At 38.1% G+C, this 112,455-nt stretch carries 122 protein-coding genes, 3 tRNA genes, 8 pseudogenes and 1 riboswitch (2 of these 134 running past the window's edge); of the genes and pseudogenes, 49 read left to right on the top strand and 84 right to left on the bottom strand.

Features of this window, described 5'->3' with window-relative positions; translation table 11 throughout:
• Window positions 1–1,180, top strand: partial view of a T9SS type B sorting domain-containing protein gene (locus FUA48_RS17350; protein WP_147584763.1) — the 3' portion only. 218 nt of this gene lie to the left of the window's left edge; only the last 1,180 of its 1,398 coding nucleotides appear in the window; the start codon falls outside the window, past its left edge; its stop codon occupies window positions 1,178–1,180.
• Between the two features lie 124 nt (window positions 1,181–1,304).
• Here FUA48_RS17350 and FUA48_RS17345 read toward each other — a convergent pair whose 3' ends face one another.
• Window positions 1,305–2,495, bottom strand: coding sequence for a pyridoxal phosphate-dependent aminotransferase (locus FUA48_RS17345; protein ID WP_147584762.1), 1,191 nt, complete (start codon window positions 2,493–2,495; stop codon window positions 1,305–1,307).
• A 161-nt stretch (window positions 2,496–2,656) separates the two neighbouring features.
• Entirely contained in the window at window positions 2,657–3,085 is a 429-nt protein-coding gene (locus FUA48_RS17340) for a DUF1573 domain-containing protein (protein ID WP_147584761.1), read from the bottom strand.
• A 165-nt stretch (window positions 3,086–3,250) separates the two neighbouring features.
• Here FUA48_RS17340 and FUA48_RS17335 point away from each other — a divergent pair, with 165 nt between their 5' ends.
• Window positions 3,251–5,881 (top strand): valine--tRNA ligase, encoded by a 2,631-nt coding sequence (locus FUA48_RS17335; protein ID WP_147584760.1) that lies wholly within the window; start codon window positions 3,251–3,253, stop codon window positions 5,879–5,881.
• A 64-nt stretch (window positions 5,882–5,945) separates the two neighbouring features.
• On the opposite strand, the gene FUA48_RS17330 is transcribed toward FUA48_RS17335, so the two are convergent.
• The 8 genes from FUA48_RS17330 to rsfS all read right to left on the bottom strand — a co-directional run bounded on the left by FUA48_RS17330 (window position 5,946) and on the right by rsfS (window position 12,668).
• On the bottom strand, window positions 5,946–7,025 hold the full coding sequence (locus tag FUA48_RS17330; RefSeq protein WP_147584759.1) for an RHS repeat domain-containing protein: 1,080 nt from the start codon (window positions 7,023–7,025) through the stop codon (window positions 5,946–5,948).
• Between the two features lie 122 nt (window positions 7,026–7,147).
• Window positions 7,148–7,918 (bottom strand): superoxide dismutase, encoded by a 771-nt coding sequence (locus tag FUA48_RS17325; protein ID WP_147584758.1) that lies wholly within the window; start codon window positions 7,916–7,918, stop codon window positions 7,148–7,150.
• Window positions 7,919–7,928: 10 nt separating this feature from the next.
• Window positions 7,929–8,192 (bottom strand): acyl-CoA-binding protein, encoded by a 264-nt coding sequence (locus FUA48_RS17320; protein ID WP_129752363.1) that lies wholly within the window; start codon window positions 8,190–8,192, stop codon window positions 7,929–7,931.
• A complete protein-coding gene (locus FUA48_RS17315; RefSeq protein WP_147584757.1) occupies window positions 8,193–8,846 on the bottom strand; it encodes a phosphatidylserine decarboxylase family protein in 654 nt (217 codons plus the stop codon).
• On the bottom strand, window positions 8,836–9,642 hold the full coding sequence (locus FUA48_RS17310) for a phosphatidate cytidylyltransferase (protein ID WP_147584756.1): 807 nt from the start codon (window positions 9,640–9,642) through the stop codon (window positions 8,836–8,838). Before FUA48_RS17310 ends, FUA48_RS17315 begins: the two co-directional genes overlap by 11 nt.
• 2 nt (window positions 9,643–9,644) lie before the next feature.
• A complete protein-coding gene (locus FUA48_RS17305) occupies window positions 9,645–10,247 on the bottom strand; it encodes a lactate utilization protein B/C (RefSeq protein WP_147584755.1) in 603 nt (200 codons plus the stop codon).
• 107 nt (window positions 10,248–10,354) lie between these two features.
• A complete protein-coding gene (gene ftsH, locus FUA48_RS17300) occupies window positions 10,355–12,283 on the bottom strand; it encodes an ATP-dependent zinc metalloprotease FtsH (RefSeq protein WP_147584754.1) in 1,929 nt (642 codons plus the stop codon).
• Between the two features lie 13 nt (window positions 12,284–12,296).
• Complete coding sequence (gene rsfS, locus FUA48_RS17295; protein ID WP_129752368.1) at window positions 12,297–12,668, bottom strand: ribosome silencing factor; 372 nt, start codon at window positions 12,666–12,668, stop codon at window positions 12,297–12,299.
• 89 nt (window positions 12,669–12,757) lie between these two features.
• Between rsfS and FUA48_RS17290 the strand changes: the two genes are divergently transcribed.
• On the top strand, window positions 12,758–13,486 hold the full coding sequence (locus tag FUA48_RS17290) for a biotin--[acetyl-CoA-carboxylase] ligase (RefSeq protein ID WP_147584753.1): 729 nt from the start codon (window positions 12,758–12,760) through the stop codon (window positions 13,484–13,486).
• On the opposite strand, the gene FUA48_RS17285 is transcribed toward FUA48_RS17290, so the two are convergent.
• The 5 genes from FUA48_RS17285 to pyrE form a co-directional block, all read right to left on the bottom strand.
• Window positions 13,483–14,184 (bottom strand): DUF4241 domain-containing protein, encoded by a 702-nt coding sequence (locus tag FUA48_RS17285; RefSeq protein WP_147584752.1) that lies wholly within the window; start codon window positions 14,182–14,184, stop codon window positions 13,483–13,485. The two genes, FUA48_RS17290 and FUA48_RS17285, sit on opposite strands and share 4 nt — an antisense overlap.
• 65 nt (window positions 14,185–14,249) lie before the next feature.
• Entirely contained in the window at window positions 14,250–14,996 is a 747-nt protein-coding gene (locus tag FUA48_RS17280; RefSeq protein WP_147584751.1) for a metallophosphoesterase family protein, read from the bottom strand.
• Window positions 14,996–15,526 (bottom strand): hypothetical protein, encoded by a 531-nt coding sequence (locus tag FUA48_RS17275; protein ID WP_147584750.1) that lies wholly within the window; start codon window positions 15,524–15,526, stop codon window positions 14,996–14,998. The genes FUA48_RS17280 and FUA48_RS17275 overlap by 1 nt, the downstream gene beginning before the upstream one ends.
• A 91-nt stretch (window positions 15,527–15,617) precedes the next feature.
• The gene (locus FUA48_RS17270; RefSeq protein ID WP_147584749.1) at window positions 15,618–16,010 is read right to left on the bottom strand and encodes an SRPBCC family protein; all 393 of its coding nucleotides are present in this window, start codon (window positions 16,008–16,010) and stop codon (window positions 15,618–15,620) included.
• A 22-nt stretch (window positions 16,011–16,032) separates the two neighbouring features.
• Window positions 16,033–16,674 carry an orotate phosphoribosyltransferase gene (pyrE, locus tag FUA48_RS17265; protein ID WP_147584748.1) on the bottom strand — a complete coding sequence of 214 codons (642 nt, stop codon included), beginning with the start codon at window positions 16,672–16,674 and terminating at the stop codon, window positions 16,033–16,035.
• 7 nt (window positions 16,675–16,681) lie between these two features.
• Here pyrE and FUA48_RS17260 point away from each other — a divergent pair, with 7 nt between their 5' ends.
• Complete coding sequence (locus FUA48_RS17260) at window positions 16,682–17,290, top strand: NUDIX hydrolase (protein ID WP_147584747.1); 609 nt, start codon at window positions 16,682–16,684, stop codon at window positions 17,288–17,290.
• Here the strand turns inward: FUA48_RS17260 and FUA48_RS17255 are convergent.
• The 4 genes from FUA48_RS17255 to FUA48_RS17240 form a co-directional block, all read right to left on the bottom strand.
• Entirely contained in the window at window positions 17,277–17,984 is a 708-nt protein-coding gene (locus FUA48_RS17255; protein WP_147584746.1) for a hypothetical protein, read from the bottom strand. The genes FUA48_RS17260 and FUA48_RS17255 overlap by 14 nt on opposite strands.
• An 85-nt stretch (window positions 17,985–18,069) precedes the next feature.
• The gene (locus FUA48_RS17250) at window positions 18,070–19,797 is read right to left on the bottom strand and encodes a M14 family metallopeptidase (protein ID WP_147584745.1); all 1,728 of its coding nucleotides are present in this window, start codon (window positions 19,795–19,797) and stop codon (window positions 18,070–18,072) included.
• A 5-nt stretch (window positions 19,798–19,802) separates the two neighbouring features.
• Window positions 19,803–20,258 carry a pantetheine-phosphate adenylyltransferase gene (gene coaD / locus FUA48_RS17245; protein WP_147584743.1) on the bottom strand — a complete coding sequence of 152 codons (456 nt, stop codon included), beginning with the start codon at window positions 20,256–20,258 and terminating at the stop codon, window positions 19,803–19,805.
• 5 nt (window positions 20,259–20,263) lie between these two features.
• Window positions 20,264–21,241, bottom strand: coding sequence for a D-alanine--D-alanine ligase (locus tag FUA48_RS17240; RefSeq protein WP_147584741.1), 978 nt, complete (start codon window positions 21,239–21,241; stop codon window positions 20,264–20,266).
• Window positions 21,242–21,345: 104 nt separating this feature from the next.
• Here FUA48_RS17240 and FUA48_RS17235 point away from each other — a divergent pair, with 104 nt between their 5' ends.
• Both FUA48_RS17235 and FUA48_RS17230 read left to right on the top strand, forming a co-directional pair.
• Complete coding sequence (locus tag FUA48_RS17235) at window positions 21,346–21,936, top strand: PASTA domain-containing protein (RefSeq protein WP_147584739.1); 591 nt, start codon at window positions 21,346–21,348, stop codon at window positions 21,934–21,936.
• Between the two features lie 39 nt (window positions 21,937–21,975).
• Window positions 21,976–23,016 (top strand): RluA family pseudouridine synthase, encoded by a 1,041-nt coding sequence (locus FUA48_RS17230; protein ID WP_147584737.1) that lies wholly within the window; start codon window positions 21,976–21,978, stop codon window positions 23,014–23,016.
• 123 nt (window positions 23,017–23,139) lie between these two features.
• Here FUA48_RS17230 and FUA48_RS17225 read toward each other — a convergent pair whose 3' ends face one another.
• The 9 genes and pseudogenes from FUA48_RS17225 to FUA48_RS17185 all read right to left on the bottom strand — a co-directional run bounded on the left by FUA48_RS17225 (window position 23,140) and on the right by FUA48_RS17185 (window position 31,165).
• Entirely contained in the window at window positions 23,140–23,991 is an 852-nt protein-coding gene (locus FUA48_RS17225) for a hypothetical protein (RefSeq protein ID WP_147584736.1), read from the bottom strand.
• 108 nt (window positions 23,992–24,099) lie between these two features.
• On the bottom strand, window positions 24,100–24,630 hold the full coding sequence (locus tag FUA48_RS17220) for a YceI family protein (RefSeq protein WP_147584734.1): 531 nt from the start codon (window positions 24,628–24,630) through the stop codon (window positions 24,100–24,102).
• Window positions 24,631–24,685: 55 nt separating this feature from the next.
• Window positions 24,686–25,561, bottom strand: a pseudogene (locus FUA48_RS17215) (pirin family protein).
• Between the two features lie 146 nt (window positions 25,562–25,707).
• Complete coding sequence (locus tag FUA48_RS17210) at window positions 25,708–26,295, bottom strand: Crp/Fnr family transcriptional regulator (RefSeq protein WP_147584732.1); 588 nt, start codon at window positions 26,293–26,295, stop codon at window positions 25,708–25,710.
• A gap of 207 nt (window positions 26,296–26,502) precedes the next feature.
• The gene (locus FUA48_RS17205; RefSeq protein ID WP_147584730.1) at window positions 26,503–26,865 is read right to left on the bottom strand and encodes a VOC family protein; all 363 of its coding nucleotides are present in this window, start codon (window positions 26,863–26,865) and stop codon (window positions 26,503–26,505) included.
• Window positions 26,853–27,398: a DUF4199 domain-containing protein gene (locus FUA48_RS17200; RefSeq protein WP_147584728.1), complete on the bottom strand. Its 546-nt coding sequence runs from the start codon at window positions 27,396–27,398 to the stop codon at window positions 26,853–26,855. Before FUA48_RS17200 ends, FUA48_RS17205 begins: the two co-directional genes overlap by 13 nt.
• 123 nt (window positions 27,399–27,521) lie before the next feature.
• Complete coding sequence (locus tag FUA48_RS17195; RefSeq protein ID WP_147584726.1) at window positions 27,522–27,992, bottom strand: response regulator transcription factor; 471 nt, start codon at window positions 27,990–27,992, stop codon at window positions 27,522–27,524.
• 29 nt (window positions 27,993–28,021) lie between these two features.
• On the bottom strand, window positions 28,022–30,232 hold the full coding sequence (locus tag FUA48_RS17190) for a redoxin family protein (RefSeq protein ID WP_147584724.1): 2,211 nt from the start codon (window positions 30,230–30,232) through the stop codon (window positions 28,022–28,024).
• Between the two features lie 27 nt (window positions 30,233–30,259).
• Entirely contained in the window at window positions 30,260–31,165 is a 906-nt protein-coding gene (locus FUA48_RS17185) for an ABC transporter ATP-binding protein (RefSeq protein WP_147584722.1), read from the bottom strand.
• A 111-nt stretch (window positions 31,166–31,276) separates the two neighbouring features.
• Between FUA48_RS17185 and yaaA the strand changes: the two genes are divergently transcribed.
• The gene (gene yaaA, locus FUA48_RS17180; protein WP_147584720.1) at window positions 31,277–32,035 is read left to right on the top strand and encodes a peroxide stress protein YaaA; all 759 of its coding nucleotides are present in this window, start codon (window positions 31,277–31,279) and stop codon (window positions 32,033–32,035) included.
• 102 nt (window positions 32,036–32,137) lie between these two features.
• On the opposite strand, the pseudogene FUA48_RS17175 reads toward yaaA, so the two are convergent.
• From FUA48_RS17175 to FUA48_RS17160, 4 genes and pseudogenes are all read right to left on the bottom strand, one after another.
• Window positions 32,138–33,726, bottom strand: a pseudogene (locus FUA48_RS17175) (DHA2 family efflux MFS transporter permease subunit).
• A gap of 1 nt (window position 33,727) precedes the next feature.
• Window positions 33,728–34,807 (bottom strand): HlyD family secretion protein, encoded by a 1,080-nt coding sequence (locus tag FUA48_RS17170; RefSeq protein WP_147584718.1) that lies wholly within the window; start codon window positions 34,805–34,807, stop codon window positions 33,728–33,730.
• Window positions 34,808–34,816: 9 nt separating this feature from the next.
• Window positions 34,817–36,163 (bottom strand): TolC family protein, encoded by a 1,347-nt coding sequence (locus FUA48_RS17165; protein WP_147584716.1) that lies wholly within the window; start codon window positions 36,161–36,163, stop codon window positions 34,817–34,819.
• Window positions 36,153–36,776, bottom strand: a complete 624-nt coding sequence (locus FUA48_RS17160; protein WP_147584701.1) for a TetR/AcrR family transcriptional regulator — start codon at window positions 36,774–36,776, stop codon at window positions 36,153–36,155. The genes FUA48_RS17165 and FUA48_RS17160 overlap by 11 nt, the downstream gene beginning before the upstream one ends.
• A gap of 195 nt (window positions 36,777–36,971) precedes the next feature.
• Between FUA48_RS17160 and FUA48_RS17155 the strand changes: the two genes are divergently transcribed.
• From FUA48_RS17155 to FUA48_RS17130, 6 genes and pseudogenes are all read left to right on the top strand, one after another.
• Window positions 36,972–37,964 (top strand): M48 family metalloprotease, encoded by a 993-nt coding sequence (locus tag FUA48_RS17155; protein ID WP_147584714.1) that lies wholly within the window; start codon window positions 36,972–36,974, stop codon window positions 37,962–37,964.
• A 90-nt stretch (window positions 37,965–38,054) separates the two neighbouring features.
• A complete protein-coding gene (locus tag FUA48_RS17150) occupies window positions 38,055–38,612 on the top strand; it encodes a putative glycolipid-binding domain-containing protein (protein WP_165357710.1) in 558 nt (185 codons plus the stop codon).
• A 109-nt stretch (window positions 38,613–38,721) separates the two neighbouring features.
• Window positions 38,722–39,413 (top strand): annotated as a pseudogene (locus FUA48_RS17145) (HAD family hydrolase).
• Window positions 39,414–39,422: 9 nt separating this feature from the next.
• Window positions 39,423–39,983 carry a YdeI/OmpD-associated family protein gene (locus tag FUA48_RS17140; protein ID WP_147584693.1) on the top strand — a complete coding sequence of 187 codons (561 nt, stop codon included), beginning with the start codon at window positions 39,423–39,425 and terminating at the stop codon, window positions 39,981–39,983.
• A gap of 86 nt (window positions 39,984–40,069) precedes the next feature.
• Window positions 40,070–40,690: an N-acetylmuramoyl-L-alanine amidase family protein gene (locus FUA48_RS17135; protein ID WP_147584707.1), complete on the top strand. Its 621-nt coding sequence runs from the start codon at window positions 40,070–40,072 to the stop codon at window positions 40,688–40,690.
• A 5-nt stretch (window positions 40,691–40,695) separates the two neighbouring features.
• On the top strand, window positions 40,696–41,130 hold the full coding sequence (locus FUA48_RS17130) for a DUF6526 family protein (protein WP_147584689.1): 435 nt from the start codon (window positions 40,696–40,698) through the stop codon (window positions 41,128–41,130).
• An 85-nt stretch (window positions 41,131–41,215) separates the two neighbouring features.
• Here the strand turns inward: FUA48_RS17130 and FUA48_RS17125 are convergent, their stop codons facing one another.
• Window positions 41,216–41,563, bottom strand: a complete 348-nt coding sequence (locus FUA48_RS17125) for a hypothetical protein (protein WP_147584687.1) — start codon at window positions 41,561–41,563, stop codon at window positions 41,216–41,218.
• A gap of 6 nt (window positions 41,564–41,569) precedes the next feature.
• Complete coding sequence (locus FUA48_RS18465) at window positions 41,570–41,734, bottom strand: hypothetical protein (protein ID WP_168197008.1); 165 nt, start codon at window positions 41,732–41,734, stop codon at window positions 41,570–41,572.
• A 305-nt stretch (window positions 41,735–42,039) separates the two neighbouring features.
• Here FUA48_RS18465 and FUA48_RS17120 point away from each other — a divergent pair, with 305 nt between their 5' ends.
• Window positions 42,040–42,582: a YceI family protein gene (locus FUA48_RS17120; RefSeq protein ID WP_147584684.1), complete on the top strand. Its 543-nt coding sequence runs from the start codon at window positions 42,040–42,042 to the stop codon at window positions 42,580–42,582.
• 62 nt (window positions 42,583–42,644) lie between these two features.
• On the opposite strand, the gene FUA48_RS17115 is transcribed toward FUA48_RS17120, so the two are convergent.
• Window positions 42,645–43,166, bottom strand: coding sequence for a YceI family protein (locus tag FUA48_RS17115; protein WP_147584709.1), 522 nt, complete (start codon window positions 43,164–43,166; stop codon window positions 42,645–42,647).
• Between the two features lie 305 nt (window positions 43,167–43,471).
• Between FUA48_RS17115 and FUA48_RS18460 the strand changes: the two genes are divergently transcribed.
• Window positions 43,472–43,636: a hypothetical protein gene (locus tag FUA48_RS18460; protein WP_168197008.1), complete on the top strand. Its 165-nt coding sequence runs from the start codon at window positions 43,472–43,474 to the stop codon at window positions 43,634–43,636.
• Window positions 43,637–43,642: 6 nt separating this feature from the next.
• The gene (locus FUA48_RS17110; RefSeq protein ID WP_147584687.1) at window positions 43,643–43,990 is read left to right on the top strand and encodes a hypothetical protein; all 348 of its coding nucleotides are present in this window, start codon (window positions 43,643–43,645) and stop codon (window positions 43,988–43,990) included.
• An 84-nt stretch (window positions 43,991–44,074) separates the two neighbouring features.
• On the opposite strand, the gene FUA48_RS17105 is transcribed toward FUA48_RS17110, so the two are convergent.
• From FUA48_RS17105 to FUA48_RS17075, 7 genes and pseudogenes are all read right to left on the bottom strand, one after another.
• The gene (locus FUA48_RS17105) at window positions 44,075–44,509 is read right to left on the bottom strand and encodes a DUF6526 family protein (protein WP_147584689.1); all 435 of its coding nucleotides are present in this window, start codon (window positions 44,507–44,509) and stop codon (window positions 44,075–44,077) included.
• 5 nt (window positions 44,510–44,514) lie between these two features.
• Entirely contained in the window at window positions 44,515–45,135 is a 621-nt protein-coding gene (locus FUA48_RS17100; RefSeq protein ID WP_147584707.1) for an N-acetylmuramoyl-L-alanine amidase family protein, read from the bottom strand.
• Window positions 45,136–45,221: 86 nt separating this feature from the next.
• Window positions 45,222–45,704, bottom strand: coding sequence for a YdeI/OmpD-associated family protein (locus tag FUA48_RS17095; protein ID WP_317130697.1), 483 nt, complete (start codon window positions 45,702–45,704; stop codon window positions 45,222–45,224).
• A gap of 88 nt (window positions 45,705–45,792) precedes the next feature.
• Window positions 45,793–46,486 (bottom strand): annotated as a pseudogene (locus FUA48_RS17090) (HAD family hydrolase).
• A gap of 109 nt (window positions 46,487–46,595) precedes the next feature.
• Window positions 46,596–47,153 carry a putative glycolipid-binding domain-containing protein gene (locus FUA48_RS17085; RefSeq protein ID WP_165357710.1) on the bottom strand — a complete coding sequence of 186 codons (558 nt, stop codon included), beginning with the start codon at window positions 47,151–47,153 and terminating at the stop codon, window positions 46,596–46,598.
• Between the two features lie 90 nt (window positions 47,154–47,243).
• Window positions 47,244–47,528: a hypothetical protein gene (locus FUA48_RS17080; protein ID WP_147584705.1), complete on the bottom strand. Its 285-nt coding sequence runs from the start codon at window positions 47,526–47,528 to the stop codon at window positions 47,244–47,246.
• Window positions 47,494–48,237, bottom strand: a complete 744-nt coding sequence (locus tag FUA48_RS17075) for a M48 family metalloprotease (RefSeq protein ID WP_147584703.1) — start codon at window positions 48,235–48,237, stop codon at window positions 47,494–47,496. Before FUA48_RS17075 ends, FUA48_RS17080 begins: the two co-directional genes overlap by 35 nt.
• A 195-nt stretch (window positions 48,238–48,432) precedes the next feature.
• Here FUA48_RS17075 and FUA48_RS17070 point away from each other — a divergent pair, with 195 nt between their 5' ends.
• The 4 genes and pseudogenes from FUA48_RS17070 to FUA48_RS17055 all read left to right on the top strand — a co-directional run bounded on the left by FUA48_RS17070 (window position 48,433) and on the right by FUA48_RS17055 (window position 53,069).
• Window positions 48,433–49,056, top strand: coding sequence for a TetR/AcrR family transcriptional regulator (locus FUA48_RS17070; protein ID WP_147584701.1), 624 nt, complete (start codon window positions 48,433–48,435; stop codon window positions 49,054–49,056).
• On the top strand, window positions 49,046–50,335 hold the full coding sequence (locus FUA48_RS17065) for a TolC family protein (protein ID WP_317130696.1): 1,290 nt from the start codon (window positions 49,046–49,048) through the stop codon (window positions 50,333–50,335). The genes FUA48_RS17070 and FUA48_RS17065 overlap by 11 nt, the downstream gene beginning before the upstream one ends.
• A gap of 67 nt (window positions 50,336–50,402) precedes the next feature.
• Window positions 50,403–51,480 (top strand): annotated as a pseudogene (locus FUA48_RS17060) (HlyD family secretion protein).
• 1 nt (window position 51,481) lies between these two features.
• A pseudogene (locus FUA48_RS17055) lies at window positions 51,482–53,069 on the top strand (DHA2 family efflux MFS transporter permease subunit).
• A 143-nt stretch (window positions 53,070–53,212) separates the two neighbouring features.
• Here FUA48_RS17055 and FUA48_RS17050 read toward each other — a convergent pair.
• From FUA48_RS17050 to FUA48_RS17035, 5 genes and pseudogenes are all read right to left on the bottom strand, one after another.
• Window positions 53,213–54,797, bottom strand: a pseudogene (locus tag FUA48_RS17050) (DHA2 family efflux MFS transporter permease subunit).
• Window position 54,798: 1 nt separating this feature from the next.
• Window positions 54,799–55,875, bottom strand: a pseudogene (locus tag FUA48_RS17045) (HlyD family secretion protein).
• A gap of 9 nt (window positions 55,876–55,884) precedes the next feature.
• Entirely contained in the window at window positions 55,885–56,391 is a 507-nt protein-coding gene (locus FUA48_RS18655) for a TolC family protein (RefSeq protein ID WP_317130695.1), read from the bottom strand.
• A 29-nt stretch (window positions 56,392–56,420) separates the two neighbouring features.
• Window positions 56,421–57,230, bottom strand: a complete 810-nt coding sequence (locus FUA48_RS18650; RefSeq protein ID WP_317130694.1) for a TolC family protein — start codon at window positions 57,228–57,230, stop codon at window positions 56,421–56,423.
• Complete coding sequence (locus tag FUA48_RS17035) at window positions 57,220–57,843, bottom strand: TetR/AcrR family transcriptional regulator (RefSeq protein ID WP_147584701.1); 624 nt, start codon at window positions 57,841–57,843, stop codon at window positions 57,220–57,222. Before FUA48_RS17035 ends, FUA48_RS18650 begins: the two co-directional genes overlap by 11 nt.
• 195 nt (window positions 57,844–58,038) lie before the next feature.
• Between FUA48_RS17035 and FUA48_RS17030 the strand changes: the two genes are divergently transcribed.
• From FUA48_RS17030 to FUA48_RS17000, 7 genes are all read left to right on the top strand, one after another.
• Window positions 58,039–58,608 carry a M48 family metalloprotease gene (locus tag FUA48_RS17030; RefSeq protein WP_147584700.1) on the top strand — a complete coding sequence of 190 codons (570 nt, stop codon included), beginning with the start codon at window positions 58,039–58,041 and terminating at the stop codon, window positions 58,606–58,608.
• Window positions 58,605–58,991 (top strand): hypothetical protein, encoded by a 387-nt coding sequence (locus FUA48_RS17025; RefSeq protein WP_147584699.1) that lies wholly within the window; start codon window positions 58,605–58,607, stop codon window positions 58,989–58,991. The genes FUA48_RS17030 and FUA48_RS17025 overlap by 4 nt, the downstream gene beginning before the upstream one ends.
• A gap of 133 nt (window positions 58,992–59,124) precedes the next feature.
• Window positions 59,125–59,682 carry a putative glycolipid-binding domain-containing protein gene (locus tag FUA48_RS17020; RefSeq protein WP_165357710.1) on the top strand — a complete coding sequence of 186 codons (558 nt, stop codon included), beginning with the start codon at window positions 59,125–59,127 and terminating at the stop codon, window positions 59,680–59,682.
• 109 nt (window positions 59,683–59,791) lie between these two features.
• The gene (locus FUA48_RS17015) at window positions 59,792–60,484 is read left to right on the top strand and encodes an HAD family hydrolase (protein WP_147584695.1); all 693 of its coding nucleotides are present in this window, start codon (window positions 59,792–59,794) and stop codon (window positions 60,482–60,484) included.
• 9 nt (window positions 60,485–60,493) lie between these two features.
• Window positions 60,494–61,054: a YdeI/OmpD-associated family protein gene (locus tag FUA48_RS17010; RefSeq protein ID WP_147584693.1), complete on the top strand. Its 561-nt coding sequence runs from the start codon at window positions 60,494–60,496 to the stop codon at window positions 61,052–61,054.
• Window positions 61,055–61,187: 133 nt separating this feature from the next.
• Complete coding sequence (locus tag FUA48_RS17005) at window positions 61,188–61,760, top strand: N-acetylmuramoyl-L-alanine amidase family protein (protein ID WP_147584691.1); 573 nt, start codon at window positions 61,188–61,190, stop codon at window positions 61,758–61,760.
• A gap of 5 nt (window positions 61,761–61,765) precedes the next feature.
• The gene (locus tag FUA48_RS17000) at window positions 61,766–62,200 is read left to right on the top strand and encodes a DUF6526 family protein (RefSeq protein WP_147584689.1); all 435 of its coding nucleotides are present in this window, start codon (window positions 61,766–61,768) and stop codon (window positions 62,198–62,200) included.
• A gap of 84 nt (window positions 62,201–62,284) precedes the next feature.
• On the opposite strand, the gene FUA48_RS16995 is transcribed toward FUA48_RS17000, so the two are convergent.
• Window positions 62,285–62,632 carry a hypothetical protein gene (locus tag FUA48_RS16995; protein ID WP_147584687.1) on the bottom strand — a complete coding sequence of 116 codons (348 nt, stop codon included), beginning with the start codon at window positions 62,630–62,632 and terminating at the stop codon, window positions 62,285–62,287.
• Between the two features lie 6 nt (window positions 62,633–62,638).
• On the bottom strand, window positions 62,639–62,803 hold the full coding sequence (locus FUA48_RS18455; protein ID WP_168197008.1) for a hypothetical protein: 165 nt from the start codon (window positions 62,801–62,803) through the stop codon (window positions 62,639–62,641).
• 305 nt (window positions 62,804–63,108) lie between these two features.
• Here FUA48_RS18455 and FUA48_RS16990 point away from each other — a divergent pair, with 305 nt between their 5' ends.
• Complete coding sequence (locus FUA48_RS16990) at window positions 63,109–63,651, top strand: YceI family protein (protein WP_147584684.1); 543 nt, start codon at window positions 63,109–63,111, stop codon at window positions 63,649–63,651.
• 28 nt (window positions 63,652–63,679) lie between these two features.
• Here FUA48_RS16990 and FUA48_RS16985 read toward each other — a convergent pair whose 3' ends face one another.
• The 3 genes from FUA48_RS16985 to FUA48_RS16975 form a co-directional block, all read right to left on the bottom strand.
• Window positions 63,680–64,087 (bottom strand): hypothetical protein, encoded by a 408-nt coding sequence (locus FUA48_RS16985; protein ID WP_147584682.1) that lies wholly within the window; start codon window positions 64,085–64,087, stop codon window positions 63,680–63,682.
• 81 nt (window positions 64,088–64,168) lie between these two features.
• Entirely contained in the window at window positions 64,169–64,675 is a 507-nt protein-coding gene (locus tag FUA48_RS16980; protein WP_147584681.1) for a hypothetical protein, read from the bottom strand.
• A gap of 1 nt (window position 64,676) precedes the next feature.
• Window positions 64,677–64,937, bottom strand: a complete 261-nt coding sequence (locus FUA48_RS16975; RefSeq protein ID WP_129752405.1) for a lipocalin/fatty acid-binding family protein — start codon at window positions 64,935–64,937, stop codon at window positions 64,677–64,679.
• A 156-nt stretch (window positions 64,938–65,093) separates the two neighbouring features.
• Between FUA48_RS16975 and FUA48_RS16970 the strand changes: the two genes are divergently transcribed.
• Window positions 65,094–65,474, top strand: coding sequence for a hypothetical protein (locus tag FUA48_RS16970; RefSeq protein ID WP_147584679.1), 381 nt, complete (start codon window positions 65,094–65,096; stop codon window positions 65,472–65,474).
• On the opposite strand, the gene FUA48_RS16965 is transcribed toward FUA48_RS16970, so the two are convergent.
• The 3 genes from FUA48_RS16965 to FUA48_RS16955 are packed head-to-tail and all read right to left on the bottom strand — an operon-like array spanning window position 65,471 to window position 68,439.
• On the bottom strand, window positions 65,471–66,250 hold the full coding sequence (locus FUA48_RS16965) for an ABC transporter ATP-binding protein (RefSeq protein WP_147584677.1): 780 nt from the start codon (window positions 66,248–66,250) through the stop codon (window positions 65,471–65,473). The genes FUA48_RS16970 and FUA48_RS16965 overlap by 4 nt on opposite strands.
• 11 nt (window positions 66,251–66,261) lie before the next feature.
• Window positions 66,262–67,293, bottom strand: a complete 1,032-nt coding sequence (locus FUA48_RS16960; protein WP_147584676.1) for an iron ABC transporter permease — start codon at window positions 67,291–67,293, stop codon at window positions 66,262–66,264.
• A gap of 6 nt (window positions 67,294–67,299) precedes the next feature.
• Window positions 67,300–68,439 carry an ABC transporter substrate-binding protein gene (locus FUA48_RS16955; RefSeq protein WP_147584674.1) on the bottom strand — a complete coding sequence of 380 codons (1,140 nt, stop codon included), beginning with the start codon at window positions 68,437–68,439 and terminating at the stop codon, window positions 67,300–67,302.
• Between the two features lie 48 nt (window positions 68,440–68,487).
• Window positions 68,488–68,689, top strand: a riboswitch (cobalamin riboswitch).
• A gap of 33 nt (window positions 68,690–68,722) precedes the next feature.
• Here FUA48_RS16955 and FUA48_RS16950 point away from each other — a divergent pair.
• Both FUA48_RS16950 and FUA48_RS16945 read left to right on the top strand, forming a co-directional pair.
• A complete protein-coding gene (locus FUA48_RS16950) occupies window positions 68,723–70,555 on the top strand; it encodes a TonB-dependent receptor plug domain-containing protein (RefSeq protein WP_147584672.1) in 1,833 nt (610 codons plus the stop codon).
• A gap of 14 nt (window positions 70,556–70,569) precedes the next feature.
• Complete coding sequence (locus tag FUA48_RS16945; RefSeq protein ID WP_147584670.1) at window positions 70,570–71,607, top strand: YncE family protein; 1,038 nt, start codon at window positions 70,570–70,572, stop codon at window positions 71,605–71,607.
• 74 nt (window positions 71,608–71,681) lie between these two features.
• Here FUA48_RS16945 and FUA48_RS16940 read toward each other — a convergent pair whose 3' ends face one another.
• Entirely contained in the window at window positions 71,682–73,145 is a 1,464-nt protein-coding gene (locus FUA48_RS16940; RefSeq protein ID WP_147584669.1) for a S41 family peptidase, read from the bottom strand.
• Window positions 73,146–73,261: 116 nt separating this feature from the next.
• On the opposite strand from FUA48_RS16940, the gene FUA48_RS16935 reads away from it, so the two are divergent.
• The 5 genes from FUA48_RS16935 to FUA48_RS16915 are packed head-to-tail and all read left to right on the top strand — an operon-like array spanning window position 73,262 to window position 75,771.
• The gene (locus tag FUA48_RS16935; RefSeq protein ID WP_147584667.1) at window positions 73,262–73,777 is read left to right on the top strand and encodes an RNA polymerase sigma factor; all 516 of its coding nucleotides are present in this window, start codon (window positions 73,262–73,264) and stop codon (window positions 73,775–73,777) included.
• Complete coding sequence (locus tag FUA48_RS16930) at window positions 73,758–74,192, top strand: hypothetical protein (protein ID WP_147584665.1); 435 nt, start codon at window positions 73,758–73,760, stop codon at window positions 74,190–74,192. Before FUA48_RS16935 ends, FUA48_RS16930 begins: the two co-directional genes overlap by 20 nt.
• 4 nt (window positions 74,193–74,196) lie before the next feature.
• Window positions 74,197–74,643 (top strand): DUF4252 domain-containing protein, encoded by a 447-nt coding sequence (locus tag FUA48_RS16925; RefSeq protein ID WP_168197007.1) that lies wholly within the window; start codon window positions 74,197–74,199, stop codon window positions 74,641–74,643.
• A 33-nt stretch (window positions 74,644–74,676) separates the two neighbouring features.
• Entirely contained in the window at window positions 74,677–75,204 is a 528-nt protein-coding gene (locus tag FUA48_RS16920) for a DUF4252 domain-containing protein (RefSeq protein ID WP_147584661.1), read from the top strand.
• 6 nt (window positions 75,205–75,210) lie between these two features.
• The gene (locus FUA48_RS16915; RefSeq protein ID WP_147584659.1) at window positions 75,211–75,771 is read left to right on the top strand and encodes a DUF4252 domain-containing protein; all 561 of its coding nucleotides are present in this window, start codon (window positions 75,211–75,213) and stop codon (window positions 75,769–75,771) included.
• 48 nt (window positions 75,772–75,819) lie between these two features.
• Here the strand turns inward: FUA48_RS16915 and FUA48_RS16910 are convergent, their stop codons facing one another.
• From FUA48_RS16910 to FUA48_RS16895, 4 genes are read right to left on the bottom strand one after another with little or no spacing between them, the layout of a single operon-like run.
• Complete coding sequence (locus FUA48_RS16910) at window positions 75,820–76,263, bottom strand: sterol desaturase family protein (RefSeq protein ID WP_147584658.1); 444 nt, start codon at window positions 76,261–76,263, stop codon at window positions 75,820–75,822.
• An 11-nt stretch (window positions 76,264–76,274) separates the two neighbouring features.
• Window positions 76,275–77,114, bottom strand: coding sequence for a phytoene/squalene synthase family protein (locus FUA48_RS16905; protein ID WP_147584655.1), 840 nt, complete (start codon window positions 77,112–77,114; stop codon window positions 76,275–76,277).
• Entirely contained in the window at window positions 77,098–78,609 is a 1,512-nt protein-coding gene (locus FUA48_RS16900; protein ID WP_147584653.1) for a phytoene desaturase family protein, read from the bottom strand. The genes FUA48_RS16905 and FUA48_RS16900 overlap by 17 nt, the downstream gene beginning before the upstream one ends.
• A 54-nt stretch (window positions 78,610–78,663) precedes the next feature.
• Entirely contained in the window at window positions 78,664–79,563 is a 900-nt protein-coding gene (locus FUA48_RS16895) for a MerR family transcriptional regulator (RefSeq protein WP_147584651.1), read from the bottom strand.
• A gap of 490 nt (window positions 79,564–80,053) precedes the next feature.
• Here FUA48_RS16895 and FUA48_RS16890 point away from each other — a divergent pair, with 490 nt between their 5' ends.
• Window positions 80,054–81,076 carry an SDR family NAD(P)-dependent oxidoreductase gene (locus tag FUA48_RS16890; protein WP_147584649.1) on the top strand — a complete coding sequence of 341 codons (1,023 nt, stop codon included), beginning with the start codon at window positions 80,054–80,056 and terminating at the stop codon, window positions 81,074–81,076.
• A 58-nt stretch (window positions 81,077–81,134) separates the two neighbouring features.
• Complete coding sequence (locus FUA48_RS16885; RefSeq protein WP_147584647.1) at window positions 81,135–81,950, top strand: helix-turn-helix domain-containing protein; 816 nt, start codon at window positions 81,135–81,137, stop codon at window positions 81,948–81,950.
• Between the two features lie 26 nt (window positions 81,951–81,976).
• Here FUA48_RS16885 and FUA48_RS16880 read toward each other — a convergent pair whose 3' ends face one another.
• From FUA48_RS16880 to FUA48_RS16850, 7 genes are all read right to left on the bottom strand, one after another.
• On the bottom strand, window positions 81,977–83,191 hold the full coding sequence (locus FUA48_RS16880; protein ID WP_147584645.1) for a hypothetical protein: 1,215 nt from the start codon (window positions 83,189–83,191) through the stop codon (window positions 81,977–81,979).
• Between the two features lie 108 nt (window positions 83,192–83,299).
• Window positions 83,300–84,373, bottom strand: coding sequence for an NAD(P)H-dependent flavin oxidoreductase (locus FUA48_RS16875; protein ID WP_147584643.1), 1,074 nt, complete (start codon window positions 84,371–84,373; stop codon window positions 83,300–83,302).
• A gap of 20 nt (window positions 84,374–84,393) precedes the next feature.
• On the bottom strand, window positions 84,394–84,774 hold the full coding sequence (locus FUA48_RS16870; protein WP_240732505.1) for a nuclear transport factor 2 family protein: 381 nt from the start codon (window positions 84,772–84,774) through the stop codon (window positions 84,394–84,396).
• 77 nt (window positions 84,775–84,851) lie between these two features.
• Complete coding sequence (locus FUA48_RS16865) at window positions 84,852–85,586, bottom strand: SDR family NAD(P)-dependent oxidoreductase (protein ID WP_147584639.1); 735 nt, start codon at window positions 85,584–85,586, stop codon at window positions 84,852–84,854.
• A gap of 1 nt (window position 85,587) precedes the next feature.
• Window positions 85,588–85,809 (bottom strand): tautomerase family protein, encoded by a 222-nt coding sequence (locus FUA48_RS16860; protein WP_147584638.1) that lies wholly within the window; start codon window positions 85,807–85,809, stop codon window positions 85,588–85,590.
• A 17-nt stretch (window positions 85,810–85,826) separates the two neighbouring features.
• The gene (locus tag FUA48_RS16855; RefSeq protein ID WP_147584636.1) at window positions 85,827–86,357 is read right to left on the bottom strand and encodes a YceI family protein; all 531 of its coding nucleotides are present in this window, start codon (window positions 86,355–86,357) and stop codon (window positions 85,827–85,829) included.
• Window positions 86,358–86,478: 121 nt separating this feature from the next.
• A complete protein-coding gene (locus FUA48_RS16850) occupies window positions 86,479–87,051 on the bottom strand; it encodes a Crp/Fnr family transcriptional regulator (protein WP_147584635.1) in 573 nt (190 codons plus the stop codon).
• Window positions 87,052–87,275: 224 nt separating this feature from the next.
• On the opposite strand from FUA48_RS16850, the gene katG reads away from it, so the two are divergent.
• Entirely contained in the window at window positions 87,276–89,552 is a 2,277-nt protein-coding gene (gene katG, locus FUA48_RS16845) for a catalase/peroxidase HPI (RefSeq protein WP_147584634.1), read from the top strand.
• A 51-nt stretch (window positions 89,553–89,603) separates the two neighbouring features.
• On the opposite strand, the gene FUA48_RS16840 is transcribed toward katG, so the two are convergent.
• A complete protein-coding gene (locus FUA48_RS16840) occupies window positions 89,604–90,599 on the bottom strand; it encodes a GlxA family transcriptional regulator (RefSeq protein ID WP_147584632.1) in 996 nt (331 codons plus the stop codon).
• Between the two features lie 184 nt (window positions 90,600–90,783).
• Here FUA48_RS16840 and FUA48_RS16835 point away from each other — a divergent pair, with 184 nt between their 5' ends.
• Window positions 90,784–91,701 carry an SRPBCC family protein gene (locus FUA48_RS16835; protein WP_147584630.1) on the top strand — a complete coding sequence of 306 codons (918 nt, stop codon included), beginning with the start codon at window positions 90,784–90,786 and terminating at the stop codon, window positions 91,699–91,701.
• Window positions 91,702–91,750: 49 nt separating this feature from the next.
• Here FUA48_RS16835 and FUA48_RS16830 read toward each other — a convergent pair whose 3' ends face one another.
• The 11 genes from FUA48_RS16830 to FUA48_RS16780 form a co-directional block, all read right to left on the bottom strand.
• Window positions 91,751–93,928 carry a helicase-related protein gene (locus tag FUA48_RS16830; RefSeq protein ID WP_147584628.1) on the bottom strand — a complete coding sequence of 726 codons (2,178 nt, stop codon included), beginning with the start codon at window positions 93,926–93,928 and terminating at the stop codon, window positions 91,751–91,753.
• Complete coding sequence (locus FUA48_RS16825; protein ID WP_147584627.1) at window positions 93,925–94,764, bottom strand: HamA C-terminal domain-containing protein; 840 nt, start codon at window positions 94,762–94,764, stop codon at window positions 93,925–93,927. The genes FUA48_RS16830 and FUA48_RS16825 overlap by 4 nt, the downstream gene beginning before the upstream one ends.
• A 322-nt stretch (window positions 94,765–95,086) precedes the next feature.
• A complete protein-coding gene (locus tag FUA48_RS16820; RefSeq protein ID WP_147584625.1) occupies window positions 95,087–95,695 on the bottom strand; it encodes an alpha-ketoglutarate-dependent dioxygenase AlkB family protein in 609 nt (202 codons plus the stop codon).
• On the bottom strand, window positions 95,682–95,927 hold the full coding sequence (locus FUA48_RS16815; RefSeq protein WP_147584623.1) for an Ada metal-binding domain-containing protein: 246 nt from the start codon (window positions 95,925–95,927) through the stop codon (window positions 95,682–95,684). Before FUA48_RS16815 ends, FUA48_RS16820 begins: the two co-directional genes overlap by 14 nt.
• Before the next feature lie 2 nt (window positions 95,928–95,929).
• Window positions 95,930–96,643: a 2OG-Fe(II) oxygenase gene (locus tag FUA48_RS16810; protein ID WP_147584621.1), complete on the bottom strand. Its 714-nt coding sequence runs from the start codon at window positions 96,641–96,643 to the stop codon at window positions 95,930–95,932.
• Between the two features lie 11 nt (window positions 96,644–96,654).
• A complete protein-coding gene (locus FUA48_RS16805; protein WP_147584620.1) occupies window positions 96,655–97,503 on the bottom strand; it encodes a bifunctional helix-turn-helix domain-containing protein/methylated-DNA--[protein]-cysteine S-methyltransferase in 849 nt (282 codons plus the stop codon).
• A 156-nt stretch (window positions 97,504–97,659) separates the two neighbouring features.
• Window positions 97,660–98,556, bottom strand: coding sequence for a helix-turn-helix domain-containing protein (locus FUA48_RS16800; protein WP_147584618.1), 897 nt, complete (start codon window positions 98,554–98,556; stop codon window positions 97,660–97,662).
• A 69-nt stretch (window positions 98,557–98,625) separates the two neighbouring features.
• Entirely contained in the window at window positions 98,626–99,624 is a 999-nt protein-coding gene (locus FUA48_RS16795; RefSeq protein ID WP_205729424.1) for an aldo/keto reductase, read from the bottom strand.
• A gap of 205 nt (window positions 99,625–99,829) precedes the next feature.
• Window positions 99,830–99,911: transfer RNA gene (locus FUA48_RS16790), tRNA-Leu, on the bottom strand.
• Window positions 99,912–99,965: 54 nt separating this feature from the next.
• Window positions 99,966–100,038: transfer RNA gene (locus FUA48_RS16785), tRNA-Lys, on the bottom strand.
• Between the two features lie 37 nt (window positions 100,039–100,075).
• Window positions 100,076–100,148: transfer RNA gene (locus FUA48_RS16780), tRNA-Lys, on the bottom strand.
• Window positions 100,149–100,276: 128 nt separating this feature from the next.
• On the opposite strand from FUA48_RS16780, the gene FUA48_RS16775 reads away from it, so the two are divergent.
• Entirely contained in the window at window positions 100,277–100,792 is a 516-nt protein-coding gene (locus FUA48_RS16775; RefSeq protein WP_147584614.1) for a shikimate kinase, read from the top strand.
• Here FUA48_RS16775 and FUA48_RS16770 read toward each other — a convergent pair.
• Window positions 100,789–101,283: a phosphoribosyltransferase family protein gene (locus FUA48_RS16770; RefSeq protein WP_147584613.1), complete on the bottom strand. Its 495-nt coding sequence runs from the start codon at window positions 101,281–101,283 to the stop codon at window positions 100,789–100,791. The genes FUA48_RS16775 and FUA48_RS16770 overlap by 4 nt on opposite strands.
• A gap of 59 nt (window positions 101,284–101,342) precedes the next feature.
• Window positions 101,343–101,747 carry an RNA-binding S4 domain-containing protein gene (locus tag FUA48_RS16765; protein ID WP_147584611.1) on the bottom strand — a complete coding sequence of 135 codons (405 nt, stop codon included), beginning with the start codon at window positions 101,745–101,747 and terminating at the stop codon, window positions 101,343–101,345.
• 81 nt (window positions 101,748–101,828) lie between these two features.
• Between FUA48_RS16765 and FUA48_RS16760 the strand changes: the two genes are divergently transcribed.
• Window positions 101,829–102,731, top strand: a complete 903-nt coding sequence (locus tag FUA48_RS16760; RefSeq protein ID WP_147584609.1) for an FKBP-type peptidyl-prolyl cis-trans isomerase — start codon at window positions 101,829–101,831, stop codon at window positions 102,729–102,731.
• Window positions 102,732–102,876: 145 nt separating this feature from the next.
• Here FUA48_RS16760 and FUA48_RS16755 read toward each other — a convergent pair whose 3' ends face one another.
• The 3 genes from FUA48_RS16755 to FUA48_RS18610 all read right to left on the bottom strand — a co-directional run bounded on the left by FUA48_RS16755 (window position 102,877) and on the right by FUA48_RS18610 (window position 104,992).
• Window positions 102,877–103,830, bottom strand: coding sequence for a transketolase family protein (locus FUA48_RS16755; RefSeq protein WP_129752441.1), 954 nt, complete (start codon window positions 103,828–103,830; stop codon window positions 102,877–102,879).
• A 90-nt stretch (window positions 103,831–103,920) separates the two neighbouring features.
• Window positions 103,921–104,769 carry a transketolase gene (locus FUA48_RS16750; protein WP_147584607.1) on the bottom strand — a complete coding sequence of 283 codons (849 nt, stop codon included), beginning with the start codon at window positions 104,767–104,769 and terminating at the stop codon, window positions 103,921–103,923.
• Between the two features lie 97 nt (window positions 104,770–104,866).
• Window positions 104,867–104,992 carry a hypothetical protein gene (locus tag FUA48_RS18610; protein ID WP_262712738.1) on the bottom strand — a complete coding sequence of 42 codons (126 nt, stop codon included), beginning with the start codon at window positions 104,990–104,992 and terminating at the stop codon, window positions 104,867–104,869.
• 225 nt (window positions 104,993–105,217) lie between these two features.
• Here FUA48_RS18610 and tgt point away from each other — a divergent pair, with 225 nt between their 5' ends.
• From tgt to FUA48_RS16715, 7 genes are all read left to right on the top strand, one after another.
• A complete protein-coding gene (tgt, locus tag FUA48_RS16745; protein ID WP_147584605.1) occupies window positions 105,218–106,348 on the top strand; it encodes a tRNA guanosine(34) transglycosylase Tgt in 1,131 nt (376 codons plus the stop codon).
• 25 nt (window positions 106,349–106,373) lie between these two features.
• A complete protein-coding gene (locus tag FUA48_RS16740) occupies window positions 106,374–107,450 on the top strand; it encodes an LptF/LptG family permease (protein WP_147584603.1) in 1,077 nt (358 codons plus the stop codon).
• Window positions 107,437–108,330 (top strand): DMT family transporter, encoded by an 894-nt coding sequence (locus tag FUA48_RS16735; RefSeq protein ID WP_147584601.1) that lies wholly within the window; start codon window positions 107,437–107,439, stop codon window positions 108,328–108,330. The genes FUA48_RS16740 and FUA48_RS16735 overlap by 14 nt, the downstream gene beginning before the upstream one ends.
• Before the next feature lie 67 nt (window positions 108,331–108,397).
• Window positions 108,398–109,351 carry an acetyl-CoA carboxylase carboxyltransferase subunit alpha gene (locus tag FUA48_RS16730; RefSeq protein ID WP_147584600.1) on the top strand — a complete coding sequence of 318 codons (954 nt, stop codon included), beginning with the start codon at window positions 108,398–108,400 and terminating at the stop codon, window positions 109,349–109,351.
• Window positions 109,352–109,505: 154 nt separating this feature from the next.
• Window positions 109,506–111,062 carry a replicative DNA helicase gene (gene dnaB / locus FUA48_RS16725; protein ID WP_147584598.1) on the top strand — a complete coding sequence of 519 codons (1,557 nt, stop codon included), beginning with the start codon at window positions 109,506–109,508 and terminating at the stop codon, window positions 111,060–111,062.
• Window positions 111,063–111,293: 231 nt separating this feature from the next.
• A complete protein-coding gene (locus tag FUA48_RS16720) occupies window positions 111,294–111,671 on the top strand; it encodes a TfoX/Sxy family protein (RefSeq protein WP_240732504.1) in 378 nt (125 codons plus the stop codon).
• A 51-nt stretch (window positions 111,672–111,722) separates the two neighbouring features.
• Window positions 111,723–112,455, top strand: partial view of an asparagine synthetase B gene (locus FUA48_RS16715; RefSeq protein ID WP_147584596.1) — the 5' portion only. The gene runs 533 nt beyond the window's last position; the window shows 733 of its 1,266 coding nt (coding positions 1–733); its start codon is at window positions 111,723–111,725; its stop codon lies off the right edge, out of view.

Raw genomic sequence — 112,455 nt, 5'->3', positions numbered from 1 at the left:
TGTATGGGTACAGCACATAGAGAGCGGCTGTACCACCACCGCACCGATGCAGCTCCTGGTGGAGGAGGCCGCAGTAGCCAACGCCCCTGCCGACCCATCGCTGTCTACCTGTGATGATGACGGTACAAACGACGGTATGCATGCCTTTGACCTTAGTGTCTTCGATGCGGAGATACTGGGAGCGCAGGACCCTGCGGACTACAGTGTTGCCTACTATGAGAGCTTTGAGGATGCAGATAATGCAACCAACCCTATAGCGGACCCTACGGTGTATGTGAACACCACTGCCGATGTTATGACCATCTATGCAAGGGTGACCAACACCTCGACCATCAGCGGTTGCCATGACATCACGGAGATCACCCTTATAGTGGAAAGATTGCCTGAGCCTGTGATCACCTCGGTGGACGGCAGTGATACGATCTGTGTGGACTACACTACCGACGATGTGTTAAGGACAGTAACCCTGGACAGCGGCATCCCGAGCGGTATGGGCTACAGCTTTGTGTGGTACCTTGACGGAGTGGAACTGACCGATTATGACCCGGCATCTCCTACCTATGAGGCGATAGCCGAGGGTAACTATACTGTAGAGGTAACAGGCCCTGCACCACTGAACTGTATCTCTGATATCTCAGCAGCCTTCCAGGTTCAGAAGAGCGGCCCTGCCAGCCCTGTTGGTGTTGGTTATGAGGTGACCAACTACTTCAGCGACAACCAGGTTATCACGGTGTTTGTTGAAGGGTATGGAGAATACGAGTACAAGCTTGATGAGGACGGCATGTGGCAGAGCAGCAATGTGTTTACCGATGTACCTGCAGGCACCCATACGGTATATGTAAGGGATGTTAGCACGGAGTTTGCGTGTGATGAGATTGCCATAGAGGGCGTAAGCCTTGTGGACTACCCGCATTACTTCACCCCTAACGGTGACGGTTACCACGATACCTGGAACATCATAGGGTTGAACCAGCCTGATGCTAAGGTGTACATCTTTGACCGTTACGGCAAGCTGATCAAGCAGATCAGTGCCACCGAAGAGAGTGAGGGCTGGGACGGTACCTTCAACGGTACACCGCTACCAGCTACGGACTACTGGTTCACGGTAACCTACCGTGAGACGGTTAACGGCCAACCGGTTGTTAAGGAGTTCAAGGCACACTTCTCACTGAAGAGATAAGACAATAAATAAATGATTAAAAAAAAACAGGCAGCCCTTCGGCTGCCTGTTTTGTTTTATAAATTAAATAGAATAAAAAAGGGATGCACATTGTGCATCCCTTTCGTTTTATAATCAAAGTTTCTTAGTTGTTATATTGTTTAAGAGCTTCTTTAAGAATCTCTACAGAGCGGATAAGATCTTCTTTCTTAAGAACATAAGCAATCCTGATTTCATCTAAACCAACGTTAGGTGAAGAATAGAAACCTGCAGCAGGAGCAACCATTACAGTCTCTCCGTTAAAGTCAAACTTCTCAAGTAACCACTGTGCAAAGTCATCTGCATTTTTAACAGGAAGCTTAGCGATGCAGTAAAAAGCACCTTTAGGCGTGGCAACCTTAATACCTTCTATTTTATTTAGCTCACAGATTAAAGTATCCCTGCGCTCTTTGTATTCGCTGATAACTTCATCAAAATAGCTTTGAGGTGTTTCTAATGCTGCCTCACTTGCTATCTGAGCAAAAGTAGGAGGGCTTAGCCTTGCCTGAGCAAACTTCATGGCAGTAGTCATTACTTCTTTATTTTTAGAAACAATGCATCCTATCCTTGCACCACACATACTGTATCTTTTAGAAACAGAATCAATCATGATTGCATTTTCCTCAATACCCGGTACATTCATTACAGAGTAATGTTTGTCTCCGTCATAAGTAAATTCACGATAAACTTCGTCAGCAATTAGAAAAAGGTCATGTTTCTTAACAAGCTCTGCAAGTTGTTGTATTTCTTCCTGAGTGTATAGATATCCGGTTGGGTTACCAGGGTTACATATTAGGATAGCCTTTGTTTTAGGAGTGATAAGTTTCTCAAAATCGGCAATTGGAGGAAGTGCAAAACCTTCGTCTATTGTAGAAATTACAGGAACAACTTTAACCCCTGAAGCTGTTGAAAAACCATTATAGTTAGCATAGAACGGTTCAGGAATAATAATTTCGTCACCCTGATCCATAGTACTACCCATAGCGAAAAGTAAAGCTTCAGAACCACCTGTTGTAATAATAATATCGGCAGCATTAACCGATACACCATGGTTTTGGTAATAATCGGCAAGTTTGTTTCTGTAACTTTCAAATCCGGCAGAGTGGCTATACTCTAATATCTTAACCGAATTGTTTTTTATAGCTTCCAAAGCAACTTCCGGAGTTTTGATATCCGGCTGGCCTATATTAAGGTGATATACCTTGTGGCCTTTTTTCTTTGCAGCCTCTGCATAAGGAACCAATTTTCTTATTGGAGACTCAGGCATTTGCTGGCCTTTATTTGAAACTTTAGGCATTGTATTGAATTTTAATTTTTTTGATGCGCAAATTTGCGACTTTTTTTAGAAACTTAATAATATTAAATTCATCTTATTCAGACTTATAGCAAAATTTAATGGATTTACTGAAAATAAAAAGCCCCTGCTACTGCAGGGGCTTTTTATTTGTTATACCTAAATTACTGGTTAGGAAGTGATTTTTTCTTTTCCAGTATATTAGCCGGTTCCTGTTTTACCACTTCACCTTTTATTTTAAGTGCCACAACTCCGTCAGGATAATTTGTTGCATTAGAATATACAGTGATGGTTTTTCTTATTGGTCCCGGATTCATATTATATTTTACTTCAATTTTTCCTGTTTCCCCAGGTTGAATAGGGTCTTTAGGTTTTGTTGGAACCGTACATCCGCAGGTAGATTTTACATCTTTAATAATAAGTGGTTCATCACCTGTATTTGTAAATTCAAAAACTCTTAACCCGTTGTCTGTTTCTTTGCTAACAGTGCCATAGTCAATGGTATCGGCTTTCAATTCCATTCGGGCGCCTGTTTGGGCATTTGCAGCTAAACTGATAAAAAGTATAGCTATTAATCCTAAAAACTTTTTCATTTTGGTTAATTTTTTGTTTAGTAATTTTAGTAAAAGTAAATAGTTTTAAATAAAGAGCAAATATTCAGTACTCTTTTTTTTAATTTGTACTTATATGGTTACTTTTGCATACATTTTACAAAAATCAGACCATAAATCTTTTAAGATATTATTTTACAGATAGTTATGACGATACCTGCACAATTTGATGCTAAAGCAGTTGAGAAGAAATGGTACGACTATTGGATGAAGAACAACTATTTTCATTCTGAACCGGACCACAGAACACCGTACACCATAGTAATACCTCCGCCAAACGTAACAGGCGTGCTTCACATGGGGCACATGCTTAACAATACCATTCAGGATGTATTAATAAGAAGGGCAAGGCTTAAAGGCTTTAATGCCTGCTGGGTGCCGGGTACCGATCACGCTTCTATTGCTACCGAGGCCAAAGTTGTTGCTAAGCTTAAGGCTGATGGTATAAACAAAAGTGACCTTACGCGTGAAGAGTTTCTTAAGCATGCATGGGAATGGACCGACAAATACGGAGGTGTAATTCTTGATCAGCTTAAAAAACTGGGAGCTTCATGTGACTGGGAACGTACTAAGTTTACTATGGATCCTGATATGTCGGCTTCTGTAATCCGTTCGTTTGTTGATTTATATAATAAAGGACTTATTTACAGAGGTTACAGAATGGTTAACTGGGATCCGGAGGCTAAAACAACGCTTTCTGACGAAGAGGTTATCTATGAAGAAAGACAGGGTAAGCTTTATCATCTGAAATACCAGATTGAAGGTTCGGAAGATTTTGTAATTATTGCAACTACACGTCCTGAAACAATTTTAGGGGATACTGCTATTTGTATTAATCCTAACGATGAGCGTTATACGCATCTTAAAGGTAAAAAGGCTATTGTTCCTATTGCAAACCGTGTAATTCCTATTATATTCGATGAGTATGTTGATATGGAGTTTGGTACAGGATGCTTAAAGGTAACCCCAGCTCACGATGTTAACGATAAGGAGCTTGGCGAAAGGCATCACCTTGAGATTATAGATATATTTAATGAAGATGCTACGCTTAACAGCTACGGACTTCATTATGCAGGTAAGGACCGTTTTGTTGTAAGGGATGAAATTGCCAAAGAACTTGAGGCAATAGGAAATCTTGAAAAAATAGAAAACCATATTAATAAAGTAGGTACTTCTGAAAGGACTAAGGCTGTTATTGAGCCAAGGCTTTCTGACCAATGGTTCCTTAAGATGGAAGATTTGGTTAAGCCAGCCATAAAAGCAGTTTTAGAAACGGAAGAGGTTAAACTTTATCCTAAGCGTTTTGATAATACTTACCGTCACTGGATGGAAAACATTCGTGACTGGAATATATCGCGTCAGTTATGGTGGGGGCAGCAAATACCTGCCTACTACTTTGGAGACGGAAAAGAAGATTTTGTAGTTGCCGAAACTCCGGAAGCAGCTCTTGAGCTTGCTAAACAGAGAACTGGTAATGCATCTCTTACTGTTGCAGACCTTAATCAGGATCCTGATGCTCTTGATACATGGTTCTCTTCATGGTTATGGCCTATGGCTGTATTTGGAGGAATAATGGATCCGGAAAATGAGCAGTACAAATATTACTATCCTACTAACGATCTTGTTACAGGGCCGGATATTCTTTTCTTTTGGGTAGCAAGGATGATTATTGCAGGTTATGAATATGCAGGGGAGAAGCCGTTTACCAATGTTTACCTTACAGGCCTTGTTAGGGATAAACAAAGAAGAAAAATGTCTAAGTCGTTAGGTAACTCGCCAGATCCGCTAGACCTTATTGATAAGTTTGGTGCAGATGGTGTTCGTGTAGGATTACTTTTAAGTGCTTCTGCCGGAAACGATATTCTTTTTGATGAGGAGTTATGTAACCAGGGTAAAGGATTTACCACCAAGATATGGAATGCTTTCAGGCTTATAAAAGGCTGGGAGGTAAGCGATATTGAGCAACCGGAATATGCTAAAAAAGCGATAAAATGGTATGAGGCTAAGCTACAGAAAACCCTGGCGGAAATTGAGGATCATTTTGAGAAATACAGAATATCTGATGCACTTATGACTATCTATAAGCTGGTTTGGGATGATTTCTGTTCTTGGTTCCTTGAAATGATTAAACCGGGATATCAGCAGCCGATTGACAGGGCTACGTTTAATAAGGCTATAGAAATGCTTGAAAACAACCTGAAGCTGCTTCATCCGTTCATGCCTTTCCTTACCGAAGAGATATGGCAGCATATTGCAGAGAGGACAGCTGATGAAGCTCTTATAGTTGCAAAATGGCCGGAAGCAACACAGTATGACGAAAAGCTTATTGCTGATTTTGACCATGCCGCAGAGGTTATTGCAGGTATAAGGACTATTAGAAAAGACAAGAACATACCATTTAAGGATACTATAGAGCTTAAGGTTATTAATAATGATAAGTCTTCTGACTTTTTTGATACTATAATCGAAAAGCTTGCGAATGTTTCCGGGTTGGAATATGTTACAGATAAAGTAAATGGGGCACTAACTTTCAGGGTTAAGTCTAACGAGTATTTTGTTCCTGTTTCTGGTAATGTAAATATTGAGGAAGAGATAGCTAAGCTGGAAGAAGAACTTAAATACAACCAAGGCTTCTTAAAATCGGTTCAGGCAAAGCTTTCTAACGAGAAGTTTGTTAGTGGTGCACCTGAGAAGGTTGTAGCCATAGAACGCCAAAAAGAGGCTGATGCATTAGCTAAAATTGCTACAATACAGCAAAGTCTTGAAAGTCTTAAATAAAAGAATTTCTATATAACAAAAAGAGCAGCTATTAAGCTGCTCTTTTTTTATTTATAAGAATATATTATTCAAAGTATTTAAAAGTTCTTTCTACTATAATAGATGGCTTATCGTTTATAGATATGATTTTTGATGTCCAGTTTCCTTTAGCATCATATTCATATTTATAGCTTTTAGACTCTATAACAGTTTCCTTATCGTCTGCAATGGTAATTAGTGAGATGTTTCCTTTGTCGTCATAAGCATATCCGGCCTTATAAGTGATTTTGCCATCCTGGCGCATTATAGTGCCTATTTTATGGTTATTAGCATCATAATGATGCTCTGTAGTGTTTTCAGACTTATCGTAGCCGTCGTACATGTATTCTTTTATCAAATTACCTTTGTCAAAAGTATACTTGTTAACACTGCTTACTTTACCGTCTCCGTCAGTAGTTTCTTTTGCAATCAGGTTGTCGCCATCATAAGCATAAGTAGTGGTGTATTCTATGCCGTTATCTTTATTATAACGAACAATAGAAGTGATTTTTCCGTTTTCGTTATACTCATTTATGTTTTTAAACTGTACGGTTTCAGTTTTAAGGTAAGAGTGTTCTTCCTTTACGTTGCCGTTTTCGTCATACAGATAAACGGTTTTGTCCATAAGGATATCCTGTCCGTTATACTTTAGCTCTTCAACCATGTTACCGTTTTCATAAGTCATTTCGTTTCTCGTTAACTGGGTTTCAGTTCCCGAATTCTTTTTGATGATTGAAGTATTGTTGTTTGCTTTATCCCACACATACTCAGTACTCATAAAAGGTTTTCCCGACATGTACTGAATAATAGAAAGTGTTTTGTCCTTTCCGTCAAAAGTGGTTTCTTCATACGGAGTGTCACCTTTTAGCCATTTTTTTTCAAGGATCACTTTTCCTTCATCGTTAAAGAAAAGATCAAAATCATGGCTGTATTTTACCTCACGCATTGGTTTTCCTCGTTCCATAGTGCCGTTTACAAGCTCGTATGATTTTTCACTAAGGCTCTCTACATTGCCTTTAAGTTCATATTTTGCCCAGTCACTTTTTTCGTGGTCTACAACTTTTTTTTCTTCTTTTTGGCATGAAGCCATTATTAGCAGTAATGCAAAAGGAATTATACGTTTCATTTTAAGATTATGTTAAGAGTTTCAAAAGTCTGCTTTTTTTTTCAAAAAGTCAATTGAAGCATTCATTTTTTGAATAAAAAAATCCGCCACACGGGCGGATTTATATTTTTAACGGTAAAATATTATTTTGCGGTAGCAGCATCAAATTTTTTAGCTACTGCATCCCAGTTTATAACATGGTAAAAATTAGAGATGTAGTCAGGTCTTTTGTTTTGATAGTGAAGGTAGTAAGCGTGTTCCCAAACGTCTATCGCTAATACAGGAGTTCCTGAGATACCAACATTAGGCATTAAAGGGTTATCCTGGTTAGGAGTTTGCCCTACAGCCAGTTTACCGTTAGCATCTACATATAACCAAGCCCATCCTGAACCAAATTGTGTAGTGGCAGCATCACTGAATTTTTCCTTAAAGCTGTCAAAAGAACCAAAGTCTCTGTTTATAGCTTCTGCAAGGGCACCTTTAGGTTCTCCTCCTGCATTTGGAGCCATAATTTCCCAGTACAGGTTATGGTTGTAGTACCCCCCGGCATTATTTCTAAGGTTTTTGTTTTCCATGTCCATACCTTTAAGGATTTCCTCGATAGTTTTGCTTTCAAGAGGAGTTCCTGCTATGGCTTTGTTTAATTTGTTGGTATAGCCCACATGGTGTTTAGAGTAGTGGGTTTCCATGGTTTTAGCATCTATATAAGGTTCCAGAGCATCATAAGCATAACCAAGCTTAACCATTTGGAATTTTCCTTCTGCCTTAACATCATCAGGATTACCCATAGCCGGTGCTTCGGTTTTTTCTGCTTCGGGAACTTCAACTACTTCCTGCAGATCACTTTTTTCTTTGCATGATTGCAGTGATGCAACCAATACTAAAGCTGAAAAGAACATCTTTACGTTTTTCATGATAGTAATTTTATTTAATTAGAGAATTTATAAGATCAATATAATACTGTTTGGCTTCGTCTGCACTTAAATGCCTTATCTGCATCCATGCATTCATTTTAAAAGCATTTCTAAGATCGTAAGACTGATAATAGCTTTTATTAGCATCGCCCAGTGTTGCCTGTTTGTAATAAGCATAAATCTTCAGCATGACATCCTGAGGTAAAGCCTCTGTCATGTTTGAAGCCTTTTCGTAAGCTTCATGAAACAGGGTGTCTAAATCTTTCTCCTGCATTTAGGCCTTTTTTGCTATTATGGTTTTACCGCCTATAGCTTTTTGATTAAGCTCAACGTTTATTTCTGTACCTAAAGGTAAGAATAAATCCACTCTTGACCCAAATTTTATAAAACCGGCATCAGTACCCTGAACCACATGCATACCTTCCTTAGCGTAGTTAACAATCCTTCTGGCCAGTGCACCTGCAATTTGCCTGTACAGTATATCGCCAAATATCCTGTTCTCTATAACTACAGTTGTACGCTCGTTTTCTTCGCTGGCTTTTGGATGCCATGCCACAAGGTATTTACCAGGGTGGTATTTACTGAATTTAACTAGTCCGTTTACCGCATAACGCGTTACGTGTACGTTGATGGGAGACATAAAGATTGAAACCTGTAAACGTTTGTCTTTAAAATACTCAGGCTCATAAACCTCTTCTATAACTACAATTTTACCGTCTACCGGAGCAATAATAGTATGGTCTGCTGCATCAACAGGGCGTTTAGGGTTTCTAAAAAACTGTAGTATAAGCACCATGAATACAAGTGCAAATACTTCTATAAATTTTAATAGCCAGTAATTGTCTATAAACTTTTCTGCAAGTAAAACAATTGCTACGGTAATTACCAGCGACCCTAAAATGATTTTGGCTCCTTCTTTATGAAACATAATTTATTATTTGATAATACAAAAATAGAAAAGGTATTGCAAAAATAATACTATCCAGCCTGTCAAGTATACCTCCGTGACCAGGCATAATATTACCGCTGTCCTTCACACCGGCAACACGCTTAAATTTAGATTCCACTAAATCGCCCAGTGTACCGAAGATTACAAGGATAGTTCCGGCGCCCATCCATACGGCAGCCGACTGAAAATTATAAAAGATACTAAGTATGTAACTTCCTATAAGTGCAAATATTAATCCTCCTAAAAAGCCTTCTATGGTTTTTTTAGGTGAAATACGTTCAAACAGTTTAGTCCTGCCCATTGTTTTGCCTATTATATAGGCAAAAGTATCGTTAGTCCATATTATTATAAACGCACCTATTATAAGGTAAGGATTGTATTCTGCCCCTTTAAAAGGATATTTGGCAAGTAATACAAAAGGGAGTATTACATAACCGATAAGCAGTACTGCTTTCGCAGTATCGTTTCTTTGGCCTGATGCCCCATTTTTAAACAGGTCCAGTATTAAGGTGACCGAAATTATTAATGTAGCCAGGTTTATGGTAATGTTGTTTCCTAGATTATTTTTTGCGAAAAGAGTATATATAATGAATAATGCTGCTAAAAGCAGGGCATGAAGCTTATTGAAGCTAACAAGATTGCAAAACTCTAAAACCGACAGAAGCATAAAAAGCCCAAAAAGGACCAGGAAGCTTATTTCGGAATATAGGGTAGAGGCTATAAGCAGGATTATGTATACAATTCCTGATAGTGTCCTTGTTACGCTTTCGTTCATTATTACATGTCTTCCAACAGAAGAAGGTACAGGTTTTTTGCCGCACTTCCGTAATGAAGGAAGTCTTCTTCTTTGGCTTTTTCAAAGTATTTAATAGTGGTGATGTTGGTAGGGTATTCCCTGTCGTATTTCTTCTTGATCTCCCTAAGGCCGTCGCTTTTAGAATTTAAAATCTGGCTGGTTGTAGCAAATATCACAATATTTGGAGGCAGCTCGTTAGGCTTGTTCTGTTTTATCTGGTTTGATGAAAACAGTATAGAGCCCTCGTCGGCAATAAGGTTCTCGCAGCTTGCTAATAAAAAGAGCGGCTTAGAAGGTTTGTTGTATTCAAGTTTATTTTCGTCCAGTAAACTATAAAGCTTAGGTTCAAAACATAAAGCTTCACATTCAAACCAGTCATTTTCCTCTAAAATGTTCAAAAACTGGTCGTGAACCTCAGTAAGGTTGTCGCAGTATAAAAATTTTCCGCCGTTTTTTCTGAAGTTGTGGGTGAATAATTCATCGGCAGGTATTTCTTTCTCGGGTAAAAACGGACTGGTTTCCATGTTTTTATCCTCGTTTGAAGCATCATTGGGGGTACCAAAAATTTTTCTGAAAAGACTCATACCTAATTATTCGCGTTTATCTGTAGATTTCAACCAAAGATAAAAAAATCTTAATTCAATATGGGTACTGAATTAAGATTTTTACTATAATTTATGATTATTGGAGCTTATGCCTCTGTAACTACTTCTGCATCTGGTCTTTCATAAGGCCTTTTACCGAAAATATCTTCAAGGTCGTCTTTAAATATAACTTCTTTTTCGATAAGGATATCAGCCAGTTTTAAAAGCTTATCCCTGTTCTCTTCAAGTATATTTATAGCTCTCTTATATTGATCTTCTATAAGTACTGATATTTCTCCGTCAATAACCTTTGCTGTCTCTTCAGAGTATGGTTTAGAGAAATTGTACTCGCTTTGACCTGACGAATCGTAGTAGGTAATATTACCCAGCTTATCGTTAAGTCCATAAATAGTAACCATTGCTCTTGCCTGCTTAGTAACCTTTTCAAGGTCGCTAAGTGCTCCTGTAGATATCTTGTTGAAGATGACCTTTTCGGCAGCACGTCCGCCCATTGTGGCACACATTTCATCAAGCATTTGGTCTGGCCTTACAATAGAACGCTCTTCCGGTAGATACCATGCAGCACCAAGACTTTGTCCGCGCGGTACAATAGTAACCTTAACAAGCGGTGCAGCGTGCTCAAGCATCCAGCTTACAGTTGCGTGACCGGCTTCGTGTACGGCAATAGCTCTTTTCTCCTCTGGAGTAATAATTTTATTTTTCTTTTCAAGACCACCTACAATCCTGTCTACAGCATCAAGGAAATCCTGTTTGTCTACTGATTTTTTGTCTTTTCTTGCAGCGATAAGTGCAGCCTCGTTACAAACGTTTGCAATATCGGCACCGGAGAATCCCGGTGTTTGTTTTGCAAGGAATTCTGTATCCAGATTTTCCGATTTTTTAAGCGGCTTTAAGTGTACTTCAAAAATCTCTTTACGCTCCCTGATATCCGGAAGGTCTACGTAAATCTGCCTGTCAAAACGTCCTGCACGCATTAATGCTTTATCCAGTACATCGGCTCGGTTAGTAGCTGCCAATACAATTACGTTTGTATTAGTGCCAAAACCATCCATTTCTGTTAGTAACTGGTTAAGTGTGTTCTCACGCTCATCGTTAGAGCCTGAGAAGTTGTTTTTACCTCGTGCACGTCCTACCGCATCAATCTCATCGATAAAGATAATGGCAGGAGATTTTTCTTTAGCCTGTTTGAAAAGGTCTCTTACCCTTGAAGCACCCACACCAACAAACATCTCCACAAAATCAGAACCTGAAAGAGAGAAGAAAGGTACTTTAGCTTCGCCGGCAACGGCTTTTGCAAGTAGGGTTTTACCTGTTCCCGGAGGGCCTACAAGTAATGCTCCTTTAGGTATTTTACCACCTATACTGGTATATTTTTCAGGATTTTTAAGGAACTCTACGATTTCCTGTATCTCTTCCTTAGCACCTTCAAGGCCTGCAACATCTTTAAAAGTTACTTTAATGTCGTTTTTCTCGTCAAAAAGCTTGGCTTTAGATTTACCTATATTAAATATCTGGCCTCCGCCACCTCCGGTACCGCCACCTGCCATTCTTCGCATCATGAAAACCCATAATGCTATAAGTACAACAATTGGTAGTAATGTAAGCAACAGGTCGCCCATCATGCTTTCAGGTTCAACAGAATAATCGTTTATTTTTCCTTCGGACCTTGCATCATAAAGCTTTTGGTCGAATATTTCATTTTTAGGTCCTTTGTTTACATTATATTGGGGTCCTTTATTTAGTTCTCCAAGGAAATTTTCACTTACACCTTCGTGTTCTTTGCTTTTTAAAGCTTCTTCTTTAAGGTAAACTTCTACCTGGCTATTGTTTGAAACAACTTTATCTATCTGTCCGCTGTCAAGATATTCATAAAACTTTGAAAGCGAAATTGTTTTTGACCTGTTTAACATTGAACCGTTCAATGAAAAATTAATAGCCAGAAACATTAAGAAAATACCGCCGTATATAAGCCATGGGCTTACCTTCAACTTATTTGGTTTATTATCTTTTGACATGAATTTTTTTTTATTAGTAGTTGTTTCCTATTGAAGTAATTTTGGCATCACCCCAAAGGCTTTCTATGTTGTAGTACTCACGAATATGCTTTTGAAATACATGAACTACGATGTTTACATAGTCCATAAGTACCCATTCGCCGTTTTCTGTTCCTTCAACATGCCATGGTTTGTCCTTTAACTCTTTGGAAACTGTTTTTTGAACTGAGTGAACAATAGCGTTCACCTGTGTATTTGAGGTACCGTTGCAAATAACAAAGTAATCGCACACGGTATTATCGATTGCTCTTAAATCCAGAATATCTATATCACTACCCTTAACTTCTTCGATTCCTTTAATGATGTTTGCTAACAATACATCGGTGCTTATATTCTTTTTTGCCATTTAAAATTTTATATATTCTACAAAGTTATCATTTTTTGTATTTACTTTTGACCCTAATAAGGTATTAAAAAAAGTTATTTTGTTTTTTAATGAATATTATCAAACTCAATGCCATTAACTCCACTAACGACTATTTAAAAACGCTGTCGGGTGCACAGTATCTGGAAAATTTTACTGTTGTTGTTGCCGAGAACCAAACTAAGGGTAAAGGGCAAATGGGAGCCAAATGGAACACCGCACCGGGTAAAAACCTTACTTTTAGCGTGTTAATTAAAGATTTGCTTCTTGGTATCAACGAGATATTTAATCTCAACGTTGCTGTTGCCGTAAGTATTTTGCAGGCACTTGAAAAGCACAATGTTGATAAACTTTCGGTTAAATGGCCTAACGACATTTTGGCAGGCAATAAAAAGATTGGCGGCATACTTATAGAGAACAGCATTAAGAACAGCGGTGAAATTTTTTCGGTTGTGGGCATAGGGCTTAATGTTAATCAAACAGATTTTGAGGGGTTGCCTAAAGCATCATCATTGGCAGTTGTTTGCGGGCATGAGTTTGACAAGACAGATGTTCTTGAAAGTATTGTAACAAACCTTAAACGCAATGTAGCTTCGCTGCTTCATAAAAATGTAGACCCTTTATGGGTAACATACCATAAAAACCTTTATAAAAAAGGGGTGCCAATGCCTTTTGAAAAGGATGACAAAAAATTTATGGGTATTATACAGGGTGTTACAAGAAGCGGAAACCTTGAGCTACTACTTGAGGACGACACTATGGCAGAGTTTAAGATTAAAGAGCTGCAAATGCTTTATTAATCATAATCCTCATCATTGTCATCTTCTTCAAACTCATTGATCAGAAAATCAATTACAAGCTCTACATTGTCTCCGTTCTCGTTTAATCCCCAGTAAGAAGGGTAGTAGCCGTCTCCCCAGCCAGATGAAAACATTATTACGTTATTGTCAGAATCCTTATCTGGGCGATGGTCGTTCCAGTCGCCTAAATTCCTCGAGAACTTATTTTTTGACGAATAGGCTTTAAACTCTTCCGAAAGTACTTCATCATAATAATTCGATTCAGGGTCTTTCTCTAAAAGGGCATCCATTTTTGCATTTAGCTGTGCATTGGTTTCTTCATCAAGAAAACAGGCAAGACCGGAGTCTACAGGGAATCCGAAAAATTCATCTTCTCCCAGTTCGTTAAGTTCTTCTTTTGTAATATCATCAGTAACGGCAAGCACCCATTTTGAGGCTTCCTCGGTCCTGAACTTAATTTTAGCATAAGCTACCCTGTAATGCTCCTCGTCTATTTGTGCCATGTAAATGTATACCGGGTACTTGTCTGGCAGTACACTGCGCTTAAACGGACGCTGGTCGTAAGTAAAGAAAGGATCGGAAGCAATGATTTTTCCCGTTGGCAGATTTAAATCGCCAACATGAATCTCTACCAGCTCCTGCATTCCCATATCGTCATCCAGGTTGTATTCAAATTCAAAGTCGTCTGAGTTTTTCATAATTAGGTGAGTTTTATGGTAAGTTACTTAAAACAGTGGTAGTATGGTATTACTTTATAAAATTTTTAACCGGATTTTTGCGTAAACCTGTCGTAGAAATTAGTTACAAGGCTTGTTTTTATACTGTTCTCTTCCAGCGTTATTATTCGGTATGCAAAAGAGTTGGTGTTGATTTCTATGGTTGGTGAATTCTTCTTTACCTGAAACGCTGTAGAGGGTGTAATGTATTGCGTTATCTTTCTGTCAGTTCGTTTGTCAGGCATGTGGTAATGGCCACAAAAAACAGTTATGTTATGCCTGCTTTCCTGTAGTATATCGTTTACTGTATCCCTGTTTTTAAGCGGATAGGTTGTGTCCATCCCTGTAGGGAAGCCTAAAATAGGGTGGTGTACAAAAAGGACTATATGTTTTAGGGTATTTATTTCCTGTGAAAGCCAGGCTAACTGAGGTTCACTTATTTCACCCGAAGAGGAATCCATGTAGATGTATTTATAGAATTCATCCTCATGAGAGTAATATAATTCATCTTCACCCTCTGTTTTGGTATTTTTGTAAAAAGGAATTACCTGAGAAAAAATGTCGTGATTGCCTAATGTTATTTTAAATCCGGGCTTATAGTTTTCCAGTTTTTCAAAAAACCAGTGCAGGTCGTCTTTGTCTGCAAGATCACCGGTAACAACAATATCGTCAAATTTGTCTAAAGCTATATGTTCTAATACGGCTTTAAGGTTCTTCTTTGGGTTAGCCCCCCTGTCTATGGCAGTAGGGTCGCCAAGATGCGTATCGGTTATATGAGCAATAATTTTAGACATTACTCCTTTTTCTCATCCGGTTCAAAAACGGGATCCATTCTTCCGGGAATTTCCAGTTCGTCACTTAGGTTTGGTATAAGTGTTTTCATAGTAGGAAGGTTAAAACCTGCCGTGTCTAAGAAATACCAGTTTTTGCCTTCATTTTCTGAAATTGCAAGAAGTACAGAATTACTTGTAAGGGTACCACCCTCAACTTTTAGTTTTATCATTTGTACCAGTGTGCACTGCAGCGTATTATCTACTTTGTATATTTTTGAAGGTGTTCCGTAATCCATAGATAAGAACGTCATGCCGTCTTTTTCCAGTCCTTCAACCTCCTTTTTAATCTTTTCAATCATTTTAGCCCTTCCGCCCATATTTTTCAGGACTTTTGGGTATGTAAAGTCTGCAAACCTGCTGTAGTCTTTTGTAATAAATGCATTTCCCATCTTGTTTACCTGAGTAAGCATTGTTTTTTGGGTATTGGCATCCTGGGCAGTAGCGCTTAATAATCCTAAAGTGAAAACTAAAACAGTAATAATTCTTTTCATCTGATAATTAAAAAATTTCATTTTGATAAAAGTAATAAAAAAAGCCTTTTAGGCTAACTAAAAGGCTTTTTTGTTTTGTATTTATTGCTGGTTACAGCTTATGCATGTTGTTTGCAAGTGTTTCGATGAATTTGGTTATAGGCCCTTTTACCATCATGGCCATCATAGCATTAAACTCACCTTCAAACTTTAGCTGAACCTCGCTTGAAGAATCTGATACAGAATCAATATTACCTGTTAAGGTAAAAGGAAGCTTATCGCTTGCAGCACCAAGAACCAGTTTGTTTGGAGCAGCTTTCTCCTTCATTTTAAGTTTAATTTCAGGCATGCCTTTTAATGCGAAAATAAAAGAATCATCTCCGGTAACCTCAAACTTTGCAATGTTTTCCGGCATAAGTTTTTCAAAATTCTTTACATCGCTAAGTGCGTCAAAAATATATTGTGCAGGTTTTTCAACCGTTACTTTAGGGCTTTCTAAATTCATAGTATGTTTTGAGCTAAATTAATTACTGTCCCCAGGTGTCAGGGGTTTTTCTCCACTCCTTAAGGGTTTCATGCTCGTCTTCGGTAATGTATTTTTTGGCAACCGCTAAGTCTAAAAGCGTGTCATAATTACCTAGAGTATTTAGTCTTACCCCTGCATTTTTAAAGTTTTGTACCGATATATCAAAACCATAAGTAAAGATGGCAACCATACCTTTTACGTTAGCACCTGCCTCTTTTAAGGCTTCTACAGCCATAAGGCTGCTTTTTCCGGTACTGATAAGGTCTTCTACCACAACCACGTTCTGGCCTTTTTGTAAAAAGCCTTCTACCTGATTTTGGCGTCCGTGTTTTTTAGGTTCAGGACGAACATAAACAAACGGAAGCCCCATAAGTTCTGCCACAAGCATACCTATACCAATGGCTCCGGTAGCTACTCCGGCAATTACATCAGGCTTACCATATTCCTTCTCTATATGTTTTGCAAACTCCTCTCTGATAAAGTTTCTTATCGGGGGGAACGACAGCGTAATCCTGTTATCACAATATATTGGAGACTTCCATCCGGAAGCCCATGTAAAAGGATTTTTAGGATTTAATTTAATTGCGTTTATTTGTAAAAGCAATTCGGCTGTTTTTTTAGCGGTATCTGTATTAAAAATCATAGTACAAATGTATAAAGTTTTTGTTAACGATAAGCCACTTTTTTTAACTAACCAGGTGGAGAAGGAAACAGATTTTAAAATGTTTCTGTTAGAGAGTGTTGATATTGAGCAGCTTATTATAAGCATGTTTAATAATAAGGTTAAAAAAGCTTTTCTTTATCATCCCGATGAAAAGGAAACCTTAAAGAAGCTTAAAGAGAAAATTCCGGTGGCAAAGGCCGGAGGCGGACTCGTATACAACAAAAAAGGGGAGGTGCTTTTTATTTTCCGTAACGGAAAATGGGACCTGCCTAAAGGCGGAATTGAGAAAGGGGAGGGCATAGAAGATGCCGCAATACGCGAAGTTGAGGAAGAAACCGGCGTAAAGAACCTTAAGATTACCCAAAAGCTGCAAAAAACCTATCATGTTTTTAAAAGAAACGGCAACTATAAGCTAAAGGTAACGCATTGGTATGAAATGAAAACCGATTACAAGGGTAAACTACAGGCACAGGAAAACGAAGGCATAGAAAAAGTGGCCTGGCTTAACCCTGAGCAGATTAAAGAGGCTTTGACCAATTCTTATGAAAATATCAAACTGTTGTTTGAGAACATGAAGGTACCTACGGAAGGATAACCGGACCAAAATACTTTAACCAAATAAGAACTCCAAAGCCGCTGCCAATAATACCTGCTGTAATAAAAGTTAGGCGTTGTTGTTTTGGTATTAGCTTAAAAACTGTTATTGCCAGAAAAACTGCAGCTATTAATGCAGTTGCTAGTCCTACAAACCATACAGGTAAGTCAAAGAGTTGTGATATTCTGGTTTCGTCATCACCGTGACCCCATTTTCCTTTAATTATTAAGAACAATATTCCTGACAGGAAATTATAAACCTGTCTTGACAAAAAGAAAGTAAGGAATACAAGTACCCATTGAACTAATGTTAATTTGTTGCCTATTTTTTTTCGGTTAAACCAAAGCAGTAAAAAACCTATAGTACCCGTTAACATGGTTTGTAATGGTCCTCCAAGGACGACTAAAAGATTTTCTTTTTTATCTCTTTCTCTTAATTCCTTAAACTTTTTGATTATTTCAGGGTCTTTATTACCTGTAATAACTTTACTGTTTTGGTCATAAAAATCGTAAAACTCTAGTTCATGAGGGCTATCGTAGTGTACCATATAAGCATAATGTAGTTCGGTTTTATAGCCTAACATTTTGGCAACAGCTATGTGTCCCAGTTCATGTGTTAGCGTACCTACTACGGTAGCTGCTATAAAACCTAAAACGAGATAAACAAATAAACGAAAGTGTAAGGTGAAAGTCATGGAAAAGTAATTTCCATAAAAATAAAGAAAAATATTTCTTACAAATAAAAAAAAAATCAGGCTGTTAAGCCTGATTTTTTTTTTATTATTTCATTTTCCTGTAAACGGGATATTGTAAATAAGATTTCTCGTAGTAAACCGATTGTCTGTAAATCCAGTCCAGTTGTGCCTCACCGCTTTCGGCAAATGCTTTGTCTTCCTGTTTCTTTTTCTCTAAGGCCGCCTTCAGTTTAGGGTCATCCTTAAGCAGTTTGGCTGCGGTATCTTCAAATACATAAGCAGAGAAATATTCCTTTTGCTGTAGTATGGCGTCAAAAAAGTTCCAGTTAAAGTAGGAGTCAGGTGCTTCAGGCTCTAAGGTTTCCAGCAGGTATTTTACATTAGGCTGTTTGGTACTGATTATAAAATCGCCTTTATGAAACTGAACCTTTTCTGTTTTTACAGAGACCTTAGTGCTGTTATGAGGGTAGTGACCTTCATAAGCATTAGAACTCGTTTTATAATCGGTTATGCGGTAACTTTCCACCTCAATTTCCATATCCCTGTCCAGTGGCTGCATGTCTACGCCGTTAAGGTTTAAAAGCTCTATGGCATTCCACCATGATTTAGGAACAATATAAGCCTCAGGGATAGTAACCTCTTTTACCGGACTGTATTCCTGATAGTAAGGTACATTCTTTTTAAACGGCTTAGACCTGTCGTAATACAACCTTGGTTTTCCCGAAATCTCACTTGTTTTGTAATCACCTTCATAACCTAAAAACTCCAGTTGGGTTACTTTGGTTTTGTCCAATTCCCATAGCAGGGTATATTTCATACCCGGTTGGTAGTTTTTAAGGTTATCGGCACGGAGCTGCTTAATTTTTTTATAGTTCTTTTCTATATAAACTATAGAAGCTACCATATAATCATAAGTTACCTTAACACGCGGCGCATAATCCTTAAGCATGTGTGTTTCGGGCATAGAGCCAATGGTGTTGAACATAGACGCATACCCTGTAGAATACCTTGGGTAATCCATAAACTGCTCAAAACCACCATCAGGCTTTTGGTCGTGTATGTTTACATAAGGTGTCGCTTCTGTTCCATGTTTTTTCATATCGGCAAGAATCGCCGGCAGCATATCATTTTTAAAATAAGGACCCAGTTCCCCGCCCAGTTTTTGGTGATGGGTAGCGATGTAGGTAAATGTATATTGATAATCGGCACCATTACTAACATGATTGTCTATAAACACATCAGGGTTCACCTTTTGGAAAATCTCGGCAAAACTCCTGCTGTTTTTAGTGTCCGATTTCAGGAAGTCCCTGTTAAGGTCATAATTGCGGGCATTCCCTCTAAAACCATAGCTCTCCGGTCCGTTCTGGTTAGCACGGGTGTGAGAGTTACGGTTTAACGCTCCGCCTATGTTATATATTGGGATGTTTACAATAACCGTATTATCGGGTGCTTTTAGTTTACCTGTGGCAAGGTCACGATATAGCATCATTGTAGCATCTATACCATCGGGCTCACCCGGATGTATACCGTTGTTTAATAATAAAACAGCCCTGTTTTTATGTATCGCTTTAAAATCAAAGTTCTTTTGAGGATCAAAAATCACGATATGTAACGGCTCACCACTATCGGTAAGTCCCATGGGTACCATCTGTATAGTTTCAAAGCTATTATCAAGCATTTTAAAATAAGCAATGGTCTCGGCATAGGTTGCCGTTTGGTTGCCGTTGCCTTTTTCATACGGAGTAAGGTACTTGTCGTTATTTTGTGCCATAAGCTGCAGGGAGAACAGGATTAATACAAGCGATTTTTTCATAATCATTATTTTACCCTAACCGAATCGGGAACTAAAATAGTGTAATCGCCACCGTTGCGCAGTACATCCCTTACAATGCTTGAGCTTATGTAAGATGTTCTTGCTGCCGTAAGCAGGAATACGGTTTCTATTTTAGACAGTTCGCGGTTAGTGTGTGCAATAGCCTTTTCAAATTCAAAGTCAGCCGGGTTTCTAAGCCCTCTAAGTATAAACTGTGCGCCAACTTTTTGGCAAAGGTCTATGGTTAGGCCTTCATAGGTAATAACCTCTACTTTAGGTTGGTCTTTAAAGGCTTCTTCTATAAAGCGTTTGCGTTCTTCCAACGGGAACATGTATTTTTTTTCGGCATTAACCCCAATAGCTATAATAACCTTATCAAAAAGCTTAACGCCTCTTTTAATAATATCATAATGCCCAAGGGTAATAGGGTCGAACGATCCCGGAAATACTGCTGTTTTCATATATTTTATTTTTTTGCCAAAGCCTGTTCTATGGCATTATCAAATAGCTGTGGTAACGAAATACCCGCTTCGCGTGCCTGTTGAGGCAGGATACTCTCGGTAGTAAGTCCCGGTACGGTATTCATTTCAAGCAGGTAAGGCTCATCGTTTACAATGATGTATTCGCTGCGAGAAAAGCCGTCCATTCTTAATATTTCATAAACGCGTTTTGCCACGCTGTTTACTTTTTGTGTAAGTTCCTCGGATATTCTTGCCGGAGTTATTTCCTGCGACTGCCCGAGGTATTTAGCTTCATAATCAAAAAAGTCGTTTTCAGATACAATTTCCGTAATAGGAAGTACAGTAACCGCTCCGCCATAATTAATTACACCTACCGATACCTCTGTACCGTCAAGGAAGCTTTCAATGATAATCTCGTTATCTTCTTTATATGCTTTTTCTATTGCAGGACTAAGCTCTTCCTTTGTTTTAACCTTAGAGATACCAAAGCTTGACCCCGATCTGTTTGGTTTAACAAAACATGGTAATCCTACCTTATCAATAATAGCCTGTTCGTTTATTTCATCTCCCAGATTTAGGTAATGCGATACCGCAGTTTTAATTCCATATGGTTTTAAAACCGAAAGCAAATCCCTCTTGTTAAAGGTTAATGCAGCCTGGTAGGGATCGCATGAGGTTTGCGGAATATTAAGCAACTGTAGGTAAGCCTGCATTAGTCCGTCTTCGCCGGGTGTACCGTGAATGGCATTGAATACCGCATCAAAAGTTACCTTTTTTCCGTTGTAATCGACAGAGAAATCATGTTTGTTTACAAGGTATTCGTTACTCTCGTCGTCTACCATTACCCATTTATCCTTAAGGATGTGCAGGCGGTAGGGATTGTATTTTGTTTTGTCCAGAAATTGGTACACAACATTCCCGCTTTTAAGGGAAATTTGATATTCACTGGAATATCCGCCCATGATAATGGCAACATTTTTCATTCTAAATGCGTTAAGTATTAGGTTTTGCTTACACAAAAATATCATTATTTGTCTAAACTTATAAAGTTTAGTATTATTTATATCTTTGCTAAAAATCATAGTAAATGAGCCTTAAAAACTTTTTGACCAGTAAAGCATTCTTGAAGCAGATAATTATAGCGCTTATAGTTACTGTAATTGTGGTATTTGCCGTTATGAAATGGCTTAACAGCACCACTAACCACGATCAGAAAATTCAGGTGCCCGACCTGACAAAGAAATTGGTTAATAAGGCCGAAGCAGAGCTGGAAGCTCTAACATTAACTTATGTTATTGTAGATACGGTTGACTACAAACCGGATTACCCTGCCTATTCTATAGTGCAGCAGGATCCGCTGCCTAAGGCGTATGTAAAAGAAAACCGTAAGATATACATTAAGCTTAATGCAGGCGGTTATGATGATATTAACCTGCCGGATCTTATCCAAAAAACCAAAAGAGCATCAGAGTCTATGCTTAAAAGTGTAGGCCTTGAAATAGGTGAGGTTACTTATAAACCGTACCTTGCTAAAGACGTAGTTCTTGAAATGAGACAAAACGGTAAAAAAGTTAAGGCTGGTGATAAGGTTAAGAAGGCATCTAAGATTGACCTTGTACTTGGCGACGGAAAAACAGGTTACAACATCTCTGACGATGATAGGGATAATATGCCTTGAAGCTCGGAAGAAGAAAAATAAATAAGCAGAAAGATATAAATGAGTCAGGTTATAACAGAGCAGGAGCCGGATGACGAGCTTTATGAGCATCACCGATTTGTAGCAGGTAAAGGACAGGCCCCGCTAAGAGTAGATAAGTTTTTAATGAACCTGATGGAAAATGCCACCAGGAACAAAATACAGCAGGCTGCTGCCGATGGTAATATATTTGTAAACGATGTTGCCGTAAAATCCAATTATAAGGTTAAAGCTAACGATGTGGTGCGTGTATTACTGGAGCACCCGCCGTATGAGCTTCTTTTAACACCGGAAAACATTCCGTTAGATATAGTGTATGAAGACGACCAGCTTCTTGTTATAAACAAAGAGCCGGGTATGGTTGTGCATCCGGGACATGGTAACTATAGTGGTACGCTGGTAAATGCGCTGGCTTATCATTTTGAGAACCTGCCTATGAACAGTAGTGAAAGGCCGGGACTGGTACACAGGATTGATAAGGATACATCAGGCCTTTTGGTTATAGCCAAGACCGAGCAGGCTATGACGCACCTTACCAAACAGTTTGCCGATAAGACATCTGAAAGGGAATATATCGCCATTGTTTGGGGAGATATAGAGGAGGAAGAAGGCACTATTGAAGGTAATATTGACCGCCATGTTAAAGACCGTATGCAAATGGCTGTATTTGCCGACGGAAGCCAGGGTAAACACGCAGTAACGCACTACAAGGTACTGGAGCGTTTAGGTTATGTAACTGTGGTTTCGTGCCAGCTTGAAACAGGACGTACCCATCAGATTCGTGTTCACATGAAGCACATAGGGCATACCTTATTTAACGATGCACGCTATGGCGGAGATAAAATACTTAAGGGAACTACCTTTACCAAATACAAGCAGTTTATAGACAACTGTTTTAAAATATTACCAAGACAGGCGCTACATGCCAAGACATTAGGTTTTGAGCACCCTACTACAAAAGAGTTTATGCGCTTTGACAGTGAAGTGCCTCAGGATATGGTTGAGTGTATTGAAAAATGGAGAACGTACTCTAAATCGCATACCATTGAGGATCACGAATAGCATTATGATTCGTTGATTTGGTTATTTGTTGATTTGAAAACTAACACAGGTTGTCATTTCGACGAAGGAGAAATCTCAAACAGAATTAACATAAATAAAAACTCCCGATTTACTCGGGAGTTTTTATTTAAAATAGATATTAAAATGCATTTCACTATTTCTAACAATACCAGAGTATTTAGGATGTATCCATTTGGTTTTTAATACAAACTTTCTAAGTCCATTCTCAAAATAGGATTTGTATTTTAAATTTTCAGCATTTTGAAATGTAGCCTTTACTGTAAGGTTTTCTATGGAGCCATCTTTCATGAGTATGAAATCGGCAGTAGTGTATGATTTTAGTTCCTCTTTTTGAGGATGATACCCTTCAGGATATATAAAGTTTTCGGTATAGTAAACCCTGCTTTTAGTAATGAAATTTTCATATTCGTTGCTCTCATCTAAAGATCTGTCCCTGTCAGGTAAACAATAAACCTTATCCGGATTATCTATTACAAATTGCCTTTCAGCTCTTTTAACTAAAGTATCTATTGAAAGGGAATGCCCTTCTAATAAATTTTCTACCTCTGTTTTCATGACCTCCTGATAGCAATTACTTCTAAATGAATTACTAGCTTCACCATAAAGGGCGTACAAATCAGGTATAGAGATGGTATCAATAACTATATTAAATTTTGATAGTTCCTCAATAACCCCTTTTCTTGGTACACCAAAAAAATAACTTTTTACTTCATAAGTATTATGGAAGTCAATATATGTGTCATGAAGAACAAGTTTTCCTTTTTTTATATCCCTTTCAGCCCTTTCGGTTTCATTAATGCAAAAGGTATCAATAACTTTAAAGTTGTTCTTTGAGGTTTGTTTGGCTAAGAAATCGTTTGGGTTATAAACCTGTATAGTTTCCTGCGTGCCTTTTCCTGTGGAACAGGATAAAGCCAGCGCGAAAAGCAGTACTAAATATAAATTTACTTTCATGAGTTTTTACAGATGGCAAATTTAAAATAATAATAGAAACAATAAAAAAACCTGCGGTCCGTTAAAAGGAACCGCAGGTTTCGGGAAACATATATAAAGGTAAACCAGTTACTGTTTAATAAACTGTAATTCTATAGCAAGTTTAACTTCCTCACCAACAAGAACACCACCGGCTTCAAGAGCTGAGTTCCAGTTTAGGCCCCAGTCTTTACGGTTTATTTTACCTGTAATAGAGAAACCTGTTTTGGTATTACCCCAAGGGTCTTTTGCAAGTCCGCCAAATTCTACGTCAAGTTTTACCGGTTTTGTAACCCCGTGTAAAGTAAGGTCTCCTTTAAGAGTATACTCTCCTTCGTCTTCTTTAGTGAAAGAAGTAGCAGAGAAACTTAATTTAGGGAATTGTGCAGCGTCAAAAAAGTCGGCGCTTAAAAGGTGTCCATCCCTGTCGGCACTACCTGTTGTGATAGAATCAACCTCTCCGGTAAATTCTATTTTAGCGTTTTCAAAATCGTCTCCGTTAGTTTCAATGTAAGCATCAAACTTCTGGAAGCTTCCTGAAACGTTAGTAAACATCATGTGTTTTACTTTAAATCCTATTTCTGAGTGTGAAGGGTCTATTACCCATTTAGTTGCAGACATAATTTATTAATTTTTAATTGTTATTGATTTAATTTCTGTATTAAGTTACTGATTTTTAAACTGTCATTGGTACATCCATTATTAATATTTCGGCACCTTTACTTAAAGCCTTTATAGTAATACTGTTACTGTCCCATACACCTAGTCCATCCCTGCGGTTAAGGTTTATACCGTTAATGCTGAAGTCACCTTCTAAAACAAACACATATACACCGTTACCCTTTTTCTTAAAGTCATATTTAGTGCTTTTATCTTTGTCAAACTTTCCTAAGTGGAACCATGCATCCTGATGTATCCATACACCTGCATCGTTAGGGTTTGGTGAAAGTATCTGTGCAGTTTGTTTTGCCTGTCGGCTGCCTTTAGTGTTATCTGGTCATAACGCGGAGTAACATTCCTTTTGTTAGGATATACCCATATTTGAAGAAACTTGGTAAGCTTGTCTTTATTCTTTATTGTATTCGCTATGGTAAATACCAGTACCGGCACTCATAACCTGGATATCTCCATTTTTTATAACCGCGGTATTGCCCATACTATCTTTATGTTCCAGGTCTCCCTCCAGCGGAATGGAAATGATTTCCATATTATCGTGCGGGTGAGTACCAAAACCCATTCCCGGATCTACACGGTCGTCATTAAGTACCCTTAGTACACCAAAGTGCATCCTGTCGGGATTATAATAGTTGGCAAAACTAAAAGTGTGGTGCGAATCTAACCAGCCATGATTAGCATGGCCGCGTGTGTTTGCTTTATGAAGAACTGTACTTTCGGTTATTTTAGAATCTTCGTTAGGTAGATGGTTGTAACCTATAGGCTCCAGTGGTTGTATTTCGTCTATATCATTTTTAAGCGCATCGCCTACAGCAGATGAGGCAACAAACATTCCTGTGCCCATCAGTCCTTTCTTTATAAAATCTTTTCGGTTCATAGTAGCGGTTGTTTTAATATTACAGTACAAAGTTGCGTAATACTAAAACCCAAAACATTGAACTAGGACAAGAAATACATTTTAGGCAAAAAGTTTAAGTTGTCTATAGCAATTTAAAATTCAGTATTTAAAATTTAAAATAACTATCAGTGTTTTGCAATCTTGGCCCTTACCTTACTAAGGAATTCAGCAGAAATACCAAGATAAGAAGCTATGTAATGCTGAGCTACACGCTGTGGCAGGGTAGGATAGTGGTCTAAAAACTCAAGGTATTTGTCCACAGCCGTTTTAGCTATGGTATTAAAAAGCCTGTCCTGTGTAACGGCAAGATTACGGTATAACAGTATTCTGAAAGCCCTTTCAAACCTAGGGGCTTTTTTAAAAAGCTCTTCTTTGCTTTCGGGAGTAAAGATAAGGAGTTCACAATCCTCTAATGTTTCAATAAATGTATGGCTGGGCCTGTTTTCATAAATACTAAAAGAAATATCACTAACCCATGAGTTTTCTACAGCAAACTGAAGGATAACTTCCTGCCCGCCTGCATCTATATAGTACTTTCTTATACAGCCCTTAATTACAAAAGCCTCAAAGTTGCACATTTCCCCTTCATGAAGCATGATGGTTTTTTTTGGTACTTCCCTGTATTCAAGCAGTGAATTTAAAATATCCAGTTCCTCTTTAGAAAAAGAAACATAGCGGCTAATGCTTTCATTTATTTGCGAATACTTGTCCATGCTGTAAGAGTTTACAACAAATATAAATTATTTAAGGGTACAAAAAAAGTGCTGTCTCAAAAGCAAAATGTACTGTTTTTCCATTTCGACCTTGTGGAGAAATCTTTAAATATGGGTTTGAGATTTGTCTTACCTGTTCGGCTTTAGCCTCGGGTCTCGACTTCACTGCGTTACGCTCGAAATGACACTCTTGAGACAGCTCTTTATTTATTCATTTTCGGGAATAGGTTCCCATAATTCTATTTTATTTCCTTCCGGATCATAAACCCAGGCAAATTTACCAAATGACGCTTCGTCGCGCTTTTCATCTATTCGTACTCCATCGGCTTTTAGCATTTCAAGGAACTCTTCCAGTCCTTCAACCCTGAAGTTTACCATAAACTGCTGGTTTTCGCTAAAATATTTGGTATCTGCCTTAAATGGAGCAAATACCGTAGGACCCTGTTCCTGTTCCCATATTTTGCCACTGCCTACCGAATGTATCCCGAAATACTTTTCATACCACTGGCTTAATGCCGTACTGTCCTGCGAACGGAAAAATAATCCGCCTATTCCTGTTATTCTGCCCATGCCTTAAATTCTTCTTTATTTTGTTTAGGTTTCTTTTTAAGTATTAGGGCAGCTAGTAACGTAAATATTATTCCTACCCATAAAATTTCAACATACGTATAAAGTATTACCATCAAAGGATTTTTGTAGTCCTCAACAACTTTTGCATTCTCGGCTATTTGGGCATTTATTTGTTCTGCAGTACTTCCTGCTTCCCTCATCTGTTCAACAATCTTATCCCCGTATTGTTGTGCAAAATTCGGGTAATAGTTGTAAAATACTATAAGCCATACAAAAACATATATAGTTGAGGTAATAAGTGACATAAGCAGTCCCATTTTTAATGCTTTTAAAAATGTAATAGACCCCCCGGCCTGTTTATCCCTGTAATTTTTAATACCCACAAAAATTAAAGAGAAGCCCACAATCATGGATGCAAAGCCAATAATCATGGCATTTGTCATGTCTTCATGTCCTGTAAGGAAAGTAATTATGTACCCGATGATACTTATTACCCCTCCGATTAAACCGTAAGTTAAGATAGTTTTTGTCATACCTGTTATTTGTTTTTATTGTTTGTTTATGGTGCAAAAATGGGTAATATCACATAAAACAGCCTCATCCTTTCGGGTGATTTTGCTGTTTTTTATAAAGTTACAACTTTTGGGTGATAGGTTTTAAGGTATGATGCTCAGTCTTTTAGCTTTTTCAACGGCTTGAGTACGTCGTTTAACCTCCATTTTTTCAAAAAGTTTGCCTGAGTGTGTCTTAATTGTGTTTAGCGATACAAAAAGCTGGTCGGCAATTTCCTTATTGCTCATTCCTTTTGCCATAAGTTCTAAAACTTCAAGTTCGCGTGCGGTAAGGTTAAGGTTGTCCAGTTCGTTTTGGTTAAGAACAAATTCCGGAGTAGGGGTAATGTATACTTCTTTTTCCACTACTATGGTTTTTGCTTTGGGCTTAAATAGCTTTAAGGCGAGCCAAATGCCTAGCCCCATAAAAACGGCCGCAATAATACCAATGTAAATGTCAAGGGAAGTACTAAGCACTAAAAAACGAAATTCCAGCCAGCGTAGCAATAAAAGCAGCAACGCAAGGCTGGAACTGTATAGTGTTAAATCTTTATGTTTCTTTAAAGCCTTAAACATGTTGGGGACTGTTTAGGGCAAAGATAAAATTATTTTTCTTCTCCTAAGTTAAGGGCGTCCCTAAGCATTTTTTCAAAGTTTGCCTCCGACGGATAAGGTAATTCAGAGTTTACAAAGTTTCCGTCAGGATCAATAAGAATGAACCTTGGTATACCCTGTACATTATATTCCTTCATAAATTTGCTTACATTATTAGCATGTAGCTGTAATACACTTTTCGATTTTTGGTTTACTTCCACATACCAGTTGTCTATGCGCCTGTCTACACTTAAAGCTATAAACTGCACCTGTTCATCTTTATATTTAAAAGCAAATCGTTCAAATTTAGGACTTTGTTCCCTGCATGGTCCGCACCATGTGGCCCATACATCTATAACAACATATTTACCTTTAAAGTCATCCAGTGTGTAGTTTTTCTTATCATTGCTTACGCCATCAAACAAAGGAGCTTTATTTCCTTTTTCAAGTGTTTTATAAAGGTTTACTTTAGAAGCCAATAGTGTAATATACCTGCCTTCTGTAAAAAGAGGCGTATACTTTGCCATAAGGCTGTCCCTCTCTGTAGTGTTAGAGGCCTGTTGCAGGCTTTCTCTCATTTGCCAGTAAAGCATTTTATCCCTAAAAGTACCTTTGTCAAGTTTTTCAATACCCTGTAAGGTCTTAGTGTTTTCATCAAGTTCCTCTTTATTATCAGCTATTATCTGGTTTTTAAGGTAACTAAAGTAGTCCTGATCGCTTAACAATCCTTCATCATCCAGGGGAACTTTTGCCATCATTTCTTTAATACCGTCATTAGGTAAAGTTTGCTGATCCGGATATAAGGCTATACGTTTTTTTACATAAGAGTTCCAGTAAACCAGATATTTTATGGTAATAAGCCTTTCTTCCTGAAGGCGGTAATCTTCACGCGGTACATAATTATCTGTAGTTTTAAAATTCTTAGATCCCTCAATCTCACCTTTCCATTCCTTAACTAATTCACGTATGAAATAATCGGGTTTGTCAAGTTCACTGTTGTTTTGAAGCATGTAGTTCACATTACTCCATAAGGTATATTTTTCTTTTTTGTATTGATTCTCTGCCAGTCTTGTACCTCTATATTCAGCAACTGCATCATCTTTATTTGCTTTAATTTTAATGTAAACACTATCGTTATTGCCTATCACTACATTTCCTTTTAAGTCATGAGGCATGTTAAGTGTATAAAAGTCGAGTGGCAGGTTTTTATCTATATGATAGTTGAATTTGTTGTCTTTTACCGGTATTACAGCTATGGTATCATTTACAAAATTATCAACCAGATATAAGGTGTCAAAATTATTTTCACTTTCAAATTCTCCTGCAATAACTGTCTTACCATAGGGTTCCATAACATTAGGAATTAGAGTATACCACAAAAGCCCTCCCAAAACAATAACCACACCTGCAAGTTTGCCTGTGCGAGCTCCGTTGCCTGCAAAAGCCCTTACAAAGTTTTTGTGTTTGTACCATTCAAAACCAATGTAAAGTAATAACAGACTGCAAATAACAGAAACACATTCAGAATAGGTAATCCAGTAACCTAACTGGCTTCCTTCAGGATTACGGCTTACCTGATATAACATTTCCATAGGGTACCATGCCGGGAATACCATAAAGTTTACAGCAATAAGATATCCTAAAATAATAGCAACACCTATTAAAATAGGCCATATAAAACTTGGCAGTAATACACAAATAACATATTGCAGTGCACTAAGTGTAAGTGATGCAAGGAATAGTCTTATTACCAGCCAGAATACATGAGAAAACTCAAAAGAGAACGAAACAGTATCCGGAGTATCTAGGAACGAATACATTATATAGCTCCCTATAAAGGTTACAATAATATAGGTGGCTATAGCAATTAGATTGGTTATAAGTAATATGGAAAACTTTGAGAAGTATATTGACAGCTTTTTAATTGGTTGGGTTTCCATAAGCTGCCATCCACCATTTTTATGATCCAGTTGCGTAAGCCTACTGGCAGAAATTATGATGATAAGCGGAAAAAAGAATCCGGCAAAAGCTTCAACAATTGCATCAAGTGTATGGGTAAAATAATTATAAGGTAGTCCCGGTTTTATATTTCTATTTTCAATAATAGTTATAATAGCATAAATTATTGGGATAATCGCGGCAATTATTATAGAGGTTAAATATACACCCGTCCCTTTTCTTTTAAGATGTTCTGCCTTTAAGGCAGTTAAAAAAGTTTGCATTATATATAGTTGTTGGTAAGGTTAATATTAGTTTACGAGTGCCATGAACCATTCTTCAAGGCCGTCCAGAATTTTTATCTCATAGACTTCGGCACCATTGTTTACAAGGTTTTTTGTAAAGCCCGGAATTTCTTCGCGGTTTGGTAGTTCCAGTGAAAGCTGAGAATTGTTTTCCAGTAAAACAGTAGGATTGTCTTTTACTAACTGTTCATGCCAACGCGGTGCATCATTTATGGTTATACGTATTTTGCACAGACCGGATTTTTTGGAAAGTTCTTCCATAGTACCTTCAAACTGAATTTTACCTTTACTAACAATACCAACATGGGTACACATTTTCTCGATTTCGGCAAGAAGGTGACTCGATACAAAAATGGTAATCCCTTTTTCCCTGTTAAGTTTTACCAGCAGTCTTCTTATATCCTGAATACCGTTAGGGTCGAGGCCGTTAACAGGCTCATCCAGTAAAAGCAGCTCCGGCTCGTCCAGTAGAGCAATGGCAATGGCAAGGCGCTGTTTCATCCCAAGGGAATAAGTTTTTGCTTTTCTTTTGCCATCCCTTTGCAGGTCTACAAGTTCCAGTACCTCATTAATCCTGCTTTCGGGTACATCGCGAAGTTTTGCAATGTATTTAAGGTTGTCATATCCGCTAAGGTGAAGGTAAAGTGCCGGGCTTTCTACCAGCGCACCTATTTTTTTAAAGGAAGCGGGAAGCTCTTTATGCAACGGTTTTCCAAATAAGTAAATGGAATTATTCTGTTGCGGTAGTATACCTGTTAATAATCGCATGGTTGTCGATTTTCCGGCTCCGTTAGGACCCAAAAAACCATAGATAGAACCTTTAGGAACATTTAAGGAAACATTGTCCAGGGCTTTTCGGTTTTTGGAATAGTGAAAAGTAAGGTGCTCCGTCCTGATAATGTAGTCTGTCATTTTATTTTAGTTGGTTAATGGTTAAATAAGAAAACTCCTTATTTATAGTATTCGTATATGTTTTGCCGATAATGTTACAATCATTAACTTTGAAACATAACAAATTAGTATATGAAGATCGTTATATCTCCTGCAAAGTCGCTTGATTTTGAAACAAAATTACCTACAAGAAAAAATTCACAACCTGCCTTTTTAGAGCAAAGTGAGGTTATTCATAAAAAACTTAAAGAAAAATCGCCCGCTGAATTAAGCAAGCTTATGGACATAAGCGATAAACTTGCCGAACTTAACTGGCAGCGCAACCAGGAATGGAAAACACCGTTTACCACTAAAAATGCACGCCCGGCAATGTATGCCTTTAACGGGGATGTATATGTGGGGCTTGATGCTTATACCATACCAACAACCAAGCTTAATAAGCTACAGGATAGCCTAAGGATACTATCGGGACTTTATGGTGTATTAAAACCGCTTGACCTGATTCAGCCTTACCGACTTGAAATGGGTACTCAGCTACCTGTAGAAGGAAGTAAAAACCTGTATGAGTTTTGGAAAAAAACGGTTACTCAGGCCTTAAATGATGAGCTAAAGGACGACGAGTTGTTTGTAAACCTTGCGAGTAAGGAATACTTTGATGCGGTAGATACAAAAGCTTTAAAAGTACCGGTAATTACTCCTGAATTCAAGGATTACAAAGACGGTAAACTTAAAATGATAAGCTTTTTTGCCAAGAAGGCGAGGGGTATGATGGTACGTTATATAATAGACCATAATATACGTTCCCTTAGCGGATTAAAAGGTTTTGATTATGAAGGCTATAAATTTGACGCCAAATTATCTAAAGGCAATAAGCTGGTTTTTACAAGATAGAAACTTATAAAACATAAAAAACTCCGAAGTTGCCTTCGGAGTTTTTTGTTTGAACACTTTGGCAAAAGCCTAATGTTACTATATTAAATAACCAAAACAATTTTAATGCATTGCCTCACTCATATCTACTTTACCTTTTCCGCGTTTAACAAGCAGTATAAACGGTATACATAATAAGAATAGTATACCCAGGTACATAAATACATCCATATAAGATAGTATGGTTGCCTGCTTAGTTACGTTAAAGTCAAGTATCTGATATGCCTTAGCTAACGATTCACTTTCAGAGAAACCTTTGCCCATAAAGCTGTGTTTTAATCCTTCTACACGTTGCTGTACCGCAAAGCTTGCTTTATCAAGGTGAGATATTAAATCTACCCTGTGCTGTTGGCCAAATCTTGAAATAAAAGTGGTAATGATGGCGATACCAAAAGAACCACCTAGCTGGCGCATCATACCTGTAAATGCTGCTCCCTCACCAATACCTTTACCTTTTAGGGTAGAAAGTGATAGTGTGGTAATAGGTACAAATAGTAATCCAAGTCCCATACCTCGCATAATAAGTGGCCAGAACATGTGTTCTTCTCCCGTATCATTAGTAATGATGTTATGCATCCAGAAGGTAAAGAAGAAGAACACAAGGAAACCAACGGCAACCATATAGGTTTGTGGTACTCCTTTTTGTATTAACCTACCTATTATAGGCATCATGAAGGCTGTTGTTAATGAACTGGGTATTAATAATAATCCCGTTTCAAGAGCTGTCCACCCTAAAACCGACTGTGTATATATAGGGACGATAAATGTTGAACCATATAAACCGAAACCAAGTATAAAACACATTATAGTACCTATACGCAGGTTACTGTCCTTGAGGACGCTTAGGTTTACAATAGGGTATTGGTAGGTCATTTCCCGCCATATAAATGCCAGTAATCCAAATACAGATATAATACTCAGCATTATAATGGTTGGATCGGCAAACCAGTCATCCTGCTGTCCGTGTTCCAGCACATATTGTAGCGAACCGATAAACGAGGCCAGGAAAACAATACCCCACCAGTCTACCTGATTAGGTTTAAGCTTTTCGCCATATTTAGGGCTCTTTACATACATAAGTGTAAGAAGGGTAGCGATAATACCTAACGGAACGTTTATATAAAATATCCATCCCCAGTGATAGTGATCTACAATATAACCACCAAGCGGCGGACCCAATGTAGGTCCTACAATTACACCCATACCATATATGGCCTGTGCCATACCTCTTTTTTCGGCCGGGTAACTCTCGGTAATAATAGTTTGTGCTGTTACCAGCAGAGCACCACCACCCATACCTTGTATGAACCTAAAGAATACAAGCTCCCATATATTAGTGGCATTACCACATAAAAACGAAGCTACGGTAAATACTATAATAGATACGGCAAAATAATTTCGTCGTCCAAACTGCTGAGACAGCCAGCTTGTCATTGTATAATAATAACATTAGCAATAGCATAGGCAGTAATTACCCACGCAATGTCGGTAAGGGTTGCACCCAGTGTACCGCGCATTTGGTTTAATGCTACGTTTACAATTGTAGTATCTACAATTTCAAGCAGGGCACACAGTACCGCGGTAATGGTAATAATTACCCGCCTAAAGCCATATTCTACCAGGCTGTCATCCTGTGTTACTGTTGCTGCCATATTATTTTATATGTACATCTACTTCTACGTTCATACCCGGACGAAGTAGTTTTACTTTTTCTTTATCGTTATTTTCAGTTAAGCTTATTTTTACCGGTAGCCTTTGTACTGTCTTAACAAAGTTACCTGTAGCATTATCAGGAGGAAGTAAAGAGAAACGAGACCCTGTAGCAGGAGAGAAAGATGTTAATACACCTTCAAACTCGGTATCAGGATAAGCATCTACTTTCACAACTACTTTTTGACCTTCGGTCATTTTGTTAAGCTGAGTTTCCTTAAAGTTAGCCACTACCCATGTCTCGTTATTATTTATAACGTAAAACAGGGCTTGTCCCGGAGCTACTAGCTGTCCCGGCTGTAAATCGATAGTAGAAACCTGTCCGTCTACAGAAGCGGTAACTACAGTGTAATCCAAATTAAGTTTTGCAGCATCAAGAGCGGCTTTGGCCTTCTCAATGTTAGCAGCAGCAACTTCCGTTTGTTTGTTGGACACATTCGATTTCGAGATAATCGCATTTTTTTGGTAGTTGCTGGCTGCCTGTTGTTGCTGTAACACGTTTAACTGTGCTTCAGCCTCTTGCTTTGCGGCTTGCGCCTGCTCAAATTGTTGTTTAGTTATGGAGTGATTTTTATATAAGTTTTCGTAACGCTCAAAGTCGTTGGTGGCTCTCCAAAGCCTTACTTTAGCAGCTTCTATGTTTCCTTTTGTAGACTGTACGTTAGCCTCAGAAACCGATACGTTAGCAACAGCGCTTCCTACATCGGCTTTAGCAACTGCAAAACTACCTTCGGCAGCGGCAAGTGCAGCTTTAGCTTCTTCAACCCTTACTACATAATCTTTATCGTCTATAACAAAAAGCGTATCGCCTTTTTTTACAAAGTCATTGTCTTTTACATATACTTTAGTAATGTATCCGGTAACACGAGGTATAATAGGGCTCATGTTTTTTTCTATCTGTGCATCATCAGTAGTTTCATGAGCTAACGAGTGAAGGTATTTGTATGTACCATAAGTTCCGCCAACAGCTACAAGTGCTATAAGTATGAAAAGGAACTTTTTATTTGTTTTCTTTTTTTCCATGATGGAGGATTATTTTGTTTGAGTAAGATTGAAAGAGTTAGTTAATTTTCCTGAAACATTCAGCAGCTCATAGTAACGCTGAGTAATATCTGCTTTAGAGAATGTTTCGTTTAATTTTGCCTGTAGCTGTTGAACATCTGCCTCTAAAAGGTCGTTTGTATCGCTAAGGCCGTTATCATATTTATCTTTTACTATACGGTAATTTTCGTCCGCCTGGGCAACGGCTTGTGTATAAACCCTGTTTTGTTTAATGGCAAGGTTATAGTTTTCAAGGGCATCCTGTACCTGAACCTTAATTCTGTCGGTAAGTATTTCCACTTCCTGTCTTGTAGCTTCTGCACGGCTGGCAGCAGTTTTAACGTGCTTACCGTTTTTAAACAGATTAGAAATGTCATAAGAAACACCTACACCAAAATTAATTGCATTGGTTACCTGAAATACGTTTTTAATATCAATAGCTGCATAACCACCTAAAAGTGTTACTGTAGGGTAGTAGTCAGCTTTGGCAACCTTCATGTTGGCTTCGCTGGCTTTTTGCTGCCATCTTAAAGCCTCAAGGTCATTCCTCTGATTTATGGCATCCTGTTCTGTAATAGCAGTGTTTAATTCAGAAGCTTCTTCAAAATAAGAAGAGTTTGGTTCCAGCTGTGTACCTTCCTGAAGCTTTAGTAATGTTACCAGCTGGTAGTTAATGGTAGAAGCTCTTTTCTTAGCATCTTCAAGAGAAAGCTCAATGTTAGATGCCTGTAACTGTGCTTTAAGCAGGTCGTTACGGGCAATAATGCCATTTTGCTCCATAGCTGTAAAGTCAGTAACACGTTGGTTAGCGCTTTTCAGGTTTTCCTGTATAAGGCTTATAGATTCCTGAGCTTTATAAAGGTTAACATACAATACAATGGTTTGCATTGCAATTTGTTCTTTAGTATGCGCTGCATTAAAGCTTTCAGCATTATAAGCATCGGTTGAAGCCTCTATGCTATTTTTAAGCTTAAAGCCCGAAAACAAAGGCATACCCACAGTTGCCATACCTAACATAAGCTGGTCTACTTTTGGTGAGCCTGAAGCCGTTTCTCCGTCATTACTGTCTCCTGTAGGGATTTTAAGAGTAATGTTAGGATCTGTAAGCCTTTGGTATTGCCCTGAAAGTTTAACTTCAGGATAAATATTATTCTTTACGCTTTCCATTTCATACTTTGAAGTGGAAACCTTAGTATCGGCAAGTGTCGCCTCATTACTTTTTGTAACTGCCAGACCTATGGCCTCATCAAGGGTAAGCGACTTTTTCTCCTGAGCCTGCATTGCAGTAATGCCGGAAAGAAATAACGCCCCGGCCAGCAGTAAATATCTAGTTTTCATGAACTAAAAGTGCTTTAATGGTTTGTTTAATGTGAATTGTTAACTCGTTTTCTATATAGTTTTCGTAAGCCTCATCGGTACTGATTCCTAAGTGAGCCTCAAAGAAAGGCCTGTTCATCTGGAAATGTACCAGTGTACCCATAATAGTAGGGGGTATAAGATTAATATTTACATCTTTTCTAAATATTCCCTGTTCCTGCCCTTCATTAATAATTTTGGTAAAGGCTTCCATATTCTGGCGTTTTACATCGGTAAATGCCTTCATGTCCATTATTCTTTTTTTGGTGGAAAGCTCAAAGTGCAGTATCTGGTACATACACTTGTTCTTATTAATACGGGAAATGTAAAGGTCTATAAGTCGGTCTACTTTTTCGGAAGGAGTAAGATCTTCCTTAGAAATGATGTCAAGCTGCATTCTCATATCCGATGTACGGTATATAATAAGAGCTTCCAGCATTTTTTCTTTTGAACCGAAATAATAAGAGATCATTGCAATATTAACCTTAGCAGCCTTAGCTATACTTCTTATAGAAGTGCCGTCAAAGCCCTCGCTGGCAAACAGTATCTCTGCTGCTTTGAGTATCTCTAACTGCTTATCATTGTATTCTGTCATGATATAGAATTCAAAATTCTCTGCAAAGTTAAACGTTTGTTTAAATTAAACGTTTGTTTAAATTTGCTGTTAACAGTTATTTAACAAATAACGTTATAGTTAGTAAGGGTGTTAAAAAGTATACTAACCCTTTAATTTATTCCGTTAGTATTATGTTATATAAAACCAAATGTCAAATTTATTCTCCTAAGCCAAATGAAGATTTTAAAAGCCTTTCTATTAAGTTTTGCCCTATGCAGTACGGCCGGAGTTAGTGCACAAAAGGTATTTGCTTCGGCAAAATATACCCAAATGTGCAGTTATTACGGAGAAGCTGTTACGGGTGATATCCATGCCTATAAACCCGAAGCCTCGGCAGAGTCGGCAGTAAAAAATATTATGTCGGTAATTGGCCTTAAAGCTAATTTTGAATTGCGTGCTGCAAATGTACCTAATGCAGCTGCCGTTATTTTAAAAGGCAAACGCTATATATTATATAACCCAAAGTTTATGGCTAACATCAACTCGGTAACGGGTAGTGACTGGGCAGCCATAAGTATACTGGCACATGAAATAGGCCACCACCTTAACGGGCATACGCTGGACAATGTGGGCAGCAGGCCACAAACCGAGCTGGATGCCGATGAGTTTTCCGGTTTTGTATTGGGCAGGTTGGGAGCCACTCTTGCCGATGCACAGGCAGTAATGGGTACCATAGCCAGTATTAAGGGGTCGCATTCTCATCCGCCTAAAAGCGACAGGCTTATTGCCATTGCGGCAGGATGGAATAGGGCAGGAGGGACTGCTATTGCTGCACAACCCGTAGTGCAAACCCAGCCGGAAAAACCAAAACCTGTAGTAATAGCCGAAAAACCAAAAGAGGTAACCCAACCGAAACAGGTTTTAGTAGAGAGAAACCTGACTCGTGAGGAAAGGATACAGCAAAGTGCACAATATGATAAGAACATAGCGAGTGACGCTTACTTTCGTGATGATCCTAAGGGCAAATATTACCTTACGGTAAAAGGTAACCTGGTTCAGGTGGAAAGAGATAAGGTATATTTAGTGGCCAGACTCGTTAGATCAAACAGATCGGGATATAAAATGATGCTTACCGATAATGATAAAACCAACCTTTATATAGGTAATGGTGGTGCTTTGGTTAACGAATCGGGTAGTACAGTGGGTGTACTAAAGGCAAGGCGTTAAATGTCTCATTATTAATGATTAATTGCTGATAAAATAGTAAATTAGATGCGGTTTTGGCTCAAGCTTAAACCGCTTTTAATTTTCACGGATATGCAGTTGAGTATTTTATGGAAGGGAATAAAAAACGACACAGACGAACATTGTGCCGTAAATTACCGTGATACCACTATCTCGGTACATTCTGAAATTGAAGGTTGGGTTAAAAGAAAACCTGTTTATGCAGAATACTGGTTAACACTTAACAATAACTGGGAAGTAAGGTCGTTTGAGATATCGGCTAATGTGGCTGATAAGACCTATAAATATTCCCTTGGTTTAGATGATAACGAACACTGGAAATGCAAAAAGAACCTGCCTCATTTTTACTTTGAGGGCTGTAACTATATTGATATATCGCTAACTCCGTTAACAAACACGCTTCCGGTAAATAATTTACATTTACTGAAAGGCGAAAGCAAAGAGATTAGCCTTATTTATGTAGATATACTGGCTAATGAGGCAAGAAGGGAAAGGCAAAAATATACCAGGTTGGACGAGCAGCTTTACCGCTTTGATAACCTGAAAGGCTTTACGGCAGATATTGAGGTAGATAAGGATGGTTTTGTTGTAGATTACCCGGGGCTGTTTGAGCTTGTACAGATACGATAAGTTTTATTAAGGCATTTGTATAATGGTGCATAAAATTGAGAATGGCTTTATTATTCAATGTAAGGTTTAAGCTAAATCTTTAAATTTGTAGAAAACCATTTGTAAAGCCATGAAATCTTTAAAAGTAATTGCCTTTGATGCCGACGACACCCTTTTTATAAACGAACCCTATTTTGAAGAGACCGAAAAGAAATTTTGCGGACTCATGGAAAACTATCTTTCCCATCAAAGCCTGTCGCAAGCACTCTTTAAACACCAGATAGAAAATCTTCCGCTGTATGGTTACGGCATTAAAAGCTATATCCTAAGCATGATACAAACAGCCATAGAGGTTTCAGATGGTACTGTTAGCATAAAACATATCGATAAGGTACTGGAACTGGGTAAGGAACTCCTGCAAAAGCCCATAGTATTATTAGAAGGGGTAGAGCAAACCCTACAGGCACTTCATGGGAATTATAAACTGGTCGTAGCAACAAAAGGCGACCTTAAAGACCAACAGCGTAAGCTGCATGATTCAGGCCTTGGGGAATACTTTCACCACATAGAGGTTATGGCCGATAAAAAAGAACTTAACTATAACAAGCTCTTAAAAAGGCTGGATATAGAACCGCATGAGTTCTTTATGATAGGGAATTCATTGAGGTCGGATGTATTGCCGGTGCTTAATATTGGCGGGTATGCCTGTCATGTTCCGTTTCATACTACATGGGCACACGAGCTTATAGATCATGAAATTGAACACGATAATTTTATGAAATAAAAAAACTGAACGAAATTATCCCATTACTGCTACCTTAATAACTATCCATGAAACCACACTTTTTTAAAACTCCTGCCCACTTTAGGGAATGGCTGGAAGAGAATCATGAAACAGCCGCTGAGCTGCTTGTCGGTTTTTATAAGGTAGGTACCGGAAAGCCAAGTATTACATGGCCACAATCGGTAGATGAGGCGCTATGTTTTGGTTGGATAGACGGTATCAGGCGTACTATTGATAAAGAAGCTTATTCCATACGGTTTACTCCGCGAAGGACAACCAGTATATGGAGTGCAGTAAACGTAAAAAAGATGGAAGAGCTGCTGGCAGCCGGTTTGGTTAAGCCTATGGGGATAGCAGCTTATGAAAAACTGAAAGAGGGCAAAACTAAAATATATTCCCATGAAAGGAAAGCTCCTGCAGAGTTTACCAATGAGCAGGAAAAAATCTTTAAAAACCATAAAGCTGCCTGGGAATTTTTTAATGCTCAGGCGCCTTATTATAAAAATCTTATGAAGCATTGGGTTACTTCTGCCAAGCAGGAAAAAACACAGATATCCCGACTGGAAAAACTGATAGATACGTCAAAGAAAAGCCAAAGAATCCGATAAAAGGTCATTTTTGTACGTTAAAGCGCACATTTTTTTATATATTTTTGGTGGTGTTAGTATACACATAAACTCAAAACCAGCTAATTATGAAAAAACACCTTATCAGAAATCTTTTCGCTATCGGAGTACTAATATGTTTTGCTTTTGCATTACCAAATTTCAGCAAAAAAGAATTTAACGTAGTTATAGATGCCGCACACGGCGGTAAAGACTATGGAGCTGTATATAATGATTACATGGAGAAAGATATTGCTGCAATTATCGCTAAGAAAATTGAAGTACTTAATAAAGACAACAAGGATGTAAAAATTCATTTTACAAGAACAGGAGATGAATTCGTCAACTTAAACGAAAGAGTAGAGACCATCAATAAGATTAAGCCCGATCTTGTTTTATCTTTACACCTTAATGCTGCAAGAAATCCTGAAAATACTGTTTCAGGTATGGAAATTTTTATAGCTAATGAATCCGACCAGAAAGAACAGTCGGCACAGTATGCAAAACAGCTTACCGATAAAATAGGAAAAGATTATAATGTGGTAACTAAAGAAGCGGGTTTCTATATGCTTAAAAAAGCAGAAGCTCCGGCGCTTGTTTTTGAAATGGGCTTTATTACTTCAGAAAAAGACAGAGGTTACCTTACAACAGAAGAAGGTCAGGATAAGCTTGCTAACTTAATAGCGAACTTTATTACCGACATAAAATAATTATCATGAAAGAACAGAACTATACAAATCATATACGTTTTTACACACCGCACCATTTTGTGTTTTACCCTGTAATGATTTTATTAATGGGTATTTGTGTAGGATATGCTTTTAATAACGAAGACTGGCTTATATGGCTATTTATGTTCCTTCTTTTTTTATCGGTTACACTGGTAAGCTTTATGCTAAGGCAACATTATGCCTTAACGCTGCAGGACAGGATAGTTTTACTGGAACTGCGTTACCGTTATTATGCAACTACCGGCAACAGGCTGGAGCCTTATGAAGAGAATCTTAGCAAAGGACAGCTTTTTGCGCTTCGTTTTGCTCCCGATGATGAGCTTCCCGCCTTATTGCAAAGGGCAATAGACGAGAACCTGTCGCCAAATTCTATAAAGAAATCGGTTAGAAACTGGAAACCCGATAATAACAGGGTATAAAATAAAAAAAAGCCTGCTCTAAAAGCAGGCTTCTTACATAGAATTAGGGTTGGAACCCCACACAAAAAAAATCTTTCTCTAACTCCTAGATATTTCTTCGGTCGTCGTGGTCATAATGTTGTTCGTCATCATTATAACGTCCGTGCGTTCTTCTTTCCTCATCAATGTCTCTGCCGGGGCTGCGCTGCATCTGATCACTTTCATTCCAGTTACGGTCTGTATCTCCTTTAGCCCTGCGTTCTTCGCGCCATGTGCCTTCATCTTCATTAAAAGTTCTGGAGTGCATTTGCCTTGCATCGTCAAGGTTACGTTCTGTAGAGGACCTGTTGTCCCTTTCCCAATATTCCCTACGGTCAGCATTACGTCCCCTTGCCCTTACAGGCTCGTCGGACTTGTTTCCTAAATGACCGGTATTTTCATTTTTATCAGTCATAATATGTTAGTTTGAATTATTATTGTTGTTTTCTCTTTCCTTTCTTTCTGAGACCTTTTCAGCTTCAGAAACATATTTTTTTGTTCCTTTAATGTCAGTTTCACTCAAATCTTCCCCACTTGAAACTTTAGGAGCGGGAGTTTGTCTTTGGTCTTCTTCATTATGTCCCATAACTCTTTTATTTTTTGGTTATATACAAAGTTCGCCACTATATACTGGCTACAGTAGCCAATTAACACTACTTTTTACGGGAAATGTTAGAAAAAGCTTTAACACTATGCGGAAGCGCGCTATATAAAGCATATTAACATTTAGAGTCTTAGCAATTGTAAAGGAAAGTTTAACAAACAATTCACTTAAATAGTTGTAAAAGAGGGGGTAATAGTGAGTAAATTAGTAGTTGTATTATAAGGTTATCCTTATAAAAAGGAAACTAAAAATGCATATTAACCAATTTTAAAAATGAACATACTACTATGGAAAGAGCAAAATGGATACTGGATCTATCCCATTCTGATATACAGTTTAAGATAAGGCATTTGGTTATAGCAAATATCTCAGGGTATTTCAGGGCGTTTTCAGGTACCATGTATGCCGGTAAGGATGATTTTACCGATGCCGAGTTTAAACTTACTGTTGATGTTTACAGTGTAGACACCAATAATGTAGAAAGGGATGAACACTTAAAGTCAGCCGATTTCTTTAATGCTGATTACTATCCTGAAATGGAGTTTGTGTCTCAATCTTTTAATCACATTGATGGGGATAGGTATGACCTTACCGGTAACATAACCATAAAAGGCATTACAAGACCAATAACCTTTAAAGTATTATTTGGTGGAGAAGCTAAAGACGGCTTTGGAAATATGAGAGCCGGCTTTGATATAACCGGAGAAGTAAACCGTAATGATTTTGATATACATTCTAACGATACTACAGAAGCAGGCGGACTGGTATTGGGAGAAGAAATTAAAATGCATGCTAACATACAATTCGTAAAGGAAACCGATTATAATTAAAAAAAAAGCAGGATTTTATCCTGCTTTTTTATGTGTCCATATTTCCTCGATTGCGTTTGTTTTCAGGATGTGAAGACGGGTATCTGTCCTCTTCCGTATCCGAATTGAAATCGCGGTTTTCTGCTGTTTCCATATCTTCGTATATCAAAATCATTACGGTTTACTTCTCCGGTTATATCAAAGCCGGCTCTCATATTTCCAAAGCCGTCTTTAGCTTCTCCACCAAATAATACTTTAAAGGTTATTGGTCTTGTAATGCCTTTTATGGTTATGTTACCGGTAAGGTCATACCTATCCCCATCAATGTGATTAAAAGATTGAGACACAAACTCCATTTCAGGATAGTAATCAGCATTAAAGAAATCGGCTGACTTTAAGTGTTCATCCCTTTCTACATTATTGGTGTCTACACTGTAAACATCAACAGTAAGTTTAAACTCGGCATCGGTAAAATCATCCTTACCGGCATACATGGTACCTGAAAACGCCCTGAAATACCCTGAGATATTTGCTATAACCAAATGCCTTATCTTAAACTGTATATCAGAATGGGATAGATCCAGTATCCATTTTGCTCTTTCCATAGTAGTATGTTCATTTTTAAAATTGGTTAATATGCATTTTTAGTTTCCTTTTTATAAGGATAACCTTATAATACAACTACTAATTTACTCACTATTACCCCCTCTTTTACAACTATTTAAGTGAATTGTTTGTTAAACTTTCCTTTACAATTGCTAAGACTCTAAATGTTAATATGCTTTATATAGCGCGCTTCCGCATAGTGTTAAAGCTTTTTCTAACATTTCCCGTAAAAAGTAGTGTTAATTGGCTACTGTAGCCAGTATATAGTGGCGAACTTTGTATATAACCAAAAAATAAAAGAGTTATGGGACATAATGAAGAAGACCAAAGACAAACTCCCGCTCCTAAAGTTTCAAGTGGGGAAGATTTGAGTGAAACTGACATTAAAGGAACAAAAAAATATGTTTCTGAAGCTGAAAAGGTCTCAGAAAGAAAGGAAAGAGAAAACAACAATAATAATTCAAACTAACATATTATGACTGATAAAAATGAAAATACCGGTCATTTAGGAAACAAGTCCGACGAGCCTGTAAGGGCAAGGGGACGTAATGCTGACCGTAGGGAATATTGGGAAAGGGACAACAGGTCCTCTACAGAACGTAACCTTGACGATGCAAGGCAAATGCACTCCAGAACTTTTAATGAAGATGAAGGCACATGGCGCGAAGAACGCAGGGCTAAAGGAGATACAGACCGTAACTGGAATGAAAGTGATCAGATGCAGCGCAGCCCCGGCAGAGACATTGATGAGGAAAGAAGAACGCACGGACGTTATAATGATGACGAACAACATTATGACCACGACGACCGAAGAAATATCTAGGAGTTAGAGAAAGATTTTTTTGTGTGGGGTTCCAACCCTAATTCTATGTAAGAAGCCTGCTTTTAGAGCAGGCTTTTTTTTATTTTATACCCTGTTATTATCGGGTTTCCAGTTTCTAACCGATTTCTTTATAGAATTTGGCGACAGGTTCTCGTCTATTGCCCTTTGCAATAAGGCGGGAAGCTCATCATCGGGAGCAAAACGAAGCGCAAAAAGCTGTCCTTTGCTAAGATTCTCTTCATAAGGCTCCAGCCTGTTGCCGGTAGTTGCATAATAACGGTAACGCAGTTCCAGTAAAACTATCCTGTCCTGCAGCGTTAAGGCATAATGTTGCCTTAGCATAAAGCTTACCAGTGTAACCGATAAAAAAAGAAGGAACATAAATAGCCATATAAGCCAGTCTTCGTTATTAAAAGCATATCCTACACAAATACCCATTAATAAAATCATTACAGGGTAAAACACAAAATGGTGCGGTGTGTAAAAACGTATATGATTTGTATAGTTCTGTTCTTTCATGATAATTATTTTATGTCGGTAATAAAGTTCGCTATTAAGTTAGCAAGCTTATCCTGACCTTCTTCTGTTGTAAGGTAACCTCTGTCTTTTTCTGAAGTAATAAAGCCCATTTCAAAAACAAGCGCCGGAGCTTCTGCTTTTTTAAGCATATAGAAACCCGCTTCTTTAGTTACCACATTATAATCTTTTCCTATTTTATCGGTAAGCTGTTTTGCATACTGTGCCGACTGTTCTTTCTGGTCGGATTCATTAGCTATAAAAATTTCCATACCTGAAACAGTATTTTCAGGATTTCTTGCAGCATTAAGGTGTAAAGATAAAACAAGATCGGGCTTAATCTTATTGATGGTCTCTACTCTTTCGTTTAAGTTGACGAATTCATCTCCTGTTCTTGTAAAATGAATTTTTACATCCTTGTTGTCTTTATTAAGTACTTCAATTTTCTTAGCGATAATTGCAGCAATATCTTTCTCCATGTAATCATTATATACAGCTCCATAGTCTTTACCGCCGTGTGCGGCATCTATAACTACGTTAAATTCTTTTTTGCTGAAATTTGGTAATGCAAAAGCAAAACATATTAGTACTCCGATAGCGAAAAGATTTCTGATAAGGTGTTTTTTCATAATTAGCTGGTTTTGAGTTTATGTGTATACTAACACCACCAAAAATATATAAAAAAATGTGCGCTTTAACGTACAAAAATGACCTTTTATCGGATTCTTTGGCTTTTCTTTGACGTATCTATCAGTTTTTCCAGTCGGGATATGTGTGTTTTTTCCTGCTTGGCAGAAGTAACCCAATGCTTCATAAGATTTTTATAATAAGGCGCCTGAGCATTAAAAAATTCCCAGGCAGCTTTATGGTTTTTAAAGATTTTTTCCTGCTCATTGGTAAACTCTGCAGGAGCTTTCCTTTCATGGGAATATATTTTAGTTTTGCCCTCTTTCAGTTTTTCATAAGCTGCTATCCCCATAGGCTTAACCAAACCGGCTGCCAGCAGCTCTTCCATCTTTTTTACGTTTACTGCACTCCATATACTGGTTGTCCTTCGCGGAGTAAACCGTATGGAATAAGCTTCTTTATCAATAGTACGCCTGATACCGTCTATCCAACCAAAACATAGCGCCTCATCTACCGATTGTGGCCATGTAATACTTGGCTTTCCGGTACCTACCTTATAAAAAACCGACAAGCAGCTCAGCGGCTGTTTCATGATTCTCTTCCAGCCATTCCCTAAAGTGGGCAGGAGTTTTAAAAAAGTGTGGTTTCATGGATAGTTATTAAGGTAGCAGTAATGGGATAATTTCGTTCAGTTTTTTTATTTCATAAAAATTATCGTGTTCAATTTCATGATCTATAAGCTCGTGTGCCCATGTAGTATGAAACGGAACATGACAGGCATACCCGCCAATATTAAGCACCGGCAATACATCCGACCTCAATGAATTCCCTATCATAAAGAAACTCATGCGGTTCTATATCCAGCCTTTTTAAGAGCTTGTTATAGTTAAGTTCTTTTTTATCGGCCATAACCTCTATGTGGTGAAAGTATTCCCCAAGGCCTGAATCATGCAGCTTACGCTGTTGGTCTTTAAGGTCGCCTTTTGTTGCTACGACCAGTTTATAATTCCCATGAAGTGCCTGTAGGGTTTGCTCTACCCCTTCTAATAATACTATGGGCTTTTGCAGGAGTTCCTTACCCAGTTCCAGTACCTTATCGATATGTTTTATGCTAACAGTACCATCTGAAACCTCTATGGCTGTTTGTATCATGCTTAGGATATAGCTTTTAATGCCGTAACCATACAGCGGAAGATTTTCTATCTGGTGTTTAAAGAGTGCTTGCGACAGGCTTTGATGGGAAAGATAGTTTTCCATGAGTCCGCAAAATTTCTTTTCGGTCTCTTCAAAATAGGGTTCGTTTATAAAAAGGGTGTCGTCGGCATCAAAGGCAATTACTTTTAAAGATTTCATGGCTTTACAAATGGTTTTCTACAAATTTAAAGATTTAGCTTAAACCTTACATTGAATAATAAAGCCATTCTCAATTTTATGCACCATTATACAAATGCCTTAATAAAACTTATCGTATCTGTACAAGCTCAAACAGCCCCGGGTAATCTACAACAAAACCATCCTTATCTACCTCAATATCTGCCGTAAAGCCTTTCAGGTTATCAAAGCGGTAAAGCTGCTCGTCCAACCTGGTATATTTTTGCCTTTCCCTTCTTGCCTCATTAGCCAGTATATCTACATAAATAAGGCTAATCTCTTTGCTTTCGCCTTTCAGTAAATGTAAATTATTTACCGGAAGCGTGTTTGTTAACGGAGTTAGCGATATATCAATATAGTTACAGCCCTCAAAGTAAAAATGAGGCAGGTTCTTTTTGCATTTCCAGTGTTCGTTATCATCTAAACCAAGGGAATATTTATAGGTCTTATCAGCCACATTAGCCGATATCTCAAACGACCTTACTTCCCAGTTATTGTTAAGTGTTAACCAGTATTCTGCATAAACAGGTTTTCTTTTAACCCAACCTTCAATTTCAGAATGTACCGAGATAGTGGTATCACGGTAATTTACGGCACAATGTTCGTCTGTGTCGTTTTTTATTCCCTTCCATAAAATACTCAACTGCATATCCGTGAAAATTAAAAGCGGTTTAAGCTTGAGCCAAAACCGCATCTAATTTACTATTTTATCAGCAATTAATCATTAATAATGAGACATTTAACGCCTTGCCTTTAGTACACCCACTGTACTACCCGATTCGTTAACCAAAGCACCACCATTACCTATATAAAGGTTGGTTTTATCATTATCGGTAAGCATCATTTTATATCCCGATCTGTTTGATCTAACGAGTCTGGCCACTAAATATACCTTATCTCTTTCCACCTGAACCAGGTTACCTTTTACCGTAAGGTAATATTTGCCCTTAGGATCATCACGAAAGTAAGCGTCACTCGCTATGTTCTTATCATATATGTGCACTTTGCTGTATCCTTTCCTCACGAGTCAGGTTTCTCTCTACTAAAACCTGTTTCGGTTGGGTTACCTCTTTTGGTTTTTCGGCTATTACTACAGGTTTTGGTTTTTCCGGCTGGGTTTGCACTACGGGTTGTGCAGCAATAGCAGTCCCTCCTGCCCTATTCCATCCTGCCGCAATGGCAATAAGCCTGTCGCTTTTAGGCGGATGAGAATGCGACCCCTTAATACTGGCTATGGTACCCATTACTGCCTGTGCATCGGCAAGAGTGGCTCCCAACCTGCCCAATACAAAACCGGAAAACTCATCGGCATCCAGCTCGGTTTGTGGCCTGCTGCCCACATTGTCCAGCGTATGCCCGTTAAGGTGGTGGCCTATTTCATGTGCCAGTATACTTATGGCTGCCCAGTCACTACCCGTTACCGAGTTGATGTTAGCCATAAACTTTGGGTTATATAATATATAGCGTTTGCCTTTTAAAATAACGGCAGCTGCATTAGGTACATTTGCAGCACGCAATTCAAAATTAGCTTTAAGGCCAATTACCGACATAATATTTTTTACTGCCGACTCTGCCGAGGCTTCGGGTTTATAGGCATGGATATCACCCGTAACAGCTTCTCCGTAATAACTGCACATTTGGGTATATTTTGCCGAAGCAAATACCTTTTGTGCACTAACTCCGGCCGTACTGCATAGGGCAAAACTTAATAGAAAGGCTTTTAAAATCTTCATTTGGCTTAGGAGAATAAATTTGACATTTGGTTTTATATAACATAATACTAACGGAATAAATTAAAGGGTTAGTATACTTTTTAACACCCTTACTAACTATAACGTTATTTGTTAAATAACTGTTAACAGCAAATTTAAACAAACGTTTAATTTAAACAAACGTTTAACTTTGCAGAGAATTTTGAATTCTATATCATGACAGAATACAATGATAAGCAGTTAGAGATACTCAAAGCAGCAGAGATACTGTTTGCCAGCGAGGGCTTTGACGGCACTTCTATAAGAAGTATAGCTAAGGCTGCTAAGGTTAATATTGCAATGATCTCTTATTATTTCGGTTCAAAAGAAAAAATGCTGGAAGCTCTTATTATATACCGTACATCGGATATGAGAATGCAGCTTGACATCATTTCTAAGGAAGATCTTACTCCTTCCGAAAAAGTAGACCGACTTATAGACCTTTACATTTCCCGTATTAATAAGAACAAGTGTATGTACCAGATACTGCACTTTGAGCTTTCCACCAAAAAAAGAATAATGGACATGAAGGCATTTACCGATGTAAAACGCCAGAATATGGAAGCCTTTACCAAAATTATTAATGAAGGGCAGGAACAGGGAATATTTAGAAAAGATGTAAATATTAATCTTATACCCCCTACTATTATGGGTACACTGGTACATTTCCAGATGAACAGGCCTTTCTTTGAGGCTCACTTAGGAATCAGTACCGATGAGGCTTACGAAAACTATATAGAAAACGAGTTAACAATTCACATTAAACAAACCATTAAAGCACTTTTAGTTCATGAAAACTAGATATTTACTGCTGGCCGGGGCGTTATTTCTTTCCGGCATTACTGCAATGCAGGCTCAGGAGAAAAAGTCGCTTACCCTTGATGAGGCCATAGGTCTGGCAGTTACAAAAAGTAATGAGGCGACACTTGCCGATACTAAGGTTTCCACTTCAAAGTATGAAATGGAAAGCGTAAAGAATAATATTTATCCTGAAGTTAAACTTTCAGGGCAATACCAAAGGCTTACAGATCCTAACATTACTCTTAAAATCCCTACAGGAGACAGTAATGACGGAGAAACGGCTTCAGGCTCACCAAAAGTAGACCAGCTTATGTTAGGTATGGCAACTGTGGGTATGCCTTTGTTTTCGGGCTTTAAGCTTAAAAATAGCATAGAGGCTTCAACCGATGCTTATAATGCTGAAAGCTTTAATGCAGCGCATACTAAAGAACAAATTGCAATGCAAACCATTGTATTGTATGTTAACCTTTATAAAGCTCAGGAATCTATAAGCCTTATACAGGAAAACCTGAAAAGCGCTAACCAACGTGTTACTGACTTTACAGCTATGGAGCAAAATGGCATTATTGCCCGTAACGACCTGCTTAAAGCACAGTTACAGGCATCTAACATTGAGCTTTCTCTTGAAGATGCTAAGAAAAGAGCTTCTACCATTAACTACCAGCTGGTAACATTACTAAAGCTTCAGGAAGGTACACAGCTGGAACCAAACTCTTCTTATTTTGAAGAAGCTTCTGAATTAAACACTGCTATTACAGAACAGGATGCCATAAATCAGAGGAATGACCTTGAGGCTTTAAGATGGCAGCAAAAAGCCAGCGAAGCCAACATGAAGGTTGCCAAAGCTGACTACTACCCTACAGTAACACTTTTAGGTGGTTATGCAGCTATTGATATTAAAAACGTATTTCAGGTAACCAATGCAATTAATTTTGGTGTAGGTGTTTCTTATGACATTTCTAATCTGTTTAAAAACGGTAAGCACGTTAAAACTGCTGCCAGCCGTGCAGAAGCTACAAGACAGGAAGTGGAAATACTTACCGACAGAATTAAGGTTCAGGTACAGGATGCCCTTGAAAACTATAACCTTGCCATTAAACAAAACAGGGTTTATACACAAGCCGTTGCCCAGGCGGACGAAAATTACCGTATAGTAAAAGATAAATATGATAACGGCCTTAGCGATACAAACGACCTTTTAGAGGCAGATGTTCAACAGCTACAGGCAAAATTAAACGAAACATTCTCTAAAGCAGATATTACTCAGCGTTTACTATGAGCTGCTGAATGTTTCAGGAAAATTAACTAACTCTTTCAATCTTACTCAAACAAAATAATCCTCCATCATGGAAAAAAAGAAAACAAATAAAAAGTTCCTTTTCATACTTATAGCACTTGTAGCTGTTGGCGGAACTTATGGTACATACAAATACCTTCACTCGTTAGCTCATGAAACTACTGATGATGCACAGATAGAAAAAAACATGAGCCCTATTATACCTCGTGTTACCGGATACATTACTAAAGTATATGTAAAAGACAATGACTTTGTAAAAAAAGGCGATACGCTTTTTGTTATAGACGATAAAGATTATGTAGTAAGGGTTGAAGAAGCTAAAGCTGCACTTGCCGCTGCCGAAGGTAGTTTGCAGTTGCTAAAGCCGATGTAGGAAGCGCTGTTGCTAACGTATCGGTTTCTGAGGCTAACGTACAGTCTACAAAAGGAAACATAGAAGCTGCTAAAGTAAGGCTTTGGAGAGCCACCAACGACTTTGAGCGTTACGAAAACTTATATAAAAATCACTCCATAACTAAACAACAATTTGAGCAGGCGCAAGCCGCAAAGCAAGAGGCTGAAGCACAGTTAAACGTGTTACAGCAACAACAGGCAGCCAGCAACTACCAAAAAAATGCGATTATCTCGAAATCGAATGTGTCCAACAAACAAACGGAAGTTGCTGCTGCTAACATTGAGAAGGCCAAAGCCGCTCTTGATGCTGCAAACTTAATTTGGATTACACTGTAGTTACCGCTTCTGTAGACGGACAGGTTTCTACTATCGATTTACAGCCGGGACAGCTAGTAGCTCCGGGACAAGCCCTGTTTTACGTTATAAATAATAACGAGACATGGGTAGTGGCTAACTTTAAGGAAACTCAGCTTAACAAAATGACCGAAGGTCAAAAAGTAGTTGTGAAAGTAGATGCTTATCCTGATACCGAGTTTGAAGGTGTATTAACATCTTTCTCTCCTGCTACAGGGTCTCGTTTCTCTTTACTTCCTCCTGATAATGCTACAGGTAACTTTGTTAAGACAGTACAAAGGCTACCGGTAAAAATAAGCTTAACTGAAAATAACGATAAAGAAAAAGTAAAACTACTTCGTCCGGGTATGAACGTAGAAGTAGATGTACATATAAAATAATATGGCAGCAACAGTAACACAGGATGACAGCCTGGTAGAATATGGCTTTAGGCGGGTAATTATTACCATTACCGCGGTACTGTGTGCCCTGCTTGAAATTGTAGATACTACAATTGTAAACGTAGCATTAAACCAAATGCGCGGTACACTGGGTGCAACCCTTACCGACATTGCGTGGGTAATTACTGCCTATGCTATTGCTAATGTTATTATTATACCAATGACAAGCTGGCTGTCTCAGCAGTTTGGACGACGAAATTATTTTGCCGTATCTATTATAGTATTTACCGTAGCTTCGTTTTTATGTGGTAATGCCACTAATATATGGGAGCTTGTATTCTTTAGGTTCATACAAGGTATGGGTGGTGGTGCTCTGCTGGTAACAGCACAAACTATTATTACCGAGAGTTACCCGGCCGAAAAAAGAGGTATGGCACAGGCCATATATGGTATGGGTGTAATTGTAGGACCTACATTGGGTCCGCCGCTTGGTGGTTATATTGTAGATCACTATCACTGGGGATGGATATTTTATATAAACGTTCCGTTAGGTATTATCGCTACCCTTCTTACACTTATGTATGTAAAGAGCCCTAAATATGGCGAAAAGCTTAAACCTAATCAGGTAGACTGGTGGGGTATTGTTTTCCTGGCCTCGTTTATCGGTTCGCTACAATATGTGCTGGAACACGGACAGCAGGATGACTGGTTTGCCGATCCAACCATTATAATGCTGAGTATTATATCTGTATTTGGATTACTGGCATTTATATGGCGGGAAATGACCTACCAATACCCTATTGTAAACCTAAGCGTCCTCAAGGACAGTAACCTGCGTATAGGTACTATAATGTGTTTTATACTTGGTTTCGGTTATATGGTTCAACATTTATCGTCCTATATATACACAGTCGGTTTTAGGGTGGACAGCTCTTGAAACGGGATTATTATTAATACCCAGTTCATTAACAACAGCCTTCATGATGCCTATAATAGGTAGGTTAATACAAAAAGGAGTACCACAAACCTATATGGTTGCCGTTGGTTTCCTTGTGTTCTTCTTCTTTACCTTCTGGATGCATAACATCATTACTAATGATACGGGAGAAGAACACATGTTCTGGCCACTTATTATGCGAGGTATGGGACTTGGATTACTATTTGTACCTATTACCACACTATCACTTTCTACCCTAAAAGGTAAAGGTATTGGTGAGGGAGCAGCATTTACAGGTATGATGCGCCAGCTAGGTGGTTCTTTTGGTATCGCCATCATTACCACTTTTATTTCAAGATTTGGCCAACAGCACAGGGTAGATTTAATATCTCACCTTGATAAAGCAAGCTTTGCGGTACAGCAACGTGTAGAAGGATTAAAACACAGCTTTATGGGCAAAGGTTTCTCTGAAAGTGAATCGTTAGCTAAGGCATATCAGATACTTGACTTTAACGTAACTAAGCAGGCAACCATACTATCTTATATGGATGTATTTATGTACCTGGGTATACTATTCTTATTATGTATACCGTTTATACTGCTTGTTAAACGCGGAAAAGGTAAAGTAGATATGAGTGAGGCAATGCATTAAAATTGTTTTGGTTATTTAATATAGTAACATTAGGCTTTTGCCAAAGTGTTCAAACAAAAACTCCGAAGGCAACTTCGGAGTTTTTTTGTTTGAACACTTTGGCAAAAGCCTAATGTTACTATATTAAATAACCAAAAACAATTTTAATGCATTGCCTCACTCATATCTACTTTACCTTTTCCGCGTTTAACAAGCAGTATAAACGGTATACATAATAAGAATAGTATACCCAGGTACATAAATACATCCATATAAGATAGTATGGTTGCCTGCTTAGTTACGTTAAAGTCAAGTATCTGATATGCCTTAGCTAACGATTCACTTTCAGAGAAACCTTTGCCCATAAAGCTGTGTTTTAATCCTTCTACACGTTGCTGTACCGCAAAGCTTGCTTTATCAAGGTGAGATATTAAATCTACCCTGTGCTGTTGGCCAAATCTTGAAAAAAAGTGGTAATGATGGCGATACAAAAGAACCACCTAGCTGGCGCATCATACCTGTAAATGCTGCTCCCTCACCAATACCTTTACCTTTTAGGTAGAAAGTGATAGTGTGGTAATAGGTACAAATAGTAATCCAAGTCCCATACCTCGCATAATAAGTGGCCAGAACATGTGTTCTTCTCCCGTATCATTAGTAATGATGTTATGCATCCAGAAGGTAAAGAAGAAGAACACAAGGAAACCAACGGCAACCATATAGGTTTGTGGTACTCCTTTTGTATTAACCTACCTATTATAGGCATCATGAAGGCTGTTGTTAATGAACTGGGTATTAATAATAATCCCGTTTCAAGAGCTGTCCACCCTAAAACCGACTGTGTATATATAGGGACGATAAATGTTGAACCATATAAACCGAAACCAAGTATAAAACACATTATAGTACCTATACGCAGGTTACTGTCCTTGAGGACGCTTAGGTTTACAATAGGGTATTGGTAGGTCATTTCCCGCCATATAAATGCCAGTAATCCAAATACAGATATAATACTCAGCATTATAATGGTTGGATCGGCAAACCAGTCATCCTGCTGTCCGTGTTCCAGCACATATTGTAGCGAACCGATAAACGAGGCCAGGAAAACAATACCCCACCAGTCTACCTGATTAGGTTTAAGCTTTTCGCCATATTTAGGGCTCTTTACATACATAAGTGTAAGAAGGGTAGCGATAATACCTAACGGAACGTTTATATAAAATATCCATCCCCAGTGATAGTGATCTACAATATAACCACCAAGCGGCGGACCCAATGTAGGTCCTACAATTACACCCATACCATATATGGCCTGTGCCATACCTCTTTTTTCGGCCGGGTAACTCTCGGTAATAATAGTTTGTGCTGTTACCAGCAGAGCACCACCACCCATACCTTGTATGAACCTAAAGAATACAAGCTCCCATATATTAGTGGCATTACCACATAAAAACGAAGCTACGGTAAATACTATAATAGATACGGCAAAATAATTTCGTCGTCCAAACTGCTGAGACAGCCAGCTTGTCATTGGTATAATAATAACATTAGCAATAGCATAGGCAGTAATTACCCACGCAATGTCGGTAAGGGTTGCACCCAGTGTACCGCGCATTTGGTTTAATGCTACGTTTACAATTGTGTATCTACAATTTCAAGCAGGGCACACAGTACCGCGGTAATGGTAATAATTACCCGCCTAAAGCCATATTCTACCAGGCTGTCATCCTGTGTTACTGTTGCTGCCATATTATTTTATATGTACATCTACTTCTACGTTCATACCCGACGAAGTAGTTTTACTTTTTCTTTATCGTTATTTTCAGTTAAGCTTATTTTTACCGGTAGCCTTTGTACTGTCTTAACAAAGTTACCTGTAGCATTATCAGGAGGAAGTAAAGAGAAACGAGACCCTGTAGCAGGAGAGAAAGATGTTAATACACCTTCAAACTCGGTATCAGGATAAGCATCTACTTTCACAACTACTTTTTGACCTTCGGTCATTTTGTTAAGCTGAGTTTCCTTAAAGTTAGCCACTACCCATGTCTCGTTATTTATAACGTAAAACAGGGCTTGTCCCGGAGCTACTAGCTGTCCCGGCTGTAAATCGATAGTAGAAACCTGTCCGTCTACAGAAGCGGTAACTACAGTGTAATCCAAATTAAGTTTTGCAGCATCAAGAGCGGCTTTGGCCTTCTCAATGTTAGCAGCAGCAACTTCCGTTTGTTTGTTGGACACATTCGATTTCGAGATAATCGCATTTTTTTGGTAGTTGCTGGCTGCCTGTTGTTGCTGTAACACGTTTAACTGTGCTTCAGCCTCTTGCTTTGCGGCTTGCGCCTGCTCAAATTGTTGTTTAGTTATGGAGTGATTTTTATATAAGTTTTCGTAACGCTCAAAGTCGTTGGTGGCTCTCCAAAGCCTTACTTTAGCAGCTTCTATGTTTCCTTTTGTAGACTGTACGTTAGGCCTCAGAAACCGATACGTTAGCAACAGCGCTTCCTACATCGGCTTTAGCAACTGCAAAACTACCTTCGGCAGCGGCAAGTGCAGCTTTAGCTTCTTCAACCCTTACTACATAATCTTTATCGTCTATAACAAAAAGCGTATCGCCTTTTTTTACAAAGTCATTGTCTTTTACATATACTTTAGTAATGTATCCGGTAACACGAGGTATAATAGGGCTCATGTTTTTTTCTATCTGTGCATCATCAGTAGTTTCATGAGCTAACGAGTGAAGGTATTTGTATGTACCATAAGTTCCGCCAACAGCTACAAGTGCTATAAGTATGAAAAGGAACTTTTTATTTGTTTTCTTTTTTTCCATGATGGAGGATTATTTTGTTTGAGTAAGATTGAAAGAGTTAGTTAATTTTCCTGAAACATTCAGCAGCTCATAGTAACGCTGAGTAATATCTGCTTTAGAGAATGTTTCGTTTAATTTTGCCTGTAGCTGTTGAACATCTGCCTCTAAAAGGTCGTTTGTATCGCTAAGGCCGTTATCATATTTATCTTTTACTATACGGTAATTTTCGTCCGCCTGGGCAACGGCTTGTGTATAAACCCTGTTTTGTTTAATGGCAAGGTTATAGTTTTCAAGGGCATCCTGTACCTGAACCTTAATTCTGTCGGTAAGTATTTCCACTTCCTGTCTTGTAGCTTCTGCACGGCTGGCAGCAGTTTTAACGTGCTTACCGTTTTTAAACAGATTAGAAATGTCATAAGAAACACCTACACCAAAATTAATTGCATTGGTTACCTGAAATACGTTTTTAATATCAATAGCTGCATAACCACCTAAAAGTGTTACTGTAGGGTAGTAGTCAGCTTTGGCAACCTTCATGTTGGCTTCGCTGGCTTTTTGCTGCCATCTTAAAGCTCAAGGTCATTCCTCTGATTTATGGCATCCTGTTCTGTAATAGCAGTGTTTAATTCAGAAGCTTCTTCAAAATAAGAAGAGTTTGGTTCCAGCTGTGTACCTTCCTGAAGCTTTAGTAATGTTACCAGCTGGTAGTTAATGGTAGAAGCTCTTTTCTTAGCATCTTCAAGAGAAAGCTCAATGTTAGATGCCTGTAACTGTGCTTTAAGCAGGTCGTTACGGGCAATAATGCCATTTTGCTCCATAGCTGTAAAGTCAGTAACACGTTGGTTAGCGCTTTTCAGGTTTTCCTGTATAAGGCTTATAGATTCCTGAGCTTTATAAAGGTTAACATACAATACAATGGTTTGCATTGCAATTTGTTCTTTAGTATGCGCTGCATTAAAGCTTTCAGCATTATAAGCATCGGTTGAAGCCTCTATGCTATTTTTAAGCTTAAAGCCCGAAAACAAAGGCATACCCACAGTTGCCATACCTAACATAAGCTGGTCTACTTTTGGTGAGCCTGAAGCCGTTTCTCCGTCATTACTGTCTCCTGTAGGGATTTTAAGAGTAATGTTAGGATCTGTAAGCCTTTGGTATTGCCCTGAAAGTTTAACTTCAGGATAAATATTATTCTTTACGCTTTCCATTTCATACTTTGAAGTGGAAACCTTAGTATCGGCAAGTGTCGCCTCATTACTTTTTGTAACTGCCAGACCTATGGCCTCATCAAGGGTAAGCGACTTTTTCTCCTGAGCCTGCATTGCAGTAATGCCGGAAAGAAATAACGCCCCGGCCAGCAGTAAATATCTAGTTTTCATGAACTAAAAGTGCTTTAATGGTTTGTTTAATGTGAATTGTTAACTCGTTTTCTATATAGTTTTCGTAAGCCTCATCGGTACTGATTCCTAAGTGAGCCTCAAAGAAAGGCCTGTTCATCTGGAAATGTACCAGTGTACCCATAATAGTAGGGGGTATAAGATTAATATTTACATCTTTTCTAAATATTCCCTGTTCCTGCCCTTCATTAATAATTTTGGTAAAGGCTTCCATATTCTGGCGTTTTACATCGGTAAATGCCTTCATGTCCATTATTCTTTTTTTGGTGGAAAGCTCAAAGTGCAGTATCTGGTACATACACTTGTTCTTATTAATACGGGAAATGTAAAGGTCTATAAGTCGGTCTACTTTTTCGGAAGGAGTAAGATCTTCCTTAGAAATGATGTCAAGCTGCATTCTCATATCCGATGTACGGTATATAATAAGAGCTTCCAGCATTTTTTCTTTTGAACCGAAATAATAAGAGATCATTGCAATATTAACCTTAGCAGCCTTAGCTATACTTCTTATAGAAGTGCCGTCAAAGCCCTCGCTGGCAAACAGTATCTCTGCTGCTTTGAGTATCTCTAACTGCTTATCATTGTATTCTGTCATGATATAGAATTCAAAATTCTCTGCAAAGTTAAACGTTTGTTTAAATTAAACGTTTGTTTAAATTTGCTGTTAACAGTTATTTAACAAATAACGTTATAGTTAGTAAGGGTGTTAAAAAGTATACTAACCCTTTAATTTATTCCGTTAGTATTATGTTATATAAAACCAAATGTCAAATTTATTCTCCTAAGCCAAATGAAGATTTTAAAAGCCTTTCTATTAAGTTTTGCCCTATGCAGTACGGCCGGAGTTAGTGCACAAAAGGTATTTGCTTCGGCAAAATATACCCAAATGTGCAGTTATTACGGAGAAGCTGTTACGGGTGATATCCATGCCTATAAACCCGAAGCCTCGGCAGAGTCGGCAGTAAAAAATATTATGTCGGTAATTGGCCTTAAAGCTAATTTTGAATTGCGTGCTGCAAATGTACCTAATGCAGCTGCCGTTATTTTAAAAGGCAAACGCTATATATTATATAACCCAAAGTTTATGGCTAACATCAACTCGGTAACGGGTAGTGACTGGGCAGCCATAAGTATACTGGCACATGAAATAGGCCACCACCTTAACGGGCATACGCTGGACAATGTGGGCAGCAGGCCACAAACCGAGCTGGATGCCGATGAGTTTTCCGGTTTTGTATTGGGCAGGTTGGGAGCCACTCTTGCCGATGCACAGGCAGTAATGGGTACCATAGCCAGTATTAAGGGGTCGCATTCTCATCCGCCTAAAAGCGACAGGCTTATTGCCATTGCGGCAGGATGAATAGGGCAGGAGGAGGGACTGCTATTGCTGCACAACCCGTAGTGCAAACCCAGCCGGAAAAACCAAAACCTGTAGTAATAGCCGAAAAACCAAAAGAGGTAACCCAACCGAAACAGGTTTTAGTAGAGAGAAACCTGACTCGTGAGGAAAGGATACAGCAAAGTGCACAATATGATAAGAACATAGCGAGTGACGCTTACTTTCGTGATGATCCTAAGGGCAAATATTACCTTACGGTAAAAGGTAACCTGGTTCAGGTGGAAAGAGATAAGGTATATTTAGTGGCCAGACTCGTTAGATCAAACAGATCGGGATATAAAATGATGCTTACCGATAATGATAAAACCAACCTTTATATAGGTAATGGTGGGTGCTTTGGTTAACGAATCGGGTAGTACAGTGGGTGTACTAAAGGCAAGGCGTTAAATGTCTCATTATTAATGATTAATTGCTGATAAAATAGTAAATTAGATGCGGTTTTGGCTCAAGCTTAAACCGCTTTTAATTTTCACGGATATGCAGTTGAGTATTTTATGGAAGGGAATAAAAAACGACACAGACGAACATTGTGCCGTAAATTACCGTGATACCACTATCTCGGTACATTCTGAAATTGAAGGTTGGGTTAAAAGAAAACCTGTTTATGCAGAATACTGGTTAACACTTAACAATAACTGGGAAGTAAGGTCGTTTGAGATATCGGCTAATGTGGCTGATAAGACCTATAAATATTCCCTTGGTTTAGATGATAACGAACACTGGAAATGCAAAAAGAACCTGCCTCATTTTTACTTTGAGGGCTGTAACTATATTGATATATCGCTAACTCCGTTAACAAACACGCTTCCGGTAAATAATTTACATTTACTGAAAGGCGAAAGCAAAGAGATTAGCCTTATTTATGTAGATATACTGGCTAATGAGGCAAGAAGGGAAAGGCAAAAATATACCAGGTTGGACGAGCAGCTTTACCGCTTTGATAACCTGAAAGGCTTTACGGCAGATATTGAGGTAGATAAGGATGGTTTTGTTGTAGATTACCCGGGGCTGTTTGAGCTTGTACAGATACGATAAGTTTTATTAAGGCATTTGTATAATGGTGCATAAAATTGAGAATGGCTTTATTATTCAATGTAAGGTTTAAGCTAAATCTTTAAATTTGTAGAAAACCATTTGTAAAGCCATGAAATCTTTAAAAGTAATTGCCTTTGATGCCGACGACACCCTTTTTATAAACGAACCCTATTTTGAAGAGACCGAAAAGAAATTTTGCGGACTCATGGAAAACTATCTTTCCCATCAAAGCCTGTCGCAAGCACTCTTTAAACACCAGATAGAAAATCTTCCGCTGTATGGTTACGGCATTAAAAGCTATATCCTAAGCATGATACAAACAGCCATAGAGGTTTCAGATGGTACTGTTAGCATAAAACATATCGATAAGGTACTGGAACTGGGTAAGGAACTCCTGCAAAAGCCCATAGTATTATTAGAAGGGGTAGAGCAAACCCTACAGGCACTTCATGGGAATTATAAACTGGTCGTAGCAACAAAAGGCGACCTTAAAGACCAACAGCGTAAGCTGCATGATTCAGGCCTTGGGGAATACTTTCACCACATAGAGGTTATGGCCGATAAAAAAGAACTTAACTATAACAAGCTCTTAAAAAGGCTGGATATAGAACCGCATGAGTTCTTTATGATAGGGAATTCATTGAGGTCGGATGTATTGCCGGTGCTTAATATTGGCGGGTATGCCTGTCATGTTCCGTTTCATACTACATGGGCACACGAGCTTATAGATCATGAAATTGAACACGATAATTTTTATGAAATAAAAAAACTGAACGAAATTATCCCATTACTGCTACCTTAATAACTATCCATGAAACCACACTTTTTTAAAACTCCTGCCCACTTTAGGGAATGGCTGGAAGAGAATCATGAAACAGCCGCTGAGCTGCTTGTCGGTTTTTATAAGGTAGGTACCGGAAAGCCAAGTATTACATGGCCACAATCGGTAGATGAGGCGCTATGTTTTGGTTGGATAGACGGTATCAGGCGTACTATTGATAAAGAAGCTTATTCCATACGGTTTACTCCGCGAAGGACAACCAGTATATGGAGTGCAGTAAACGTAAAAAAGATGGAAGAGCTGCTGGCAGCCGGTTTGGTTAAGCCTATGGGGATAGCAGCTTATGAAAAACTGAAAGAGGGCAAAACTAAAATATATTCCCATGAAAGGAAAGCTCCTGCAGAGTTTACCAATGAGCAGGAAAAAATCTTTAAAAACCATAAAGCTGCCTGGGAATTTTTTAATGCTCAGGCGCCTTATTATAAAAATCTTATGAAGCATTGGGTTACTTCTGCCAAGCAGGAAAAAACACAGATATCCCGACTGGAAAAACTGATAGATACGTCAAAGAAAAGCCAAAGAATCCGATAAAAGGTCATTTTTGTACGTTAAAGCGCACATTTTTTTATATATTTTTGGTGGTGTTAGTATACACATAAACTCAAAACCAGCTAATTATGAAAAAACACCTTATCAGAAATCTTTTCGCTATCGGAGTACTAATATGTTTTGCTTTTGCATTACCAAATTTCAGCAAAAAAAATTTAACGTAGTTATAGATGCCGCACACGGCGGTAAAGACTATGGAGCTGTATATAATGATTACATGGAGAAAGATATTGCTGCAATTATCGCTAAGAAAATTGAAGTACTTAATAAAGACAACAAGGATGTAAAAATTCATTTTACAAGAACAGGAGATGAATTCGTCAACTTAAACGAAAGAGTAGAGACCATCAATAAGATTAAGCCCGATCTTGTTTTATCTTTACACCTTAATGCTGCAAGAAATCCTGAAAATACTGTTTCAGGTATGGAAATTTTTATAGCTAATGAATCCGACCAGAAAGAACAGTCGGCACAGTATGCAAAACAGCTTACCGATAAAATAGGAAAAGATTATAATGTGGTAACTAAAGAAGCGGGTTTCTATATGCTTAAAAAAGCAGAAGCTCCGGCGCTTGTTTTTGAAATGGGCTTTATTACTTCAGAAAAAGACAGAGGTTACCTTACAACAGAAGAAGGTCAGGATAAGCTTGCTAACTTAATAGCGAACTTTATTACCGACATAAAATAATTATCATGAAAGAACAGAACTATACAAATCATATACGTTTTTACACACCGCACCATTTTGTGTTTTACCCTGTAATGATTTTATTAATGGGTATTTGTGTAGGATATGCTTTTAATAACGAAGACTGGCTTATATGGCTATTTATGTTCCTTCTTTTTTTATCGGTTACACTGGTAAGCTTTATGCTAAGGCAACATTATGCCTTAACGCTGCAGGACAGGATAGTTTTACTGGAACTGCGTTACCGTTATTATGCAACTACCGGCAACAGGCTGGAGCCTTATGAAGAGAATCTTAGCAAAGGACAGCTTTTTGCGCTTCGTTTTGCTCCCGATGATGAGCTTCCCGCCTTATTGCAAAGGGCAATAGACGAGAACCTGTCGCCAAATTCTATAAAGAAATCGGTTAGAAACTGGAAACCCGATAATAACAGGGTATAAAATAAAAAAAAGCCTGCTCTAAAAGCAGGCTTCTTACATAGAATTAGGGTTGGAACCCCACACAAAAAAATCTTTCTCTAACTCCTAGATATTTCTTCGGTCGTCGTGGTCATAATGTTGTTCGTCATCATTATAACGTCCGTGCGTTCTTCTTTCCTCATCAATGTCTCTGCCGGGGCTGCGCTGCATCTGATCACTTTCATTCCAGTTACGGTCTGTATCTCCTTTAGCCCTGCGTTCTTCGCGCCATGTGCCTTCATCTTCATTAAAAGTTCTGGAGTGCATTTGCCTTGCATCGTCAAGGTTACGTTCTGTAGAGGACCTGTTGTCCCTTTCCCAATATTCCCTACGGTCAGCATTACGTCCCCTTGCCCTTACAGGCTCGTCGGACTTGTTTCCTAAATGACCGGTATTTTCATTTTTATCAGTCATAATATGTTAGTTTGAATTATTATTGTTGTTTTCTCTTTCCTTTCTTTCTGAGACCTTTTCAGCTTCAGAAACATATTTTTTTGTTCCTTTAATGTCAGTTTCACTCAAATCTTCCCCACTTGAAACTTTAGGAGCGGGAGTTTGTCTTTGGTCTTCTTCATTATGTCCCATAACTCTTTTATTTTTTGGTTATATACAAAGTTCGCCACTATATACTGGCTACAGTAGCCAATTAACACTACTTTTTACGGGAAATGTTAGAAAAAGCTTTAACACTATGCGGAAGCGCGCTATATAAAGCATATTAACATTTAGAGTCTTAGCAATTGTAAAGGAAAGTTTAACAAACAATTCACTTAAATAGTTGTAAAAGAGGGGGTAATAGTGAGTAAATTAGTAGTTGTATTATAAGGTTATCCTTATAAAAAGGAAACTAAAAATGCATATTAACCAATTTTAAAAATGAACATACTACTATGGAAAGAGCAAAATGGATACTGGATCTATCCCATTCTGATATACAGTTTAAGATAAGGCATTTGGTTATAGCAAATATCTCAGGGTATTTCAGGGCGTTTTCAGGTACCATGTATGCCGGTAAGGATGATTTTACCGATGCCGAGTTTAAACTTACTGTTGATGTTTACAGTGTAGACACCAATAATGTAGAAAGGGATGAACACTTAAAGTCAGCCGATTTCTTTAATGCTGATTACTATCCTGAAATGGAGTTTGTGTCTCAATCTTTTAATCACATTGATGGGGATAGGTATGACCTTACCGGTAACATAACCATAAAAGGCATTACAAGACCAATAACCTTTAAAGTATTATTTGGTGGAGAAGCTAAAGACGGCTTTGGAAATATGAGAGCCGGCTTTGATATAACCGGAGAAGTAAACCGTAATGATTTTGATATACATTCTAACGATACTACAGAAGCAGGCGGACTGGTATTGGGAGAAGAAATTAAAATGCATGCTAACATACAATTCGTAAAGGAAACCGATTATAATTAAAAAAAAAGCAGGATTTTATCCTGCTTTTTTATGTGTCCATATTTCCTCGATTGCGTTTGTTTTCAGGATGTGAAGACGGGTATCTGTCCTCTTCCGTATCCGAATTGAAATCGCGGTTTTCTGCTGTTTCCATATCTTCGGCCTCATTGGCAGTACCGCGGCTTTTGTCTATTACTCTACCATTGTCGCGAGTAGTTTTATCACTTTGGCTTACGGGCACTGCATTTTCCTCATCTACATCTCGGGCACGTTTTTGTATCTCCATGTTGCCTTCCTCATCTTTTTCAACTTCGGGTTTTAGTTTCCTTTTAGAAGGGTCATAATTATTGGGCAGGTTCTCGCCGCTAAAGCCTTCATTTTTAGGACTCATTTTTTCCCTGTTGTCAATTTTTTTAGACCCTAAATCTTTTGGGTCATCTGTTCCTCCCTGTGTCATAGCAATTGATTTTTAGGTTATTCTGTCATAATATTACCACTTACATCACAAAAACAAAAGCCATTTAACAAAGCCTTAGCGCTACCTGTAGTTGACAATAAAATCGTAGTGTGACTGCACTATATTATTAACTGTTTTTTCAAGCGAATCATCTAGTGCGCTGTATCCGTCCTTCAGCTTTCCTGAGGAATCAAAATAGTCCGGTAGCTTATATTCTATAAGTACGTTGCCATCGGTATAAATATCATCAACATTAAAACTTAGCCTGTAGCTGTTTTGGCTAAACTCGATTTTCATGTTGTAATGTATCCTGAAATAAAAAACCTCCCCATAGTTACGGTAGTAAAATGCATTCTTTTTAAAAGAGCTTATGGTTAATGAGTTGTCTGTCACTTCAGTAATATCAACAGTATTTTTGCCAAAGTTATACTCCCTGGCCCAACTTTGTGTAAGCTTTATAAGTTTGTCATTAGGGATGCTGGGTATACTTACTTCTATTGGATCAAATCCATAAGACTGCAATTCCATTACCGGAGGCTGTGCCCATGCAACACAATAAAAAAAGAGTAATAGTAAGGTTATCCTCATATCAGGAATTTTTAAGAGCCTTTTCAAATTCTTCCTGTATCCTGCTGTTAGATATCAGCAAAGGTTTTTTGTCTATGCTTATGGTGATGTCGTCACCTTCTATAGAGTAGGTTCCTGCAAATTTCCCCAGTGGGGTATTGCCTTCAAAATTACCGGTTTGGTCGTTTCCGGCTAAATTGCCTTTATCGCCTACGGTACTCTTTATCTTGTTGAGTAGTTCGGTTTTATCACCCGGATATTTTACTGTAAACTGATTAGCCATAATATTTAGATTTTGATTTATAGTAAAGTTACAGAAATTATAAGCGGGGCTATGTTTACCTTTTGTTAAAAGGCGTAAGAAAAATACTTAGTAATGGGTATTTTATGGGCTGGTTTTTGCGTTATCTTTGATAGGATAACCCATAAATTTCTTACTATGGCAAAGGCTGTTTTAGTAGTGTTGTTTTTGCTGAATGCTGTTGTTGGCGTTGCACAAACGCTGGTACCCGGCATTTATACCACAATAGATGGTATAGATCAGATAAAAGTAAGTCAGACTGATTCCGAAGTGATATTTGAATATATTACCGAAGGTACTAATTTATACAAAAAAGGAGAGGATGGCTTGTTTTATGACGTGTATGATAAAGAAAACTACGTTAAGGTAGTTAGTGATAATGAGTTTTACTATGGTAACCCTTTAGGGGAGTTTCAGTTTATTTACAGTAACAGGACTGATTTTGAACCCGATCCTTTTTATGAAGATTCAGATGATGAATATGAAGAGGAAACAGAAGAGAGTATTGACGAAGACTAATCCTTTACAATAAAACCACCCTTTTCTTCATCAAAAGTAATACTGTCGTCGTTAAATAAACGGTCAAATACTTTTTTGCTAATTAAATTAGCAGGTGTATCCTGAATTACTTCCTGAGGGGTCATTACAATAATGTTACTGCTTAACTGCAAAGCCAAATCCAAATCATGGGTAGAGTAAAGTATACACTTATCCGTTTCTGCCGTTAACCGTTTTAATAGGCGAAGCAGGCTTACCTTATGCAGAAGGTCAAGGTGGGTAGTGGGTTCGTCGAGAATTATTATGGGCGTATCCTGAGCCAGGGCACGTGCTATAAGCACTTTTTGTAATTGCCCATCGCTTATTTCATGATGCTTTTTATCGGCAAGATGCTCAATTTGTGTAAGCTGTATGGCCTTGGTTACCTGTGTAATATCCTCTTGAGAAAGTGTTCCCAGCCAGTTGGTATAAGGCTGTCTTCCTAAAGCGATAAGTTCAAAAACGGTAAGGTTGCTTGGCGGCAGGCTCTCCGTTAGCACTATACTCAGGTTTTGGGCCAGTTCTTTTGCATGGTAAGAAGTCAGTTCCCTTCCGTTTAAATGTATGTTTCCTGCTATGGGTTTTTGTATGGCAGTAAGTGTACGCAAAAGGGTAGACTTACCTATTCCGTTTGCACCAATAAGCGCAGTAAGGCTTCCTTTTGTAAGGTTAAGGTTTATATCATGGGCTATTACCGCTCCCGATTTTTTTTCAGGGTAGCCAATGCTCAATCCGTTTGCGGTTAAAACTTTTTCCATACTGCTCATTTTTAACTGAAAGCTCCTTTCTTTTTCCTGAATAGCAGCCATATAACTATAGGTGCACCAATAATAGAGGTTATAGCATTTATAGGCAATACAAAGCTACTGCCCGGCCATTGTGTAACGGTATCACAAATAAGCATAATAATAGCACCTGCAAGCAGTGTTGCCCAAAACAACACCATGTGGCTACTTGTTTTAAATAACAATTTTGCCATGTGCGGTACCGCAAGTCCTATAAAGGCAATAGGCCCTGCAAAAGCAGTAACACAGCCGGTTATGATACTGGTGGATAATATAATGATGAAGCGGGTTCTGCTAAAGTTGATACCCATGCTACGTGCATAGCGCTCACCTAATAGCATGGCATTTAATGGTTTTATACAGGCAACTGCCATAAGTAAACCAATAATACAGGTCGCCGAAAGTATGGCAATGTTTTCCCACGAAAGGTTACCTAAACTGCCTAATGCCCAAAAGGTGAATTTTTGTAACTGTTCGGCATTACTAAAATAACTTAATACCCCAACTATAGCACTGGCAAAACTGCCAAACATGAGGCCTACAATAAGTATCGCCATGGTATCTTTTAGTTTTTGGGCAACTAAAAGTACAGCCAGCAATACCATGAAGCTACCAAGGGTAGAGGCAAGTACAAGTCCGTAAGCGGAAGAGAAAAAACTACCCACAACAGGAACAATACCTCCGCCTAAAATAACCATCGCCACCATAAGGCTCGCTCCTGAGCTTAACCCCAACACATTAGGACCGGCAAGCGGGTTACGGAAAAGCGTTTGCATTAAAAGTCCGCCTACAGAAAGCCCCATGCCCACAATAACTGCGGTAATGGCCTTAGGCAGCCTGTAGTTAACGATAATATATTCCCAGGTAGATTTAGAAGCACCGTTACCTAGCAGGCTTTGCACCACATCCTTTACAGGTATGTTTACCGACCCCAGGCTGATGTTTACCAAAAATACAGCTACTAGGGCTATACCCAGTAAGGAAAAAAGTAATGTATATCGTTTGGTGTACAGCAAGGCAAATTATTTAAGTTGTTCAAAAAACTCAAGTTTATGGTCTGTAAGTAATCCCGGGTGTAATATTTTTATAAGGTCTTTAAGTACAAGGTCTGGCCTGTTTGCCGAAAGCTCATAATAAATCACTCCGCCCGTAGGTCCTTTTTTACTGCTAAAGGAGTATACCTTTTGCTCCTTAAACGCCCTGAATTGCCCGTAATGCGGATTACTGTCTGTCATTTCCTGTAACGACGTGAAATGGCTTGGGCCAATCCAGTATTCTGCATCCTGAGCTTTATCCAGTACCGTTTCTAACGACAGGCTAAGGCTACCGGTTCCTTTAGAATCTTTCCAAAGGTAATCAGCATTGGCATCTTTTAAAAATAATGCTGCCCAGCTGTCGCCCTGTGGCAGGTACCAGTGATCCTGATAAATAGCCCCGCCAAGAACAGTTGGCCTGTCTGTTGCCTGCTTGGCAATTTCCTTAGCCTCAAGGTAATCTTTTTCTATTTGTTTAAACAGTTCGTCTGCTTTGTCATCCATACCGTACAAAGCCCCGAAAAACTTAATCCACTCTGCTTTTCCTAACGGATTCTGCTCTGTCCAGTCGCCGTTGTATAATACTTTCAGTCCGCTTTTTTCAAGCGTATTCATCGACTTGTTATTGCTACTGATACTAAAGCCTACAATAGCATCTGGAGCAAGATCTATCATTATTTCGGTGTTTATGCTTTCGTTTACACCTACATCCTTAACAAAGCCTTCGTCAATACGTTTTCTGGTCTTTTCGCTCGAAACATAATCGGTATGGGCAAAGCCTACCAGAGTATTTTCTACCCCAAGCATTTCCAGTGAGGGGATATGTGTGGTTGAAGTTACCACAACCGATTGCAAAGGTACCTCAAGTACCATATATTTTTTAAGGCTATCGGGCACTGCGCCGCCTTTTTGCTGCATTACATAAGTATAGCTTTCCTCGGCATCCGGCCACGGATTTGTAACCTTAACTATAGAAAATCCGTTGTATTTGTATATCTCCAGTCCGTTTGCATAAGTAACTGAATTTTCAACAGTTGAAGCGGTTTTATCAGTCGTTTTTTGCTCTTTTTTACAGCCTGTTGCAAGCAACAGTAAAAAAGCAATAATTGGGTAGTGTAGGATTTTCATAACAAATATTAAACTGCTGCAAATGTATAAATTTCAATATAAATCCTATATTTGCACCCAACTTAAGGTTGTAGTGTGCTGGCAGCACACTGCATTAAAAGGGAATCAGGTGTAATACCTGAGCTGTTCCCGCAACTGTAAGCTTATCCCTTTTGGGAGGCTGTTGTTAACTGCATGCCACTGCCTGTATGGGCGGGAAGGTGAACAACAGTACGCAAGCCAGGAGACCTGCCTTAGGAGTTAACAATTATTCGAACCTTCGGGAAAAAAGGTTCAGGAAATTATGACGCTTAAAAAGATCATCCTAGTTTTTACAGTATTACTGTGCCAGTATATTTGGGCGCAACAGGATGCTATTGTTCAGTTGAAGGAAGTGGTTATATCGGACACCCAACTAAAAAACTTTACGAATACACAATCGATACTAACCCTTAACGATTCGGTTATCAATATCAACCAGTCGTCGCTTACTTCGTTACTGAATTATAACACCACAGTTTATTTCAAGGAAAACGGGCTGGGTATGGTATCCTCACCATCTTTCAGGGGGACTACTGCCCAGCAGACTGCGGTGGTTTGGAATGGTATTAATATCAACTCACAGCTTAACGGACAAACCGATTTTAATGTAATTAATACCCGCGATTTTAATGCTATTGATGTAAGGGCAGGTGGCGGAAGCGTTATTTACGGCAGCAGCGCTATAGGGGGGAGTATTCACCTTAACAATGAGTTGGAGTATAAAAAGAAATTCACCAATTCAGTAAGGACAAATTACGGAAGCTTTAATACGTTTGGGGCTAACTATACCGGTACTGTTGCCGATGATAAGTTTAGTGCCGCATTAAGCATTACCCGAAACAGTTCTGATAACGATTATGACTATGTAGGTAAGGACGGACATAATCTTAACGGTCAGTATTATAACAATAGTGCTTCGGCAACAGTGGGTTATAAAATCAATCAAACCAATATCCTTACCCTTTATAGCTACCTGTTTGACGGCGAAAGGCATTTCTCGCTTATTTTCCCTTCTGAAACCAGAACGAAATACTACAATCTCAATACCCGTAATATGCTGGAATGGACAGGTAATTACGGCAGATTTACCTCTAAGCTTAAGGGGGCTTTCCTGAGTGAGAAGTACAAGTACTATGACAACATTTATGACGAAGGTTATGATTACGGAAAATCAGAATCGGTAATTGGTAACTACGACCTTCTGTTCCAGATAAACGATAAGATAAAACTTAATTCGGTTTTCAATTTTACACAAACCAAAGGGTATGGTTCTAATCTTGAAGGAGCCGAAAGGAGTATTGGTTCTGCCAGTTTATTATTTAGTCATGCGGTTACCCAAAAACTTTTGTATGAAGCAGGCTTAAGAAAAGAAGCTACCAATAATTATGATAGTCCGCTATTGTATTCGGCAGGTGTACGATACAGGGTTTCCGATTTTTACCTGGTTAGGGTAAACGGCTCCAAAAACTTCAGGATACCAACCTTTCAGGATTTATACTGGCAGGGTAGCGGGAATACCGACTTAAAACCGGAAAGCTCTGTACAGGGAGAAATAGGTAATGAGTTTACAGTAAAAAATGCCTCATTAACCCTTACCGGATATTACATTAAGCTTAAGGATATGCTTAGATGGCTGCCTACCGGCAGTGTTTGGCGACCACAGAACACAGACAGGGTTCGTACCTATGGCCTTGAAGCTGCCTTTAAATACACCAAAGAATTCAATAACCATCGGTTTGCATTTAATGCCGTGTATGGTTATACCAAATCGGAAGATGAAACCACAGGCTATCAGCTAATTTATGTTCCTTATCACAAAGCTTCGGGAGCACTGTCCTACAACTATAAAAAACTATCTGCCTACTACCAGTTTCTTTATGTAGGGGAAGTGTTTACAAGATCAGACAATAACTCAAGATATAATATAGACGCTTACAATACAGGTAATGTGGGCGTGGAGTATAATTTCGGAAAATCAAAAATATACAGGCTCGGCGCACAGGTGCTTAATGTTTGGAATGCAGACTATGTAAATGTTGACAGCAGGCAAATGCCCGGCATAAATTATAATATATATATAACCCTTAAACTTTAACTAAAACTAATTCTATGAAACTTAGGAATTCTCTATTCGCTTTATTAGCAGGTTCTTTGTTTTTCGTGTCATGTAGCAGTGATGACGATAACACTCCTGTAGCTTCGGGTGCTTATGCAAACGGAACTTTTGTACTTAACGAAGGTAACAGTAACCCGTCTTCAGGGACAGTGTCTTTTATTGGTAATAATGGTGCTTTAGAGCAGGATATCTATACTGCTGTAAATCCGGATGCTCCTGCTATAGGTACTTACCTTCAGTCTATGTTCTTTAGTGATGATTATGCATTTATCATCTCAGGGCAGGCAAACAAAATTACTGTTGTAGACCGTTATACTTTTGAATTTGTAGCAAGTATAGATACTGATTTTACTAATCCGCGTTATGGTGTAGTTATAAACGGTAAGGCTTATGTAACAAATACTAACGATTACGGGCTTGCAGACGATTTCCTTACTGTAATTAATCTTGAAGATTTTAGTACTACTACTGTAGATCTTAATAATTATGCAGAAAGAGTACTTGCAGAGAACGGAAAACTTTATATAGCTAACGGATATTACGGTAGCGGTACATCTATAACTGTATTTAACCCGGCTAACAATACTGTTGATACTGTAATTGAACTTGGAGATTCGCCAAACTCTTTTGATGAGCAGGACGGAGCACTTTATGTAATGGGGGACTCTAAAATAAGCAGAATCAACCTTTCTAACAACACTGTAAGCGGTACTATTGAGCTTACTGAGGCTTTAGCAGGTGCTAAAAACCTGACTATTCAGGATGGGAATATTTACTTTACTGTTGATACTGCAGTGTATAGTTTTTCTGTAAACAGCAATACTCTACCTATTGAAGCTGCATTTAGCTATGAGTCAAACTCTGCATGGGGAGCTATGTACGGATTTAATGTTTATGCCGGAAGAATTTATATTGCTGATGGTGGCGATTTCTCTTCAGACAGCGAAGTTTATGTTTACGGATCAAACGGAACACTTATAAATACTTATGATGTAGGAGTAGGGCCTAACAGCTTCTACTTTAATAACTAATAATTACACCAGATTATAAATTGGTAATTTTGTTTAAGTTGAAAAGGCTTCCCTCGGGAAGCCTTTTTTTATTTTTATTCAGATAAGTTTTTTATAAGATGGTCAAGTCCCTTAGGAGCTTCTTCTATAAACATTTCCTCACTAAACGGCTGCAGGTTTTTAGAGCCTTTAAATAACCTGTGTTGTTTGTGTGGCTGCTGTGGCATTCTGCCTGCTGCTGTTATTTGGTTTATGGCAGTAGCTAATAAAGGTTCATCCGGACTGCCTATTACGCCAAGGTTGTCATAATCTTCAGGCATTTCTATGGTAGGTTCTATACCTTCTTCATATTCACCAAAGCCGTTCTTGTTTACAATTTTAAGCACTATAGGCTGCATTGCATAACGGTGGCTTGGGTCTAAATCATTTTTAGTGAAATCAGGAGAATCATATAACGTTACCGATCCCACATTTTTACCTATAGTGGTAGTTCCTATTACAACCACATCTACATAAGACTTAAGGCAGTTTATTACAAGCTCGCTGGCAGAAGCAGTGCTTCCTGTAGCCAGTATATAAACCCTGGTTAGATTAAGGTGGTTAATGCTGGTATTATCTGATAACGATGAGGTAAAGTTATTGGTAAGTGCCCCGGGATTATTGTCTTCAAAATAACTTTGCAGTTTAGGATTCCATTGTTCCTTTGCAAAAAGTTGTCCGTTAAACTGTCCTGTAATCATACTGGCAAGATAAGTCGCTGTCCTTACAGATCCGCCTCCGTTATAACGAAGGTCAAGTACCAGTTCGTTAACTCCCTGTGCGGCAAGATTACCAAAAGCACTGTTCAGTTCAGCATCATAAGGACTGTAGAAACCATTATACATTAAATAACCTATGGTTTTGCCGCCTTCATTATATACCACATCACTAAAATAAACAGGATCTTCTGCATATTGTGTTTTAGTAAGCGTTACCGATTCTCCGTTGGGAGTTATCGTGCCATCGGTATAATCAGCAAGATTTAGGGTATAAGTGTCACTTCCTAAAAGGTTACGGTAGTTGTCCGGTGTAAGGCCAACCCCATCTACTGCATAAAAAATATCCCCTCTTTGAATATCTTTGGTAGAAGCATCGGTATCAGGCAGTATATAACGAACATATCCAAAAATTGATGTCTGGGTTTCGTCAGTATATACAAGTCCATATTCTACACCATTGCTTTTTGCAACCCCCTGTAGTGCGGCTTCCAGTACATTATAATCTGATACTAAAACACTAAATCTGTCGCTTTTCGCTGTACTGGTAGGATCTACATATTTAAGGCTGTTGAAAAGCGCTTCAGGACTTGAAAAGCCCTGTAGATAAGCGTTAAGTTCTCCCTGATTGCCAAATCGGTTATCTGAAAGGTCCGGCACATCCGGTTGCCAGTAATAATAAAGGTTAAGTCCTTTCCATATAAAGTCGTTAACAGGAACGGCATTATCGTCCATATCGTCACAGCTTTGAAAGGCAAAAGCCGAAACAAGCAATAAGGTGAGGATGGTACTTATCTTTTTCATGAAAGCAGTTTTTAAGTATATAAAACGTAAATTTAATATTTTTAATATTATTTGTAACAAAAAATAAAGGTATTCGTCTTCCTATTATAAAACCAATAACAACCAGCATTAATGTAATGAACCAGTCGGAGTTTGTAAATATTATCACTCCTTTTAAAGACCGGGTATACCGGTTGGCAAAAAGGCTCCTTATAAGTAATGAGGAAGCCGAGGATGCCACACAGGAGGTTATGGTACGACTTTGGAAAAACAAGAATAAGCTGGAGAGCTATTCGAGTGTAGAAGCGCTGGCCATGACAATAACAAAAAACTACTGTCTGGATCAGTTAAAGTCTAAAAGGGCAACAGAAATGAGATTAGTACATTCTAATTACAGTGACCGGGAGCCCGGACTGCAGCAACAGGCAGAAGACCGTGACAGCTGGGAATGGGCAGAAAAACTTATGAATAAGCTCCCCGAACAGCAGCGGCTTATTTTGCAGATGAGGGATGTGGAGCAATATGAGTTTGAAGAGATTGCAAAAATTATGGATATGAATGAGTCGGCAGTGAGGGTAGCCCTGTCCCGCGCCAGAAAGATGTTGAGGGAGGAACTAACAAAAATGCACAGTTATGGAATTAAGAGAAATTGAATTACTACTAGATAAATATTTTGACGCAGAAACCAGTATTGCCGAAGAAAACCAGCTTAAGATGTATTTTTCTTCATCCAATGTGGCGCCTCATTTGGAGCAGTACAGGTCTATGTTTGGATATTTTGCCCAGGCAGGCGAACAACGCTTTGAAAAGACGATACCATTAAAAACTAAAAAACGCTATGTAGGATGGCTATCGGTTGCAGCAAGTGTTGTTATAGCATTTGGCGTGTTTACCTTTATTAACAAAGAACCGCAGGAAGACCTTGGTACTTTTGATGATCCCGAAATTGCCTTAAGGGAAACACAAAAAGCACTTAACATGCTTTCTCAAAACGTTAATAAGGGAGTAAACAGTATAAACTACCTGGAAGAGTATGAGAACTCAAGAAAAACAATTTTTAAAAAATAAAACAATGAAAAAATTAATAGCCATTTTAGTAATGATGCTTTCTCCGGTGCTGTTTTATGCACAGAGCGCATTCGATCAGTTTGATGACAAAGACGGTATTGATGTTGTTTCTTTGGATAAAACTATGCTGGACCTTGCAGGTGATGACCTTAAACTTGCTAAAGATGAACAAAACCTGGTAACAAAGTTTACCAAAGATTTAAAACAGCTTAAGGTTTACAGTACTGAAGTAAAAAAGTACAAGAATCAGATAGCCGATGCTGTAAAAAAATACGTAAGGGATAATAACATGGAGTCTCTTGTTAGTGTAAAAGACGACGGTGAAACCGTAAAAGTTTACGCAAGACATAACAGGAGTGATGAAACTATTGAAGAAGTGTTAGTATTTGTAGACAGTGGTAAGAAAGACGAGACAGTTCTTGTTACCTTTACCGGAAAAGTGAAACTATAATAAATTGCCATAAACTTAATTTAAATACCACGTATGAAAAAGATAATTGTAACTTTTGTGTTAGTGCTTATGCCAACGCTGTTTTTTGCTCAGTCCATGTTCGATAAGTTCGAGGATGAGGATGAAATAGTATCGGTACTGGTCAATAAAAAGATGTTTGAGCTTATGGGGAACGTTAAGTCTGACCCTAATAATAAAAGCTCACAGCAATTTTTTGACCTTATAAAAAGGCTGGATAACCTTAAGGTTTTTACCACCGAAAGCGCTAAGCACAAAGCGGAAATGAAAAAAACAGTGGATAGTTATCTTAAAAAATATCCATTGGAAGAACTGATGCGTATTAATGAGGGTGGAAGGAGTATCAAGATTTATGTAAAATCTGGTGCTACATCTTCTCAGGTTAAAGAACTCCTTATGTTTATGGACGGAGGAGACGAAGAAACCGTATTGATGTCGCTTACCGGTAATTTTGATATTAAGGAGATATCTTTCCTTACAGATTATATGAAAATACCGGGTGGTGAAGAGATAAAAAAAGCATCGTCTAAAAAATCTAAATAACACACCATGAAGACCATTTATTATCTTTTCGGACTTGTAGTTATGGCGGTGCTAACCCTTGTGTCGTGTGAGTCTAAGCCATCGCTGCAAAAGTATTTTGTAGAGAAGTCGCAGTCGAATGAATTTATGGCTTTTGATTTGGGTACCGATATTATTAAAGCTGCCGGTTCTGATAACCTTTCGGCAGATCAGGAAAAGGCCCTTAAAGCAGTAAGGAAGCTTAATATACTTATATTCAAGTCAGACTCTACAGATACAAATGTAGTGCACTATAAAGAAGAGACCACAAAAGTAAAGAGCATTCTTAAAAATGGAGATTATGAGGAACTTATGAGGGTGGGTTCAGGAAAAGAAGGGGCCAGTATAAATATGCTGGGTGAGAATGACGATATCGATGAGTTTGTGGTTTTCCTTCGCAAGGACGGTGTTTTTGGGCTGATAAGGGTTTTAGGTGACGAAATGACACCAACCGATGTACTTACAATAATGCAGCTGGTTGAAAAATCGGGGGTAGATATGGCACAGCTACAGCCGGCACTGAATCAGATAAATGGAAATAAAGGTTAATTTAAGATTATTATAAAAGAAAAATCCGCTGCATTGCAGCGGATTTTTTTATTTCTTAAAGTATTTAAACGGTACGATGAGCATACCGAAACATTCTCCCTGATCTTTTCCTAAATGCTTATGGTGCATTTTATGTGCCCTTCTTACGGCTTTTGCATAACGGTTATTGGCATTCCTTAAAAACTTAAACCGCTGGTGGATAAAAATATCATGTACAAAAAAGTAGGCAATACCATAAGCTAAAATGCCTAAGCCAATGGCAAGCCCTATATCAAGTATACTGTATTTCCAAAGTAAAAAGAAGCCTATACTAACCAGGGCATAAAAGATAAAGAAAGCATCGTTGCGCTCAAACCATGAGTCGTGGTCTTTGCGATGATGGTCCTTATGCAGGCTCCATAAAAAACCATGCATTATAAATTTATGGGTAAACCACGCCATAAACTCCATAATGCAAAAGGTTAGTATAAAAACAAGTATATAAATCCACATGGCTTATAATTTTATATAAAGTTAAGGCGATAATTTAAATAACACTGTGCTAAAAGTCCAAGTTTTTGATAATTAGGTACCCTTATACGCCTGCTTTTTATTTCAAGTGGGGGAGTATTTTTTAGCTTTTTAAGCAACTTCCTGTAATAGGCATAGGCTGTGTAAACACCAAACTTAGCTTCCACAGGCAGTTTTAATATCCCTTTGTAACCTTCTGCCAGATCGGCTTCTATTTCTTCGATAATCTGTCTTTTAACCTCGTCGGTCATTTCGTTGAGGTTAAGTGAAGGAAAGTAATTACGTTCCAGCTCCTCGGTGTCGGCTTTTAAATCCCTTAGGAAGTTTACCTTTTGAAAGGCTGAACCTAAGCGCATTGCAGGGCCTTTTAGCTCTTCATAGCGCTTATCGTCGTTATTTACAAATACTTTTAGGCACATTAGCCCGACCACATCTGCCGATCCATATATGTACTCATTGTATTCAGAAAGGGTAGTGTAATCCTTTTTAACCAAATCCTGCCTCATGCTATTCATAAAGGCATCTATAAGCTCCTGTGGTATGTTATATTTTATAGCGGTATGCTGAAACGAGTTTAAAACAGGGTTTAGACTTATTTTATCCCTAAGGGCATTATTTAGGTCTTCTTCAAAAAGGTCGAATAGCTGTTCTTTATCATAATCGTGAAAAGTATCCACAATCTCATCGGCAAACCTTACAAAACCATAAATATTGTAAATGTCCTGCCTTATGCGTGGCGACAGCATTTTTACTGCAGAGGAGAACGACGTACTGTAAGCACGCGTTACATTTCTACTGCACTCATAGGAGATTTTGTCAAATATTGATTTCATAGTGCTTCGTTAAGGATTTCTTTGGTTCTTTGTCCAGTTGTTTTTCTATAAGTCCCGCAACGAGTTTGCCCGATATAAGTGCAGGCGGTACTCCCGGTCCGGGAACAGTTAACTGACCTGTAAAAAACAGGTTCTTTACTTTTTTGCTTTTTAGCCCCGGCCTTAAAAATGCAGTCTGCATAAGTGTATTGGCCAGTCCGTAAGCATTTCCTTTGTATGAATTATAGTCCTTTACAAAATCGTTTACACAAAACGATTCTTTAAATAATATGCTGTCTCTTAGGCTTTGCTGAGTAAGGTTTTCCAGTCTTGTAATTATCTTTTCAAAATATTTTTCCCTTAGCTCAGGTGTATCTTCAATTCCCGGTGCAAGCGGTATTAGAAAGGTACCAGCTTCTTTACCAACAGGCATTGCATCAGTATCTGTTTTACCGGAGAAGCTGGCATAAAATAAAGGTTCGTCAGGCCATTTTGGGTTATCATAAATGTCTATGGCATGAGTATCAAAATCCGAATCAAAAAACAGGGTATGATGCTCTACATTTTCCACAGGCTTATCAAACCCTACATAAAATAATAGGGAAGAAGGGGCAAATACCTTTTTTTGCCAGTAATCCTCATTATACTGCCTGAACCTTTTATCTAAAAGTGTTTCAGTATGATGATAGTCGGCACCGCTTAAAATAATATCGGCATATAACTTTTCACCGTTAACGGTTATATATTCGGCACAACCTGTTTCTGATACTCCTATTTTTGAAACGGATGCATTGGTAACAAACTTCACTCCCTGTTCCTTTGCTAGCTCAACCATTCCTTCAACGACACTGTACATCCCGTTTTTAGGATACCAGGTACCAAGGCCAAAGTCGGCATAGTTCATAAAGCTGTAAAACGAAGGGGTGTCACTGGGTTTTGCACCTAAAAACAAAACGGGAAATTCCAGTATTTGTACCAAACGTTTGTTCTTGAATTTTTTACGGATATCTTTTGAAATGTTTCCAAAAAATTGCCCGAGTTTTGCTATGGTTTGTGGGGTAACCAGTTCCAGTGGGGATAAACCCGGGCGATAAACCAAATCTTTTATAGCAATATCATAGTTGCTTTTTGCTTCACTGATAAAGTTCTTAAGCTCTGTACTGCTGCCGGGTTCGTTTTCTTCAAATACCCTGTATATGTCTTCCAGGTTATCTGCTATGGTTATATAATCTTCTTTACCAAAATAAACACTATAGGCAGGAGATAGTTTTTTAAGCTGGTAGTAATCGCGTGGCTTCTTGCCGAAATCCTCAAAAAAACGCTCAAAAACATCGGGCATCCAGTACCATGTAGGCCCCATGTCAAAAGTAAAACCGTCTTTTTTCAGCTGTCTTGCCCTGCCGCCAAGCGTATCGTTCTTTTCGTAAACAGTTACGTCGTTACCTTCGCAGGCTAAATAGGCAGCGGCAGCAAGTGAGGAAAATCCTGAACCGATTATTTTAATAGTAGCGTTCATTTGTTTAATAAAATTAAAAAAATATTAAACAAAAACAATAAAGCTTTTGTTAAATTAAAGTTTGTTGGTAAAATCGGATATAGAGTCAAAGACTCTTATGTTGGGGTTTAATATTTCTGCGTCTAAATATTGAGCATTCCTTCCAAAAAGGCAAAGCCTGGTCTCATCGTCATTTATCACATGCTTTTTAAGTTCCTCTACATAGTCGGCTATTTCGTTGTTGTTTGGTTCGACGGTTGTATAGGTTATAAACGTAATATTGCTGAAGTAGGTTTTAACGTCTCTTAGGTTTTCAAGAGGTACACTTTCTCCTAAATATACGGTTTTATATCCATTAAGACTGAGTTCGTAGTTAAGGAACATTAATCCCAGTTCGTGTATTTCGTTTAATGGCAGGTATAAAACAAATGTCCTGTCAGTTTTTGTAGGAGGTGTAGTTTGTATTTTTTCGGTGTTGGATGCTAACTTCTGCTTAATCAAAAAGCTTATAAAGTGCTCGTGAGCAGGGGTTATGGTGTTTGTTTGCCATAAGTGGCCTATCTCGTTAAGTAAGGGAAGGAAAAAATCGTAGAATATCTCTTTAAATGACTTATCCTGTAACAGTGAGTTGTAAGTGTTTAAGAATAATGACTGGTCAAAATTCATCATGGCCAGTTTAAAATTATTAAGTACATGATCTGCAAGACTGCTTTTGGAAAGTATTTCTTTAACTAGTACCGGAATCTTTTCGGGAGGCATTTTAGAAATAGCTGATATCTTATATCCAAAATTGTGAAGAGTAGTGATATTGAGCAGTTTCTGAAGATTTTTTATATCGTAAACGCGTATGTTGGTGTCTGTACGCATGGGTTCAAGGATATTGTATCGTTTTTCCCAAATGCGTATAGTATGAGCCTTGATGCCGGATAGGTTTTCAAGGTCCTTTATGTTGAATATGTTTTTTACGCTGTTCATTGTTTTTTTAAAAACTTTAAACAAAGTTAATTAAAAAATGTTTAATTAAACATTTAGTGGCTTTATTTTTTGTGTTACGTAATTTATTATAACAGATTTAGTGTTTTCCTGTATTGTGTTTTAAATAATATTATATCACCTTTGTATGGTAAAGCCGACTAGACGGTTATGCAATGTTTGTTCTATTATAAGCCTGCTTTGGGGACAAGGCGGGTTTTTTTTGTGCCCTGCTGTAAAGGATTTACGTGTTTTTACGTAGTAAATTCAGTGTTTTCCTGTATTGTAAAAACAGTGATTTGGTTGCATCTTTGTATTCAACAAATCAACCCATCAATCGTTAACGCAATGTTTGGTCAAATAAAAAAGCTCCACTGTCTGCGGAGCTTTTTTTATATCTGTAATTGACGCTCTGAGCAAAGTAATATGACACTTTAAACAAAGCCTTCAGCAAGCCCTGAGCCTAACTTTGTCCAATAAAAAAAATATAAAAATGGACTTAAAAGACAACATGAACGGGGCACTACAAAATCCCCTTTACTCAGGATTCAATGAAACATCAACAGTACACGATGTTATAACAGGTGTTAACCTTACCGGTAAGGTGGCTATTGTTACGGGGGGCTATGCCGGTATAGGGCTGGAAACGGTTAAAACATTTGTAGCGGCAGGTGCAACAGTAATTGTTCCCGCAAGAGATGTCGCTAAGGCAAAGAAAAACCTGAAAGGCATAAATAATGTAACCATTGAGCAAATGGATCTTATGGATGTAGATTCAATATATGCTTTTGCAGATATATTCCTTATGGGGCATGATGCTCTGGATATACTGGTTAATAATGCAGGTATTATGTGGGTGCCGCTTCAAAGGGATAAAAGAGGGTATGAATCTCAATTGGTAACAAATCATTTAGGGCATTTTCAGTTAACAGCAAGATTATGGCCTGCGCTAAAAAACAGCGGTAATGCCCGAGTGGTAAATGTAACTTCTTTTGGGCATCAGTTTTCCCCGTTTGATTTTGAAGATCCTAATTTTCTGAATACCGAATATGAAACCCTACAGGGATACGGCCGCTCTAAAACGGCTAATAATCTCTTTACGGTAGAACTGGATAGCAGGGCTAAAAAACATAATGTAAGAGCCTTTTCGGTACATCCGGGTTCTGTAAACGGTACCGATTTAGGTCGTGTGGCTCCTATGGCATTATTTCAGCAAATGGGCACTCACGATGAAAACGGTAATATAAAGCCTGAAGTTGCCGTAAAACTGAAAACAGTAGAACAGGGAGCAGCAACTTCGGTTTGGTGTGCCACCAGCCCTCAGTTAAACGGAATAGGAGGTGTGTATTGTGAAAATGCAGATATAGCAGTACTTGATGATGGTACTATAGAGCATGATTTTGAAACACCATCAACCCTGTTTGGGGTAAAACCGTATTCGCTGGATGCAAATAATGCCGGGCGTTTATGGAAGCTTAGCGAAGAGATGACAGGAGTAGTTTTTCCTGTTGAGTAATTATATTCATTCAGGCCGGAGTATTCCGGCTTGATTTATTTAGTAATTTTATTGCTATATGGAATTTGAAACACATTACATAACTCCCGATATTAAGCTTTCTGAATTTAACGGGAAGTACTTTAAAACAGAGGTGGTATTTGAGCACCATATACTGGTATGGTTTATTTCGGGGGAAACAAAAATTATACAGGCCGATGCCGTGTATACCTTTAACGCAGGGGATATATTCCTTATTCCGAGAAACCAGCTGGCTACTGTTATCAATTATCCTAAAGACGGAAAACCTCATAAGGCCGTGGCAATGTACTTAACTAAAGATCGGCTAAAGGATTTTTATTCTAAAAATAAACCTACAGCAAAATCACAACCCTTACAAAAGGTATACAGGTTTACCAAACACCCTTTGCTGGAAAGCTGCTTTGCATCGCTTATATATTATTTTGAAATAGGTGAAAACCTGCCGGAAGATATAGCAAACCTTAAAATAGAGGAGGCTGTAAGAATACTAAGGTCTACCGATAGCAGTGTTGACGGCGTTCTCGCCAATTTTGAAGAACCGGGTAAAATAAACCTGTCCGATTTTATGGAACGTAATTTTATGTTTAATATGACACTGGAAAAGTTTGCTTACCTAACCGGACGCAGCCTTGCCACTTACAGGAGGGATTTTAAAAAGATATACAATACAACACCTCAAAAGTGGCTTACCGAAAAAAGATTGAAACTGGCACATTATTCTATTTTAGAAAAACAGAAAAGGCCTGTTGATGTTTACATTGAAGTAGGTTTTGAAAATCTTTCCCATTTTTCATACGCCTTTAAAAACTATTTTGGGTACGGACCTAATGCTCTGGCAACAGGTATAAAATAAAAACAGGCCCTAATCAGGCCTGTTTTTTATATTGAGTTCTCCAGTATTTTAGGTAAGTCGGTTTTCCAATCAGTTACTATAAATTTATCGAGTATACGATTGTCTTTTCCAATTACATAACATATACGGGAACAGTATGTTTCTCTGTATTTTGTGTATATATCCTTATTAGCTTCAAGTTCAGTATCTATTTGTATTGTGCCGGTTTTTCTCTCTTTTATGGCAGAGTCCATTCTAATTACATGAACCTTACTGCCATATTTGTTGCTTATATCAAAAAAAGCTTTTGTGGAGGCCACATCACCACCACATCCGCAGGAATTGACAATAATTAGTATCTTATCGTGCAGGTCTGTACTGTTAATAATGCTTCCTGTAGTAGTGGTAGCAGAAAAAGCCGGTGCAAGCATGCCCACTTCTGTCCCGGTCTTTTTTATAAAGCTGTTATCTTTTATAAGTGTAATATATTCACCGTTATTGGTAATATTATCAAAGCGATAGTAATTATCGCTAAGTTTAATGTACTGTCCCACTCCTATATGGTCTCTTTCGTATATAGTGTCTTTTACTTTCACACCATCTGACAATAAGGCTATTTTAGTTCCGTTCATGTTTGCATCATTATCATATGTAAACGCTCCGTTATATGTATTTCCAACACCTACTTTGTAGTTCTTGTTATTAATATTAATGGTAGCTGTTAAGTACTCGCTTCTGCCCAACCCTAAATCATCGTGAAGATTACCAATCTTAATCCATGACGAATCTTTTACAATTTGCTTTCCGTTAGAGATTTCATACCTGCACTGTACAAGGTCTTTGTTTGAAGCCCAGTCAAAATCCCTGTAAAGTCGAATGGAGTCGTCAGTAAAATCATGATTATCGTTCGCGTCTACAATAAATACCCTTTGTTTTCCTGCTGTACCCGCTATCAGGTTAATATAATATGGTGTTTTTGAACGAAAATCTATTGGCTGGATGCCCCTTCTTATGTTCTCAATGGTTTTAGGATAAATAACAGGGTATAGAAATGTACCGGTTGTATCTTTAAGATCTATCGGATGAACTCCCGAACCAAAAAATCGTCCTCCTTTGTTTTTTTGAGTCCTTATAACTAGTGTATCGTTTTCTTTAGTAAAGTGGTTAGGTTTGTTTTGTGAAAACTGTTTGTCGTCTCCTTTGCGTTTTTGACAGCCTTGAAGTATAAGTGTAATCAATAAAGCTTTAAAAAATAGTTTCATGTAAGGTGATTTGCTGTCTGTAATAAAAAGCTAACGCATAAAAAAATCAAAAAGTATACTTTTTGATTTCCTTTTTAGCCTCAATAGGCTTTTATTTATTAGTGAATACTAAGCCAGTATGTCAGTAGTTTCTGTAATAAGAGATTTCATTAATTCATCTGCTTTTCGGTATTTAAGTATAGGAGCTATCTGTCCTCCCCAAAAAAGAACCATATCGTGTTTTTGTTTTTCCAGTGCAGCCTTTCTTAAAAAAGACATGAAAGTTGTTTGTAAAGGGAAGGGAAGTATATCACTTTCCTTACCCATTAGTTCAATTCCTAATTGTGTATTGATACCTCTGCCCAAGCGCCCTGTATAAGCACGGGATAACATTGTGTATTTAGCTGCATCCGAGAAAAGGGATTCCTTATGTGCAGGTAAAGAACCGGATTCTTCACAGGCTAAAAAAGCGGTACCTATTTGTACTGCATCGGCACCTAAAGTTAATGCGCCTGCAATGCCACGGCCATTAGCGATACCCCCTGCCGCTATAACAGGAACATTTACTTTTTCTTTAATAAGTTGTATTAATACAAAAGTCCCTGTTGTAGACTGCTCTGCAGGTGCCAGGAATGACGGGCGATGTCCGCCGGCTTCAAATCCTGAGGCTATTATCATATCAACCCCCGAATTATTTAGCGCAACTGCCTCATCAAGTGTTGTAGCGGCACCTACCAATAATATACCGCGTTTACGGCATTCTTCCATTACATCTTGAGGCAAAAGCCCGAACATAAAGCTAAATACCTTAGGTTTTATATCAAGTATAACCTGTAACTGATTTTCAAACCTTGATTGAAAAGGGGCCGGTTTTTCAGGTAATTCAATCCCGGCCTTATCAAAATAAGGTTTAAAGCGTTGTTTGGTATATTCATAGGTTTCATTGCTTACGCTACCATTTACGGCATCGGTATCAGAGACCCAAAGGTTTAAGTTATAAGGTTTATCGGTAAGAGTTTTAATTTCTTTGTCAATCTCATAAATATCCTGAGGGCTCATGGTATATGCACCATATCCTCCAAGGCCTCCCATGTTTGAAACAGTAGCTGCCAGTCTTGGTGTAGACAGTCCGCCGCCAAACGGTCCCTGCATTATTGGGTATTTAATACCCAGCATTTGGGTTATTTTATTATCGTACCACATGATTTAGGGTTTTAAATTATTTACTCGTTTACATTTGTAAGGGTTTTGTTTACTCTTACCCATTTGCCGTTAAGCTTATGGAAAGTAAGTAGATCATAGTAATTAAAGGTATACATTTTTACATTTACTTTTGCCATTGCTATAGTGTTAATCACATCTATTGATATGATTTTCCCTTTAAAAACGTTGCCTGAATCCTTTGGGCTCACACGATTAGCCACGCCTTCTAAATACTCTTCCAGTGTTTTGGCATATGGTTGCCCGTTTATATCGCCAAACAGTAGTGTACCTGGATTAAATAGATCTTTAAGCAGATTAACGTCCCCTTCATACAATCCTTTAAAATATACCTGTTCAAGTATTTTGACAATAGCTAAACTATCTTGTTCTGTAGTTTCCATTTTTTCGGTTTTTTGAGCATTGATGTTTTGTAGTATACAAAACATCAATGCGGTTAATAAAAGGGTTTTAATGCTTATTAATTTAAATGATGGCCGGCACCCATACCTCCGTCAACATTTATTATTGCTCCGGTAATCAGTTTGTTTTTGGCAACTGCATATATCATCTGTGCCACTTCATTTACCTCTCCCACACGGTTGATTAAGTGAAGACCTGCAGCTTTATCGGCATTATCACCATGCATAGGTGTACGGATAATTCCCGGGGCTATAGTATTGATCCGAATATTGTTTTTACCAAATTCTGTAGCAAGCTGTATGGTTAAGGCATGTATCGCACCTTTACTCGATACAGGAGCTGTAGATGGGGCAGCACTCAATCCGTGGTATACTAAGGGCGTTCCTATATTAATAATAGCACCGTCTTTTTGTCTAATCATTTGTGGAAGTACCGCTTGTGTGGTAAAATATGTACCTTTTAAATTGGTGTTGAGGTATTTGTCAAGGTAAGCCTCATCAACTTCAAGAAAAGGCCTGGTTTCATAAACACCTGCATTATTAATAAGTATATCCACACCTCCAAATTTTTCTATGGCAGTTGTTACCAGTTCTTCTCCCACACTTTTATCATATACATTTCCCGATACCATTGCCAGATTAGAACCTGCGCCAAGTTCATGGAATACAGCTTCCAGTTTTTGAGGGGTAGTAGAGTTTATAACCACATTATCTCCTCTTTCCAGAAAATAACGTGCTGTTTCCTTCCCAATTCCGGACGAAGCTCCGGTAATGATTATAGTCTGCTTTTTCATATCAGTTTTTTTTATCGGCAGTAATTCCTTTTTCACGCAGGTCCGAGACCTGCTCTCCGTCAAACCCCCAGTTATCAGTGTCTATTTCACTAATTACCACATGAGTAAGTTTAGGGTCTTTATTAAGTACATTAGTAATTACATTAGTAACTCCTGCAATTAATTCTCTTTTCTGCTCACGGCTAACACCCTCACGTGTCAGTTCAATTTTAATGTATGGCATGACTTTAGTTTTTAGCTTCAGGCTACGGCTTGAGCAGTTAGTGAAAAAGTTAAATCGAAGTTGTTGTATATAAGTGTGTCTCCCAGGTTAGTAAAGAAATTACCAGAGCGAAACTTTATACCATATTTGGTACGGTCAATAGTAATTTTACCCGAAAAAGTAACTGTATTATCGCTATTGTTTGTTTGTGCATCAAAGCTTACAGCGTGGGTAAAATTTTTAATGGTAAGATTTCCTGTTACATGGTAAGAACCGTTTTCACGTGGCTCAACATGGCTTATTTTCATAAAGGCTTCAGGATACTGGTCAATACTGAAAAAATCATCAGAAGCCAAATGACCTGCAAACTGTGCATTAGTATCCGGGTCAGTTACATCCAGTATTTTAATGGAAGTTGTGTCGATCACAAAATTCCCTCCTGAAAGATAATTATCGGCAAAGTCAAGCTGACCTTCCTTAATAGCGATTGTGCCGTTATGTGCTCCTGTTACTTTACGGCCTACCCACTCAACAGTACTGTTTTGGGTATTGATTTTAAATGTTTTCATTGTCTTAAAAATTTAGTTATTAACTTAATTACAAGACAAAGGTTGTTATTAAAGTCCGGTAAGGAGGGTGACCTACATCACATTTGAAGTATAATGATTATATGGTGACTTACATCACGGATTAGGAGTTGTATAAACGGCTTAGTGTTTCGCGGGAAACCCCAAGATAGGCAGCTATAAGGTGTTTAGGTACCAAATTGTACAGTTCCGGATACATAGCCAGGAGTTCCTCATAGCGGTGTCTGGTGTCATTATTCATAAATGAAAGGAGTCTTTTTTGAGATGCAACATATCCTTTATTGGTACGCCATCTAAAAAAGTATTCTGCCTGATGAAACTCTTTGCACAATTTTTCTCTATTTTCATTAGATAGGCTCAATACTTCAGTATTTGTAATACAGTCAACATTAAGCGATGCTTTGGTGTTTGTGTAAAGTGCATTGTAATCAGATGCCCACCATGTTGGCATGGCGAACTGTAGAATAAAAATTTTAAGTTCAGGATTAACATAAAAAGATTTAAGGCAACCATCTAGTACGAAGTACTCATTTTCCACATTGTCACCTTCAGAGATTATAGCCTGACCTTTTTTAAAGCTGTGAAATTTAAAATGAGAAAAGAAATAGTCAAATTCATTTTCTGATAAGGAAATAATTTTTGAGACATGTCCTTTTAATATTTCTTTAGCATCCATTTTATTTTATTTAAAGTGTAATAAAGTTAATTTTTCTTTTAAAATTAAAGTCTTCAGATTAAGTATTATTTTTTACCGATTTGAAAAATAGTTTTTTATTATTCTGATATAGAATAAATTGATTCCCATAATCTTTGATGATGTTTTATAAAGTCCTAACTTTAGGATGTTACATAATATGCGAATAAGCAAAGTATTTACCAATCATAAAATTATTTAAGAATATGGGAAACGATTCAAACGACATCAGTAAATGTCCGTTTCATAATGGCAGCATGAAAAGCAATGTAGCCGGAGGCGGAACAAGAAACCAGGACTGGTGGCCTAACCAGCTTAAAGTAAGTGTACTTCGACAAAACTCTGAGAAATCAAACCCTATGGGAGAAGATTTCAATTATGCGGAAGCTTTTAAAACCCTTGACCTTGATGCTATTAAAAAAGACCTGCATGCTTTAATGACAGATTCTCAGGAATGGTGGCCTGCAGATTTTGGTCATTACGGTCCCTTATTTATACGTATGGCATGGCACAGCGCCGGAACATACCGTGTAGGTGACGGACGTGGCGGAGGGGGCGCAGGACAGCAGCGTTTTGCTCCGCTTAACAGCTGGCCGGATAACGTGAGCCTTGATAAGGCACGCAGACTGTTGTGGCCAATAAAACAAAAATACGGTAACAAAATATCATGGGCCGATTTAATGATCCTTACCGGTAATGTGGCCCTAGAGTCTATGGGCTTTAAAACCTTTGGTTTTGCCGGAGGGCGCGAAGATACCTGGGAGCCGGAAGAAGATGTGTACTGGGGTGCTGAGACGACTTGGTTAGGTGGCGACATCCGTTATGCACACGGTTCGGAAGGTGTGGCGGAAAATCATGGCGTATTGGTTTCAGACGATGATGCCGATGGCGATAAACATAGCCGTAATCTTGAAAATCCACTGGCAGCAGTACAAATGGGACTTATTTATGTAAATCCTGAAGGTCCGGATGGTAATCCCGACCCAATTGCTGCGGCAAAAGACATACGCGATACATTTGGCCGTATGGCAATGAACGATGAGGAAACCGTAGCATTAATTGCCGGAGGGCACAGCTTTGGTAAAACTCACGGTGCTGCCCCTGCCGATCATGTGGATAAAGAACCGGAAGCGGCAGGTATAGAACTGCAGGGATTCGGGTGGAGCAACAGTTACAAGTCAGGTAAAGGACCTGATACCATTACCAGCGGACTTGAAGTAACATGGACAAAAACACCTACCAAGTGGAGTAACAACTTCTTTGAAAATCTTTTTGGGTTTGAATGGGAACTTTCCAAAAGTCCGGGTGGTGCTCACCAATGGGTAGCTAAAAATGCCGATAAATTTATACCTGATGCTTACGACAGTTCTAAAAAGCACAGGCCAACCATGCTTACTACCGACCTTTCGCTTCGATTTGACCCGGAGTATGAAAAAATATCAAGACGCTTTTTTGAGAATCCTGATGAATTTGCCGATGCCTTTGCGCGTGCTTGGTATAAACTAACCCATCGTGATATGGGGCCAAAAGCGCGTTATCTTGGACCGGAAGTTCCGGCGGAAGAACTGCTTTGGCAGGACCCTATTCCTGAAGTAAACCATACACTGGTTAACGACAGTGATGTTGCCGATTTGAAAGAAAAAGTATTGAACTCTGGACTAAGCGTTTCCGAACTTGTTTCAACTGCGTGGGCTTCGGCTTCAACTTTCCGTGGTTCAGATAAAAGGGGAGGAGCAAACGGTGCGCGTGTTCGCCTGGAGCCACAAAAAGACTGGAAGGTTAATAATCCTTCTCAATTGCAAAAAGTACTTGGAGTACTGGAAAAAATACAGCAAAACTTTAACAGCTCTCAAAGCGGAGACAAAAAGATATCACTTGCCGACTTAATTGTACTAGCCGGTAATGCAGGCGTTGAGAAAGCAGCTAAAGATGCCGGGTATAATACTTCAGTTCCGTTTACAGCAGGACGTATGGATGCCTCGCAGGAACAGACAGATGTTGAGTCTGTAGCATTCCTTGAGCCGTTTGCCGATCCGTTCCGTAACTATCGTAAACACAATTCTAAGGTTACTACCGAAGAGCTGATGATAGATAAGGCACAACTGCTAACTCTTACAGCGCCAGAACTGACAGTGCTTGTAGGAGGTATGCGTGTACTTAATACTAATTATGATGGTTCTAACTATGGTGTGTTTACAGCGCGACCGGGGCAGTTAACAAATGATTTTTTTGTAAATCTGCTGGACATGAGTACCGAATGGAAAGCCACAGCAGATGATTTAGAGCTTTTTGAAGGAAGAGACCGTGTTACAGGGCAGGCAAAATGGGCTGCTACCCGTGCTGACCTTATATTCGGTTCAAATTCAGAACTAAGGGCTATTGCTGAGGTTTATGGACAATCGGATGCTAAAGAGAAGTTTGTAAAAGATTTTGTGGCAGCATGGACCAAAGTAATGAATGCCGACAGGTTTGATTTAGCATAATCCTTAAAATTTATATATTGAAGTAATCCCGGCAATTGCCGGGATTCTTTTTTAATACTCGCTCATGGCCTTTTTATTATACTTTTTCTTGTATTCTAAAGGAGACATGCCTGTTATTTTTTTAAATATTTCCCTAAAGGCTTTTTCATCGGCATAGCCTACTTCAAACATTACCTCATTAATATTTTTACGTGTAGTTTCAAAAGCCTTTTTAGCCGATTCAATTTTTACCCTTTGCAGGTATTCTACAGGAGTGTTTCCTGTAGCCTTTATAAAGCGCCTGTCAAAATTCCTTCTTCCCACAGCAAGCTTTTGTGAAAGCTCTTCCATAGATATTTTTTCCTGAAAGTTTTCTTCAATGTAAACCTGTGCTTTTTCAATTATATCATCGCCGTGAGCCTTTTGCCCTTTAAAAATGGTAAATTCCGATTGCCTTTGCCTGTCTATTTCAATCTGGTATATTTTGGAGCAGTAAATGGCAGTTTCCCTGTCATAATACTTTTCTATAAGGTAAAGGATAAGATTTAAAAAGGAATAACCTCCGCCATTGGTATAAATACCGTGTTCATCGGTTATTAGCCTGTCGGTTTTTACTATCACTTTAGGAAATAACCGCTTTAGTTTATCGGCTGTATTCCAGTGTATGGAGCAGCTTTTACCGTCCAGTAGTCTGGTGGAGGCTAAAATAAGCGCGCCACTGCACATACTGGCTACTTCTGCACCATTCTTATACTGTTTTTCAATCCAGTCTATTAGCTGAATGTTTCCCTTTTCAGGTTGGTTAAAGTCGTGGCTTATGGCAGGGATGATCACAAGGTCGGTCTCTTTTATAGAGGAAATGTTTGTTTCCGGCTTAAGGGTTAACAGACCATTATTTATTTCTGTCTTTTCGGATACTCCTGCAAGTTGTATTTTAAACAGTTGCTCTTTGCCGTTTTCTTTCCAAAACTCATTTGCACGTTTAAAGATATCATAGGCTCCTATGATGCAGGTAAAGGTATTGAGAGAAACCTGTGCATCCGGGACTAATATGGTGAGATGTTTCATTGCTCTGTTTTTTAATGTGTTGATATACTGAGTAATGCTGTATTACAAAGGTATATAATTGAGTTGTCCAAATCAACCCGAAACAATGTCTAATTCACACCTTTTTATGTAGGGTATCTGTCAGTAATTTTGACATGAAGCTTCTTAATAGAAAAACAGAATTAAACTTTAAAAATTTTAAATTATGAATAATCAGGATTTTACAACAACTATAATTACCGATACATCTCCGTCACAGGCCTACAAGGCTATAAATAATGTGCGTGGCTGGTGGTCAGAAAACATAAACGGTGATACAGATAAACTAAACAGTGAATTTTTATATCATTATGTAGATGTTCATCGTGCAAGAATGAAGGTTATTGAGATGATACCCGATAAAAAAGTGGTTTGGCATGTGCTGGACAACTACTTTAAATTTACTGAAGATGAAACCGAATGGACAGATACCAAAATCATTTTTGAGATAACTGAGAAAGAAGGAAAGACTCAGGTGAAGTTTACTCATGAGGGACTGGTTCCTGATTATGAGTGTTACCAGATTTGCAATGATGCATGGACACATTACATTCAGGGAAGCCTAAAGGACCTGATAGAAAAAGGAAAGGGTAGCCCAACGCCTATGGATACTGCTACGGGAGAAGAAAAGTATCCGGTTTCGGAAACCGGCTCAAAAAGCATCTATCACAGGCTGCTTATAGAAACTCCTGTAGAAACGGTTTACGGTAACCTTACAAAACAGGAAGGCCTCGCCGGATGGTGGACACCCGATACTATTGCAAAACCTGTAACAGGAACCGTATCCAGGTTTGCCTTTGGACCTGATTATTTTAAAGAAATGAAAGTAGAAGAGCTTAAGGCCTACAGCAAAGTAAAATGGCTTTGCCTTAAAGCACAGGAAGAATGGATAGGTACAACCATTACTTTTGATCTTGAGCCGCATAAAAAAGGCGCCATACTTGTTTTCCATCATGATAACTGGAAAAACTATACTCAGGAATTTGCTGCCTGCAGTTATGCCTGGGCACTTTTCTTAAGAAGCCTTAGAATGCTGTGTGAAACAGGTAAGGGATTGCCTTTCCCTGATTTTGATAAATATTAGTAATAAAGAAAAAAGCAGCTGGATAGGCTGCTTTTTTTATGAGTAAGTATTAATTTATAGAATTGATTTTATCAATTTCATATTTTATTAATCCAATTTGTTCAAGTCTTTTACCAGCTCTTTTAAAGCTATTAATTAAATCTTCAGTTGATATATCTTTTATTTTTAACTCTTTTTGGATTTTTTGAATTGCTGAATGGGGTATGTCATATTCTAATAGAGCGGCTAAGTTAGGAGGTAAAAAACCATTTTCTAACTGTGATGCATAATATGAATAGTTACCATATGCAAGTCCTTTTTTTGAAAAAGCATAATGTTGGATATCATTTATAACTGAAATCCATTTGGGGAGTTTATAGTCAAACCAATGTCTTGTTATATTTAAAGCATAATATGATAAATGGTTAATTCTTTCAGTTTTATCTTCAAATTTATTTACCCAATATTCTTCTTTTTCTAGTTCTTCAATTATACCTTTAACAGATTTGTATTTTGAATATTTTTGTGTTAAAACTGCTAATTGATCTGAGCTCATAATACCTGCTTTATTATCACCTTTTTTAAGTAAATTATCCCAACATAGTTTTGTTACCGTTTTTAAGTTATAGTAGTTTGGATATGTCCAATTTAACAATTCATGATAGTTGTTAAGATTACTTTCGATTTCATTTAGAATATTAATTTGACCTTCTAAGGGTAATGAAGAATTTCGTTTTAGTATCTCCTTAAACTCATCATCAAATTGATCAAATTGAGCTAGTCTACTTTTTGAGGATTCTTTCAATTCATTTTCATCCAAGTTAATTAATATTTCTAATGGGGCATCATCTTGAGAAAAAATTGGTATATCTACATCTAGTTCTAATTGTGTTGGTCTTGCTTCAAATCTATAAACATTACCAATATAATAATTGTTCATTCTTCCGCTTCTCCCAGCAATATTTTTATAGTCAAAGAAATCTATATCTTTTGTTCCTTTCTTTTTATCGAATAAGATTACATTTTTTGCTGATGTATTTACACCTTCAATTAATGTTGATGTACAAAAAAGATATTTAATACTACCTTGATTAAATAAATCTACTATAGTGCTACCAAGATGTCTTGGAATAGCTCCATGATGAATAGCTATATATTTTTTCAAGCCATCTATTAGGAACCATTGATTATTAATATTTTCCCTTAACCATTCAATTGTAGATGAATTCTTTTCTTCTGAAGAAAAATTATTTTTGTTCTCTATATATTTCACAAACTGGATGGCTAATTCCGTAGCCTTTTTCGGTGAAGAACAATAAATTAATGTAGGCTCCTCAATTTTATTTAATAATTCAAATAATTCTTTTCTTTTTATTTCTTCTTTTTCTCTACTTTTTATTTTTTCTGAAATTTCCATCGAAATTTCATCAACAGCCACAGTTCTAAAATCTGAAGGTATCCAAAGTAATTCAAATCTTTGTTTAAATTCATTCGGTATTTCCTTTATCATAGGGCCTAACATGTAGAATTTATTGGTAAATTTTAAAAGTTTATGTAAAGCAGAATTTAAAGTAATTGCTCTATCGTCTTCTCTTTTAAGACTCAGTTTATAAAATTCATCAATGATAAAAAAATCTATTTTTGTAAACATGTTGTATTCTACAACTCTTTCTCCAGTAAATAAAAATAAGTTTCCTAAATTTTGTGATGGGAGTTGAGACGTAGAAACTATTATCTTATAACTATCATTATATTTCGAAAGCTTTTTTCTTGTTTCATCAAGTAATGCTAAAGTAGGTTGTATTATAACAATATTTTGATATTTTTTACTTGCTATTATTTCTTCAATTAAAAGACTTTTTCCAAAACTAGTGGGCGCACTTAATACAACACTTTTATTATTTTGCAGGGCTGTTGAAATTGTAAGTTGCTCTTCATGTAAATATACATTCTCGAGAAAGGGTGATTTGTGAATTTCATATCTTAGAGCTGCACTTCCTGTTAAGGAAAGGTTATCAACATATGGATACAATCCATATAATTCGACTAAATCGTTTAAAAAAGGCTTACATTGTAGATTAAATGCTTGTTCTTTATCTAGTAGTCTGATAATAATATCTCGGCCTTCATGTTCATGATTTTTATATAATTTATTTGCAAAACTTGCTAAGGCATAGCTTTCTTCAAAACTGAAACTAGTTTTGTTTTCTATGAATTTTAAAGTCTGTTCGTAATTATTAAAAGTCATATTTTTTGCATGTATTTTAGTTTTTGATCTAATTCATTATTCAAATCATCTTTATCAGGTACTGGTAAAAGAAATAAAAGTAAATCTACCTCTGTTTCAACTTTTTTATTGAAAGTGTCAAAGAGAGCTCTACATTCTTTTTCTATTGCATCAAAATATTCTTCTGTATTATCGTTATGATCTTTGAAAATTGGACTGGAGTATGTGCATACTAATGGTATTATTATGCTATCGAAAACTTTATCTAGATTTTTATGTTTGTGCATTAAATCTAACCAGTATTCAATATCAGGTATCTCTTGTGGTATTTTTCTTCTGATGAGTTCAAATTCTTTTTTTAAATAATCACCTTTTACGTGATTTAAGACATCTTTTGCTAATTCCTTTACTCCTTCTATGCCATCTTTATAAAGTTTAGATTCTCCAAGCCATAGCTTTTTTGTACTTCCATCATCTGTGATATGGATACCATCAAAACCATGTACTGTTGCATTATGAGCATCTTTGAAATAAATTTTCGATACTAATGGAATTGTATTGCAAAAATCTCTTAATAATAAATGGAGAATAAGTTCTCCAAACTCACCTCTTTTTTGGTATTTATCAGTTAAGTATACAGTATTAGCTGCCTCAACTATTCTTTCAATTACTTCTGTATATGGAATACTCATCCCTGCATGATATCCAAAAGCAAATTCAGGAATAACTTTTCTAATTACTTCAACTAATGGGGTGAGTCTAAATTTATTAGCTTCAAAGCCAACGTGGTAAACTCTTAAGTTAGATTCTTTTATATGCTCATTTAAAACTAAGTCAGATTCAAATGGTTTTGCCATAATAACTTTATTATTAATACAATAGTAATCTAAGCTTTAAATATATTCTATTTAAGCTTGTATATTTATTTTGCTACAGTGTATTCTATCTATAGAATAAAGTTGATGGGTGTGGTAAAGTTAAAAAAAATGTTAATATTTTAAGTGTCTTTATGATAAAAAAGCTTCATTTTATTGAAGATTTATAAAAATGTTAAATGGAATAACTTTTTATTTATTAGTGCTGAACATATTTAGCATCACGTTTAGTGCGTTTTCAGAATGCATGAATTCATCGTTTTCCGGTGATTCAAGAACATTAATGAACTTGTAATTATTTTCTTTACTCTTCAGTTGTCCTAAAAGTGAGATTTACTCTGGGAGAGGTAATTTTTGTTACAGGAGGTAATCGATGAAGCCAATGCGTTTGTGTGGTGTCTTTCATTACCAATAAACTGCCATGTTCCAAAAAACAGTCTATTTTTTCTTTGCTTACCTTGTGCTTAAAGGCAAATTTTCTTTCTGCTCCAAAACTCAAAGAAGCTATCGCTCCATTTTTCTTCAAATCCTTCTCACCATCGCTATGCCAGGCCATTCCCTCGCTACCGTTATGATACAAATTGAGTAAACATGAGTTGAATGTTTCTCCTGTTTCCTGTTCGGCTAAAAGTTTTAGTTCTAATAATTCTTTCGTCCACGGCAAAGCATGTTTTGTGGTATTTGAATAGGTATACTCAAATGGTTTTTCTCCATACCAGGCTACTTTTCGTTTGGTTATTATCTTCTTACCGAAAATAACGGCCTCGTCATTTCGCCATTCAATAGTTTCTAAAAGACTTTTCAGGTAAAAGTCTGCCTGTTGTTTGTTTACTATCCTACCGTAATAATTTACTGTTCCGTCATACGGAAGCCAGTTTCTTTCTTTGTCGGGAGTTTGGTTAAATAAGTCCATCTTTCCACTTTTTGTATTCTGTTTTCATGCAATGCCCGCAGGGACGGAATTGATTTTTTATGGCCTCCTGTTCAGAACCAAAGAAAACCCTGTTTTCCTGTTTCATTCGTTTTCCCGATTTGCAGGATAACCGCCCGTAAATTTTAAGCTTTTTATTTCCGCCAAAGCTTATTTCTCCGGCCTTAATTTTGGCCCTTAACAACGTATTTGATATTTCAGAATGCTGGATCATGATTAACTTACCGCATCGTGAAAAATTATTCCTAAACTATGTCGGTTGCCCCATTTTACTTCACTTACACCATGTTTCATATTAACCCGGTAATAGCCTTTAGTGCCTTTTTCAGGTTTAAAATTAGTGGTAAAAATCAATACATCACCTTTTCCCGGCTTTAAAACAATCGCTTTAGACTGGGCTAGGGGTATTTGCTGTGTGAGTACAAATTCGCCTCCTGTGAAATCACTGTCAGGTTCATCCAGTATAAAAACAATCTGAATAGGGAAATAAATATCTCCATACAGGTCCTGATGTAAGGTGTTGAAACCGCCTTTGCCATATTTTAAAATCAGAACAGTAGCTTTTTCCTGTCCGTTTTCATGACATTGTTTAAGCAGCTCCTCGTGCAGTGATGGAAATTCCCTGTCAATTTTCAGGGCTTTAAACCAAGCATTGGCAATAGGCGCAAGATAGGGATAAATAGTTGCCCTAACGGTTTGAATAATGTCCGGTAGCGGGTAATTGAAATATTTGTATTCACCTAAGCCAAAGCGATAACGCGCCATTATTACTGTTTTTCGGTATAGGTTTGAATCGTTATAATTGGCTTTTAACAGATCGCATTGTTCTTCATTGAGTAAGTTTTGTATAATAGCATAACCGTTTTGATGCATAGATTCGGTAATATTTTTCCAATCTATGCTTTCTATTTTTTGAATGATGTCCTGCATTTGTCTGACTGTTAGATTTCTGAATGGGTTTTGGCTCCTTCCCAACCTATAATGGCAGTTTTTCGGGTGCTTCCCCACATGTACTCTCCAAAGTTGCCTGTAGATTGTATTACACGATGGCAGGGGATAAGATAAGCAACAGGATTGCTCCCAATAGCAGTTCCTACAGCTCTTGATGCATTGGGGTTACCAATGTTTTCTGCCAGCCTGCCGTAGGTAGAAAGACCACCCATAGGGATTTTTAAAAGGCTTTCCCAAACCTTTAACTGAAAATCAGTGCCTTTTAAATGCAGTTTTATTTTGTTTAGCTTACTCCAGTCGTTTTGGAAAATGAACAATGCATTTTGCTGCATTAAGTCCAGTTTTCTGTGAAATGCAGCGTTAGGAAATTTATCATGCAGGTTTTTCAATGCCGTTTCTTCATTATTTTCAAAAGCCATATAGCAAATACCTTTTGATGTGGAAGCGACTATTAATGACCCAAACGGACTCTCAGCAAAGCTGTAGTTGATTTGCAGGTTTTTACCACCATTCTTGTATTCCATAGGGGTCATTCCTTCAATGTTTATAAACAGGTCATGCAGTCTGCTGGTACTTGAAAGTCCGGTTTCAAAGGCTGTGTCAAATAATGTAGCCTGTTCTTCTTTCAGGATTCTTTTTGCATGCTCTATGCTTATAAACTGCAGGAATTTTTTAGGGCTTGTACCTGCCCAGTCCGTAAACATTCTTTGAAAATGCGACTGGCTTATGTGAACCTTATCCGCAATTTCATCTAAATTGGGTTGCGATTTGAAATTTTCCTTTATATACTCAATAGCTTTTGCAATTCTGTCGTAATTAAGTTGATCTTGTGTTTCCATTTCTCTGAATCTTATACTGCAAATTTCTTACTGATTGAGCGGTTATAAAATCCGAAACCTGCTATGTTTTGGAGAGACAGGAAAGGTATTAAAAAATAAAACCCGTTACAAAACGGGTTTACTTATTTGTGTTTTTCTTTTAGTTGTTTTTTATTATCAGTTAAATGTCTGCCTGAATTCAAGAGGTGACAAGCTGGTTTTCCTCTTAAATAGTGTACTGAACGATTGTGCGTGTTCAAAACCTAATGCATATGCAATTTCACTTACCGATAAATTTGTGGTTGAGAGTTTTTCTTTTGCCTTTTCAATTAACCGTTGATGTATATGCTGTTGTGTGTTTTGTCCTGTGTGCATGCGTAACAGATCGCTCAGGTAGTTTGGAGACAGATTCATTAATTCGGCTATGCGATGTACTGTTAACAATTCAGGCTGTGTTGTTGTATTGCTCTCAAAATACTCATCAACAAGTCGTTCAAATTTGGCAAGCAGTTGATGATTGTGGTTTTTGCGTGTTATAAACTGTCGCTCGTAAAATCGATTGGAATAATTGAGTAACAACTCAATTTGAGATAGGATGATTTCCTGAGTATACTTATCAATATGCTGGCATTCCTTATCAATTTTATTCAATATTGTAATAAGGTCATCTTCTTCTTCAGCAGAAAGATGCAATGCCTCATTTACTGCATAAGAGAAAAAGGTATAGCTATTAATGTTGCTTGCCAGTGGATGGGCCAGCAAAAAGTCAGTATGAAAAATAAGCAGGTAGCCTGATCCGCATTCTACATTGTTCAAGTCCAATTGCTGAACCTGATTAGGAGCAGTAAAGCTAAGAACGCCTTTATTGTAATCATAATGTTGCTGACCGTATCGTATTTTACCCTTTACTTCCTTTTTGAGGGCAACACAATAAAAGCTGTTTACAAAACCTTTCCATACATCATCTTCCAGAAATATGCTTTCGTCAAGGTTAATTACACTTACCAACGGATGGCGTGGCTCCGGCAAAGAGAGTAATCGGTGAAATTCTGAAACTGATTTGATTGTATTCATAATACTAATTTAAACATTTTAAAGAGTATAGTAGCGGTTGCATATTTAAAATGCAACCGCATCAATGTGTTAATCAATTAGCCCCATACTAAAATCATCGTATGGATTACCGGTGTCAGTCCCTAAAGGCACAATACTTTCAAGTTTAGTTATATCTGCTTCATTCAATTCGATTTCGGTAGCCGCTATGTTTTGCTCTAAGTATTTTCTTCGTTTAGTACCAGGTATAGGTAAGATACCTTTGTTCATAATCCAGGCAAGTGCCAACTGTGATGAGGTTATTTCTTTCTCTTCAGCCATTTTCTCAATTGCCTTAACCAACTCAATATTCTTATAAAAATATTCTTCCTGAAAACGGGGAATAGCCCTGCGGAAATCATTTTCCGGTAAGTCATCTATAGTTCTTATCTGTCCTGATAAAAAACCACGTCCTAATGGTGAGTAAGCGACAAAGCCTATTCCAAGTTCATTTAGCGTGTTCAATATACCACGTTCTTCTGTTGTGCGCTCAAATAAAGAGTATTCACTTTGTACAGCCGTAATGGGGTGAACCGCATGAGCTCTTTTTATAGTTTCTGAAGATACTTCTGATAGTCCCAAATAACCTACTTTTCCTTCCTTTACGAGTTCGCTCATCGCCTCAACGGTTTCTTCGATAGGTGTGTTTTTATCAAGTCGGTGCATGTAGTACAAGTCGATATAATCTGTATTGAGGTTTTTAAGTGAACGCTCTACCGCTTTTTTTACATACTCTTTCTTACCGTTAATAGCCCAGGTTACTTTGTTATTGTCATCTATTTCCCAACCGAACTTTGATGCAATGATATATTTGTCCCTGTTGCCGTTTATTGCTTTAGCAATTAACTGTTCATTTTTAAAAGGCCCATACAAATCGGCAGTATCTAAGAAATTACCGCCTAATTCCAGTGATCTGTGAATGGTGGCAATAGCTTCCTGCTCATCTGCCTCTCCATACATATTTCCATCTTCAAAACCTGTCATACCCATACAACCCAAACCTATAATTGGCACAGTTAGACCCTGACTTCCTAAATTCATTTTTTTCATAACTATAGTATTAATTTTGATAGGGCAAAATTCGCTTAGGATATTTTAATGTTTGTACTCAAAGCCCTGATAGTTGTATGCAAATCAGGGATTGGCTAAAAAATGCATCGGGAGAAAGGGCTAAAGATTCAGATACAATTCGATAAAAAAGCATATTAAACAAAAAGCCTGAGAAACTGTATTCTCAGGCTTTTTTGTCTTTTTGTGACCATGACTGGATTCGAACCAGCACGCCTTGCGGCACCACCCCCTCAAGATGGCGAGTCTACCAATTCCTCCACATGGCCGTTAGGTATAGAGCAAAAAAAAAGTTAAGCATAAAAGAACGCTTAACTTTTTTGTGACCCGACTGGGGCTCGAACCCAGGACCCCAACATTAAAAGTGTTGTGCTCTACCAACTGAGCTATCGAGTCATTGCTTTCAGGGATAAATAACTTTGGTCTTTATTAGTGACCCGACTGGGGCTCGAACCCAGGACCCCAACATTAAAAGTGTTGTGCTCTACCAACTGAGCTATCGAGTCATTATTCATTCCCTGAATGCGGGTGCAAATATACGCATGTATTATTTATAATTCAAAGCGAAAATGTCATAAATTTGAGTTTTTTTTTATTAATTTATTTAACGCCTTAATTTATAGGGATTTATTATATGAAAAAAATTTTGCTGTTAGGCTACATGGCCTCGGGAAAGTCAACAATTGCTCAGTTATTGTCAAAAGCGTCTGGAATTCCCTACAAAGATCTGGATGAAATTATCGAGGAAAAAGCGCAAAAAAGCATTTCGAAGATATTTGAAGAGGACGGAGAGATAAAATTCCGTAAAATGGAACATGAAGCCCTTAAAGCGGTTTTAAGCGACGAACAGGAGCTTATACTGGCCTTAGGGGGAGGAACGCCGTGTTATGCCGGTAATCATGAGTTTTTAAAGAATGACGATGTTGTTTCGGTATACTTAAAGGCGGGGATACCTGTTTTGGTAAACAGATTAAGGAAAGATGATAAACCCAGGCCTTTGTTTGATAAACAGCCCGAAGAGGAGCAGGAGGAGTTTGTAGCCAAGCATTTGTTTGACCGTAGTTACTTTTACTACCAGGCAAAGCATGTGGTGTCAACAGACGGGAAGTCTGCCGAAGATGTTGTAAATGAGATAATGAGCCTTTTTTAGCTTAGATAAGCGTAGGCCTCGTTGTCGTTAAATACTACCTGTATGTGTTCCTGTAATGAAGTGGAAAGCGATAGGCCTTTAAAGTCGGCTTTTACAGGATACTGTTTGTGGTTACGGTCTACAAGTACTGCAGTCTTAAACTTTTTAAGCGGAACATCAAGAAAATGCTTCACGCCATAAATAAGAGTAGTACCGCTATTTAGTACATCGTCTACAAGTATAAGAGCCTTGTTTGTATACTCTTCAGCCGGAATAGATGTTTGTACGGCCTCTATTGGGTTTTGTTTGTTTATTTTTACTTCACACAGGGTAATCTTAAGATCGGAAATAGTGTCAAGGGTTTTGGCAAGCTTTTCGGCAAAAATGTAACCGTTTGTGGCAATACCTGCTATTACAACCTCTTTCTCGTCTACAAAAGTCTCATATATCTGGTAAGCTATACGTTTGGTTTTATGTTCTATTTCCTGTTGTGTAAGGATTATGTTTTTCATGTGTGCTGTTTTAGTTCTTCAAAGATAAAAAGTGTTTGTGTAAAACGAAGCTTTACGGGCTATATTTCATTTTCTTCACCCGATAAAAAATCATCATCAATGTCATCGGAATAATCGTCAAGGTCGCGGCGGTCTTTTTTGGTAGGTCGCCCGGTTCCTTTGGCACGATAGTAATCTTTAGACAGTTTAAGCAGTTCCAGGTGTTCAAATGCCTCAGCCGGAGTTTCGTCTTTACGGTATATGTCTACCAGTTTAGCACCCACACGGTTAGGCGGAATATCTAAAACGGTAAGCTTATAGTTTATCTGGTCTTTCCTTACGGTAATCTTATCGGTAGCAAAAACATCGCGCGACGGCTTTGCCGGCTGCCCGTTTATGGTAATGTGTCCCTTTTTGCATGCTTCTGTAGCTATATTACGGGTTTTATAGTAACGAATGCACCATAAATATTTATCTATCCTCATACTAAATCCTTAAATTCATTGTTATAAAGCAATACAAAAATAAATGAAAATTGTATCTTGCGCCCATTAAAAAAAATTAAAATGAAGAGATGTTTCAAGGCTTTGTGCCTTTTGTCTTTGGCTTTTTTAGCATCTTGTAAAAAAGATGACGATACCAGTATTGCCCCGCCAAGGGATTATACTGAACAATATGCTACAGAAAAAGTTGAAATAGAAGAATACCTGCATACTCATTATATTGTTAGTGTAGATGAAAACTTTACTGTCGAAATAGATTCTATTACAGCAGATAATCCTCAAACATCTATTTGGGATCAAACGGAATATCCGTTACAAACCAAGCTTGTAACTCTTAATGATGTTGAATATACATTATATTACCTTGTTTTAAACGAAGGGGGTAACGAGATGCCAACACGTTACGACCGCGTAAAAGTGGCTTACAGAGGCTGGAGAATGGATGATTATCAGTTTGATTACAGTCCGTATCCTGATCAGTTTTTATTCCTTCCTGTTATGATTGAAGGATGGCAGGAAATTATACCGCTATTTAAAACCGGTTTTTATAATGATACACCAGGCGACCCTAACCCTGCAAGCTTTACCGATTTTGGGGCAGGGGTAATGTTCCTTCCTTCAGATTTTGGTTACTACGATTCTTCTCAGGTAGGTATACCTTCATACAGTCCGCTTGTTTTCAGCTTTAAGTTGTATGATATGCAACAGGATGATTCTGATAACGATGGTATCCCTACGTATCTTGAAGTAGGTCCTGACAGTATTGATGTTTATGATTATGACAGCGATGGTGACGGTACGCCAAACTTCCAGGATGCTGATGACGACGGAGACGGTATTTCTACAAGAATAGAAATTACCATTCCGGGAACTGACGATGAGTTGTATGATTTTGAAAATATTCCTGTTTGTGAAGATTCAGGAGAGCCTATATATCTTGATCCAACCTGCTTCCCGGAGCAATAGGAACTAAAGATAAAGTATAAAAAAGCCTCGCAATTTGTGGGGCTTTTTTTGTTTAATGTTGCTTTTGCATTTGCAATTTCATTACTGTATAATATAAAAAATCCCAACCGAAAGGGTTGGGATTTTAATATGGTGTGAGAAAAGATTATTTTCTCCTGATTACTTTTTCTACAGCTTCAACGATAGCTTCGTTGTTTAGTTTGTATTTCTCCATAAGCTGTGCCGGAGTTCCTGATTCACCAAAGCTGTCGTTTACGGCAACAAACTCCTGTGGTGCAGGGTTGTTTGCAGCAAGTGTACGGGCAACGCTTTCTCCAAGACCACCAAGAATGTTGTGCTCTTCTGCTGTAACTACACATCCTGTTTTAGCAACCGATTTAAGGATAGCTTCCTCGTCAAGTGGCTTAATGGTGTGGATATTGATAACCTCTGCAGAGATACCTTTAGCCTCAAGAGCCTCAGCAGCAACAAGAGCTTCCCATACAAGGTGTCCTGTAGCAACAATAGTTACATCTGTACCTTCATTTAGTAAAACCGCTTTACCAATAACAAACTCTCCGTTTTCAGGAGTGAAGTTAGGAACAGACGGACGACCGAAACGTAGGTAAACTGGTCCGTGGTGTTCAGCAATAGCAATAGTAGCTGCTTTAGTCTGGTTGTAGTCACAAGTATTGATTACAGTCATGCCCGGAAGCATTTTCATCAAGCCGATATCTTCAAGTATCTGGTGAGTTGCACCGTCTTCACCCAGTGTTAAACCTGCGTGAGAAGCACATATTTTTACGTTTTTATCTGAATAAGCAACAGACTGACGGATTTGGTCATAAACCCTACCTGTAGAGAAGTTGGCAAAAGTACCTGTAAAAGGAATTTTACCACCTATAGTCATACCTGCAGCCATACCAATCATGTTTGCTTCTGCAATACCTACCTGAAAGAAACGCTCAGGGTGGTTTGCTTTAAAGTCGTCCATTTTTAGCGACCCGATAAGGTCAGCACAAAGGGCAACAACATTTTCATTAGTTTTTCCAAGTTCTGTAAGTCCTGCTCCAAAACCTGAACGAGTGTCTTTATTTCCTGTATTTGTGTATTTTTTCATTTTGCTTTGCATTTAAGATTTAAAGATTAAAAATTTAAAATTGCGTGTTGCGGTTTAAATCTTTAAATCATTCAATTTTAAATCTAACTACTAATAATCTCCTAAAGTTACCTGGTTTTGAGCGAATGCTTTTTCAAGCTGTTCGTCGTTAGGAGCTTTACCGTGCCATGCGTGCGTGTGCATCATAAAGTCTACACCGTTACCCATTTCGGTATGAAGCAGTACACAAACCGGTTTTCCGTTTCCTGTTTTAGCTTTAGCTTCTGTCATTCCGGCAATTATAGCCTCGATGTCGTTTCCTTTTTCAATTTCCAATACTTCCCATCCAAAAGCTTCAAACTTAGCCTTAACGCTACCCATTGGTAAAACCTCGTCAGTAGATCCGTCAATTTGTTTTCCGTTAAGGTCAACTGTAGCGATAATGTTGTCTACTTTGTAAGCAGCAGCATACATGATAGCTTCCCAGTTTTGACCTTCCTGAAGCTCACCATCACCGTGAAGGCTGTATACAAGATGGCTGTCTCCGTTAAGTTTTTTTGTTTGAGCCGCACCAACAGCTACTGATAACCCCTGCCCAAGTGAACCTGAAGCAATTCTTACTCCCGGTAAACCTTCGTGAGTTGTAGGGTGACCCTGAAGTCTTGAATTAATGTGGCGGAATGTAGCAAGCTCAGATACAGGGAAGTATCCGCTTCTTGCAAGTACACTGTAGAATACCGGAGATATGTGTCCGTTTGAAAGGAAAAAGATATCCTCGTTAATGCCATCCATGTCAAAACCTTCCTTGCGGTCCATTAAAACCTGGTAAAGCGCTACCATAAATTCAGTACAGCCAAGCGAACCTCCCGGGTGTCCCGAGTTTACCGCATGCACCATACGAAGGATATCCCTTCTTACCTGAATCGTTAAATCATTTAGTTGTTGTGTGTTAGGCTTCATTTTTCTAATAAGTTAAACTGGGTGCAAAAGTAATTCTTATTTTTTCTATTGGCAAATTAATTTCACTTACTGAAAAAGCGGCTTCAGTAAATCGTTTTTAGCGGTTTGTTTTTCTCCCCATACCCCTCTTTTCATTTTCATAATTATTATCATTTTCATATTCATTTTCATATTCATTTTCATATTCATTTTCATATTCATTTTCTAAAGGCTTTTTTTGCATAAAGTCTGGTTTAGGGTTTTGGTTATAGTTGGTTTTATCCTGGGATAATTTATATGTATGTTATTATCCTGAAAATATAGTTTCAGTAAACAGGTTCAAAAAGGTAATATTTTTGCACTTGTTTTTGTTTGTTTTCTATAAGTTGTTTATGCTGTTTCATATCTTATTTTCCTGTACAAAAATCTCATATCTATTGCCTATCTTTGCGCCTTGTAAAAACGGAATATGAAATTTGATTTAATTACCAAAGATCCTCAGACTAAAGCCAGAGCAGGACTTATCACTACCGATCACGGCCCTATAGAGACTCCTATATTTATGCCGGTAGGTACAGTGGCAACCGTAAAGGGGGTACACCAGCGCGAACTTAAAAATGATATTAATCCTGATATTATTTTAGGCAACACATACCATTTATACCTTCGCCCGCAAACCCCGATTATTGAAAAAGCAGGCGGACTTCATAAGTTTATGAACTGGGACAGGAATATACTTACCGATAGCGGTGGTTATCAGGTATATTCATTATCAGGTAACAGGAAGATTAAAGAGGAAGGAGTTAAATTCAAATCACATATTGACGGTTCTTACCATTTCTTTTCACCGGAAAGCGTAATGGAAATTCAGCGTACCATTGGTGCCGATATTATCATGGCGTTTGACGAGTGTACGCCATACCCTTGTGATTACCGTTATGCAAAACGTTCTATGCATATGACACACCGTTGGCTGGATCGTTGTATTGCGCATCTTGAAAAAGTTCCGGTAAAATACGGTTACGATCAGGCATTTTTCCCAATTGTTCAGGGTAGTACTTATACCGACCTTAGGGCGCAATCGGCAGAATATATTGCAAATGCCGGAGCTGTAGGTAATGCCATCGGAGGATTATCGGTAGGGGAGCCTGCGGAAGAAATGTATGCAATGAGCGAGGTGGTTTGTAATATACTTCCGGAAGACAAGCCACGTTACCTTATGGGTGTAGGTACACCTATTAATATATTAGAAAACATTGCCCTTGGTATAGATATGTTTGACTGTGTTATGCCTACCCGTAATGCCCGTAACGGTATGTTGTTTACGGCAAACGGTACCATTAACATCAAAAACAAAAAATGGGAAGATGATTTTTCTCCTATTGACGAAATGGGCATCACTTTTGTAGATACCGAATACACTAAAGCTTATTTAAGGCACCTTTTTGCAGCTAATGAGTTTCTTGGTAAACAAATCGCAACCATACATAACTTAGGTTTTTATATGTGGTTGGTTCGTGAGGCAAGAAAGCATATCTTAGCAGGAGATTTCCGTGAGTGGAAAGACAAAATGGTAAAACAAATGAGCCAGAGGCTATAACCATTAATTAAAGAAAAGCACCGGAGTGAAGATAATAGACTGGTACATTTTAAAAAGATACCTGGCAACATTTTTTGTAATGCTGCTTATGTTTATTCCCATAGGGATTGTTATAGACGTATCGGAGAAAATCAATAAAATACTGGCTAAAAATGTGCCTTTTGCAGAAGTTGCCGGTTATTATGGCGATTTTACCCTGTATTTTGCCAATATGCTTTTCCCTATATTCCTGTTCCTTTCGGTTATCTGGTTTACTTCAAAACTGGCGAATAATACAGAGATTATTGCTGTGTTGGGGTCGGGAATCTCTTTCATGCGATTTTTAAGGCCTTATATTATAGGTGCATCAATTATATCATTACTGGCACTTGTAATGGGTGTGTTTTTTGTACCTAAGGCAAGTAAGGGTTTTAACGACTTTAGGTATACTTATTTAAAGAATAATCCTAAAATTAGGGAAAACGAGCAGGTGTATAAACAGATTAACGATACACAGTATATATATGTAGGTACTTTTAACTACATACAAAACTCAGGCTCTAACTTTAATCTTGAAACCTTTAAGGGTGAAAAGTTGGTGTCAAAAATTAATGCCAACACCATTACCTGGAATCCTAAAGACAGTACATATCTTCTTTATGGTTACAATAAAAGGACTGTTGGGGAAATGAACGATAAGCTAGAGAGTGAGCCGCAAAAGGTTATGAAGCTTTCTTTTGAGCCGGATGAGCTTACTCCGGTAATATATGTAGCAGAGACAATGACACTTGGTGAACTTAATAAGTTTATTGATAAGGAAAAGAAAAGAGGATCGGGTAATATAAACAGTTATCTGGTTGTAAAGTATAAAAAATACAGTATTCCGGTATCGGCATTTATTCTTACTATTATTGCCGTAGCTGTATCTTCCATGAAACGCAGGGGAGGTATGGGGGTTAACCTGGCACTGGGTATTGCACTGGCGTTTACTTTTGTGTTTTTTGATAAGGTATTTGGTACCATGGCCGAGAAATCGAGCATCCCTCCGTTATTGGCAGTATGGTTCCCTAATGTAACTTTTGGTATTTTAGCTATATTCCTCTTACGCAATGCTAGGCGATAAATTAAGGAGTTATTTACATCTCCATTTCATAGTTTTTATTTGGGGCTTTACCGCTGTTATAGGTAAGCTTATTACGCTCGATGCCTTACCGCTGGTTTGGTATAGAATGGGTATTGCCGTAATTCTGGTATACTTATATGCGCGTTTTACAAAAACATCCTTAAAAGTAGAATGGAAAACCCTGGCTGGTTTTTTATTTGCCGGATTAATTATAGCCATGCACTGGTTTACCTTTTTTAAGGCGATAAAAGTCTCTAATATATCGGTAACGCTGGCCTGCCTTTCTACAGGCGCTTTCTTTACCTCGCTTTTGGAACCGTTGCTGTACGGACGGAAAGTTATATGGTATGAGGTGCTGTTTGGCCTTTTTGTTATTGGCGGACTTTATATAATATTCAGTTTTGAGGGTGACTACCTGTACGGAATATTACTGGCATTGTCTTCGGCTTTTCTTTCAGCTACCTTCTCGGTTATAAACGGTAAGTATGCTGTAAAATATAATGCTACACAGGTTTCCTTTTGGGAGCTGTTGGGAGGTGTGTTTTTCCTTTCGGTATACTTGCTGTTTGCAGGAAGCTTTACTACAGAGTTTTTTGTACTTACAGCGCAAGACTGGACATGGCTAATTGTACTGGCTACCTTCTGTACGGCGTATGCTTTTATTGCTTCGGTAAAAGTGATGAAGTTTTTAAGCCCTTATACGGTAATGCTTACCATTAACATGGAACCTATATATGGGATAATTCTTGCATTAATAGTATTTAAAGACAATGAGCACATGAGCTCCGCATTTTATTTTGGTGCGGCTATTATACTTACTACAGTGATACTCAATGGTGTAATAAAGAATTACCCTAAAAAGAAACTTAAAGAGATTTAATTCTTTCATTCTTAAGGTAAAGTTCTATCTTTGTAGTTCGAACAAACTTTAAAAATCTGCCTGTACTATGGAATATTTAGATTTTGAGCTTCCGATTAAAGAGCTTGAAGACCAATTAGATAAGTGTACTATTATTGGTCAGGAATCGGATGTGGATGTATCTAATACATGTAAGCAAATCGAGAAAAAACTAGAAGAAACAAAAAAGACTATATACAAGAACCTTACAGCGTGGCAAAGGGTTCAGCTTTCAAGACACCCAAGCCGTCCGTATACTATGGATCATATCAATGCGCTGGCTGAAGGTACTTTCTTAGAACTTTTTGGTGACCGCGGCTTTAAAGATGATAAAGCAATGGTAGGCGGACTAGCTAAAATAGGCGGTCAGTCATTCATGATTGTTGGTCAGCAAAAAGGTTACAACACAAAAACAAGGCAATACAGAAACTTTGGTATGGCTAACCCAGAAGGGTACCGTAAGGCATTACGTCTTATGAAAATGGCTGAGAAGTTTGGTATTCCTGTAGTTACTTTAGTAGATACTCCGGGTGCATACCCAGGGCTTGAGGCTGAAGAAAGAGGACAGGGTGAAGCTATTGCAAGAAATATTTTTGAGATGGTACGCCTTAAAACACCTATTATTACCGTTATAGTAGGAGAGGGTGCTTCTGGTGGGGCACTTGGTATAGGTGTGGGAGATAAAGTGTACATGTTAGAAAACACATGGTACTCTGTAATTTCTCCTGAGTCTTGTTCTTCAATCTTATGGAGAAGCTGGGAGTATAAAGAGCAGGCTGCTGAGGCACTTAAGCTTACTTCTTACGACATGAAGAAACAAAACCTTATTGATGATATTATTCCTGAACCGCTGGGTGGTGCTCACTACGATAGAGCAACTACTTTTGAGAGCGTTAAGGAGTACATCTTAAAAGGATATAATGAATTGAAAGACTTATCAACAGAGGAACTTGTTGCGCAAAGGATGGATAAGTATAGTAAAATGGGGGAATTTAAAGAATAACCTTGTTTTAACGGCATAATGAATCCGAAGCCTTGCCGCTTCGGATTTTTTTTAGGTTATAAACAATTAGTTAACTGTTTATCAACAGTTTGTTAACATAGGCTTCTTAACAATTGCTTAACTCATCCATTTTAAATTTAATTACATTAGCACTATGGAAAACATCAGGAACGTAAACCCGGTAAAAGTTGATAAAACTGCTATTATCAACTTAGAGAAAGGCAAGCTCCCACCGCAGGCGCTGGACCTTGAGGAGGCTGTTTTAGGTGCCATGATGATAGATAAAAAAGGTGTAGACGAGGTAATAGATATATTACAGCCCGATGCCTTTTATAAGGAGGCCCACAAGAACATTTTTGAGGCCATCGTACAGTTATTTAACGACACACAGCCAATTGACTTATTAACAGTGTCCGCTCAGTTAAAAAAGAACGGAAAACTGGATTTGTCCGGCGGAGATTTTTATCTTATTCAGCTTACGCAAAAGATATCGTCTTCGGCTCACATTGAGTTTCACTCAAGAATCATTTTACAAAAATTCATTCAGCGAAGCCTTATTAAAATCTCAAGTGAGATTATTGAAGAGGCTTATGACGAGACAACAGATATTTTTGACCTGTTAGACCAGGCAGAATCTAAACTGTATGAAGTTACCCAAGGTAACATTAAAAGAAGTTCTGAAACGGCACAAAGCTTAGTTATACAGGCAAAGAAACGTATTGAGGAAATTGCGGGCAAAGAAGGTTTGAGTGGTGTTGCTACCGGCTTTCATGACCTTGATAAGCTTACATCGGGATGGCAGCCCAGTGACCTTATCATTATTGCGGCAAGGCCCGGTATGGGTAAAACCGCATTCGTACTTTCTATGGCGCGTAATATTGCAATCGATTTTAACCACGGTGTTGCGGTATTCTCGCTGGAGATGTCTTCGGTACAGCTTATTACACGTTTGATTTCGAGTGAAACAGGACTTTCTTCAGAAAAGCTGCGTACCGGTAAGCTTGAAAAGCACGAATGGGAACAGCTAAGTATTAAGGTTAAGAACCTTGAAAAAGCACCATTATATATAGACGATACACCATCGCTTTCTATTTTTGACCTTAGGGCAAAAGCAAGAAGACTTGCATCGCAGTATGGTATCAGGATGATTATTATCGACTACCTTCAGCTGATGACTGCCGGAGGTGCTGCCGGAAAGAACGGAGGTAACCGTGAGCAGGAGATATCAACCATTTCACGAAACCTTAAGGCGCTGGCAAAAGAGCTTAACGTTCCGGTTATTGCACTGTCGCAGCTATCGCGTGCGGTAGAGACCAGGGGATCGAGTAAAAGACCTTTACTGTCTGACCTTAGGGAATCGGGTGCGATTGAGCAGGATGCGGATATCGTATCGTTTATTTATCGACCTGAATACTATAAGATTGATGAATGGGATGATGAGGAAAGATCACCAACACAAGGTCAGGCTGAGTTTATCGTGGCTAAGCACCGTAACGGTGGACTGGATAACATCAGGCTTAAATTCGTCGGTAGTTTAGGTAAGTTTGATAACCTTGACGATTTCGGTTCGCCGTTTGATGAGCTGCCGTCAAGTATGAATGATAACGACAGTACGTCGTTTATTAAAAACCTGCCTTCGGCAAACGATGCTTTTGGCAGTAACATGAACAGCGGAGGAGGAGCGCATGATGATGACGATGTTCCGTTCTAAATAATAAGTAACCAATTAACCCCATACAGATATGCAGAACGATTTATTTAAATCCCAAACAGAAGAAGAGTTGTCCCTATTGGAAATTGAAGTAAACGGTGCAGAGCACGTTACGGTTGAAGAGCCTGGGACAGGGGAATATTAGTTAACCACAAATAAGATATAGAGTGCATCAGTCGATGCACTTTTTTTATATACGTAATTTTCTGATAATCATATTAATATTGTAAATTGGCAATAAAAACAGGTATGCCGGCCGATGCAATTTTAATGGATAGGGTAAGGGGGCTTTTATTACTGGCCTTGCCGCCCAATCCGGATGTGGAAGAAAAGAAAATGTTTAACGGGGTTGCCTTTATGGTAAACGGTAAAATGTGTATTTGTGTAAGCAACGACGAAATAATGTGCCGCATTAACCCGTTAATTCATGAGGAAATGGTGGAGAAACCCGGTTGCAGGGCTATGGAAATGAAAGGTAAGCCATATAAAGGTTTTGTGTATGTTGAAAACAACGCCATAGCAGGCAGGGATAACCTTAACTTTTGGATTAACCTGTGTTTGGAATACAATCCGTTGGCAAAAGCTTCTGCCAAAAAGAAAAAGAAATAGCTGTGCAAAACCTTGTTTTTGCCTTATATTTGAATAAAATCTGCTTTAAAAATGCTTCTTAAAAAACACTACATACTCTTATTATTTCTTTTAACGCCGTTTTTAGGGCGTGCCTCTATGATTTTAGTCCCAATGGATGAGACGTCCCAACAAAACCATTTAAAGGCTTACGGGATAACCTATTGGGTTTTAGAGAAGAATTATAAGGCAAGCTGGCTGCTTAATTACAGAGGAGGCTCTTTTTTGCTTCCGGATGCCGAGGAGATAAGGCGCGAATGCCAGATAAGAGGGGTTAGTTTTGAAATACTGTCAGACGCGCAGGCTAATGCCATTCAGGATGAAATTAGCAGTCCGTCTCAAAATATGGAGACCGTTATTCTTGAAAAAGCACCTAAGATTGCGGTATATACCCCGGCGGGAAAACAACCGTGGGATGATGCTGTAACCTTGGTGCTTACTTACGCCGAGATTCCGTTTGAGACTATTTATGATGAGGAAGTGCTTAATGATGCCCTTTTACTATATGACTGGCTGCATTTGCACCACGAAGACTTTACAGGGCAATACGGTAGGTTTTTTGGAGCATACCGTAACGCGCCGTGGTATATAGAGCAGAAGAAGGAGGCGGAAGAACTGGCTGCCAGACTGGGATACAACAAGGTGTCGGAAGAAAAGATGGCGGTTGCCGATAAGATAAGAGACTATGTAATAGGCGGTGGCTTTATGTTTGCTATGTGTTCTGCAACTGATAGTTTTGATATTGCGCTTTCGGCAGAAGGAGTGG

Origin of the sequence: Flavobacterium alkalisoli, from assembly GCF_008000935.1 — a bacterium.
GTDB classification, from domain to species: domain Bacteria; phylum Bacteroidota; class Bacteroidia; order Flavobacteriales; family Flavobacteriaceae; genus Flavobacterium; species Flavobacterium alkalisoli.
This window is presented reverse-complemented; position numbering and strand designations above follow the sequence as displayed.

Bases quoted from the DNA above. Each gene is read 5' to 3' on its own strand.
- FUA48_RS17330 (WP_147584759.1), bottom strand. From the start codon at position 7,025: ATGAAACGTATAATTCCTTTTGCATTACTGCTAATAATGGCTTCATGC.
- FUA48_RS17225 (WP_147584736.1), bottom strand. From the start codon at position 23,991: ATGAAAGTAAATTTATATTTAGTACTGCTTTTCGCGCTGGCTTTATCC.
- FUA48_RS17235 (WP_147584739.1), top strand. From the start codon at position 21,346: ATGAGCCTTAAAAACTTTTTGACCAGTAAAGCATTCTTGAAGCAGATA.
- dnaB (WP_147584598.1), top strand. From the start codon at position 109,506: ATGGAAAACATCAGGAACGTAAACCCGGTAAAAGTTGATAAAACTGCT.
- yaaA (WP_147584720.1), top strand. From the start codon at position 31,277: ATGAAGATCGTTATATCTCCTGCAAAGTCGCTTGATTTTGAAACAAAA.
- FUA48_RS17035 (WP_147584701.1), bottom strand. From the start codon at position 57,843: ATGACAGAATACAATGATAAGCAGTTAGAGATACTCAAAGCAGCAGAG.
- FUA48_RS16810 (WP_147584621.1), bottom strand. From the start codon at position 96,643: ATGCAGGACATCATTCAAAAAATAGAAAGCATAGATTGGAAAAATATT.
- FUA48_RS16920 (WP_147584661.1), top strand. From the start codon at position 74,677: ATGAAAAAGATAATTGTAACTTTTGTGTTAGTGCTTATGCCAACGCTG.
- FUA48_RS16850 (WP_147584635.1), bottom strand. From the start codon at position 87,051: ATGGATGCTAAAGAAATATTAAAAGGACATGTCTCAAAAATTATTTCC.
- FUA48_RS17125 (WP_147584687.1), bottom strand. From the start codon at position 41,563: ATGACTGATAAAAATGAAAATACCGGTCATTTAGGAAACAAGTCCGAC.
- FUA48_RS16940 (WP_147584669.1), bottom strand. From the start codon at position 73,145: ATGAAAAAGATAAGTACCATCCTCACCTTATTGCTTGTTTCGGCTTTT.
- pyrE (WP_147584748.1), bottom strand. From the start codon at position 16,674: ATGATTTTTAATACAGATACCGCTAAAAAAACAGCCGAATTGCTTTTA.
- FUA48_RS16925 (WP_168197007.1), top strand. From the start codon at position 74,197: ATGAAAAAATTAATAGCCATTTTAGTAATGATGCTTTCTCCGGTGCTG.
- FUA48_RS17170 (WP_147584718.1), bottom strand. From the start codon at position 34,807: ATGGAAAAAAAGAAAACAAATAAAAAGTTCCTTTTCATACTTATAGCA.
- FUA48_RS17205 (WP_147584730.1), bottom strand. From the start codon at position 26,865: ATGGGCAGAATAACAGGAATAGGCGGATTATTTTTCCGTTCGCAGGAC.
- FUA48_RS17200 (WP_147584728.1), bottom strand. From the start codon at position 27,398: ATGACAAAAACTATCTTAACTTACGGTTTAATCGGAGGGGTAATAAGT.
- FUA48_RS17190 (WP_147584724.1), bottom strand. From the start codon at position 30,232: ATGCAAACTTTTTTAACTGCCTTAAAGGCAGAACATCTTAAAAGAAAA.
- FUA48_RS16795 (WP_205729424.1), bottom strand. From the start codon at position 99,624: ATGAAAAAAATGAATTTAGGAAGTCAGGGTCTAACTGTGCCAATTATA.
- FUA48_RS17315 (WP_147584757.1), bottom strand. From the start codon at position 8,846: ATGTTTCATAAAGAAGGAGCCAAAATCATTTTAGGGTCGCTGGTAATT.
- FUA48_RS17160 (WP_147584701.1), bottom strand. From the start codon at position 36,776: ATGACAGAATACAATGATAAGCAGTTAGAGATACTCAAAGCAGCAGAG.
- FUA48_RS17085 (WP_165357710.1), bottom strand. From the start codon at position 47,153: ATGCAGTTGAGTATTTTATGGAAGGGAATAAAAAACGACACAGACGAA.
- FUA48_RS17165 (WP_147584716.1), bottom strand. From the start codon at position 36,163: ATGAAAACTAGATATTTACTGCTGGCCGGGGCGTTATTTCTTTCCGGC.
- FUA48_RS16895 (WP_147584651.1), bottom strand. From the start codon at position 79,563: ATGAACAGCGTAAAAAACATATTCAACATAAAGGACCTTGAAAACCTA.
- FUA48_RS16900 (WP_147584653.1), bottom strand. From the start codon at position 78,609: ATGAACGCTACTATTAAAATAATCGGTTCAGGATTTTCCTCACTTGCT.
- FUA48_RS16855 (WP_147584636.1), bottom strand. From the start codon at position 86,357: ATGAAAACATTTAAAATCAATACCCAAAACAGTACTGTTGAGTGGGTA.
- tgt (WP_147584605.1), top strand. From the start codon at position 105,218: ATGAAATTTGATTTAATTACCAAAGATCCTCAGACTAAAGCCAGAGCA.
- FUA48_RS16955 (WP_147584674.1), bottom strand. From the start codon at position 68,439: ATGAAAATCCTACACTACCCAATTATTGCTTTTTTACTGTTGCTTGCA.
- FUA48_RS16820 (WP_147584625.1), bottom strand. From the start codon at position 95,695: ATGGACTTATTTAACCAAACTCCCGACAAAGAAAGAAACTGGCTTCCG.
- FUA48_RS16985 (WP_147584682.1), bottom strand. From the start codon at position 64,087: ATGACACAGGGAGGAACAGATGACCCAAAAGATTTAGGGTCTAAAAAA.
- FUA48_RS16910 (WP_147584658.1), bottom strand. From the start codon at position 76,263: ATGTGGATTTATATACTTGTTTTTATACTAACCTTTTGCATTATGGAG.
- FUA48_RS18650 (WP_317130694.1), bottom strand. From the start codon at position 57,230: ATGAAAACTAGATATTTACTGCTGGCCGGGGCGTTATTTCTTTCCGGC.
- FUA48_RS16965 (WP_147584677.1), bottom strand. From the start codon at position 66,250: ATGGAAAAAGTTTTAACCGCAAACGGATTGAGCATTGGCTACCCTGAA.
- FUA48_RS17310 (WP_147584756.1), bottom strand. From the start codon at position 9,642: ATGAACGAAAGCGTAACAAGGACACTATCAGGAATTGTATACATAATC.
- FUA48_RS17320 (WP_129752363.1), bottom strand. From the start codon at position 8,192: ATGCAGGAGAAAGATTTAGACACCCTGTTTCATGAAGCTTACGAAAAG.
- FUA48_RS17130 (WP_147584689.1), top strand. From the start codon at position 40,696: ATGAAAGAACAGAACTATACAAATCATATACGTTTTTACACACCGCAC.
- FUA48_RS17135 (WP_147584707.1), top strand. From the start codon at position 40,070: ATGAAAAAACACCTTATCAGAAATCTTTTCGCTATCGGAGTACTAATA.
- FUA48_RS17015 (WP_147584695.1), top strand. From the start codon at position 59,792: ATGAAATCTTTAAAAGTAATTGCCTTTGATGCCGACGACACCCTTTTT.
- FUA48_RS16835 (WP_147584630.1), top strand. From the start codon at position 90,784: ATGAATAATCAGGATTTTACAACAACTATAATTACCGATACATCTCCG.
- FUA48_RS16860 (WP_147584638.1), bottom strand. From the start codon at position 85,809: ATGCCATACATTAAAATTGAACTGACACGTGAGGGTGTTAGCCGTGAG.
- FUA48_RS18655 (WP_317130695.1), bottom strand. From the start codon at position 56,391: ATGAAGGTTGCCAAAGCTGACTACTACCCTACAGTAACACTTTTAGGT.
- FUA48_RS16805 (WP_147584620.1), bottom strand. From the start codon at position 97,503: ATGGAAACACAAGATCAACTTAATTACGACAGAATTGCAAAAGCTATT.
- FUA48_RS16770 (WP_147584613.1), bottom strand. From the start codon at position 101,283: ATGAAAAACATAATCCTTACACAACAGGAAATAGAACATAAAACCAAA.
- FUA48_RS16890 (WP_147584649.1), top strand. From the start codon at position 80,054: ATGGACTTAAAAGACAACATGAACGGGGCACTACAAAATCCCCTTTAC.
- FUA48_RS16870 (WP_240732505.1), bottom strand. From the start codon at position 84,774: ATGGAAACTACAGAACAAGATAGTTTAGCTATTGTCAAAATACTTGAA.
- FUA48_RS17255 (WP_147584746.1), bottom strand. From the start codon at position 17,984: ATGACTTTCACCTTACACTTTCGTTTATTTGTTTATCTCGTTTTAGGT.
- FUA48_RS17010 (WP_147584693.1), top strand. From the start codon at position 60,494: ATGAAACCACACTTTTTTAAAACTCCTGCCCACTTTAGGGAATGGCTG.
- FUA48_RS16935 (WP_147584667.1), top strand. From the start codon at position 73,262: ATGAACCAGTCGGAGTTTGTAAATATTATCACTCCTTTTAAAGACCGG.
- FUA48_RS17185 (WP_147584722.1), bottom strand. From the start codon at position 31,165: ATGACAGACTACATTATCAGGACGGAGCACCTTACTTTTCACTATTCC.
- FUA48_RS16970 (WP_147584679.1), top strand. From the start codon at position 65,094: ATGGCAAAGGCTGTTTTAGTAGTGTTGTTTTTGCTGAATGCTGTTGTT.
- FUA48_RS17065 (WP_317130696.1), top strand. From the start codon at position 49,046: ATGAAAACTAGATATTTACTGCTGGCCGGGGCGTTATTTCTTTCCGGC.
- FUA48_RS17230 (WP_147584737.1), top strand. From the start codon at position 21,976: ATGAGTCAGGTTATAACAGAGCAGGAGCCGGATGACGAGCTTTATGAG.
- FUA48_RS17020 (WP_165357710.1), top strand. From the start codon at position 59,125: ATGCAGTTGAGTATTTTATGGAAGGGAATAAAAAACGACACAGACGAA.
- FUA48_RS16950 (WP_147584672.1), top strand. From the start codon at position 68,723: ATGACGCTTAAAAAGATCATCCTAGTTTTTACAGTATTACTGTGCCAG.
- FUA48_RS17150 (WP_165357710.1), top strand. From the start codon at position 38,055: ATGCAGTTGAGTATTTTATGGAAGGGAATAAAAAACGACACAGACGAA.
- FUA48_RS17100 (WP_147584707.1), bottom strand. From the start codon at position 45,135: ATGAAAAAACACCTTATCAGAAATCTTTTCGCTATCGGAGTACTAATA.
- FUA48_RS16945 (WP_147584670.1), top strand. From the start codon at position 70,570: ATGAAACTTAGGAATTCTCTATTCGCTTTATTAGCAGGTTCTTTGTTT.
- FUA48_RS18455 (WP_168197008.1), bottom strand. From the start codon at position 62,803: ATGGGACATAATGAAGAAGACCAAAGACAAACTCCCGCTCCTAAAGTT.
- FUA48_RS16800 (WP_147584618.1), bottom strand. From the start codon at position 98,556: ATGAATACAATCAAATCAGTTTCAGAATTTCACCGATTACTCTCTTTG.
- FUA48_RS16990 (WP_147584684.1), top strand. From the start codon at position 63,109: ATGGAAAGAGCAAAATGGATACTGGATCTATCCCATTCTGATATACAG.
- FUA48_RS16830 (WP_147584628.1), bottom strand. From the start codon at position 93,928: ATGACTTTTAATAATTACGAACAGACTTTAAAATTCATAGAAAACAAA.
- FUA48_RS17140 (WP_147584693.1), top strand. From the start codon at position 39,423: ATGAAACCACACTTTTTTAAAACTCCTGCCCACTTTAGGGAATGGCTG.
- rsfS (WP_129752368.1), bottom strand. From the start codon at position 12,668: ATGGCAAAAAAGAATATAAGCACCGATGTATTGTTAGCAAACATCATT.
- FUA48_RS16885 (WP_147584647.1), top strand. From the start codon at position 81,135: ATGGAATTTGAAACACATTACATAACTCCCGATATTAAGCTTTCTGAA.
- FUA48_RS17025 (WP_147584699.1), top strand. From the start codon at position 58,605: ATGAATAGGGCAGGAGGAGGGACTGCTATTGCTGCACAACCCGTAGTG.
- FUA48_RS16760 (WP_147584609.1), top strand. From the start codon at position 101,829: ATGAAGAGATGTTTCAAGGCTTTGTGCCTTTTGTCTTTGGCTTTTTTA.
- katG (WP_147584634.1), top strand. From the start codon at position 87,276: ATGGGAAACGATTCAAACGACATCAGTAAATGTCCGTTTCATAATGGC.
- FUA48_RS18460 (WP_168197008.1), top strand. From the start codon at position 43,472: ATGGGACATAATGAAGAAGACCAAAGACAAACTCCCGCTCCTAAAGTT.
- FUA48_RS16775 (WP_147584614.1), top strand. From the start codon at position 100,277: ATGAAAAAAATTTTGCTGTTAGGCTACATGGCCTCGGGAAAGTCAACA.
- FUA48_RS16865 (WP_147584639.1), bottom strand. From the start codon at position 85,586: ATGAAAAAGCAGACTATAATCATTACCGGAGCTTCGTCCGGAATTGGG.
- FUA48_RS17070 (WP_147584701.1), top strand. From the start codon at position 48,433: ATGACAGAATACAATGATAAGCAGTTAGAGATACTCAAAGCAGCAGAG.
- FUA48_RS16995 (WP_147584687.1), bottom strand. From the start codon at position 62,632: ATGACTGATAAAAATGAAAATACCGGTCATTTAGGAAACAAGTCCGAC.
- FUA48_RS17005 (WP_147584691.1), top strand. From the start codon at position 61,188: ATGTTTTGCTTTTGCATTACCAAATTTCAGCAAAAAAAATTTAACGTA.
- FUA48_RS16975 (WP_129752405.1), bottom strand. From the start codon at position 64,937: ATGGCTAATCAGTTTACAGTAAAATATCCGGGTGATAAAACCGAACTA.
- FUA48_RS17030 (WP_147584700.1), top strand. From the start codon at position 58,039: ATGAAGATTTTAAAAGCCTTTCTATTAAGTTTTGCCCTATGCAGTACG.
- FUA48_RS17195 (WP_147584726.1), bottom strand. From the start codon at position 27,992: ATGTTTAAGGCTTTAAAGAAACATAAAGATTTAACACTATACAGTTCC.
- FUA48_RS18465 (WP_168197008.1), bottom strand. From the start codon at position 41,734: ATGGGACATAATGAAGAAGACCAAAGACAAACTCCCGCTCCTAAAGTT.
- coaD (WP_147584743.1), bottom strand. From the start codon at position 20,258: ATGAAAACAGCAGTATTTCCGGGATCGTTCGACCCTATTACCCTTGGG.
- FUA48_RS17275 (WP_147584750.1), bottom strand. From the start codon at position 15,526: ATGAAAAGAATTATTACTGTTTTAGTTTTCACTTTAGGATTATTAAGC.
- FUA48_RS17220 (WP_147584734.1), bottom strand. From the start codon at position 24,630: ATGTCTGCAACTAAATGGGTAATAGACCCTTCACACTCAGAAATAGGA.
- FUA48_RS17280 (WP_147584751.1), bottom strand. From the start codon at position 14,996: ATGTCTAAAATTATTGCTCATATAACCGATACGCATCTTGGCGACCCT.
- FUA48_RS17210 (WP_147584732.1), bottom strand. From the start codon at position 26,295: ATGGACAAGTATTCGCAAATAAATGAAAGCATTAGCCGCTATGTTTCT.
- FUA48_RS17325 (WP_147584758.1), bottom strand. From the start codon at position 7,918: ATGAAAAACGTAAAGATGTTCTTTTCAGCTTTAGTATTGGTTGCATCA.
- FUA48_RS16915 (WP_147584659.1), top strand. From the start codon at position 75,211: ATGAAGACCATTTATTATCTTTTCGGACTTGTAGTTATGGCGGTGCTA.
- FUA48_RS17250 (WP_147584745.1), bottom strand. From the start codon at position 19,797: ATGAAAAAATCGCTTGTATTAATCCTGTTCTCCCTGCAGCTTATGGCA.
- FUA48_RS17305 (WP_147584755.1), bottom strand. From the start codon at position 10,247: ATGAGTCTTTTCAGAAAAATTTTTGGTACCCCCAATGATGCTTCAAAC.
- FUA48_RS17270 (WP_147584749.1), bottom strand. From the start codon at position 16,010: ATGAATTTAGAAAGCCCTAAAGTAACGGTTGAAAAACCTGCACAATAT.
- FUA48_RS16875 (WP_147584643.1), bottom strand. From the start codon at position 84,373: ATGTGGTACGATAATAAAATAACCCAAATGCTGGGTATTAAATACCCA.
- FUA48_RS17335 (WP_147584760.1), top strand. From the start codon at position 3,251: ATGACGATACCTGCACAATTTGATGCTAAAGCAGTTGAGAAGAAATGG.
- FUA48_RS17115 (WP_147584709.1), bottom strand. From the start codon at position 43,166: ATGGAAAGAGCAAAATGGATACTGGATCTATCCCATTCTGATATACAG.
- FUA48_RS17105 (WP_147584689.1), bottom strand. From the start codon at position 44,509: ATGAAAGAACAGAACTATACAAATCATATACGTTTTTACACACCGCAC.
- FUA48_RS17110 (WP_147584687.1), top strand. From the start codon at position 43,643: ATGACTGATAAAAATGAAAATACCGGTCATTTAGGAAACAAGTCCGAC.
- FUA48_RS17345 (WP_147584762.1), bottom strand. From the start codon at position 2,495: ATGCCTAAAGTTTCAAATAAAGGCCAGCAAATGCCTGAGTCTCCAATA.
- FUA48_RS16905 (WP_147584655.1), bottom strand. From the start codon at position 77,114: ATGAAATCAATATTTGACAAAATCTCCTATGAGTGCAGTAGAAATGTA.
- FUA48_RS16765 (WP_147584611.1), bottom strand. From the start codon at position 101,747: ATGAGGATAGATAAATATTTATGGTGCATTCGTTACTATAAAACCCGT.
- FUA48_RS16825 (WP_147584627.1), bottom strand. From the start codon at position 94,764: ATGGCAAAACCATTTGAATCTGACTTAGTTTTAAATGAGCATATAAAA.
- FUA48_RS16730 (WP_147584600.1), top strand. From the start codon at position 108,398: ATGGAATATTTAGATTTTGAGCTTCCGATTAAAGAGCTTGAAGACCAA.
- FUA48_RS17290 (WP_147584753.1), top strand. From the start codon at position 12,758: ATGAATATTATCAAACTCAATGCCATTAACTCCACTAACGACTATTTA.
- FUA48_RS16750 (WP_147584607.1), bottom strand. From the start codon at position 104,769: ATGAAGCCTAACACACAACAACTAAATGATTTAACGATTCAGGTAAGA.
- FUA48_RS16840 (WP_147584632.1), bottom strand. From the start codon at position 90,599: ATGAAACATCTCACCATATTAGTCCCGGATGCACAGGTTTCTCTCAAT.
- FUA48_RS16880 (WP_147584645.1), bottom strand. From the start codon at position 83,191: ATGAAACTATTTTTTAAAGCTTTATTGATTACACTTATACTTCAAGGC.
- FUA48_RS16980 (WP_147584681.1), bottom strand. From the start codon at position 64,675: ATGAGGATAACCTTACTATTACTCTTTTTTTATTGTGTTGCATGGGCA.
- FUA48_RS17000 (WP_147584689.1), top strand. From the start codon at position 61,766: ATGAAAGAACAGAACTATACAAATCATATACGTTTTTACACACCGCAC.
- FUA48_RS18610 (WP_262712738.1), bottom strand. From the start codon at position 104,992: ATGCAAAAAAAGCCTTTAGAAAATGAATATGAAAATGAATATGAAAAT.
- FUA48_RS16755 (WP_129752441.1), bottom strand. From the start codon at position 103,830: ATGAAAAAATACACAAATACAGGAAATAAAGACACTCGTTCAGGTTTT.
- FUA48_RS16735 (WP_147584601.1), top strand. From the start codon at position 107,437: ATGCTAGGCGATAAATTAAGGAGTTATTTACATCTCCATTTCATAGTT.
- FUA48_RS16815 (WP_147584623.1), bottom strand. From the start codon at position 95,927: ATGATCCAGCATTCTGAAATATCAAATACGTTGTTAAGGGCCAAAATT.
- FUA48_RS16930 (WP_147584665.1), top strand. From the start codon at position 73,758: ATGGAATTAAGAGAAATTGAATTACTACTAGATAAATATTTTGACGCA.
- ftsH (WP_147584754.1), bottom strand. From the start codon at position 12,283: ATGTCAAAAGATAATAAACCAAATAAGTTGAAGGTAAGCCCATGGCTT.
- FUA48_RS17075 (WP_147584703.1), bottom strand. From the start codon at position 48,237: ATGAAGATTTTAAAAGCCTTTCTATTAAGTTTTGCCCTATGCAGTACG.
- FUA48_RS17340 (WP_147584761.1), bottom strand. From the start codon at position 3,085: ATGAAAAAGTTTTTAGGATTAATAGCTATACTTTTTATCAGTTTAGCT.
- FUA48_RS17285 (WP_147584752.1), bottom strand. From the start codon at position 14,184: ATGAAAAACTCAGACGACTTTGAATTTGAATACAACCTGGATGACGAT.
- FUA48_RS17155 (WP_147584714.1), top strand. From the start codon at position 36,972: ATGAAGATTTTAAAAGCCTTTCTATTAAGTTTTGCCCTATGCAGTACG.
- FUA48_RS17240 (WP_147584741.1), bottom strand. From the start codon at position 21,241: ATGAAAAATGTTGCCATTATCATGGGCGGATATTCCAGTGAATATCAA.
- FUA48_RS17260 (WP_147584747.1), top strand. From the start codon at position 16,682: ATGTATAAAGTTTTTGTTAACGATAAGCCACTTTTTTTAACTAACCAG.
- FUA48_RS17120 (WP_147584684.1), top strand. From the start codon at position 42,040: ATGGAAAGAGCAAAATGGATACTGGATCTATCCCATTCTGATATACAG.